Annotated in this window: 109 protein-coding genes and 1 tRNA gene (1 of these 110 running past the window's edge); 51 read left to right on the top strand and 59 right to left on the bottom strand. The window is 64.1% G+C overall.

Going from position 1 to position 110,447, the window contains the following annotated elements; genetic code table 11:
* Nucleotides 1-874, bottom strand: partial view of a GMC family oxidoreductase gene (locus tag AC1Y2B_RS12010; RefSeq protein WP_482253326.1) — the 5' portion only. Its footprint begins 725 nt before the window's first position; 874 of the gene's 1,599 nt are visible here — the first part of the coding sequence; it begins with the start codon at nucleotides 872-874; its stop codon lies beyond the left edge, outside the window.
* 152 nt (nucleotides 875-1,026) lie between these two features.
* Between AC1Y2B_RS12010 and AC1Y2B_RS12005 the strand changes: the two genes are divergently transcribed.
* Together AC1Y2B_RS12005 and AC1Y2B_RS12000 are read left to right on the top strand one after the other, a co-directional pair.
* Nucleotides 1,027-2,235: an MFS transporter gene (locus AC1Y2B_RS12005; RefSeq protein WP_482253325.1), complete on the top strand. Its 1,209-nt coding sequence runs from the start codon at nucleotides 1,027-1,029 to the stop codon at nucleotides 2,233-2,235.
* A complete protein-coding gene (locus AC1Y2B_RS12000; RefSeq protein ID WP_482253324.1) occupies nucleotides 2,236-3,450 on the top strand; it encodes an MFS transporter in 1,215 nt (404 codons plus the stop codon).
* Here the strand turns inward: AC1Y2B_RS12000 and cobS are convergent.
* Together cobS and hemF are read right to left on the bottom strand one after the other, a co-directional pair.
* Nucleotides 3,417-4,193: an adenosylcobinamide-GDP ribazoletransferase gene (gene cobS / locus AC1Y2B_RS11995; protein ID WP_482253323.1), complete on the bottom strand. Its 777-nt coding sequence runs from the start codon at nucleotides 4,191-4,193 to the stop codon at nucleotides 3,417-3,419. The genes AC1Y2B_RS12000 and cobS overlap by 34 nt on opposite strands.
* Nucleotides 4,184-5,047 (bottom strand): oxygen-dependent coproporphyrinogen oxidase, encoded by an 864-nt coding sequence (gene hemF / locus AC1Y2B_RS11990; RefSeq protein ID WP_482253322.1) that lies wholly within the window; start codon nucleotides 5,045-5,047, stop codon nucleotides 4,184-4,186. The genes cobS and hemF overlap by 10 nt, the downstream gene beginning before the upstream one ends.
* A 115-nt stretch (nucleotides 5,048-5,162) precedes the next feature.
* Here hemF and AC1Y2B_RS11985 point away from each other — a divergent pair, with 115 nt between their 5' ends.
* Nucleotides 5,163-5,555, top strand: coding sequence for a hypothetical protein (locus AC1Y2B_RS11985; protein ID WP_482253321.1), 393 nt, complete (start codon nucleotides 5,163-5,165; stop codon nucleotides 5,553-5,555).
* Here AC1Y2B_RS11985 and AC1Y2B_RS11980 read toward each other — a convergent pair whose 3' ends face one another.
* A complete protein-coding gene (locus tag AC1Y2B_RS11980) occupies nucleotides 5,556-6,536 on the bottom strand; it encodes a class I SAM-dependent methyltransferase (RefSeq protein ID WP_482253320.1) in 981 nt (326 codons plus the stop codon).
* A gap of 13 nt (nucleotides 6,537-6,549) precedes the next feature.
* Complete coding sequence (clpS, locus tag AC1Y2B_RS11975) at nucleotides 6,550-6,870, bottom strand: ATP-dependent Clp protease adapter ClpS (protein ID WP_482253331.1); 321 nt, start codon at nucleotides 6,868-6,870, stop codon at nucleotides 6,550-6,552.
* A 127-nt stretch (nucleotides 6,871-6,997) separates the two neighbouring features.
* Here clpS and AC1Y2B_RS11970 point away from each other — a divergent pair, with 127 nt between their 5' ends.
* The 3 genes from AC1Y2B_RS11970 (at nucleotide 6,998) to AC1Y2B_RS11960 (ending at nucleotide 10,052) form a co-directional block, all read left to right on the top strand.
* Complete coding sequence (locus tag AC1Y2B_RS11970) at nucleotides 6,998-7,696, top strand: HAD family hydrolase (RefSeq protein WP_482253319.1); 699 nt, start codon at nucleotides 6,998-7,000, stop codon at nucleotides 7,694-7,696.
* Nucleotides 7,697-7,884: 188 nt separating this feature from the next.
* Nucleotides 7,885-9,375, top strand: coding sequence for a D-alanyl-D-alanine carboxypeptidase family protein (locus AC1Y2B_RS11965; protein WP_482253318.1), 1,491 nt, complete (start codon nucleotides 7,885-7,887; stop codon nucleotides 9,373-9,375).
* Nucleotides 9,375-10,052, top strand: coding sequence for a fumarylacetoacetate hydrolase family protein (locus AC1Y2B_RS11960; protein ID WP_482253330.1), 678 nt, complete (start codon nucleotides 9,375-9,377; stop codon nucleotides 10,050-10,052). Before AC1Y2B_RS11965 ends, AC1Y2B_RS11960 begins: the two co-directional genes overlap by 1 nt.
* On the opposite strand, the gene ccoS is transcribed toward AC1Y2B_RS11960, so the two are convergent.
* The 8 genes from ccoS to ccoN form a co-directional block, all read right to left on the bottom strand.
* Entirely contained in the window at nucleotides 10,049-10,222 is a 174-nt protein-coding gene (gene ccoS / locus AC1Y2B_RS11955) for a cbb3-type cytochrome oxidase assembly protein CcoS (RefSeq protein ID WP_482253317.1), read from the bottom strand. The genes AC1Y2B_RS11960 and ccoS overlap by 4 nt on opposite strands.
* Nucleotides 10,222-12,414 (bottom strand): heavy metal translocating P-type ATPase, encoded by a 2,193-nt coding sequence (locus tag AC1Y2B_RS11950; RefSeq protein ID WP_482253316.1) that lies wholly within the window; start codon nucleotides 12,412-12,414, stop codon nucleotides 10,222-10,224. The genes ccoS and AC1Y2B_RS11950 overlap by 1 nt, the downstream gene beginning before the upstream one ends.
* A gap of 1 nt (nucleotide 12,415) precedes the next feature.
* Nucleotides 12,416-12,913, bottom strand: a complete 498-nt coding sequence (locus tag AC1Y2B_RS11945; protein WP_482253315.1) for a FixH family protein — start codon at nucleotides 12,911-12,913, stop codon at nucleotides 12,416-12,418.
* 1 nt (nucleotide 12,914) lies between these two features.
* Nucleotides 12,915-14,342: a cytochrome c oxidase accessory protein CcoG gene (gene ccoG, locus AC1Y2B_RS11940; protein WP_482253314.1), complete on the bottom strand. Its 1,428-nt coding sequence runs from the start codon at nucleotides 14,340-14,342 to the stop codon at nucleotides 12,915-12,917.
* Nucleotides 14,343-14,621: 279 nt separating this feature from the next.
* Nucleotides 14,622-15,560, bottom strand: a complete 939-nt coding sequence (ccoP, locus tag AC1Y2B_RS11935) for a cytochrome-c oxidase, cbb3-type subunit III (RefSeq protein ID WP_482253313.1) — start codon at nucleotides 15,558-15,560, stop codon at nucleotides 14,622-14,624.
* 3 nt (nucleotides 15,561-15,563) lie between these two features.
* Complete coding sequence (locus tag AC1Y2B_RS11930) at nucleotides 15,564-15,755, bottom strand: cbb3-type cytochrome c oxidase subunit 3 (RefSeq protein WP_482253312.1); 192 nt, start codon at nucleotides 15,753-15,755, stop codon at nucleotides 15,564-15,566.
* 9 nt (nucleotides 15,756-15,764) lie between these two features.
* Entirely contained in the window at nucleotides 15,765-16,493 is a 729-nt protein-coding gene (gene ccoO, locus AC1Y2B_RS11925) for a cytochrome-c oxidase, cbb3-type subunit II (RefSeq protein ID WP_482253311.1), read from the bottom strand.
* A gap of 12 nt (nucleotides 16,494-16,505) precedes the next feature.
* Entirely contained in the window at nucleotides 16,506-18,107 is a 1,602-nt protein-coding gene (gene ccoN, locus AC1Y2B_RS11920) for a cytochrome-c oxidase, cbb3-type subunit I (RefSeq protein ID WP_482253310.1), read from the bottom strand.
* Between the two features lie 206 nt (nucleotides 18,108-18,313).
* Here ccoN and AC1Y2B_RS11915 point away from each other — a divergent pair, with 206 nt between their 5' ends.
* A complete protein-coding gene (locus AC1Y2B_RS11915; protein ID WP_482253309.1) occupies nucleotides 18,314-19,180 on the top strand; it encodes a universal stress protein in 867 nt (288 codons plus the stop codon).
* 60 nt (nucleotides 19,181-19,240) lie between these two features.
* Here AC1Y2B_RS11915 and epmA read toward each other — a convergent pair whose 3' ends face one another.
* Nucleotides 19,241-20,290 carry an EF-P lysine aminoacylase EpmA gene (epmA, locus tag AC1Y2B_RS11910; RefSeq protein WP_482253308.1) on the bottom strand — a complete coding sequence of 350 codons (1,050 nt, stop codon included), beginning with the start codon at nucleotides 20,288-20,290 and terminating at the stop codon, nucleotides 19,241-19,243.
* 100 nt (nucleotides 20,291-20,390) lie between these two features.
* On the opposite strand from epmA, the gene efp reads away from it, so the two are divergent.
* Nucleotides 20,391-20,957 carry an elongation factor P gene (gene efp / locus AC1Y2B_RS11905; protein WP_482253307.1) on the top strand — a complete coding sequence of 189 codons (567 nt, stop codon included), beginning with the start codon at nucleotides 20,391-20,393 and terminating at the stop codon, nucleotides 20,955-20,957.
* 378 nt (nucleotides 20,958-21,335) lie between these two features.
* On the opposite strand, the gene AC1Y2B_RS11900 is transcribed toward efp, so the two are convergent.
* The 7 genes from AC1Y2B_RS11900 to AC1Y2B_RS11870 form a co-directional block, all read right to left on the bottom strand.
* Nucleotides 21,336-22,949 carry an alpha-amylase family glycosyl hydrolase gene (locus tag AC1Y2B_RS11900; RefSeq protein ID WP_482253306.1) on the bottom strand — a complete coding sequence of 538 codons (1,614 nt, stop codon included), beginning with the start codon at nucleotides 22,947-22,949 and terminating at the stop codon, nucleotides 21,336-21,338.
* Nucleotides 22,950-23,015: 66 nt separating this feature from the next.
* Nucleotides 23,016-24,077: an ABC transporter ATP-binding protein gene (locus AC1Y2B_RS11895; RefSeq protein ID WP_482253305.1), complete on the bottom strand. Its 1,062-nt coding sequence runs from the start codon at nucleotides 24,075-24,077 to the stop codon at nucleotides 23,016-23,018.
* Between the two features lie 3 nt (nucleotides 24,078-24,080).
* Nucleotides 24,081-25,076 carry a levansucrase gene (locus tag AC1Y2B_RS11890; protein WP_482253304.1) on the bottom strand — a complete coding sequence of 332 codons (996 nt, stop codon included), beginning with the start codon at nucleotides 25,074-25,076 and terminating at the stop codon, nucleotides 24,081-24,083.
* 82 nt (nucleotides 25,077-25,158) lie between these two features.
* A complete protein-coding gene (locus AC1Y2B_RS11885) occupies nucleotides 25,159-26,037 on the bottom strand; it encodes a carbohydrate ABC transporter permease (RefSeq protein ID WP_482253303.1) in 879 nt (292 codons plus the stop codon).
* Nucleotides 26,037-27,110 (bottom strand): carbohydrate ABC transporter permease, encoded by a 1,074-nt coding sequence (locus tag AC1Y2B_RS11880; protein ID WP_482253302.1) that lies wholly within the window; start codon nucleotides 27,108-27,110, stop codon nucleotides 26,037-26,039. The genes AC1Y2B_RS11885 and AC1Y2B_RS11880 overlap by 1 nt, the downstream gene beginning before the upstream one ends.
* A 109-nt stretch (nucleotides 27,111-27,219) precedes the next feature.
* Nucleotides 27,220-28,476, bottom strand: a complete 1,257-nt coding sequence (locus AC1Y2B_RS11875; protein WP_482253301.1) for a sugar ABC transporter substrate-binding protein — start codon at nucleotides 28,474-28,476, stop codon at nucleotides 27,220-27,222.
* A 3-nt stretch (nucleotides 28,477-28,479) separates the two neighbouring features.
* Complete coding sequence (locus AC1Y2B_RS11870) at nucleotides 28,480-29,562, bottom strand: LacI family DNA-binding transcriptional regulator (RefSeq protein WP_482253300.1); 1,083 nt, start codon at nucleotides 29,560-29,562, stop codon at nucleotides 28,480-28,482.
* A 256-nt stretch (nucleotides 29,563-29,818) separates the two neighbouring features.
* Between AC1Y2B_RS11870 and AC1Y2B_RS11865 the strand changes: the two genes are divergently transcribed.
* Both AC1Y2B_RS11865 and AC1Y2B_RS11860 read left to right on the top strand, forming a co-directional pair.
* A complete protein-coding gene (locus AC1Y2B_RS11865) occupies nucleotides 29,819-30,061 on the top strand; it encodes a hypothetical protein (protein ID WP_482253299.1) in 243 nt (80 codons plus the stop codon).
* A complete protein-coding gene (locus AC1Y2B_RS11860) occupies nucleotides 30,061-30,480 on the top strand; it encodes a hypothetical protein (protein WP_482253298.1) in 420 nt (139 codons plus the stop codon). The genes AC1Y2B_RS11865 and AC1Y2B_RS11860 overlap by 1 nt, the downstream gene beginning before the upstream one ends.
* 144 nt (nucleotides 30,481-30,624) lie before the next feature.
* Here AC1Y2B_RS11860 and AC1Y2B_RS11855 read toward each other — a convergent pair whose 3' ends face one another.
* From AC1Y2B_RS11855 to AC1Y2B_RS11835, 5 genes are all read right to left on the bottom strand, one after another.
* Nucleotides 30,625-33,123, bottom strand: coding sequence for a GcvT family protein (locus AC1Y2B_RS11855; protein WP_482253297.1), 2,499 nt, complete (start codon nucleotides 33,121-33,123; stop codon nucleotides 30,625-30,627).
* Nucleotides 33,124-33,243: 120 nt separating this feature from the next.
* Complete coding sequence (locus AC1Y2B_RS11850; protein ID WP_482253296.1) at nucleotides 33,244-33,573, bottom strand: L-rhamnose mutarotase; 330 nt, start codon at nucleotides 33,571-33,573, stop codon at nucleotides 33,244-33,246.
* 10 nt (nucleotides 33,574-33,583) lie between these two features.
* Nucleotides 33,584-34,375: a metal ABC transporter permease gene (locus AC1Y2B_RS11845; protein WP_482253329.1), complete on the bottom strand. Its 792-nt coding sequence runs from the start codon at nucleotides 34,373-34,375 to the stop codon at nucleotides 33,584-33,586.
* The gene (locus tag AC1Y2B_RS11840) at nucleotides 34,365-35,135 is read right to left on the bottom strand and encodes an ATP-binding cassette domain-containing protein (RefSeq protein WP_482253328.1); all 771 of its coding nucleotides are present in this window, start codon (nucleotides 35,133-35,135) and stop codon (nucleotides 34,365-34,367) included. Before AC1Y2B_RS11840 ends, AC1Y2B_RS11845 begins: the two co-directional genes overlap by 11 nt.
* A complete protein-coding gene (locus AC1Y2B_RS11835; protein ID WP_482253295.1) occupies nucleotides 35,132-35,683 on the bottom strand; it encodes a Fur family transcriptional regulator in 552 nt (183 codons plus the stop codon). Before AC1Y2B_RS11835 ends, AC1Y2B_RS11840 begins: the two co-directional genes overlap by 4 nt.
* A 68-nt stretch (nucleotides 35,684-35,751) precedes the next feature.
* Between AC1Y2B_RS11835 and AC1Y2B_RS11830 the strand changes: the two genes are divergently transcribed.
* Both AC1Y2B_RS11830 and AC1Y2B_RS11825 read left to right on the top strand, forming a co-directional pair.
* Entirely contained in the window at nucleotides 35,752-36,603 is an 852-nt protein-coding gene (locus AC1Y2B_RS11830) for a metal ABC transporter solute-binding protein, Zn/Mn family (RefSeq protein WP_482253294.1), read from the top strand.
* Between the two features lie 51 nt (nucleotides 36,604-36,654).
* The gene (locus AC1Y2B_RS11825) at nucleotides 36,655-37,638 is read left to right on the top strand and encodes an aldose epimerase family protein (protein WP_482253293.1); all 984 of its coding nucleotides are present in this window, start codon (nucleotides 36,655-36,657) and stop codon (nucleotides 37,636-37,638) included.
* Nucleotides 37,639-37,920: 282 nt separating this feature from the next.
* Here the strand turns inward: AC1Y2B_RS11825 and AC1Y2B_RS11820 are convergent, their stop codons facing one another.
* Together AC1Y2B_RS11820 and AC1Y2B_RS11815 are read right to left on the bottom strand one after the other, a co-directional pair.
* Nucleotides 37,921-38,655 carry a dienelactone hydrolase family protein gene (locus AC1Y2B_RS11820; protein ID WP_482253292.1) on the bottom strand — a complete coding sequence of 245 codons (735 nt, stop codon included), beginning with the start codon at nucleotides 38,653-38,655 and terminating at the stop codon, nucleotides 37,921-37,923.
* A gap of 57 nt (nucleotides 38,656-38,712) precedes the next feature.
* Entirely contained in the window at nucleotides 38,713-39,948 is a 1,236-nt protein-coding gene (locus tag AC1Y2B_RS11815) for a urate hydroxylase PuuD (RefSeq protein ID WP_482253291.1), read from the bottom strand.
* Nucleotides 39,949-40,073: 125 nt separating this feature from the next.
* On the opposite strand from AC1Y2B_RS11815, the gene AC1Y2B_RS11810 reads away from it, so the two are divergent.
* Together AC1Y2B_RS11810 and AC1Y2B_RS11805 are read left to right on the top strand one after the other, a co-directional pair.
* A complete protein-coding gene (locus AC1Y2B_RS11810; protein WP_482253290.1) occupies nucleotides 40,074-40,982 on the top strand; it encodes a LysR family transcriptional regulator in 909 nt (302 codons plus the stop codon).
* Nucleotides 40,983-41,075: 93 nt separating this feature from the next.
* Entirely contained in the window at nucleotides 41,076-41,432 is a 357-nt protein-coding gene (locus AC1Y2B_RS11805; protein WP_482253289.1) for a hypothetical protein, read from the top strand.
* A gap of 3 nt (nucleotides 41,433-41,435) precedes the next feature.
* Here AC1Y2B_RS11805 and uraH read toward each other — a convergent pair whose 3' ends face one another.
* Entirely contained in the window at nucleotides 41,436-41,795 is a 360-nt protein-coding gene (gene uraH / locus AC1Y2B_RS11800) for a hydroxyisourate hydrolase (RefSeq protein ID WP_482253288.1), read from the bottom strand.
* Between the two features lie 139 nt (nucleotides 41,796-41,934).
* Here uraH and puuE point away from each other — a divergent pair, with 139 nt between their 5' ends.
* The 3 genes from puuE (at nucleotide 41,935) to AC1Y2B_RS11785 (ending at nucleotide 44,811) form a co-directional block, all read left to right on the top strand.
* The gene (puuE, locus tag AC1Y2B_RS11795; protein WP_482253287.1) at nucleotides 41,935-43,350 is read left to right on the top strand and encodes an allantoinase PuuE; all 1,416 of its coding nucleotides are present in this window, start codon (nucleotides 41,935-41,937) and stop codon (nucleotides 43,348-43,350) included.
* Nucleotides 43,347-44,177 carry a bifunctional allantoicase/(S)-ureidoglycine aminohydrolase gene (locus AC1Y2B_RS11790; RefSeq protein WP_482253286.1) on the top strand — a complete coding sequence of 277 codons (831 nt, stop codon included), beginning with the start codon at nucleotides 43,347-43,349 and terminating at the stop codon, nucleotides 44,175-44,177. The genes puuE and AC1Y2B_RS11790 overlap by 4 nt, the downstream gene beginning before the upstream one ends.
* A 151-nt stretch (nucleotides 44,178-44,328) precedes the next feature.
* Nucleotides 44,329-44,811, top strand: coding sequence for an ureidoglycolate lyase (locus AC1Y2B_RS11785; RefSeq protein WP_482253285.1), 483 nt, complete (start codon nucleotides 44,329-44,331; stop codon nucleotides 44,809-44,811).
* A 40-nt stretch (nucleotides 44,812-44,851) separates the two neighbouring features.
* Here the strand turns inward: AC1Y2B_RS11785 and AC1Y2B_RS11780 are convergent, their stop codons facing one another.
* The gene (locus tag AC1Y2B_RS11780; protein WP_482253284.1) at nucleotides 44,852-45,955 is read right to left on the bottom strand and encodes an alpha/beta hydrolase family protein; all 1,104 of its coding nucleotides are present in this window, start codon (nucleotides 45,953-45,955) and stop codon (nucleotides 44,852-44,854) included.
* A gap of 135 nt (nucleotides 45,956-46,090) precedes the next feature.
* Nucleotides 46,091-46,297 (bottom strand): cold-shock protein, encoded by a 207-nt coding sequence (locus AC1Y2B_RS11775; RefSeq protein ID WP_477999107.1) that lies wholly within the window; start codon nucleotides 46,295-46,297, stop codon nucleotides 46,091-46,093.
* 258 nt (nucleotides 46,298-46,555) lie between these two features.
* Here AC1Y2B_RS11775 and AC1Y2B_RS11770 point away from each other — a divergent pair, with 258 nt between their 5' ends.
* From AC1Y2B_RS11770 to AC1Y2B_RS11760, 3 genes are read left to right on the top strand one after another with little or no spacing between them, the layout of a single operon-like run.
* A complete protein-coding gene (locus AC1Y2B_RS11770; RefSeq protein ID WP_482253283.1) occupies nucleotides 46,556-47,404 on the top strand; it encodes an endonuclease/exonuclease/phosphatase family protein in 849 nt (282 codons plus the stop codon).
* A gap of 44 nt (nucleotides 47,405-47,448) precedes the next feature.
* Complete coding sequence (locus AC1Y2B_RS11765; protein ID WP_482253282.1) at nucleotides 47,449-48,438, top strand: phosphotransferase; 990 nt, start codon at nucleotides 47,449-47,451, stop codon at nucleotides 48,436-48,438.
* A 2-nt stretch (nucleotides 48,439-48,440) separates the two neighbouring features.
* Nucleotides 48,441-49,751, top strand: coding sequence for an aspartate aminotransferase family protein (locus AC1Y2B_RS11760; protein WP_482253281.1), 1,311 nt, complete (start codon nucleotides 48,441-48,443; stop codon nucleotides 49,749-49,751).
* A gap of 32 nt (nucleotides 49,752-49,783) precedes the next feature.
* Here the strand turns inward: AC1Y2B_RS11760 and rpe are convergent, their stop codons facing one another.
* Entirely contained in the window at nucleotides 49,784-50,470 is a 687-nt protein-coding gene (gene rpe / locus AC1Y2B_RS11755) for a ribulose-phosphate 3-epimerase (protein ID WP_482253280.1), read from the bottom strand.
* A 164-nt stretch (nucleotides 50,471-50,634) separates the two neighbouring features.
* On the opposite strand from rpe, the gene AC1Y2B_RS11750 reads away from it, so the two are divergent.
* Complete coding sequence (locus AC1Y2B_RS11750) at nucleotides 50,635-51,648, top strand: type I glyceraldehyde-3-phosphate dehydrogenase (RefSeq protein WP_482253279.1); 1,014 nt, start codon at nucleotides 50,635-50,637, stop codon at nucleotides 51,646-51,648.
* A gap of 190 nt (nucleotides 51,649-51,838) precedes the next feature.
* Here the strand turns inward: AC1Y2B_RS11750 and gndA are convergent, their stop codons facing one another.
* From gndA to nhaD, 3 genes are all read right to left on the bottom strand, one after another.
* On the bottom strand, nucleotides 51,839-53,251 hold the full coding sequence (gene gndA / locus AC1Y2B_RS11745; protein ID WP_482253278.1) for an NADP-dependent phosphogluconate dehydrogenase: 1,413 nt from the start codon (nucleotides 53,249-53,251) through the stop codon (nucleotides 51,839-51,841).
* Nucleotides 53,248-54,141, bottom strand: a complete 894-nt coding sequence (locus tag AC1Y2B_RS11740) for an SMP-30/gluconolactonase/LRE family protein (RefSeq protein WP_482253277.1) — start codon at nucleotides 54,139-54,141, stop codon at nucleotides 53,248-53,250. Before AC1Y2B_RS11740 ends, gndA begins: the two co-directional genes overlap by 4 nt.
* Nucleotides 54,142-54,257: 116 nt before the next feature.
* A complete protein-coding gene (gene nhaD / locus AC1Y2B_RS11735; protein ID WP_482253276.1) occupies nucleotides 54,258-55,553 on the bottom strand; it encodes a sodium:proton antiporter NhaD in 1,296 nt (431 codons plus the stop codon).
* A 112-nt stretch (nucleotides 55,554-55,665) separates the two neighbouring features.
* Here nhaD and deoC point away from each other — a divergent pair, with 112 nt between their 5' ends.
* The 5 genes from deoC (at nucleotide 55,666) to AC1Y2B_RS11710 (ending at nucleotide 62,979) form a co-directional block, all read left to right on the top strand.
* On the top strand, nucleotides 55,666-56,676 hold the full coding sequence (gene deoC, locus AC1Y2B_RS11730) for a deoxyribose-phosphate aldolase (protein ID WP_482253275.1): 1,011 nt from the start codon (nucleotides 55,666-55,668) through the stop codon (nucleotides 56,674-56,676).
* A gap of 3 nt (nucleotides 56,677-56,679) precedes the next feature.
* Nucleotides 56,680-59,022: an aldehyde dehydrogenase family protein gene (locus AC1Y2B_RS11725; RefSeq protein ID WP_482253274.1), complete on the top strand. Its 2,343-nt coding sequence runs from the start codon at nucleotides 56,680-56,682 to the stop codon at nucleotides 59,020-59,022.
* A 199-nt stretch (nucleotides 59,023-59,221) separates the two neighbouring features.
* Nucleotides 59,222-60,727 (top strand): DUF2125 domain-containing protein, encoded by a 1,506-nt coding sequence (locus AC1Y2B_RS11720; protein WP_482253273.1) that lies wholly within the window; start codon nucleotides 59,222-59,224, stop codon nucleotides 60,725-60,727.
* 118 nt (nucleotides 60,728-60,845) lie between these two features.
* Nucleotides 60,846-62,189, top strand: coding sequence for a TldD/PmbA family protein (locus AC1Y2B_RS11715; RefSeq protein ID WP_482253272.1), 1,344 nt, complete (start codon nucleotides 60,846-60,848; stop codon nucleotides 62,187-62,189).
* Nucleotides 62,176-62,979 (top strand): 3'(2'),5'-bisphosphate nucleotidase CysQ, encoded by an 804-nt coding sequence (locus AC1Y2B_RS11710; protein ID WP_482253271.1) that lies wholly within the window; start codon nucleotides 62,176-62,178, stop codon nucleotides 62,977-62,979. Before AC1Y2B_RS11715 ends, AC1Y2B_RS11710 begins: the two co-directional genes overlap by 14 nt.
* Before the next feature lie 48 nt (nucleotides 62,980-63,027).
* On the opposite strand, the gene AC1Y2B_RS11705 is transcribed toward AC1Y2B_RS11710, so the two are convergent.
* Nucleotides 63,028-65,667: a DEAD/DEAH box helicase gene (locus AC1Y2B_RS11705; protein ID WP_482253270.1), complete on the bottom strand. Its 2,640-nt coding sequence runs from the start codon at nucleotides 65,665-65,667 to the stop codon at nucleotides 63,028-63,030.
* A 367-nt stretch (nucleotides 65,668-66,034) separates the two neighbouring features.
* On the opposite strand from AC1Y2B_RS11705, the gene AC1Y2B_RS11700 reads away from it, so the two are divergent.
* Genes AC1Y2B_RS11700 through lpxK form a run of 3 tightly spaced genes read left to right on the top strand, consistent with a single transcriptional unit; the run spans nucleotide 66,035 to nucleotide 68,528 of the window.
* A complete protein-coding gene (locus tag AC1Y2B_RS11700; protein WP_482253269.1) occupies nucleotides 66,035-66,283 on the top strand; it encodes a DUF4170 domain-containing protein in 249 nt (82 codons plus the stop codon).
* A gap of 23 nt (nucleotides 66,284-66,306) precedes the next feature.
* Nucleotides 66,307-67,509 (top strand): 3-deoxy-D-manno-octulosonic acid transferase, encoded by a 1,203-nt coding sequence (locus AC1Y2B_RS11695; protein WP_482253268.1) that lies wholly within the window; start codon nucleotides 66,307-66,309, stop codon nucleotides 67,507-67,509.
* Nucleotides 67,509-68,528 (top strand): tetraacyldisaccharide 4'-kinase, encoded by a 1,020-nt coding sequence (lpxK, locus tag AC1Y2B_RS11690; protein ID WP_482253267.1) that lies wholly within the window; start codon nucleotides 67,509-67,511, stop codon nucleotides 68,526-68,528. The genes AC1Y2B_RS11695 and lpxK overlap by 1 nt, the downstream gene beginning before the upstream one ends.
* Nucleotides 68,529-68,606: 78 nt before the next feature.
* On the opposite strand, the gene AC1Y2B_RS11685 is transcribed toward lpxK, so the two are convergent.
* A complete protein-coding gene (locus AC1Y2B_RS11685) occupies nucleotides 68,607-69,419 on the bottom strand; it encodes an LOG family protein (protein WP_482253266.1) in 813 nt (270 codons plus the stop codon).
* Nucleotides 69,420-69,541: 122 nt separating this feature from the next.
* Between AC1Y2B_RS11685 and AC1Y2B_RS11680 the strand changes: the two genes are divergently transcribed.
* The 4 genes from AC1Y2B_RS11680 (at nucleotide 69,542) to AC1Y2B_RS11665 (ending at nucleotide 72,563) form a co-directional block, all read left to right on the top strand.
* A complete protein-coding gene (locus AC1Y2B_RS11680) occupies nucleotides 69,542-70,459 on the top strand; it encodes a threonine/serine dehydratase (protein ID WP_482253265.1) in 918 nt (305 codons plus the stop codon).
* Between the two features lie 41 nt (nucleotides 70,460-70,500).
* Nucleotides 70,501-71,382 (top strand): aminoglycoside phosphotransferase family protein, encoded by an 882-nt coding sequence (locus AC1Y2B_RS11675; RefSeq protein WP_482253264.1) that lies wholly within the window; start codon nucleotides 70,501-70,503, stop codon nucleotides 71,380-71,382.
* A gap of 60 nt (nucleotides 71,383-71,442) precedes the next feature.
* Nucleotides 71,443-72,267 carry a 2,3,4,5-tetrahydropyridine-2,6-dicarboxylate N-succinyltransferase gene (dapD, locus tag AC1Y2B_RS11670; protein ID WP_482253263.1) on the top strand — a complete coding sequence of 275 codons (825 nt, stop codon included), beginning with the start codon at nucleotides 71,443-71,445 and terminating at the stop codon, nucleotides 72,265-72,267.
* A gap of 119 nt (nucleotides 72,268-72,386) precedes the next feature.
* On the top strand, nucleotides 72,387-72,563 hold the full coding sequence (locus AC1Y2B_RS11665) for a hypothetical protein (protein WP_482253262.1): 177 nt from the start codon (nucleotides 72,387-72,389) through the stop codon (nucleotides 72,561-72,563).
* A gap of 5 nt (nucleotides 72,564-72,568) precedes the next feature.
* Here AC1Y2B_RS11665 and AC1Y2B_RS11660 read toward each other — a convergent pair whose 3' ends face one another.
* Entirely contained in the window at nucleotides 72,569-74,143 is a 1,575-nt protein-coding gene (locus AC1Y2B_RS11660; RefSeq protein WP_482253261.1) for a choice-of-anchor L domain-containing protein, read from the bottom strand.
* Nucleotides 74,144-74,267: 124 nt separating this feature from the next.
* On the opposite strand from AC1Y2B_RS11660, the gene AC1Y2B_RS11655 reads away from it, so the two are divergent.
* From AC1Y2B_RS11655 to AC1Y2B_RS11645, 3 genes are all read left to right on the top strand, one after another.
* Nucleotides 74,268-74,615 carry a hypothetical protein gene (locus tag AC1Y2B_RS11655; protein WP_482253260.1) on the top strand — a complete coding sequence of 116 codons (348 nt, stop codon included), beginning with the start codon at nucleotides 74,268-74,270 and terminating at the stop codon, nucleotides 74,613-74,615.
* Nucleotides 74,616-74,690: 75 nt separating this feature from the next.
* Nucleotides 74,691-75,836, top strand: a complete 1,146-nt coding sequence (dapE, locus tag AC1Y2B_RS11650; RefSeq protein ID WP_482253259.1) for a succinyl-diaminopimelate desuccinylase — start codon at nucleotides 74,691-74,693, stop codon at nucleotides 75,834-75,836.
* Entirely contained in the window at nucleotides 75,833-76,273 is a 441-nt protein-coding gene (locus AC1Y2B_RS11645; protein ID WP_482253258.1) for a GNAT family N-acetyltransferase, read from the top strand. Before dapE ends, AC1Y2B_RS11645 begins: the two co-directional genes overlap by 4 nt.
* Before the next feature lie 111 nt (nucleotides 76,274-76,384).
* Here the strand turns inward: AC1Y2B_RS11645 and AC1Y2B_RS11640 are convergent, their stop codons facing one another.
* The 6 genes from AC1Y2B_RS11640 to AC1Y2B_RS11615 form a co-directional block, all read right to left on the bottom strand.
* Nucleotides 76,385-78,187 (bottom strand): methyl-accepting chemotaxis protein, encoded by a 1,803-nt coding sequence (locus AC1Y2B_RS11640; protein ID WP_482253257.1) that lies wholly within the window; start codon nucleotides 78,185-78,187, stop codon nucleotides 76,385-76,387.
* Between the two features lie 130 nt (nucleotides 78,188-78,317).
* Nucleotides 78,318-79,283 carry an aldo/keto reductase gene (locus AC1Y2B_RS11635; RefSeq protein ID WP_482253256.1) on the bottom strand — a complete coding sequence of 322 codons (966 nt, stop codon included), beginning with the start codon at nucleotides 79,281-79,283 and terminating at the stop codon, nucleotides 78,318-78,320.
* A 134-nt stretch (nucleotides 79,284-79,417) separates the two neighbouring features.
* Nucleotides 79,418-79,494: transfer RNA gene (locus AC1Y2B_RS11630), tRNA-Arg, on the bottom strand.
* 54 nt (nucleotides 79,495-79,548) lie between these two features.
* Entirely contained in the window at nucleotides 79,549-80,964 is a 1,416-nt protein-coding gene (locus AC1Y2B_RS11625) for a sensor histidine kinase (protein WP_482253255.1), read from the bottom strand.
* Nucleotides 80,965-80,979: 15 nt separating this feature from the next.
* Entirely contained in the window at nucleotides 80,980-82,392 is a 1,413-nt protein-coding gene (locus AC1Y2B_RS11620; RefSeq protein WP_482253254.1) for a dihydrolipoyl dehydrogenase family protein, read from the bottom strand.
* Nucleotides 82,379-83,125 (bottom strand): TVP38/TMEM64 family protein, encoded by a 747-nt coding sequence (locus tag AC1Y2B_RS11615; RefSeq protein ID WP_482253253.1) that lies wholly within the window; start codon nucleotides 83,123-83,125, stop codon nucleotides 82,379-82,381. The genes AC1Y2B_RS11620 and AC1Y2B_RS11615 overlap by 14 nt, the downstream gene beginning before the upstream one ends.
* Nucleotides 83,126-83,392: 267 nt before the next feature.
* On the opposite strand from AC1Y2B_RS11615, the gene rpmH reads away from it, so the two are divergent.
* From rpmH to yidD, 3 genes are read left to right on the top strand one after another with little or no spacing between them, the layout of a single operon-like run.
* Nucleotides 83,393-83,527, top strand: coding sequence for a 50S ribosomal protein L34 (gene rpmH / locus AC1Y2B_RS11610; protein WP_168776515.1), 135 nt, complete (start codon nucleotides 83,393-83,395; stop codon nucleotides 83,525-83,527).
* Between the two features lie 42 nt (nucleotides 83,528-83,569).
* Nucleotides 83,570-83,998, top strand: a complete 429-nt coding sequence (gene rnpA / locus AC1Y2B_RS11605) for a ribonuclease P protein component (RefSeq protein WP_482253252.1) — start codon at nucleotides 83,570-83,572, stop codon at nucleotides 83,996-83,998.
* Between the two features lie 7 nt (nucleotides 83,999-84,005).
* Complete coding sequence (gene yidD / locus AC1Y2B_RS11600; protein ID WP_482253251.1) at nucleotides 84,006-84,254, top strand: membrane protein insertion efficiency factor YidD; 249 nt, start codon at nucleotides 84,006-84,008, stop codon at nucleotides 84,252-84,254.
* Here the strand turns inward: yidD and AC1Y2B_RS11595 are convergent, their stop codons facing one another.
* Nucleotides 84,255-84,824, bottom strand: a complete 570-nt coding sequence (locus AC1Y2B_RS11595; RefSeq protein ID WP_482253250.1) for a DUF3833 family protein — start codon at nucleotides 84,822-84,824, stop codon at nucleotides 84,255-84,257. It lies immediately after the preceding gene.
* 142 nt (nucleotides 84,825-84,966) lie between these two features.
* On the opposite strand from AC1Y2B_RS11595, the gene ttcA reads away from it, so the two are divergent.
* From ttcA to yihA, 5 genes are all read left to right on the top strand, one after another.
* Nucleotides 84,967-85,869, top strand: coding sequence for a tRNA 2-thiocytidine(32) synthetase TtcA (gene ttcA / locus AC1Y2B_RS11590; RefSeq protein WP_482253249.1), 903 nt, complete (start codon nucleotides 84,967-84,969; stop codon nucleotides 85,867-85,869).
* A 73-nt stretch (nucleotides 85,870-85,942) separates the two neighbouring features.
* Nucleotides 85,943-87,502 carry a putative bifunctional diguanylate cyclase/phosphodiesterase gene (locus tag AC1Y2B_RS11585; RefSeq protein ID WP_482253248.1) on the top strand — a complete coding sequence of 520 codons (1,560 nt, stop codon included), beginning with the start codon at nucleotides 85,943-85,945 and terminating at the stop codon, nucleotides 87,500-87,502.
* A gap of 182 nt (nucleotides 87,503-87,684) precedes the next feature.
* Nucleotides 87,685-89,568, top strand: coding sequence for a membrane protein insertase YidC (yidC, locus tag AC1Y2B_RS11580; protein WP_482253247.1), 1,884 nt, complete (start codon nucleotides 87,685-87,687; stop codon nucleotides 89,566-89,568).
* Nucleotides 89,565-90,311 (top strand): MOSC domain-containing protein, encoded by a 747-nt coding sequence (locus AC1Y2B_RS11575; RefSeq protein WP_482253246.1) that lies wholly within the window; start codon nucleotides 89,565-89,567, stop codon nucleotides 90,309-90,311. The genes yidC and AC1Y2B_RS11575 overlap by 4 nt, the downstream gene beginning before the upstream one ends.
* Nucleotides 90,308-90,958: a ribosome biogenesis GTP-binding protein YihA/YsxC gene (yihA, locus tag AC1Y2B_RS11570; RefSeq protein ID WP_482253245.1), complete on the top strand. Its 651-nt coding sequence runs from the start codon at nucleotides 90,308-90,310 to the stop codon at nucleotides 90,956-90,958. The genes AC1Y2B_RS11575 and yihA overlap by 4 nt, the downstream gene beginning before the upstream one ends.
* Nucleotides 90,959-91,176: 218 nt before the next feature.
* On the opposite strand, the gene AC1Y2B_RS11565 is transcribed toward yihA, so the two are convergent.
* On the bottom strand, nucleotides 91,177-91,908 hold the full coding sequence (locus tag AC1Y2B_RS11565; protein WP_482253244.1) for an SDR family oxidoreductase: 732 nt from the start codon (nucleotides 91,906-91,908) through the stop codon (nucleotides 91,177-91,179).
* A 69-nt stretch (nucleotides 91,909-91,977) separates the two neighbouring features.
* On the opposite strand from AC1Y2B_RS11565, the gene argB reads away from it, so the two are divergent.
* From argB to AC1Y2B_RS11545, 4 genes are all read left to right on the top strand, one after another.
* On the top strand, nucleotides 91,978-92,880 hold the full coding sequence (gene argB, locus AC1Y2B_RS11560; protein ID WP_482253243.1) for an acetylglutamate kinase: 903 nt from the start codon (nucleotides 91,978-91,980) through the stop codon (nucleotides 92,878-92,880).
* On the top strand, nucleotides 92,877-93,509 hold the full coding sequence (locus AC1Y2B_RS11555; protein ID WP_482253242.1) for a ferredoxin: 633 nt from the start codon (nucleotides 92,877-92,879) through the stop codon (nucleotides 93,507-93,509). Before argB ends, AC1Y2B_RS11555 begins: the two co-directional genes overlap by 4 nt.
* Complete coding sequence (locus AC1Y2B_RS11550; RefSeq protein ID WP_482253241.1) at nucleotides 93,506-94,012, top strand: SixA phosphatase family protein; 507 nt, start codon at nucleotides 93,506-93,508, stop codon at nucleotides 94,010-94,012. The genes AC1Y2B_RS11555 and AC1Y2B_RS11550 overlap by 4 nt, the downstream gene beginning before the upstream one ends.
* Before the next feature lie 193 nt (nucleotides 94,013-94,205).
* Entirely contained in the window at nucleotides 94,206-94,922 is a 717-nt protein-coding gene (locus tag AC1Y2B_RS11545; protein ID WP_482253240.1) for a hypothetical protein, read from the top strand.
* A 49-nt stretch (nucleotides 94,923-94,971) separates the two neighbouring features.
* On the opposite strand, the gene AC1Y2B_RS11540 is transcribed toward AC1Y2B_RS11545, so the two are convergent.
* The 10 genes from AC1Y2B_RS11540 to AC1Y2B_RS11495 form a co-directional block, all read right to left on the bottom strand.
* Nucleotides 94,972-95,736, bottom strand: coding sequence for an amino acid ABC transporter ATP-binding protein (locus AC1Y2B_RS11540; RefSeq protein ID WP_482253239.1), 765 nt, complete (start codon nucleotides 95,734-95,736; stop codon nucleotides 94,972-94,974).
* A 9-nt stretch (nucleotides 95,737-95,745) separates the two neighbouring features.
* Nucleotides 95,746-97,179 (bottom strand): amino acid ABC transporter permease, encoded by a 1,434-nt coding sequence (locus AC1Y2B_RS11535; protein ID WP_482253238.1) that lies wholly within the window; start codon nucleotides 97,177-97,179, stop codon nucleotides 95,746-95,748.
* 1 nt (nucleotide 97,180) lies between these two features.
* On the bottom strand, nucleotides 97,181-98,440 hold the full coding sequence (locus AC1Y2B_RS11530; RefSeq protein ID WP_482253237.1) for an amino acid ABC transporter permease: 1,260 nt from the start codon (nucleotides 98,438-98,440) through the stop codon (nucleotides 97,181-97,183).
* 118 nt (nucleotides 98,441-98,558) lie between these two features.
* Entirely contained in the window at nucleotides 98,559-99,575 is a 1,017-nt protein-coding gene (locus AC1Y2B_RS11525) for an amino acid ABC transporter substrate-binding protein (RefSeq protein WP_482253236.1), read from the bottom strand.
* A 219-nt stretch (nucleotides 99,576-99,794) separates the two neighbouring features.
* The gene (locus AC1Y2B_RS11520) at nucleotides 99,795-100,505 is read right to left on the bottom strand and encodes an ATP12 family chaperone protein (RefSeq protein ID WP_482253235.1); all 711 of its coding nucleotides are present in this window, start codon (nucleotides 100,503-100,505) and stop codon (nucleotides 99,795-99,797) included.
* Entirely contained in the window at nucleotides 100,505-101,542 is a 1,038-nt protein-coding gene (locus tag AC1Y2B_RS11515; RefSeq protein ID WP_482253234.1) for an RluA family pseudouridine synthase, read from the bottom strand. Before AC1Y2B_RS11515 ends, AC1Y2B_RS11520 begins: the two co-directional genes overlap by 1 nt.
* Complete coding sequence (gene crcB, locus AC1Y2B_RS11510) at nucleotides 101,539-101,892, bottom strand: fluoride efflux transporter CrcB (protein ID WP_482253233.1); 354 nt, start codon at nucleotides 101,890-101,892, stop codon at nucleotides 101,539-101,541. Before crcB ends, AC1Y2B_RS11515 begins: the two co-directional genes overlap by 4 nt.
* 90 nt (nucleotides 101,893-101,982) lie before the next feature.
* The gene (locus AC1Y2B_RS11505) at nucleotides 101,983-103,290 is read right to left on the bottom strand and encodes a replication-associated recombination protein A (RefSeq protein ID WP_482253232.1); all 1,308 of its coding nucleotides are present in this window, start codon (nucleotides 103,288-103,290) and stop codon (nucleotides 101,983-101,985) included.
* 39 nt (nucleotides 103,291-103,329) lie between these two features.
* Nucleotides 103,330-104,118, bottom strand: coding sequence for an exodeoxyribonuclease III (locus AC1Y2B_RS11500; RefSeq protein WP_482253231.1), 789 nt, complete (start codon nucleotides 104,116-104,118; stop codon nucleotides 103,330-103,332).
* A 66-nt stretch (nucleotides 104,119-104,184) separates the two neighbouring features.
* Nucleotides 104,185-104,502 (bottom strand): hypothetical protein, encoded by a 318-nt coding sequence (locus tag AC1Y2B_RS11495; protein ID WP_482253230.1) that lies wholly within the window; start codon nucleotides 104,500-104,502, stop codon nucleotides 104,185-104,187.
* 157 nt (nucleotides 104,503-104,659) lie between these two features.
* On the opposite strand from AC1Y2B_RS11495, the gene AC1Y2B_RS11490 reads away from it, so the two are divergent.
* Nucleotides 104,660-105,877: an MFS transporter gene (locus AC1Y2B_RS11490; protein ID WP_482253229.1), complete on the top strand. Its 1,218-nt coding sequence runs from the start codon at nucleotides 104,660-104,662 to the stop codon at nucleotides 105,875-105,877.
* Between the two features lie 198 nt (nucleotides 105,878-106,075).
* On the opposite strand, the gene AC1Y2B_RS11485 is transcribed toward AC1Y2B_RS11490, so the two are convergent.
* Nucleotides 106,076-106,762, bottom strand: a complete 687-nt coding sequence (locus AC1Y2B_RS11485; RefSeq protein WP_482253228.1) for a response regulator transcription factor — start codon at nucleotides 106,760-106,762, stop codon at nucleotides 106,076-106,078.
* 166 nt (nucleotides 106,763-106,928) lie between these two features.
* Between AC1Y2B_RS11485 and AC1Y2B_RS11480 the strand changes: the two genes are divergently transcribed.
* Together AC1Y2B_RS11480 and AC1Y2B_RS11475 are read left to right on the top strand one after the other, a co-directional pair.
* Entirely contained in the window at nucleotides 106,929-107,432 is a 504-nt protein-coding gene (locus tag AC1Y2B_RS11480; RefSeq protein WP_482253227.1) for a L,D-transpeptidase family protein, read from the top strand.
* A gap of 61 nt (nucleotides 107,433-107,493) precedes the next feature.
* On the top strand, nucleotides 107,494-109,374 hold the full coding sequence (locus AC1Y2B_RS11475; protein WP_482253226.1) for an alpha-amylase family protein: 1,881 nt from the start codon (nucleotides 107,494-107,496) through the stop codon (nucleotides 109,372-109,374).
* A 5-nt stretch (nucleotides 109,375-109,379) separates the two neighbouring features.
* On the opposite strand, the gene AC1Y2B_RS11470 is transcribed toward AC1Y2B_RS11475, so the two are convergent.
* Nucleotides 109,380-110,033, bottom strand: a complete 654-nt coding sequence (locus AC1Y2B_RS11470) for a YggS family pyridoxal phosphate-dependent enzyme (RefSeq protein WP_482253225.1) — start codon at nucleotides 110,031-110,033, stop codon at nucleotides 109,380-109,382.
* A gap of 99 nt (nucleotides 110,034-110,132) precedes the next feature.
* Nucleotides 110,133-110,447, bottom strand: a 315-nt coding sequence (locus AC1Y2B_RS11465) for a porin (RefSeq protein ID WP_482253224.1), incomplete at its 5' end; no start/stop codon positions are given.

Genomic DNA, 110,447 nt, shown 5'->3' with positions numbered 1-110,447 from the left:
GATGGTCGTTCAGATTGGCCCCGACATGCGGGTTGTCGACCAGAACCGGCAGGCCAAGGCCCTGCAACAGCGCCCCCGGACCGATGCCCGAAAGCTGCAGAAGCTGCGGAGAGTTGATCGCCCCGCCTGACAGGATCACCTCGCGCGCCTTCAGCTGCAGCGTCTGCCCGTCGCGCCGGTATTCGACACCAACTGTCCGTTTTCCTTCAAACAAAATGCGGGTGACCTGCGCCTTGGTAATAACTTCTAAAGTCTTTCGGCGCATAGCTGGCCGCAAGAAGGCGCGCGCCGCCGAATTCCGTCGCCCGCCCTTGATCGTCATCTGATAGGTGCCAACGCCCTCCTGCTCGGCACCGTTGAAATCGCGGTTATGCGGCAAGCCCGCCTCACCGCAGGCCGCGATATAATCGTCCAACAACCAGTGCAGCCCGCGCCGGTTTTCCGAAATGAACAATGGGCCGCCCCGGCCCCGCCAAGTGTCTGATCCCGCTTCATTATCTTCCATCGCCCGGTACGCGGGCAAGACATCATCCCAACCCCAACCCGCAGCCGCGGCCCCCCATTCGTCGTAATCCGCCCGGTGCCCCCGGATATAGACCATCGCATTGATCGAGGAGGACCCCCCCAGCAGCTTGCCCCGCGGCCAATGGTCAGATTGCCCCGCCAAACCCGGATCAGGCTCGGTCCGATACATCCAGTTCACCGCTGGATCGTAGAATAATTTTCCATATCCCAAAGGCAGTTGCACATAGGGCAGCTGGTCCGTGCCCCCCGCTTCCAGCACGACAACCCGATGTTGCCCGGACGCCGTCAACCGGTTGGCCAACACGGACCCGGCCGAGCCCGCGCCTACGATGATATAGTCAAGATCCATGTCCGCCTCATGCCATTGCCGCGAAGCTAGCGGACCCATCGCGCCGGAAGTGTCAGGTTTGCGACGGCAAATGTCGCACTCAGTCTCTGGACATCGTCGGAAGGCCTCGTTAGCGATAGTACAGGCCCGCCAGCGGCCCAGGAACGCTCCAAATGACCCCGATCCGTTTCGTGCTGCGTCACCCGACGCTCCGGCTGATTGCCGTGGCCTTGTTGCTGTTGGGGGCGCACAATGCCTCGGTCTACCCCTACCAATCCCTGATCGCGATCGAGCGGATCGGGATGAGCAAACCCGCCTTTTCGCTGCTGTTGGTGATGGCGTCGCTGATAGCGGTGACCTCCTCGGTGCTGTTCGGCGTCTTGGGCGACCAGTTCGGTCACCGCCGACGGATTGCCTTGGGCACGGCGCTGTGCAGCACCCTGGGCATCGGCATGATGCTGGCGTTCCCCGGCGTTTGGGCGCTGATCCTGTGCCAAGGCGTGCTTTTGCCTTTGGCTTCAAGCATGTACGGCCAGTTGTTCGCCCTCGCACGGCTCGCCAGCGCCGACGAGGGGCGCCAGCGTGACGCCGTTCTGGGCGCGATCCGCTCGGCCATGTCCTTCTCGTTCCTTGCGATGCTGATCTTCTGGACCTTCGCCTTCGGCTTTGGCCTGTCAGAACTGGCGGTTTATGTCAGCGGCGGCGTGGCCAGCCTTGGCATGTCCCTGCTGGTCTGGTTCGGTTGGCCCAAGGATGGCCAGACGGTTTGGGCCGATCCGCGCTCTGGCATGCGGCTGCGCGATGCTTTGGCCGAGATTGCCAAGCCATACGTCGCCACCCGGGTCTGCCTGATCGGGGCGATCGCCTCAGCCGGGAACCTTTACATGGTCTTGGTTTCCTTGGTTTTTGATGCCTCTCCGATCCGGGGGCCAGCCGATGTGGCGCTGTATGTCGGCCTTGTCGCCGGGTTTGAGGTTCCTGCCATGCTGATCATGCCGCGCATCGCGCACCGGATGCGGCGCTCCACCGTCATTGCCATTGGGGCTGCGATTTACGCCTGCCACCTCTTGGCGTTGCCGCTGTTGTCGGACACGCCGTTCCTCTGGGTCATGACGGTGTTCGCGGGCTTTGGCGGCGCGGTGATCATCACGATTCCAATCCCCTATTATCAGGACCTGTTGCGCGACCGGCCGGGAACCGCCTCGGCGATGCTGGCCGTGCAAAAACTGGTGGCAGATGTGCTGACGGCAGCGGTTTTCGCCATCGGCAGCCAGTTTGGCGGGTTCGAGACCGTGGCGATCTTGGGGGCGTCCATCAGCCTGTGTGGGGCGCTTGGCCTGTACTTCGCCGACCGCCACGCCTGGTTCGCGGCGAGGGTGTAGATGGCGGCAGCCCCGTTCCGCGCCATCCTGACCGATCCGGCGCTGCGCATGGTGACAGGGCTGATGATGCTGCAAGGGGCGCTGGTCTGCTCGTTCGGGCCCTATGTCTCGGTCCTCGCAGTGCGTCGCTTTGGCTTGGGAAATCAAGGCTTTGCCACGATGATGGTGCTGTCGACGCTCGTGTCGGTGACGGCGGCCCTTTATGCGGGCATCCGGGCCGACCAGACCGCCAACCGCCGCAGCATCGCCTTGGGGGCAGCGGGACTGGTCATGGCGGGGGCGGCGGCGATGACCATCCTGCCGTCAACGCCAAGCTTCCTTCTGGCGCAGGTCTTGCTGTTTCCGGCCAACACCTTGTTCGGCCAGCTCTTTGCCCAAGCCCGTCTGGCGGCCGCCCACTATGATCCGGCGTTGCGCGATGGCATCCAGACCACGATCCGTGCGCTGTTCGCCTTGCCCTTTCTGATCGTCCTGCCGCTGTGGTCCTATGCCGTTGATCATGGCGCGCCGATCCAGACGATTTACCCGGTCGCCTTGGCCCTGGGTGTGCTGATGTTTGGCCTGATCTGGCGATTCTGGCCCAGCCGGGCAGCGATGGCGGGCCGCGATGCGCCCTCGGGCCTGACACTGCGCGCCGCCCTGGCAGAGGTTGCCGTGCCGCGTCTGGCCCTGCGCATCCTAGCGCTTGGCGCGGTTTCGGCGGGCGGCACGGTCTACTGGTCGCTGATGGGGCTGGTTCTGACACCGGCCGATGGGGTTGGTGGCGACGCAGCCCTTTACGCCGGCCTCGCCGCCGGGCTGGAGGTGCCCTTCATGCTGGCCGTGCCCCTGGTGCTGCACATTCCGCGCAACACCTTGATTTTGATCGGAACCTGCATCTACACGCTTCACCTCATCGGTCTGCCTTTGCTGGCGGGCACACCCTGGCTTTGGCTTTTGCTGATCCCGGCGGCGGCGGGGGGGGGCCTGACCCTGACCCTGCCGCTTGCCTATCTGCAAGACCAGATGAAAGCCCGCCCCGGCACCGGAGCCGCCCTGATGGCCCTGATGAAAGTCGCCGGAGACGGCACGGCCGCCTGCACCTTCGCCTTGGGCACCGCTTTGGGCGGCTATACGTTGGCCGCGATCCTGGGCGCTTCGGTCACGGTCATCGGGGCGGTGGTGCTGGTTCTGGCCGACGGTCAGGCCGTCAGCGCCACCAGCAGCCCCAGGTAAAAACCGATCTCGCTGCACTGCTGCACGGCCCCCAGACAGTCGCCGGTATAGCCCCCCAGACGCGGCTCGTACCAGCGCCGCATCGCAATGTGGCCAAGCAACAGGCCAGCCAAGCCCGTGATAACACTCGCCAAAGGCACCACGAAGGCAAGGGGCAACAGGGCGACGGCGGTCGTGATCAGGGCCACCGACACGGCATGCCGGTCAATGCCCCCCGCCACGGCACTGCCCGCACCCCTGTAGCGCACATAGTCCGAGGTTGACATCACCCACAGCATCGAGGCCCGGCTCGCCGCATGGCCCGCGATCAGCGCGAAGGCCACCGCGTCTTCGGGCAGCGCCTGCAATGCCGCGATCCGCCCCCCCACGATCAGGCCCAGCCCCAGCACGCCATAGGTGCCAATCCGGCTGTCGCGCATGATCTCCAGCACGCGCTCTTTCGGACGCACGCCGCCCAGCCCGTCACAGGCATCCGCGAAACCGTCTTCATGCAGGCCGCCGGTCACCACAATGCCCGCCGCCACCGCCAATAGTATCCCCAGCAAAGGCGACAACAACCAGCAGGCCAGCCCATAGATCGCGGCGCTGATCCCGCCAACCACAATCCCCACGCCGGGATACCAGCGTGGCGATTGCCGCATGGCCTCGGCGGAATAGGGGGCGGTGACCTTCAGTCGGGTCAGGAATTGCAGGGCCAGCAGGAAGGCGGGGATTTCGGTGTTGAAGAACCCCACTACGTCCATTTCGCCACCGGAGGCAGGCTCATCAGCACGGCATTGGCATCGTGCCCGGTCTCCAACCCGAATTTGGTACCACGGTCGTAGACAAGGTTGTATTCGGCATAAAGCCCGCGGTGGATCAACTGCGTTTCGCGATCGGCCTCGCTGAAAGCCGTGGTCATGCGCGCGCGGATCAGTGGCAGGAAGGCGGGCAGGAAGGCGCTGCCAACCGCTTGGGTGAAGGCAAAATCGGCCTCCCAGTCGCCGGTGGACAGGTCATCGTAGAAGATGCCGCCCACGCCCCGCGCCCGGCCGCGGTGCGGCACGAAGAAGTACTCATCCGCCCAAGCCTTGAACCGCCCATAGTAGGTCGCATCATGCGCGTCACAAGCCTTGCGCAGCGTATCGTGGAAATAGGCGGTGTCCCCGGCGTATTCGATGCAAGGATTCAGGTCGGTGCCACCGCCGAACCAGGCCGCTTGCGGGGTCCAGAACATCCGCGTGTTCAAATGCACCGCCGGCGCATGGGGGTTCTGCATATGGGCCACCAGACTGACACCCGAGGCCCAGAACCGCGCATCCGTGTCCATCCCCGGCACACCACGCGCAGCCATCGCCTTTTGCGCCCGTTCCCCCAGCACGCCATGCACTTCCGAGACATTGACGCCGATCTTTTCGAACACCCGGCCGCCCCGAATGACACTCATCAACCCGCCGCCGCCATCGGGGCGCGTTGTCGGCGTCACCTCGAACCGGCCCGCCGGGGCAGATCCGCCACGTTCATCTTCAATCGCTTCGAAGGCCGCAACGATATCGTCGCGGACACTGCGAAACCAAGCCGCAGCACGCGCCTTGCGGTCATCGAAAGCTTCTGTCATCGCCGTCTCCCAGACTTTTGATCATTGCTAGCAGGAAGCAAGCCCGCGCTCAACGCGGCTGCTGTTCCATATCGGGGGCAATGGGCCTATTCTTCGACGATCACAGGAGGTGACGATGAAACCCTATCTGGCCGCCCCGTTTCTGATGGCGCTGGTCGCCTGCGGCACGCCGCAGCAGCAATGCATCGGGCAGGTGTCGCACGACATGACGGTGCTGGACAGGCTGATTGCCGAAACGCAGGGCAACATCGCGCGCGGCTATGGCTATGCAACGACCGTCGTCGACATGCCGGATTTTGTGATCTGCAGCCCGGGTGGGCGCGACAAGCCGCCCACGGCCAGGCCCGAGATGTGCTTTCGCGATCAACCGACCACGGTCAGCAAACCCGTGGCGCTGGACCTGACGGCAGAGGCGGCCAAGCTGGCCTCGATGCAAAAGCGCCGGGCCGAAATGGCAAAGGCACTGGCCCCGGAAATTGCCGCCTGTCAGGCGCGCTACCCCGAGTAACTACTTGCCCCGGATCGGATAAGCCGCGCGCGACACCCGAAACGCGCCGTCCCCGCCAATCTCTTCGACCTGCCGGAACAGCGCCTTCAGCACCGGTTCATACGGCAGGTGCCGGTTGGCCACCATGTAAAGCACGCCGTCCGGCAACAGGCCTTTGTGCGCCGCCCGGATGAACGCCGCGCCAAGCGCCGGATCCGGCGCACGCGCGGTGTGGAACGGCGGGTTCATCACCACGGCATTCCACGGACGTTCGGGCCGGAAACTGGTGGCATCGGCCCAGTAAAACTCGGCTCGCGGGTTGGTGACGTTGATCCGGGCGCAATCAAGCGCGACCTTCTCGGCCTCTACCACATCCAGCCGCTTGACGCCGGGACGTTGCAGGATGGCACGCGACAGGTATCCCCAGCCCGCGCCCAGATCGGCCACCCGCGCGGGCAGATCGGCCGGCAAAGCCGCCGCCAGAAGCTGCGAGCCACGGTCAGGACCATCTGCGGAAAAAACGCCGGGGCGGGTGATGAAACCCTCCACGGGAAGATCGGCTGCAGCCCAATCCGCCGGCACTGGCGCCACCTGGAATGCCGCGAACTTGCCATGCGCCTTTGAGATCACCTCACCACAGACAAACCCCGCCGCGCGCAGATCTTTCAGGGCAGGCTCAAAGCCATCGGTCTTTTGCCCATCAATCGCAATCGTCCCCTTGGGTCCGACCAGGGCCACCGCCTCTGACACCATCACCAAAGCCTCGGCGCGCGAGCGCGGCAGACAGATCAGCGCGGCGGAAAAGGCTTTGCCTTCAACCCGGTACCCTTGTGCCAGAAAGTGGTCGTGATCCGGGCGAAAGCCGGTCAGCACCACTGTCCGCGACATCGGCAGGGCCGAAAGGTCAGCCCCAGCCCGTGGCCGCATGACCGCAATATCGCCCGCAGGCGGCAAAATCCATGCGCCGGAGTCCAGCGCCAGTTCCAGTCGAGCCGCTTCCATGATCGCCTTGCGGCTATTCCTTTTCCATCGTGCATTGCAGCGGGTGCTGATGACGGCGCGCGAAGTCCATCACCTGTGCCACCTTGGTCTCTGCCACCTCAAACGAGAAAACGCCGACGACCGCCAGCCCTTTCTTGTGCACGGTCAGCATGATTTCAAAGGCCTGCGCGTGGTTGAGGCCAAAGAACCGCTCCAGCACATGGACGACGAATTCCATCGGCGTGTAGTCGTCGTTCAAGAGCATGACTTTGTACAGCGGCGGCCGTTCGGTCTTGGTCTTGGTTTTGGTCAGAATAGACGTATCCTGACCCGGCCCTTTCGGTCCGTCAGACATCATGTCAGGAAAAGCGGTCAAGACAAAACTCCGAAACCAGAACGGGGTTCACAGCCCCTGCCAGTGCAATATAGACCTTTTTGCGGGCCATGAAAGGCCCTGACGCCACAAGGGGACCTTTGACGCGATGATCACCACGATTGGCTTCGATGCGGACGACACCCTGTGGCAGAACGAAACCTTCTTTCGCCTGACGCAGGACCGTTTTGCCGCCCTTTTGCGTGACGCCGACCCGGTGCACCTGTCTGAACGGCTGGAGGCGGCCGAGCGGCGCAACCTGGGTCACTATGGCTTCGGCATCAAGGGCTTCATGCTGTCGATGATCGAAACCGCCATCGAGGTGACCGAGGGCCGCGTTCAGGCTTCGGTCATTGCCGAGATCATGGCTGCGGGGCGCGAGATGTTGCGCCACCCCGTCGACCTTCTGCCCCACGCGCGAGAGGCCGTGACGGCCTTGGCGGCGGATCACCGCGTGGTGCTGATCACCAAGGGCGATCTTTTGGATCAAGAGCGCAAGCTGGCGCAATCGGGACTGGGCGAGTTGTTCCACGGCGTCGAAATCGTGTCGAACAAGACGCCCGAGGTCTATCGCACGGCCTTCGCCCGGCATGGCGCCGGCGCAGATCAGGCGATGATGGTCGGCAACTCGCTGAAATCGGACGTCCTGCCGGCATTGGAGGCCGGGGCTTGGGGGGTCTATGTGCCGCATGCCCTGACTTGGGCGCTGGAACATGCCGAGCCGCCGACCCAGGCCCCGCGTTATCGCAGCATCAGGGATCTGTCGGCCTTGCCGGCCTTGGTGGAACAGCTTCAGCGCCTACCATAAATTGTGTGCATCTTTGGTCACGCCCACCATATCTTCGGGCCAGACGAAAGAGACACAGTGAGGAACCTCTCTGAAACATATGGAAACAAAGGGGTTTTCCCACTTGGCCGGCCGTGTTAGTCTTTCGCCAACGATAATGGCGAAATCCCGGAGTAACCGGGATCGCGGGCAGTGACGAGGCAGACAAGGTGGTACGAGCTTTCGCGGACGGCGTCCGCAATCTCTTTTTCACGTTGGTCATTGGCCTCTTGGCCAATATCATCCTGGGCTTCCCTGCTGCGGCAGGCCCGCAGGCGCTTTACCTGATGGATGCCCGCACCGGCGAAACGCTGTACCAATCCAACGCGGATATGGAACTGCCACCGGCCTCGTTGACCAAGATGATGACACTTTACATCACCTTCCAAGAGATCGAAGCGGGCCATGTGACGCTTGACACCATGGTCACAGTGTCCAAGAACGCGGCCAATCAGGCCCCCTCGCGTTTGGGTCTGCAAGAGGGGCAGAAGATCGCGCTGCGCTATCTGATCCGGGCAGCGGCGGTGAAGTCGGCCAACGATGCTGCGGCAGCGATTGGCGATTTCTTCGCCGGATCGCCCGAGAAGTGGGGCGCCCGGATGACGGCAACGGCCCGCAAGCTGGGCATGAACCATTCGACCTTCAAGAATGCCAATGGATTGCCTGCCAAGGGGCATGTCTCGACCGCACATGACATGTCGATCCTCGGGCGGCACCTGTTCTATGATTTCCCCCAATATTACAACATCTTCTCGCGCCGCACGACGGACGCGGGCATGGCGACGGTGGCCAATACCAACCGCAAGTTCCTCGACGCTTACGACGGTGCGGATGGGATCAAGACCGGCTTCACGGGACAGGCGGGCTTCAACCTGACGGCCAGCGCCGAGCGGAACGGCGTGCGCCTGATCGGCACCATCCTGGGCGGTACATCCACCGCGATGCGCAACCAGAAGATGGCACAACTGCTCGACATGGGGTTTGCCAAGGCCAAACCCGGGGTTGCAACGGTCAAGCCGGTTCCGGCTGACCCAGAGGTCGCCCCGCCGGCAGATGCGGCCGTGATGGCCGATGCAACGGACGAGGCGCTGCCCGAAGTCGCCGATGGTTCGGCCAAGACTGTCCGGGTCAACGTGTCGATGGCAACCTCGCCCCGTCCGATGCCCCGTCCGGGGACAGACACGGGTACGGTTGCGGTGACCGGGATCGAGGATGCTGTGGCGATGGCCGCACAGCCCGACGATGCGACACAGGCCCCGGCTGTTGGGGTCACCGTCAAGGCCAGTGCGCCGGCGCAACCCCTGCAACTGGCGGCGGAAACGGCCCAACCGCCAAAGAAGAACGCGCCGATCTACACCGACCAGAACGCGAAACTCGCCTCGGTTCCGGCCAAACCGCAGGTGGTGACGCGAGTCTCCACCTCGGGCGGTGAGACCTGGGGCATCAATCTGGGTCGCTATCCCAACAGCATCGCGGCGGAAAAGGCCTTGATCCAGATCCAGCTGGCCGAAAACGCCACTTTGGGCAACGGATTGCGCAAAGTCGTTGCCCGGTCCAGCGGCTATGACGCCGTGGTGATGGGTCTTGACCGTGACACTGCCGACCTCGCCTGCCGTCGCCTGCAAGCGCGGGCGGTGCAGTGCTTCACGATCGGGCAATGATGACCTATGTCCTGCCTCCCCCCGGCCCGGTCAGCCTTCCTGTGCAGGGCAGTGCGGACCGTTTCCCGGTTCGGCGCGTCTTCTGCGTCGGTCGCAATTATGCCGACCATGGCATCGAGATGGGTGGCGATCCGGCCAAAGAGCCGCCATTCTTCTTCACCAAGCCCGCCGATGCGATTGTTGAATCCGGGTCTGCCATCCCCTACCCACCCGCGACGCGGGATTTCCACTATGAAGGCGAGCTGGTAGTGGCCTTGGGCAAGGGCGGTAGCGACATCGCCGAGGCGGATGCCCTGACGCATGTCTGGGGCTATGCCGCTGGCAATGACCTGACACGACGCGATCTGCAGGCCGACGCCAAGGCGGCGCGGCGGCCTTGGGATATGGCGAAAGGGTTTGATCTGTCAGCTGTCGTGGGGCTGATCCATCCGGGGCAAAGCCTGCCGGATGCCCGCCTGACGCTGACGGTCGATGGCGCCGTGCGGCAGGAAACCCGGCTGTCGATGATGATCTGGGACGTGCCGGGCATCATCGCCTATCTGTCACGGCTTGTCAGCCTCGCCCCCGGTGATCTGATCTTCACCGGCACCCCTGCAGGGGTTGGCGCCCTGCAGCGCGGTCAGACCTGCACCGTCAGCGTCGAGGGCCTAAGCCCGGCGACCGTCACCATTCTTTAGGCATCTGGCGCCAAGGGCGCAGGCTTGTCGTCGTAGTCCTTGGTCAGGATGCGGCTGGCATCACCCTGCGGATCCTCGAACTGCCGGGTCCGCATGGCCCAAACGAAGGCCACCAGACCGACGAAACCCAAGAACAGCGAGACGGGGATCAGGATCGCAAGGATCTGCATTATTTCAACCTCAGCGCATTCAGGGATACCGAGATTGAGGAAAGCGACATTGCAAGCGCCGCCGCAAGGGGGGTTGCGGCCCCCATCAGGGCCAGCGGCACAGCGATGACGTTATAAGCGGCGGAAATCTCGAAATTCTCCACCATCCGTTTGGTTGCCTGTCGGGACACCCGCGTGGCATCGGCAATCGCCGACAGATCGCGCCCCAGCAGAACGATGTCAGACGCGACCCGCGCCGCATCCAGCGCCTGCGCCGGCGAGATGCTGACGTGGGCTCCGGCAAGGGCGCCGGTGTCATTCAAGCCGTCCCCCACCATCAGAACCTTGTGGCCCTGATCCGCCAAGGCCCGCACCAACGCGGCCTTTTCGGCAGGCAAGGCACCGGCCACCCAGTCCGAAATGCCAACGCGGGCTGCGAAGGCAGAAACGGCCGCCGCGTTGTCACCCGACACCAGCTTGATCGCCTTGCCTTGGGCGCGCAGACCGGCAATCGCCGCCTCAGCTCCGGGACGGATCGTGTCGGTGAAGGTGAAGGCAACCGGGGCTTGACCCTCGACACCCAGATAGGTGGCGGTTTCAGGCACCGCTTCGACGCCCACCCAAGCCGCACGGCCAAGCCGCACCTTGCGGCCGTTCAACTGGCCTTCGATGCCATAGCCCGGCACCTCGCGCAGGTCGGTGACGGCGGCGGCCGGGACAGAAATGCGACCCGCCAGCGCTGCGGCCAAGGGATGCGAGGAGGCCTTGGCCAAGGCAAGCGCAACGGATTGGGCCTGCCCCGGAATGCCATCAAGGTTGGACGGATCCGGCATGCCAAGCGTCAGCGTGCCGGTCTTGTCGAAGACCACGACATCCACCTCGGCCAAACGCTCCAGCGCGGTGCCGTTCTTGATCAGAACGCCCTTGCGGAACAGCTTGCCAGACGCGGCGGTGACAACGGCGGGCACGGCCAGCCCTAGGGCGCAGGGGCAGGTGATGATCAGCACGGCGGCAGAGATGTTGATGGCAAAGCGCACATCGCCGCCGGTCTTCCACATCCAGAACCCGAAGGCGGAAAAGGACAGCAGGTGCACCATCGGCGAATAGAACCGCGCGGCGCGTTCGGCCAGCGTGGTGTATTTGTTGCGCGCACTTTCAGCCACTGCCACCAGATCCGCCATCCGGTGCAACGAGGAGTCCCGGCCCGCTGCCGTCACGCGCAGCGTCAGGGGGCCGGTCAGGTTGACCTCTCCGGCAGAGACCGCCAGGCCGGGGCCCGCAAAGACCGGCAGGCTTTCGCCCGTCAACAGACCACGATCGACTTCCGAGGATCCTTCGACCACCACGCCATCCACCGGCATCCGTCCACCCGGACGTACCAGCACCAGATCCCCCTTGGCGACCTGCGCAATGGGACGCAACGTCTCGACACCATCGTCCAGCACAACGGCGCGGGGCACTTCCAACGCAGCCAGTTCTTCGGCAGCAGAACGCGCCAAGGCACGGCTGCGGTGATCAAGGTAGCGACCCAAGAGCAGGAAGAACGACAGCATCACGGCGGCGTCGAAATAGGCCTTCTCGCCCGAGTGCATGGTTTCATAAAGCGAAATTGATGAGGCGAGGATCAGCGCCAGCGAGATCGGCACGTCCATCCCCAGTCGCCCGACCCGCAACGAGGCCCAGGCAGATTTGAAGAAGGGCTGGCCGCAGAAGATCACAGTCGGAATGGCGATGGTGGCGGATATCCAATGGAACATGTCGCGCGTCGCGGCCTCGGCCCCTGACCAGACGGCGACCGACAGCAGCATGATGTTCATCATCGAAAAGAAAGCCACCCCCAGCCGCATCAAAAGCTCGCGCCCTTGGCGGTCGGTTTCGGTCATCGACAGCATGCCGGGGTCAAGTTCATGCGCCTCGTAGCCCACGCCCTCCAGCACATGCGCCAAATCGGCGGCGGTGATCTCGGGCTCGGCCTCAACCGAGACGCGCTTGAGGGTAAGGTTCACCCGGGCGGAATGCACGCCGGGATAGGTGCGCAAGGCCCCCTCCACGGTCGAGATGCAGGCGGCGCAATGGGCGGACGGCAACGACAGCATCAGGCGCGCAGGTTCCGCGTGGCGCAACTCGGCCAGCCGTTCGGCCGCGGGGACGGCCACGCAGGCGGGGCAGGCAGCCAGTCCGCCATGACCTTCGTCTGATGCTTCGTAGGTCATGTCAGCTTCTCACGTAGAAGAACGTCCGGGCCTGGTACAAGGTGCCGTTCTGCGCATGGGCCACGATTTGCAGCATCCACTTGCCCACCGGCAGGCTGTTGGCCGAGACATAGGCGCCGTCGGCCCCTTGTGTCATCACAGGGTGCTGGTCATCCGCGGCTTCAGTCGGGCGGCCGACCAGCACGTCGATGTCTTTCAGGGTCACCGGCTTGCCATCGGCATCGCTGAACTCCAGCCGCAACTGGTCCTTGGCATGATCGTAGCCCTGTTTCAGATGCCAGTGCAGCGCCTCTTGCGCGGATTTCTCCTGATCGAAGGTCTGCGAAGCGACATAGCTGTCATCCACCTCAAGCCCCGGAAAGGTCGAGACGGCCTGATACGCCAGCCCGATGTTGACTGCGATGATCACGCCAAAGAAGCTGCAGGTCAAAGCCAGCATGTGCCAGCCGGTGAACGGGCGGACGGGTTTTTCTTCCAGGGTCTTGGTTGCGCTGGTCATCTCAATCATCCTTGCCATTGAAGACAGTGTCTTTGTAGACGCGTTCGGCTTTCGGGGTTTCGGGGCCTTGGGCGTCACTGATCCACAGGCGCAGCGGCATGTGGTGGGCGGTTGCGGCAATGGTATCTGCCTTGGCCGTCACGAACAGCTTCTGTTCCAGCGTCTCGTTGGCCTTGACCAGCACGCGCAGGTCCTCGGTGCCTTCCAGTGCCAGCGTGACATCGCCGCCGGCCGTGGCCGAGAAGGTGAACCAGCGGTCCTCGCCATGCTTGTTGCGCAGGCGCATGTCGAAGGTGTTGCGGATCGAGCCATCAGCCAGAATGACGAAAGGCGGATTGCGGACGGGCGAGATCGACACATCCAAATTGGCGCGCAGGAACAGGGCGACCGTCAGGCCAACGCCGATCCCGGCCCACAGAACGGTGTACAGGATCGTGCGCGGGCGGAAGATGTGGCGCCAGATCGAGATGTCTTGCTTGCCCGCCTTTTCGAGTGGCTCGTCGGTCAGCGCCAGGTAGCCGATCAGTCCGCGCGGCTTGCCGATCTTGTCCATCATGCTGTCACAGGCGTCGATGCACAGGCCGCAGGTGATGCAGGCCAGCTGCTGGCCGTTGCGGATGTCGATGCCCATCGGGCAGACGTTCACACAGGCCATGCAGTCGATGCAATCGCCGTTGCCGGCCACGGTCTGCTTGCCACGCGGCTCGCCGCGCCAGCTGCGATAGCCGATGGTGATGGTGTCTTCATCCATCATCGCGGCCTGAATACGCGGCCACGGGCAGGCATAGATGCAGATCTGTTCGCGGGCGAAGCCACCGAAGAAGAAGGTGGTGAAGGTCAGCACCGCCATGGTGATATAAGCCACCGGGCTTGCCGTGCCGTGGAGCAGGTTCTGCGCCAGGGTCGGCGCGTCGGTGAAATAGAAGACCCAGGCGCCGCCCGTGGCCAGACCGATCAGAAGCCAGATGGTCCATTTGACGGTGCGCTTCCAGATCTTCTCCAGATTGACCGACTGACGATGCAAACGGATGCGGGCGTTGCGGTCGCCTTCAACCCACCGCTCGACCAGAATGTACAGATCCGTCCAGACGGTTTGCGGACAAGCATAGCCACACCAGACCCGCCCCGCGGCCGAGGTGAACAGAAACAGCCCAAGCCCGGCCATGATCAACAGGCCCGCGACGAAGTAGAATTCGTTCGGCCATATTTCGATGACGAAGAAGAAGAAGCGGCGGTTGGCCAGATCCAGCAGCACCGCCTGATCAGGCATCTGCGGACCCCGGTCCCAGCGAATCAACGGGGTAAGATAATAGACACCCAGCATGACGGCCATCAGCCACCATTTGAGCGTGCGGAACGTGCCCTTCACCCGACGGGGGAATATGGGTTCGCGGGCCGCATAAAGTTTCGGTTCTTCAGTCGTGGACATTGATTCATTCCTGTTCGCCCTTCTGCTTCTGCACTGCAGCAAGCCGGGGCGCCTTGACTTAGGTCAAGCCTAGCATGGATTGGTCATTTGCCAGAAAAAACGGGGCGTGGCACATGGCCAGCCCCGTAAAGGTCAGGTCGGGAAAGAAGCAACCCGTCGCGCAGGGTTGGGAAGAAAAGAAGCACCGGCACCCCAGGAACCGCGCGAACAGGAGGGTGCCGGTGCCCATGACGCCCGAGGCTGTCGCAAGGACAGTGGCCCGGACGCCATAGCTCGGTGTTACTCGCCACCGCCGAGGCTGTGCACATAGACAGCCACGGCGCGGATTTGGTCTTCGCTCAGGCGCGGCTTGCTGCCGGCGGGGGCGAAGCCCCAGCTGGGCATGACACCCCCGCGACCATGCAGGACGGTTTGGGTCAGCGTGGCCTCGTCGCCGCCGTACAGCCAAATGGCGTCCGTCAGGTTCGGAGCCCCCATGTCACGGTTGCCCTTGCCGTCGGGATTATGGCAGGCCGCGCAGTTGTCGGTGAATATTTGCGCACCGGCGGTGGCCTTGGCGTCATCTGCCTTCTGGCCCGAAAGCTTCAGGACATAGTTGACAACCTGACCAACTTGCTCGTCCGTCAGCTTGGCGGTGGCAACGTCAGCCAAGGCGCCCGTGGCCTTGTCCGACCAGGCCGGCATGTAGATGCCCACGTTGCGCGCATCGGGGTCAACCGTGTTGCGGACACCATGCGTGATCGTGGCGTGAATCGCGTCAATCGTCCCACCATAGAGCCAGTCGTTGTCCAGCAGGTTCGGATAGCCCTTGCCCTGCACACCCGCAGCCCCTGCCCCGTGGCACGGCGCGCAGTTGTTGGCGAAGATCGACTTGCCGGCCTCCATCGCATAGGCCTTGAGGTTTGCATCACCTTCGATGGCGGTCAGGTCGGCGGCCACCAGCTTGGCTTTGATCGGCGCGTTCAGATCGTCAAACGCCTTGATGTCTTTCTCGACATCGGCCCGGGTCGACCAGCCCAGGACACCGGGTGTGGCGCCATGGATCATCGGCCAAGCCGGATACAGAACGGTGTATCCGATGGCGAAGACGATCGTGAGGTAGAAGATCCAGACCCACCACCGCGGCAGCGGGTTGTTCAGCTCTTCAATTCCATCCCAGGAGTGGCCGGTGGTGCCGACTTTGTCCTTGGGGTCTTCCTTGATTGGCTTGGCACACATCGCTCAGGCCTCCTTCGAAGGTCCGGGCACGGGCCCGGGTTTTTTGTCATTCTGGAAGATCAGGTTGGCCGCATCCTGATGGATCAGCTTGCTGCCGGGCCGGAAGGCCCAGGCGGCTGCGCCCACGAAGAACACGGTCAATGCCAGAAGCGCCCAACTGTCGGCCATCTGACGCAGGAATGTGTAAAGTTCCATGTTCCCCCCTTACCGCGACGCATCGGGCGTGAAGGTCGAGAAGTCGACCAGCGTGCCCAACATTTGCAGATAGGCCACCAGAGCATCCATCTCGGTCAGGCCGGATTGGCCGTCGAAGTTGGCGACGGTCACCTTGTTGCCATAGCGCTTGATCAGGCCGCTGCTGTCGCCATCCGGATTGGCTTGCGCCGCGAAGTCCGCCTTGGCGTTGGTGATGTCGTCATCCGTGTAGGGCACGCCGACCATGCGATGGGTCTTCATTTCGTCCGCGATATATTGCGGATCAATCGGCGTGGTGGCCAGGAAGGCGTATTTCGGCATCACGGATTCCGGCACGATCGCTTCGGGGTTCGACAGGTGGTCAACTTGCCACGAGTTCGAGTACTTGCCGCCGACGCGCGCCAGATCCGGCCCGGTCCGCTTGGATCCCCACTGGAACGGGTGGTCGTATTCCGACTCCGCCGCCAGCGAGTAGTGGCCATAGCGTTCAACCTCGTCCCGCATGGGGCGGATCATCTGGCTGTGACAGACATAGCACCCTTCACGGATGTAGATGTCACGCCCAGCCAGTTCCAGGGGTGTATAGGGCCGCATGCCCTGCACGTTCTCGATGGTGTTTTGCAGGTAGAACAGCGGTACGATCTGCACCAGACCGCCAATCGTCACGACCAGGAAGGACAGCACCAGAAGCAGGGTGGCGTTCTTTTCGATGATCTTGTGTTTGTCGAGAAAAGCCATGTTCCCAGCTCCTTATTCAGCCGGGACGCCGGCGTAGGCAGCGGCCCTTTGGGGCTGTGCACGCACCGTCATCCAGAGATTGTAGACCATGATCAGCGCGCCGGTCAGGTACATCGCCCCACCCAGTCCGCGAACCACATTCATCGGGAACTTGGCAGCCACCGTGTCGGCGAAGGCGTTCACCAGGAACCCGTTCGCATCCACTTCGCGCCACATCAGGCCTTCCATGATGCCCGATACCCACATCGAGGCCGCGTAAAGCACGATCCCGATCGTCGCCAGCCAGAAGTGCCAGCTGACCAGCTTGAGGCTGTACAACGTCTCGCGGTTCCACAGGCGGGGCGTCAGGAAGTAAAGCACCGAGAAGGTGATCATCCCGTTCCAGCCCAAGGCGCCCGAGTGCACGTGGCCGATGGTCCAGTCCGTATAGTGGCTCAGCGAGTTGACTTCCTTGATCGACATGACCGGACCTTCAAAGGTCGACATGCCGTAGAAGCCGATGGCAATCACCATCATCCGCACGACCGGATCCGTGCGCAGCTTGTCCCAGGCGCCCGACAGGGTCATCAGGCCGTTGATCATGCCACCCCACGACGGCATCCACAGCATGACAGAGAAGACCATGCCCAGCGTCGAAGCCCAATCTGGAAGCGCGGTGTAGTGCAGGTGGTGCGGACCAGCCCAGATATACAGGAAGATCAGCGCCCAGAAGTGGATGATCGACAGCTTGTAGCTGTAGACCGGACGTTCGACCTGCTTGGGCACGAAGTAGTACATCATGCCCAGGAAGCCTGCCGTCAGGAAGAAGCCCACGGCATTGTGGCCATACCACCACTGCACCATGGCGTCCTGCACGCCCGAGTAGACCGGCACCGACAAAGAGCCCAGGATCGAAACCGGGATGGCTGCGTTGTTCACAAGGTGCAGCATGGCCACCGTCACGATCATCGACAGGTAGAACCAGTTGGCCACGTAGATGTGCGGTTCACGACGCTTGACCAGCGTCCCGATGAAGACCAGCAGGAAGGCAACCCAGACCACGGTGATCCACAAGTCGATGTACCAGACGGTCTCGGCATATTCCTTGCCCTCGGTGCCGCCCAGAACGTAGGAAGACGCCGCCAGCACGATCATCAGCTGCCAGCCCCAGAACACGAACCAGCCCAGATTGCCGCCCCACAGCCGCGCGGCGCTGGTGCGCTGCACGACATAGAACGCGCTCATGATCAACGCGTTGCCCCCGAAGGCGAAGATCACCGCCGAGGTGTGCAAGGGCCGCAACCGGCCGAAGTTCAGGATGCCATCGGTGTAGTTGCCCAGGTCGAGCGACGGAAATGCCAGTTGGGAGGCGATGACGACCCCCACCAGAAAGCCCACAACACCCCAGAACGAAGTCGCAATGACCCCGGCCCGGATCACCCCGTCCTGATATTCGTTGGGGTTGGTCGTCTTGTCTTCGCCGACATGGCGCAACACATAGATGAAGGTGATCGTCGCAGCGATCGCCACTTCTATGGCGTTGACCATATAGGGAAGATCATGCGCATAATTGGCGGCGATGGCGGCAAGAAGCCCCACTGCCGCCAGCACGATCAATTTGGCGTAGTCCCACATTTTTCTTGTCCCTTCGTCCCTTGACCTCAATCGTTGTGCGACTCGACGCACCCCGAACAAGGTTTCTGACGGGTCTGGTTTTGCAGGTGCAGCGAGCCGACGCCTTGATCCATATCAACAGCACGTGATGAGCCGGATGATCCGGATCAATGCGCCACAGGGTGTGGACTGACATGGTAAGACATTCCCGAACTTCGGAGGCGAAGATGAGCTACAAATCCATACTGACCATCGTGACGAACCCCGCCACGGCCGAGGCCTCGATCCTCGCGGCGGCGCAATTGGCGATGGGCTTTGATGCGCATCTGGATGTGCTGGCCCTTGGGGTGGATCAGACGCAGGTGGGCTATTCCTACATTGGTGCTGGCGCAGTCCTGACCGAATTCTCGCTGGAACGCGCCGAGGCGGACGCCCGCGCAGCGGCCGATGCGGCAACCAAGGCCCTGTCAGAGGTGGATCCGGGCCTGCGCTTCAGCGTTGAAACCGTGGTGGCCGAAATGGGCAGCCTGACAGCGGTCGTGGGCAACGCGGCCAGCTTTGTCGATCTGGTGGTGCAGAACCGCCCCTACAGCGGCGGCCAGGGCTATCAGTCCGAGGCCGTGATCGAGGCCGCGCTGTTCGAAGGTCGCGCCCCGGTGCTGATCATCCCCGAAACGCTTCTGGGCAAGACTGACAAGTTGAAAAGCCTGCCAAATCCGCGCCGCATCCTGTTGGCATGGAACCAAAGCACCGAGGCGCTGGCCGCCGTCAAGCGCGCCTTGCCGTTGCTGAAACGCGCCGATCTGGTCGATGTGACCGTGGTTGATCCGCCGGCCCGCGGACCGGAACGGTCCGATCCGGGTGGACTTTTGTGCCAATACCTCGTCCGGCATGGCGTCAAGGCGCAGGTCTCGGTTCTGGCCAAGACCATGCCGAAGATTTCCGAGGTGCTGGCCCGGCATGCCCTGGAAGAGGGCTGCGATCTGATGGTCATGGGTGCCTATGGCCACTCGCGCCTGCGCGAAGCGGTTCTGGGAGGGGCGACGCGGGCCGCGCTGGAGAACGCGGTCATCCCGGTGCTGATGGCCCATTGACCTCAGGCCATTGTCGACTGAATGGCGCGGACCGCAAGGTTCGCGCCCTTTGCGTTGCGTTCAGGCCACCGGCGTCCAGATCACATCGTCGATCCGGGGCGCATGGGTGGCCAGCATGACAAGGCGGTCAAATCCCAAGGCAATCCCAGACGCTGCAGGCATATGGGCCAGCGCAGCAAGGAAATCCTCGTCCAAGGGATAGCGCTCGCCATAGACGCGCTCCTTTTCGTCCATCTCGGCCTGAAACCTCAGGCGTTGCTCCTCCGGGTTGGTCAGTTCGCCAAAACCGTTCGCCAGTTCAACGCCGCAGGCATAAAGCTCGAACCGCTCTGCCAGGCGCGCGTCATCCGGGGCCCGCCGCGCCAGGGCTGCTTCGGCGGCAGGGTAGCGGTCCAGGATCGTCGGACGTCCCAGCCCCAGGTGCGGCTCCACCTGCGCCACCAGCACGCGGGACAGAAGATCGGACCAGGTATCATCTTCCGCCACCCTCAAGCCGAGGGCCGGAAGCTGGGCGGCCAGTGCTGACCGATCCGTCGCACCATCGGGATGGAGCGTGGCAAGAAGATCGACCCCGGCATAGCGGGCCAAGGCCTCTACCAGGCCCAAGCGCTCTGGTTCGGCAAAAGGGTCGCAGATCAGATCACGGTGTCGCAGGTCCGTGGTCCCGGCGGCTTGGCAGGCCATTTGCATCAGATCCACGGCATCCTGCATCAACTGCGTGTAGTCCTCGCCCACGCGGTACCATTCCAGCATAGTGAACTCGGGCGAGTGGCGGACCCCGCGTTCGCGGTTGCGCCAGACATGCGTCAAGGCAAAGATTCGCGGCTCACCAGCCGCCAACAATTTCTTCATGGCGAATTCAGGTGAGGTGTGCAGATACATCGTGCGCGGTTCCCCATCGTTGCCGATGGCTTGGGTGACAAAGCCGTGCAGATGCGCCTCGTTGCCAGGGCTGATCTGCAGGGCGGCGGGGTCGATTTCCAGAAACTCCCGCGCGGCAAACCATTGGCGCAGACCGGATTGAATCCGGTTGCGGGCCAGAAGGGCGGGCCTGCGGTCGGTGTGACGGTCCCGCGCCCACCACGGCGCCCGATGCTGCGATTGGTTCATGCTGCTTCTCTCTGGCGATTTGCGGAAAATAGGGGTAAAGGCTGCGCCGATACGGCCTCTCCTTAGCGACCGGGGCCCAGGGAAACAAGGAATCCGTCACGTGAAGGTCATCGCATCCTCGCTCCGCAAGGGCAACATCGTCGAGTTGGACAACAAGCTTTATGTCGTCCTGAAGGCCGAAAGCTACCACCCCGGCAAAGGCACGCCGACGACTTCAGTCGACATGCGCCGCATTTCCGACGGTGTGAAGGTGGCCGAACGCTGGCGCACGACCGAGATGGTCGAGAAGGCCACTGTGGATGAGCGGGAATACGACTTCCTTTATGAAGACTCGGAAGGCTTCCACTTCATGGAACCGCTGAGCTACGATCAGATCACCGTGTCCGAAGAGGTCGTGGGCGAAGGCAAGGTTTTCCTGGGTGAGGGCGTGAAAGCCTACGTCCAGACCTTCGACGGTGTCGCCATCGCGATCACCCTGCCGCAAAAGGCCGTGGTGGAAATTGCCGAAACTGAACCGGTGACCAAGGGCCAGACCGCCTCCTCGTCCTACAAGCCCGCGATCTGCACGAACGGCCTTCGCGTGCTGGTGCCGCCGCATATTGGCGCCGGCACCAAGATCATCATCAACACCGAAGATTTCACCTATCAGGAACGCGCCAAGGACTGATACTTCTGTTCCGGATGAACAAAAGCCGGGGGCATCGAGCCCCCGGCTTTTGTGTTTTCACGGACGGCCGTGAAACGATTGCCTGCTGCAACGCTCCCGGGGCCAGCCCCGGACCCTGGAGTATTTCGCAAGGAGCAAATGCAAGAGATGCGCCCCGATCGGCGGCGGCACAGCTATTTTCTGCACGGCCCACCAATCGGCGCGACTTGCTCCTTGCCGCCATCGGGACTCCTCCCTGTACGGCACAAGCCAAGCTATAGATGCTAGGTTAAGAACTCGTTACCCGGCCCCATTTGCTCCTTTGAAAATACTCTCGGGGGGCGCGGGGGGCAGACGGCCCCCCGCCGTGGGACGGGAGACCGGGTAGGTGGAGGGGTGTCAGGCGGTTAGTTTCACTTCGCCCGTCACCGGCAGGAAGGCCGCGGCATTCGGGGCGAGGATCAGGCTGTTGCCCTTCAGCGCAGCGCCCAGCGACACGGCCGCGGGGGCCCCGACGCCTTCGGCGGTGAGGGTTTGGGGAGCTGGCGACAGGTTGAAGACGCAAAGTACCGCGTCGCCGTCAGCTTCGCGGGTGAAGGCGAGCAGGGGTTCGGGCAGGTCGTGGAAGACGGTCTTGCCTTCAAGCAGGGCATTGGAGGCTTTGCGGAAGGCCAACAACCCACGGTACGTCTCCAGCACGGAGCCGGCCACGCCCTTTTGGCTGGCCACATTGCGCGCCAGTTGCGGGGCTTTGACCGGCAGCCAGGGCTTACCGGTGCTGAAGCCGCCATTGGGCGAGGCATCCCAGACCATCGGCGTGCGGGTGTTGTCGCGGCCGATGGGTTCAGGCCAGAAGTTGATGCCTTGCGGATCGGTCAGTTCCTCAAGATCAAGCTGGGTGTCGGTCTGGCCGATTTCCTCGCCCTCCCAGAGGCAGATCGAGCCCTGGAAGCTCAGCAACAGGGCGCCGGCCTGCTTGGCCAAGGCGTCTTGGCTCACCCCATGTTTCGCCCAACGGGTGGCGTGGCGCACCACATCGTGGTTGGAAAACGCCCACATCGGCCAGCCGTTCGGAGCGCCGGTGAAGAAATCGGATATCCGGCTGCGGAAGAAGGCGGCGGAATAGTCGTAGCCCATCATCTCGAAGGAATAGCACTGGTGCAGGCGACCCGGCGCCGTGTATTGGCCCATCATGGCGATGGCGTGGTGCGCCTCGCCCATTTCGCCCACGGTGGAGGTGCCGGGGTAGTCGTCCATCACGCGGCGGATGCGCTCCATCCAGCCAAGGTTCTCGGGCTGGTTCTTGGAGAAGATGTGGTACTGCATGCCATAGGGGTTGCCCTCGGGCTCGGCCTTCACCCGGTAGTCGGCGGGGTCGTTGCGCAGCAGGGCGTCCTTGTAGAAGTAGTTCACCGTGTCGAAGCGGAAGCCATCGACACCGCGGTCCAGCCAGAAGCGCAGGACGCCTTCCATGTACTCGACCACGTCAGGATTGCGGAAATTCAGTTCTGGCTGTTCCACCAGGAACGAGTGCATGTAGTATTGCTTGCGCCGCGCATCCCATTGCCACGCCGGGCCACCGAAGACGGAGAGCCAATTGTTCGGCGGGGTGCCGTCGTGGTTGGGGTCTTCCCAGATGAACCAGTCGGCCTTCGGGTTGGTGCGGTCCTTGCGGCTTTCGGCAAAGAAGGGGTGCTTGTCCGAGCAGTGGTTCAGCACCTGGTCGATGATGACCTTCAGGCCCAAATCATGCGCCCGCGCCACGAGGGCGTCGAAATCCGCCAGCGTGCCGAAGACCGGGTCGACGTTCTTGTAGTCGGACACATCATAGCCCATGTCCTTCATCGGCGAGGTGAAGATGGGCGAAAGCCAGACCGCGTCGCAGCCCAGATCGGCGATATGGTCCAGCCGCCGGGTGATGCCCGGCAGGTCACCCACGCCGTCGCCGTTGTCGTCCTGAAACGACCGGGGATAGACCTGATAGGTCACCGAGCCGCGCCACCATTCCGCCATGTCCATCTCCCCTAATCCGGATTCGGACATAGCATAAGGCGGCGCGTCGGGTGATTCAAACCGCTTTCAGACCGGGAAAATATGCGTCTGCGCCGGATCGAAAGTCAGCCCCAACTCCGCGCCGATCGGGAAGACGGCATCGCGCGCCAGCGCGGCGATCAGTCGGTTGCCATCGCCCATGGTCAGCTCCACCACCGTCTCGGCACCCAGCCGCTCCGTCAGGGCGACACGGCCATGGAGCATGCCGCCCGCCTCGACCGGGGTCAGGTATTGCGGTCGTATGCCCAGCTTGGCCTTGCCGCCGACCGTGTAGCCCGGGGTCTTTGCGGCGATTTCCACCGGGTCGAGGGCGGCGTTGGAAACGAGGATCCTGTTGCCGCTGACGCCCTTCACGTCGACATCGAGGAAGTTCATCGAGGGCGAGCCGAGGAAGCCCGCCACGAACAGGTTGGCCGGGCTGTGGTACAGTTCCATGGGCGAACCGATCTGCTGCACAAGGCCGTCCTTCAGGACGACGATCTTGTCGGCCAGGGTCATCGCCTCGACCTGATCGTGGGTCACGTAGATCATCGTCGCGCCAAGCTGTTGGTGCAGCTTTCCAATCTCCAGTCGCATGTCCATGCGCAGCGCGGCGTCGAGGTTCGAGAGCGGTTCGTCGAACAGGAAAACCTGCGGTTTCCTGACAATCGCCCGACCGATCGCGACGCGCTGACGCTGACCGCCGGACAGCTGGCTGGGGCGGCGCTCCAGCAGATGTTCCATCTGCAGGATGCGGGCGGCCTCGGCGACCTTTTCGTCTTTCTCGGTCTTGGAGGCGCCGGCGATGGTCAGGCCAAAGGCCACGTTCTCGCGCACGGTCATGTGCGGGAAGATGGCGTAGCTTTGGAAGACCATGGCAACGCCGCGATCCTTGGGCGGCAACTCATTCACCCGTTTGCCGCCAATGGTCAGATCGCCCGAGGTGATATCCTCCAGCCCGGCAATCATCCGCAGCAGGGTGGATTTGCCGCAGCCCGAGGGGCCGACGAAGACGACAAACTCGCCGTCGTCGATGTCGATATCCACGCCCTTGATGACATGGGCGGTGCCGTAGCTTTTCTTGAGGCCCTTCAGGGTGATGGCGGCCATTTTCTACTCCGCGGCTTTGGCTAGGGGTTGAACGTGCAGTAGGCCATCGGGGCCGATGACGACGGGTTCGGGATCCATGACATAGCCGCCGAACTTGTCCTTGCCACCGTCGGCGAAACCAAGGATCACCAGACCCTCGGGCGTTTCGACGATGCGGGCGGCGTAGCGCTGGCAGGGCTCGGCGCCGTCAAAGAACGGGCCGGGGGCGAGCCGCCAAGGGCCGCGCGGATGGTCGGCGATGAGGTAGTGGTTGCCGGTGACCGGGCTTTCGGGGTTGGTGCGGCGATATTGTTCCGACCACTGGTGGCCAGAGGTGCAGAAGAGACAGTACCAGTTGTCGCCCCGCTTGAAGACCTGCGGCACCTCAAGTTGGCCCATGCCGCCGGTGAAGACGGGCGGACGCAGGGTCCAGGTGTAAAGGTCGGGCGAGGTGGCAAAGCCGATGGCGCCGCCGGCGTTGGGTTCCGGGATGCCGGGGGCCCGGGCGGTGAAGTACATCAACCAGCCGTCCGAGTCCGGGTCCTTCATCACCCAAGGGTCGCGCATGGCGCGGTCGTGCCAATGGCCGACCATGTGGTCTTTCTCGTAAGTGTCGGCATTGGGGCCAGTGATGTCGAGAGCAAGCCCATCACCCACACGCTGCCACGAATGCAGGTCGGTGGAGGTGGCGTGGCCGATGCGCTGATACAGCGATTTCTCGGCCAAGGTCGTGCCCGTGTAGAACAGGTGCCAATGGCCCTTGCCATCCTGCACCACCGAGCCGGTCCAGGTCGTGCTGTCATCCCAGGCCGGACCGTTCTTTTGCGGCGCGAACATGGTGCCCAGATGCGTCCAGTTCACCAGATCTTTCGAGGTCGCGTGGCCTTGGGTCACGTTCAGGTGGCGCAAATCAGGGTCGATCAGGCTGGTGGAGGCTTGCAGGAAGAAGCCGTGGTAGGTGTCGCCCTCTTTGGCGTACCAGCTGTCCCAGATCCATTTTCCGTCGATTGCGATGACCATGTGCGGGTTCCTTCTCCGACGGCCGGGGGCGCTGCCCCCGGACCCCCGGGATATTTGTGAACAGATGAATTGGGGGAAGGGGTCAGCCCTTCACGCCCGTTGATGCGATGGAGGCGATGAAGGCCTTTTGCAGGTAGAGGTAGAAGGCCAGAACCGGCAGGGTGATCATGCTGAGGTAGGCCATGACTTCACCCCAGACGACGTTGAGCTGGAAGAAGTATTGCAGGCCGACCATGACTGGGCGGTAGCCTTCCTCTTGCACGACCATCAGGGGCCAGAGGTACTGGTTGTACATGGCGAGGAACTTCAGGATCGCCGCCGTGGCCAAAACCGGGCCGGCCAGCGGCATCACGATGCGGCGGTAGATGGCGAACCAGCTGGCACCTTCGACGCGGGCGGCCTCGATCAGCTCTCCGGGCAGGTCTTTGAAGTATTGCACGAAAAGGTAGATCGTCAGGCCGTCGGCGATGAAGGGGATGATCTGGACATGATAGCTGTTCAGCCAGCCCCAGGTCAGCCCATCCATCCCGATCCACGGCAGCTTGGAGGCGATCAGCAGCAGTGGAATCGCGATGGTCTCGAACGGGACGATCAGGGTGGCGAGGATGATCGACAGGACCAGGTCACGGCCCTTCCAGTTCACGAAGACGAAGACGAAGGCGGCGGAGGAGCAGACCAACAGCGACAGCACCACCGTCACCCCGGTCACGATCACCGAATTCAGGATGAACAAACCAACCGGCGCCCGTTTGAAGGCGGCGGAGTAGTTGTTGAAGGAAATATCCCCCACCGGCAGGAAGGCCTTCAGGCTGGAGGTGTCCGCCAGCAGTTGCGCATCCGGCTTCAGCGAGGAGATCAGCATGAAGACCAGGGGGAAGATGAAGATGATGGCGATCAGGGTAAGAACCGCATAGCGCACCACCAGCCGCAGCCCGTGATTGTCAGAGGTTATCGTTGCCATCACACCTTCTCCCGCGTGAGCCAGCGTTGGATGAGCGATACCGACAGGACGATCACGAACAGGATGACCGAGATGGCGGAACCGCCCGAGATGTCCTGCTTGCCATAGCCGCGCTGGATGGCCTGGAAGACGATGGTCTGCGTGCTGTCCAAAGGTCCGCCCTTGGTCATCACGTCAATCTGCGCGAACAACCCGAAAGCTTGCATGGTGATCACCACCAGCACCAGAACGGCTGTGTTCCTGAGGCCCGGCCAGGTGATGTAGCGGAAGGTCTGCCACTTCGACGACCCCTCGATCGCCGCCGCCTCATAAAGCGTGGGCGAGATGGTTTGCAGGCCGGACAGCCAGATCACCATATGAAAACCCACCGCCTGCCAGACCGACATCGCAATGATGGCACCCAGCGAGGTTGAAGCGTTGCCCAGCCAGTCGATATGCGGAATCGCGCCGAAGCTGATCGCACTCAGCATGTTGTTCAACAGGCCCGATTGCCCGTCATAGATGAACCGCCACAAGAGCGAGACCACGACGATGGAAACCACGACCGGCATGAAATAGATCGTGCGGAACACATTGATGCCCCGCAGCCTTTGGTTGATCAGCAGCGCCAGACCAAGGGCCAGACCGCCCTGCACCGGGGCCACGACGATCACGAAGATGAAGGTGTTGATGATGGCCTTGATGAAGACCACATCGCGGGCCAGCACAAATGTCCGCCCCTCCCCCGAGGCGAAGGAGAACAGCTCTCGCATGCCATCCAGCTGCGGATAATCCTTGTTGTGGCGGGTATAGCTGCGCAATTCGGGCAGCTTGGGCTGGCCAGCGTCATCCAGCGTCACTTGACCGGCGTCATCCTTGACCGGGTCAAGATGCAGAACGCCCATGCCCAGAAGCTGGCTGTAATTGTCCAGCCCGGTGAATTCGGTCGGGTTGGGGGAGACAAGGCGCTGGTTGGTGAAGGACAGCGCAATTGCCGAGACGAAGGGCAGGATCACGAAGCAGAAGATCAGGAAGGCGGCAGGTCCTGCCATCAGCCATCCGGTTCCGTTCGATCTGGTGAATTTCGATGCCATCGCGGCCTCACTTTGGAAGCTGGAGGAGGGGGAAGCGGGTGGGGTTGGGGGCGGCGCGAACCGCCCCCGAAAGGTCACCCGAGGGGGGAGCAGCCCCCGGGTACCGTCGTTAGTGGGCGGCGTAGCCCTTGTTCTTGGCGATGTCAGCGTTGATTTCGTCGACAGCGGCGTCCAACGTGGCAGCCACGTCGGCACCGGCGGCGATATCGGTCGCGGCCTTCTCGAACACTTTGGATTCAACGACATAGCCCGGGGTGACCGGACGGACGAGGCCTTCCTTGTTCGAATAGTCGAAGAACACGGCCATCGGGCCGCCCGCTTTATAGTTGTCGACATTGGCGGCGGCAGTGGTCGTCGCCGGGATCAGGCCGATGCCGTTGGAGAAGTCAGCCAGATACTTGTCCTGCAGCGCAAACTCGATGAACTTGGACGCGCCATCGGGGTGGGCCGACTTGGCCGACACGCCGAACTGCCAGGACGCCGCACCAATCTTCGGGCCCTTGCCGAAGTCCGGCGCCGGCAGGAATACGGTGTCGGAATAGGCCTTCAGGGTGCCCAAAGCCGCCCAGTTGCCGTTCCACGAGAAGGCATACTCGCCCGTGTTGAACCCATTGTCGCGGTCAGCCGGATCTTGGGTGGCTTGCGCATAGCCGTCCTTGAACAGGTGCTGCCACCACTTGCCCCAAGCCTGTGCCGCGTCGCCGTTCAAAGCGCCCTCGGCCGTAGAATAGGAGGAACGGTCGATGATGTCGCCGCCGAACGATTGCAGGAAGGGCGAGAAGGCGTAGGGATACCATTCGCCTTTCCACGCCGTCCCAAGGTCAAGCGCGAACTTGAACTTGCCCGAATCCTTGGCTGCCTTCAGCGCGGCTTCGAACTCGTCACCGGTCCACGGCTTGTCCAGCGTGGGCGTACGCAGCTTCAGTTCGTCCAGGATCGACTTGCGCGACACCAGCGAGATGGCAGCGTCCCACAGGCCGATGGAATAGAGCTTGCCATTGTAGACGCCCTTGGTGCCGGGCAGGAAGTTGGCGATCTTGCTTTCGTCGATCTGCAGGGGCTGCATGAAGCCCGACCAGGCCCAGTTCGGCATGTTCGGCCCGTCGACGTCCAGAATGTCGGGCAGGTTGCCGGCCAGCGCACCCGCAGTGACGCTGTCATTGTAGGCGGCTTGCGGGAAGGATTGCAGCTCGACCTTCCAGTCGGTCTGGCTGGCATTGAAGTCGGTGATGATCTGGTTGATGATCTTGCTTTCGACCTCGTTGCCCGCGCCATGGTACCACATGGTCAGGGTTTCGGTGGCCGAGGCGATGCCGCCCCAGCCGATCAGTGCGATGGTCGCGACGGACCACTTGAGATGTTTCATGGGTCACTCCTCCTTGACGGATTTCAGTTGAGATACGTTTGCGGGCCGCAGTTCTGTGACTGAATCCCGCCAGTAGACCGGCCCCGCAACCAGCGTGGGGCCTTTGTCTTCCCGGGTTTCCCCGGAAATCAGCGCCATCAGACGCTGCGCTGCGCGCACGCCCATGGCGGTATAGGGAAGGTCCACCGTGGTGAGCGGCGGATACAGCGTCTCGGCGATGACACGGTAATTGTCGTATCCAGCGACCGAAACCTCGGTCGGCACCTTGCGACCCATCGAGCGCAGGATGCCATAGACGCGCAATGCCATCTTGTCGTTGCCACAGCAAAAGACGGTCGGCGGGTGGGCCATGCGCAGCATGCGGTCGATCGCCTCCCACAGCAATTGGGTTTCCCCCTCGCGCCCCTCAAGATCGCAATTCTCGACCAGCGCCGCATCATAGGCGATGCCAGCCTCGGTGAGCGCGGACCGATAGCCGTCACGGCGCAGCGGTCCGGCGGCGATTTCGGGCCGCAGGGTCAGATAGCCGATCCGGCGATGGCCCGCCGCGATCAGTCTGGCCACCAGATCATGCTGGCCGCGCCGGTCATCGGGCAGAATGGCGGGCGTGCCGCGATCATCAAAGCAATTGGCCAGCACCATCGGCGTCCCATCGGAAATCACGGGAAGCGAAACCTTCTGGTGATACTCGGCCACGCAGATCAGCCCCTCCACCCGATGCCGCAGGAAGGTGTCGATCAGCGGCGCGGCCTTCTCCACCACGCCGCCGGTATCGGCGATCATCAGCGTCATGCCGGAATTGGCGAGGGATTTCTGGATGCCCTGCACGATGAATAGTTCCGGCAGGCCCGCCGGCTGGTTCGGCTCTGGTGACATCGAGATGGCGCCGGTGATCAGCCCGATCAGCCCCGACCTTTGGCTGCGCATCATCCTTGCGGCGTTGGACGGCACATAATCCAGTTGCGCCATCGCCGACTCAACCGCCTCGCGCGTGGCTTTTCCCACCGGGGCGTCGCCGTTCAGCACACGGCTGACCGTTTTGGCCGAGACGCCCGCAATGCGAGCGACATCGTAAATCGTAGCCATCTCCCCCCCTCGGCGCCATGGCGCCCGACATGTTCGGTTATGACACCGGTGTCATGTCATCGGTGTCATAGAGGAATCCGCGGCGATTCGTCAACAGTTTCGTGAATGGTAGAGGTCAGGGCGAAACCGGGTTTACCCCGCCTCCTGGCTTTTGACGCCCCTTAACACCTCTTTCATTCGTGTTTAACGCCGGTCCCTCCTAGCCTGAACCGGCGCAACCGAAGGACTGCGCTGCATTTTTGAAATGGAGACTGTCATGACTCGTTTCGTCGTCGATCTGGGCGATGTTGCCCTGTCCAAGGAAGCTCAGGCGGCGCTCAACGCCGATATCCAGAAGGTCGCTCTGAGCCACATCGCCAACCTGCACACCGAAAAGCCCTATGTCCTGCGCTTCCCGCGCGACTGGTGGGGCTTCATCCTGCGGCAGGATTTCGAGGCGCTGCTGGAGGGCGAAAAAGCGCTCGGCCGTGGCCTGCTGCAAACCGCAGGTCGCATGTGATGGGATCGGGCGGCACACCCCCCGCCGCCCGGTCTGACCAATACGCCTGCCCGTCGGCCCCCGCAGAACCGGGCGCCGGACTGCTGGGTGTGCTGGGGCCGGACGGACGCATCGCCAACCTGCGGCTTCTGATGCAGGTCGACGCAGAATTTCTTCAGGCCGCAAGGGCCAAAGGCGCACCCGAGGCACGGATGCGCTTCACCAGCCCTTGTCAAACCAAAGGCTGCAGCCAGTGGACAGGCCACAGCTGCGGCGTGATCGAACGCGTGATGAGTTCCATGGCAGAACAGGGCATTGCTCCCCAACAGGCCCTGCAACCCTGCCCCATCCGCGCCACCTGCCGCTGGTACGACCAAGCCGGTCCCGAGGCTTGCATCGCCTGCGCGCTGGTGATCACCGATACGCGCGAGGCCGCCTGAAGAAACGGGGCGGCCGTCATCCCCCGGCCGCCCCAACCTTTATTCAATGCAAATGGGGTGCAGGTCCCGCCGCCCCCATTTGCTCCTTTGGAAATACTCCACGGGGGTCCGGGGGTGTGAAACCCCCGGACGCCAGCCAAGATTTCAGCCGTCGATCCGGATGCGCGCGTTGGAAGGATCGAACGGACTGTCCTCCACCACCACCGCATCCCAAAGCTCGCGGTTGATCCGCACCTTCAGCCTGGTTCCCACGTCCGCCAGATCCGGCCGCACATAGCCCATGCCGATCTGTTTGCCGAAGGCCACCGAATAGCCACCCGAGGTCAGACGGCCAATCTTCTCGCCATTCAGCAGCAGCGCTTCCTTGCCCCAAGGATCGGTGTCCGAAGGCCCGTCGATCAGAAGGGTGCAGCACTTGGACCGCACCCCGATGGCCAACATGGCCTCCTTGCCCTGGAAGTCCTTCTTCAGGTCCACAAACCGGTCCAAAGCTGCCTCCAAAGGCGATGCATCACGTCCCAGCTCGTTGCCAAACGCCCGGTAGGATTTCTCCTGCCGCAGCCAGTTCTGCGCCCGTGCGCCGACCAGCTTCATCCCATGCTTCTCACCGGCCTTCAGCAGTTGCTCCCAAAGGTAGCGTTGCATCTCGATCGGGTGATGCAGTTCCCAGCCGAGTTCGCCGGTGTAAGCCACGCGGATCGCATTAACCGGGCACATCCCCAACTCGATCTTGCGGGCCGATAGCCAGGGGAAGCGCTTGTTTGACAAGGCGGTTTCCGGCTCGGCATCCTTGATCAGTTCCGCCAGGATCTTGCGCGAATTCGGTCCGGCCAGCGCAAAGACCCCCCACTGTGTCGTCACGTCATGGATGTCGATATAGCCGCCACCCTTGCCCATGAAGTCCTCGGCGCACTTCTTCAGGTAATCGGCGTCGTAGGCCGTCCAGGCCCCGGCGCTGACCAGATAGTAGTCATTCTCGCCATTGCGAACGATCGTATATTCCGTCCGCGTCGTCCCTTGCGGCGTCAGCGCATAGGTCAGGTTGATGCGGCCAACCTTCGGCAGCGTGTTGCAGGTGAACCAATCGAGGAACGCCGTCGCCCCCGGTCCGCGCACGATGTGCTTGGTGAAGGCGGTGGCATCGATCAACCCGGCCGTCTCGCGGATCGCCTTGGCCTCGTCCACCGCATACTGCCACCAGGCCCCGCGTCGGAAGCTGCGCGCGTTGTGGTCGAAATCTGCCGGCGCATCCTTCGGCCCGTAATAAATCGGCCGCTCCCAGCCATTCACCTGACCGAACTGCGCCCCCAAAGCCTTCTGACGGTCATAGACCGGCGCGGTGCGCAGCGGGCGGCAAGCTTCACGCTCTTCATCGGGGTGGTGCAGGATGAAGACGTGGTTGTAGCACTCCTCATTCTTGCGCGCCGCGTATTCGGTGGTCATCCAAGACCCGTAACGCTTGGGGTCCAAGGAAGCCATGTCGATCTCGGCCTCCCCATTGACCATCATTTGCGCAAGGTAATAACCGGTGCCGCCCGCCGCCGTGATGCCGAACGAGAAGCCCTCCGCCAGCCACATGTTGCGCAAACCCGGAGCAGGCCCGACCAGCGGGTTGCCATCCGGCGTGTAGCAGATCGGGCCGTTGTAATCGTCCTTCAGCCCCACGGTTTCCGACGACGGCAACCGGTGGATCATCGACATGTATTCCGCTTCGATCCGCTCCAGATCCAAGGGGAACAGGTCAGCCCGGAAGGCCTCCGGCACATCATACAGGAACCGCGCCGGGGCGTTCATCTCATAGGGCCCCAGAATCCAGCCGCCACGCTCCTCGCGGACATACCACTTGGCATCCGCATCGCGCAGGACCGGGTGCTGCGGATGGGTCTTGCGATATTCCACCAGCATCGGGTCCGGTTCGGTCACGATATACTGGTGTTCCACCGGGATTGCCGGGATCTTGATGCCCAGAAGTTTCGCCGTGCGCTGCGCATGGTTGCCCGTCGCGGTGACGACATGTTCTGCGTGAATCTCGAACTTCTCGTCCGAGGGCACCAGCCGCCCGCCCACTTCATGCATCCGCGTGGCCGAGACGATCCACTCAGACCCGGTCCAGCGATAGCCATCGACCTGAATCTTCCGCTCGATCGTGGCACCCAACTGCCGCGCGCCTTTGGCCATGGCCTGCGTCACGTCAGCCGGGTTGATGTAGCCATCCTGCGGGTGGTAAAGGGCACCGATCAGATCATCGGTCCGCACCAGCGGCCAGCGGTCCTTGATCTCTTTCGGGCTGAGGAATTCGTGGTACACGCCCGCGGTTTCAGCCACCGACGAATACAGCATGTATTCGTCCATCCGCTCTTGGCGCTGCGCCATCCGCAGGTTTCCGACGACATAGAAGCCCGGATTCAAGCCCGTCTCAGCCTCCAGCCCCTTGTAGAAATCGACCGAGTATTTGTGGATATGGGTGGTGGCGTAGCCCATGTTGAACAAGGGCAGCAGCCCCGCCGCATGCCAGGTCGAACCCGAGGTCAGCTCGTCCCGCTCCACCAGCATGGTATCCCAGCCGGCTTTGGCAAGGTGATAGGCAATGCCGTTGCCTACGGCGCCGCCGCCGACGACCAGCGCTTTGACGTGAGTTTTCATGGGGACCGACTCCGCAAATAGGTTTGGCCCCTTATGTGCCGCATCCGGCCCCAAACGGGCAATACGCCCCGACACTTGTTGGCCGAAAACGACATGATGCGCGAAATGCGGCAGAGCGGGTCAGTCGAGGTGGAAAATCTCCGGCATTTCCGCCCACCATTCGCCGGGTTTGCGCGTCTCCAATGGCGCCTGACAGGGCATGCAGACCGCCCACCACTTCTGTGTGGTCGGGTCCGCCGCCATCTTCGCCATGTCGGCGGCATAGTTCGTGCCATGGTATTCGTAATAAGAGAACATCAGATTCTCTGGCTCTTTCAGATAGATCGAGTAGTTGCAGATGTTGCATTCCGTGATCATCCGCAGCACATCCGGCCAGACGGCCGCATGCAACCGGATATACTCCGCCTTCTTCTCGGGGTTGACCCCGACCACCATGCCGTAGCGCTGCATCCCGCTCTCCCTAATGCCGCCGCACCTTGCCAAACACGGCCGCGAGGGCAAACAAACCCGCCGCCGCCGTCACGATCGAAGGCCCTGCGGGGGTGTCCTGCCACAAGGACAGCGCCAGCCCGGCACAGCACGCCAACGCCCCGATGCCAGAGGCCAAGGCCGCCATCTGCTCGGGCCCCCGCGACAAGGCCCGCGCGGCCGCCGCCGGAATAACCAGCATGGCGGCAATCAGCAGGGCCCCCACCACCTTCAAGGCAACCGCCACCACCACGGCCAAGGCCAGCGTCAGGATCAGACGCTCGCGGTCGGGATTGATGCCGTCGGCCTGCGCCAGATCGGCATTCACCGTCGCAGTCAAAAGCCGATCCCACCGCCAGAACACCAGCCCCAGCACCGCCACCGCCCCGCCCCAGATATAGGCCAGATCGCCCGTGGTCACCGCCAGGATGTCCCCGAACAGATAGGCCTCCAGACTGGTGTGCACACCATGCACAAAGCTGATCGCGACCAACCCCAAAGCCAGTGCGCCATGCGACAGAACCCCCAGCGTGGTATCCACGGCCCAGCCCCTCGCGGCCAAAGTCGCCACGGTCACCGCCATCACAACCGCCACGGCCAAGGTTCCCAAGGGCACCGGCAGATCGGTCGCCAAAGCCAAGGCCACCCCAAGGATTGCGGCATGCGCCGTCGCATCCCCAAAATAGGCCATCCTGCGCCACAGAACAAAAGAGCCCAGCGGCCCCGTCGCAAGCGACACGCCAAACCCGGCCAGCCCGGCCCGGACCAGAAAATCATCCAGCATGGTTGTGGCCCTTGTGGTCAACATGGTGGTCATGATGATGGTCATGCACCGCATCATGGCTGTGGTCATGCCGATGCTGGTACAGCGCCAGCGCCCCTTGCGTGCCCAGACCGAACAGCGCCCGGTACTCCGGCGCCGCCGACACCACGCGAGGTGTGCCCTGACAGCAGATGTGGTGGTTGAGGCAGATCACCCGGTCACTGGCCGCCATGACCACATGCAGGTCATGGCTGACCATCAGCACCGCCGCGCCCGTGTCCTGCCGAACCTCCTCGATCAGCCGATAAAACGCCGCCTCGCCGGGTTGATCCAGGCCCTGCGTCGGCTCGTCCAGCACCAGCAGACCCGGTTGGCCCAACAGCGCCCGCGCCAGCATCACCCGCTGCAACTGCCCGCCCGACAGGCCGGACACCGGCTTCAGGCCGCTGGCCTCCATCCCCACGCGGTAGAGGGCCGCTTCCGCTTCGGCATTGCCAACCCTATGGGGCAGCGACAGAAACCGGCGCACCGACAAGGGCAGGCTCGGATCAATCGACAGCTTCTGCGGCACATAGCCAATCTTCAGGCCCGGCGCCCGCGTCACCCGGCCCGCATCCGGCGCCACCATCCCCAGCAAGGCCCGCAACAGGGTGCTTTTGCCAGACCCGTTCGGCCCCAGAATGGTGACGATCTCGCCAGGCTCTATCGCCATCGAGACGCCGCTCAGCACCTCGGCACCGCCCAGACGGACGGTCAAATCCTTGGCCGCAAGCAGCATCAGGCCACCCCCCGCACCGGCGCGACCCTGTCACCATCCGCCTCAGGCGCGGCCAGCGCGCAGCCCGGACAGAGCCCCATCGCCTCCACCGTCGCCCGCTCCACCGTGAAGCCCACGGCGGTTGCAGCCTCCGCCAAGGCGGCCCCCACGGCCCGCCCCGGCGCTTCGGCCACCGCATGACAGGCGCGGCAGATCAGGAAGACCGGGGCATGGACCTCGCCGGGATGCATGCAGGCGGTGAAGGCGTTCAGGCGGCGGATGCGATGTGCAAGCCCTTGTTCCTCAAGGAACTCCAGCGCGCGATAGGCGACAGGGGGTTGGTTGCCATAGCCCTCGGCCGCCAGCCGTTCCAAGACGTCATAGGCACCCAAGGCCCGATGGGCCTCCAGCAAGATCTGCAGCGTCCGCCGCCGGACGGGCGTCATTCGCCCGCCCCCTTCCGCCATCCGCGCCTCGGCCAGGGCCATCACGTCACCCGCGCAGCGCGTGTGGTCGTGCGGGGCGAAGGCAAGATCGGGCTGCGTACAGCCGGGGCAATCATGGGTCTGCATCGGGCACCCGCTTGACATGTTATGATATAACATCCTACAGAAGCCCCCGCCGCCGCGAAAGGTGCAAAATGCGTCTTCTCCTCGCCTTCCTGCTTCTGACCACCCCGGCCCTTGCCGAGGCTCCCAAGGTTGAAACCGACATCCCCCCGGTGGCGGCCCTTGTGGCACAGGTGATGGGCCCGCTGGGCAGCCCCGGCATGCTGCTGGACAAGGGCGGTGACGAGCATGACCTGCAACTGCGCCCCAGTCAGATGCGCGATCTGACCGCCGCGCAGCTGCTGATCTGGGTTGGCCCCGAACTGACCCCCGGTCTGGACGAAGCGCGCGCCTCGGTCGCCGGTCTGCAAAGTCTGGCACTGCTGGACGATGCGGCCACCCATCGGTTGGACTATGCAGACGGCGGCGTGAACCCGCATGCCTGGCTGGACCCGGCCAATGCCAGCGTCTGGCTGAGCCTGATTGCCGACCGTCTGGCCACGCTGGACCCGGCCGATGCTGCCGTCTACCGGGCCAATGCTGCGGCGGCGCAGGCGCAGATTGCCATGCTGCAGGCAAGTCTGTCCGTCAAACTCGCGCCGCTTCAGAAACCCTTCGTCACCCATCACGACGCCTACAGCTATTTCGCGGAAAGCTTCCACCTACCTTATCTGGGGGGGCTGGCCGCTGGCGATGCGGCGCCCCCCGGCGCGGCCCGCCTGTCCGAACTGCGTGCGAAGGTGGCCAGCGGCGCCATTGCCTGCGCCTTTCCCGAGGCGCAGCATGACCCCGCGCTGATCACCAACCTCGCCCAGGGTACGAACCTGTTCATCGGGCCGGCGCTGGATCCGGTGGGGTCGACGCTTGGCGCGGGCCCCGGGGCCTATGCCGCTTTGATGACAGACCTGACCGATGCGCTCTTGACCTGCGCCAATAGCCCTTGACCATGGGGGCGTCCTCGGCCACCAATTTTGGCGCAGGTCAGGGAGACGAAAATGCCAGATGCCACCATCACCACCTTCGGCACCACCGCGTCGGGGGTTGAGGTCAAGCGCATCACCCTGACCAGCGGCGATCTGTCGGCCTCGGTCATCACCAAGGGCGCCACGCTGCAATCGGTGCGGCTGAACGGGGTAAGTCACGACCTGACCCTGGGGTCTGACCTTCTGGCGGATTACGAGGGTAAGATGCGCCACCACGGCTCCCTCGTGGCGCCGGTGGTCAACCGTTTCACCGATGGCCGGGCGGTGATCGGCGGCAAGGCCTTTGCGTTTGAGAAAAATCAGGGTGGCATCCATACCCTGCATTGCGGTGCAGCGGGAACGCAGCACAAGATCTGGAATGTGGTCGAGGCGGATGCCAACAGCGTCACCTTGGCGCTGGACCTGCCCGATGGCGAGGGCAACTTTCCCGGCAGCCGTCCGGTGCAGGCCCGCTTTTCCGTCCATCCGGGCCATGTGCTGCGGCTGGAGGTGACGGCGACGACCGATGCGCTGACGCTGTTCAACGCCGCAAACCACAGCTACTGGAACATGGACGGCTCGGAAAACTGGGCGGGGCACAGCCTGCAGGTGGCGGCGGCAAGTTATCTGCCCACCACGGAAACCTTTGCGCCGACTGGAGAAATTGCCGATGTGACCGGCACCCAGATGGACTTCCGCCGGGGCCGCAAGATCACCCAGGCCGACACCGCGCTGGACCACAACTTCTGCCTGTCGGGGGGGCGGCAGGCGCTGCGGGATGTGTTGTGGCTGACCGGGGAAAAGGGGCTGACGATGACCATCGCCACGACCGAGCCCGGCATCCAGATCTATGACGGCCGCGCCGCAATACGCCCGGGCCGTGGCCCCTACGAGGGTCTGGCGATCGAGGCGCAGAACTGGCCGGACGCGCCGAACCATCCCGGCTTTCCGTCCATCGAACTGAAGCCGGGGGAGACGTACCGGCAGGTGACCGAATGGCGCTTCACAAAGTCCTGACGGTTTCGGCCAAGGGCTTGCGGGCGCTGGATTAATCGGCGGAGTTCGGGGCAAGGTCACGGTCGTGCCGGCGTCGTTTTTCCGTCATTTTTGCGTAACTACACGCGGCGCTACAGGACTTCGTTAACCTTGACGGGCCGAATCACCGGGCGGTTTTCACGCCACAGTGCAGGCCCAAAGGCGCATGGCGTGAAGAGCGCCGAACAGCGGTCTGTCAGGCCCGGACACCCCGCCGGAGCGTCGGGGCGCTGCGATGGGACGGCGCAGCGCCCGGTCTTTGGCTTAGGCGCCGAGGGTTTCGGCAAACAGCTCTTCCAGCCGGCGCCAATGCCGTTCAGCCCCGGTGGCGTCATAGACCGCGTGGTCGGGGACGCACCAGCCGTGCTGGCAGCCGACGAAATTCTCGATCATGTGGTTCAGTTCCGCTTCGCGCAGGGACTGGGCCAGTTTGGCAGATTGCTCAGGTGGGAAGCTGCGGTCGACCCCGGCCACGCCGACATAGACCCGGGCCTTGATCGATGCGGCACGGCTGTGCGGGCTGTCGGGCGCATCGGTGGCAAGGTTGCCGCCGTGCAGGCTGGCCACCGCCTTGATGCGGTCAGGATAAGCCGCCGCCGCGTTCAGCGCCCGGCCGCCGCCCATGCAATAGCCCACGGTGGCCACGGCGCCGGTGGCGCCCTCGGCCGCCAGCAGGTCAAGGAAAGACGCGGTGTCGCGCACCGTCATGTCCTGCGGCGTTGCCCCCATCAGGCCCATCAACTGGCCCCGGGTCACCTCATTGCCAAAGGCGGTCAGAGGGTCGAACGGCCCATAAGCCCCGGCGCGGTAGAACAAATCGGGCAAGACCACCACATGACCCAGCGCCGCCATCCGCGCCGCCATGCCCTGCATCGCCGGCCGTGGCCCGAAGGCGTCCATGTAAAGAATGACGCCCGTGGTCGAGGGCTTGTCGGGGTGAAACACCCAGACCGGGGCCGTCCCATCCGCCGTCACAACCTGCTTGATCTGCCCGCTCATGGTATCCTCCGCTGAAGCTGCCGGGTAGGTAGCCTGTCTGGCGGCACAATCAAAGGCTCAGCCGTCGAGGCCCGCGACACCTGCGCCGCGAAACCACTTCACAATCGCGTCACGCTCGGCCGGTTCGATGCCCGACAGGTTCGCGGGCGGCATGGCGTGGGTCAGGCCCGCCTGTTCGTAGATCCGCCGCGCCTCACGCGCGATGTCGGCGGGGGTTTCCAGAACGACACCCTTGGGGGCGTAGTTGATCCCGTCATAGGCCGGTTCACGGGCGTGGCACATCGAACAGCGGCCCTGGATGATGGTCACCACAGTGTCAAAACCGGTGGAGGAGGCATAGATCAGCGCGGGGCCTTGCAGCTTGGCATCCTCGGCCGGGTGAGACATCGTGGCGGTGGAGAGCCAGGCGATGATCAGGAACAAGACGCCGGTCACCGCCCATGTCCAGTGCGGGCTGCCCTTCTTGGCGTGGCGGGTGTTGAACCAGTGGCGGATGGTGACGCCCATCAGGAAGACCAGAGACGCGATGATCCAGTTGTATGGGGTCGCGAAGATCAGCGGGTAGTGGTTGGACAGCATCAGGAAGATGACCGGCAGCGTCAGGTAGTTGTTGTGGGTGGAGCGCTGCTTGGCGATCTTGCCGTATTTGGCATCCGGCGTGCGACCGGCCTTGAGATCCGCCACCACGATCCGCTGGTTAGGCATGATCACGAAAAACACGTTGCCCGACATGATTGAGGCGGTGAAGGCCCCCAGATGCAGCAGGGCGGCGCGGCCGCTGAAGACATGGACGTAGAAGTAGCTCATCGCCACCAGCACAAGGAACAGGGCCACCATCACCGCCGTCTGGTTGGCGTTGACGAAGACCTTGCAGATGGTGGTGTAGGCGACCCAGCCGAAGGCCAGCGAGGCGAGGGAGATGGCCACCGCCTGCCAGACCGTCAGGTCCATCACGGCAGGGTCGATCAGGAAGAACTGCGCGCCCATGTAGTAGACCAGCACCAGCATGGCAAAGCCCGACAGCCAGGTGGTGTAGCTTTCCCATTTGAACCAGATCAGATGGTCCGGCAGGGCTGCGGGGGCGACCAGATACTTCTGGATGTGATAAAAGCCGCCGCCATGGACCTGCCACTCTTCGCCATTGGCCCCCGGCGGCAGGGGCACATCGCGGCGCAGGCCAAGGTCAAGGGCGATGAAATAGAAGCTGGAGCCGATCCAGGCCATCGCCGTGATGACATGCAGCCAGCGCACGGCAATCATCACCCAATCCCACAGCACTACCCAGTCATACATCGCGGTTCCCTCGTGTTTTCAAGAACCTATACCGGGGCGCACTCTTCTGTTAATCCGTCAAATGCCGGATCACTTTCAACTTTGGCAAAAGAACCGGCGAAACCGCCCGAAGGACCGCCTGCCCCATGTCCTATGTCAACAATTTACGCATGTTCGTCAGGGTCTATGAACTGTCGTCAATGTCGGCGGCGGCGCGGGATCAGCGGACCTCGCCTGCCGTGGCCTCGGCGCGAATCTCGGAGCTGGAGAAGCATCTGGGGGTGCGGCTGTTCAACCGCACGACCCGCAGCCTGCAGCCGACGGAAAATGGCCGGATCTTCTTTGACGGCGCCAAGAAGGTGCTGGAGGCGATTGACGAGGCCGAGGCCTCGGTGATGGAAACCGCGCAGAACCCGCGGGGGGTGGTGTTCGTGGCGGCGCCTTTGGGCATCGGGCGGCGGTTCATCGCGCCGCATGTGCCGGCCTTCAAGGACCAGTACCCGGCGATTGACGTGCGCCTGCGCCTGTCGGACCGGGTGATCGACCTGACGGCCGAGGGGCTGGATGTGGCGTTTCATCTGGGCATTCTTGAGGATTCCACCCTCAAGGTGCGTCTGATCGCCGATTGCCCGCGGCTTTTGTGCGCGGCACCGGACTATATCGCCCGCCGGGGCATGCCCACCGACGGTGAGGCGCTGCTGCGCGACCGGCATGATTGCCTGAACCTGCGCTTTCCCGGGGCCAAGGAGTTCCAGTGGACCCTGCAAACCGCCGAGGGCCCGCGCCGCTATGAAATCACCGGGCCTTTCGAGTCCGATGATGGCGATGTGCTGACCGGCTGGGCGCTGGACGGGCGCGGCATCGTTCTGAAACCGGCTTTCGAGATTGCCGATCACCTGCGCAGCGGGCGGTTGGTTCCGGTCGCCACCGCCACCCCGCCGCTGCCAACGCAGCTGTCGCTGCTGAGCCAGCAGCGCAGCGCCAAGGACAGCAAGGTGCGCCTGTTCACCGATTTCATGGTGGCCCGGATCAAAGAGGCGATCAAACGCGCCTGAACGCCGCAGGGCATCGGGACAAAGCATTTCTTGCCAGACTCGGCCCCGCGGCCCTAGACTTGGGCATTGTTTCCGTATTTGCGCAGGTCCGCCATGTCGCGCCTTGTCCTTGCCGTTCTTGCCGTTCTGCTTGGGTCTTGCGGTGCCGCCCTGGCCAATTGCAACCCGCCGCCGCCCGGCATGTCCTTTGACCAGTGGAGCTATGTCTGCTCCAACGAGATCGACAATGCCTACCAGATCTATGGCGGTGGCATGGATTACGACTACTTTGTCGAAAGCCTGTACGGGCTTTACGTCAACCCGCCGCAGCAGGGTGGCTATTACAACGGCGGCGTCACACCGATGGCGGCCTGTTCCCCTGACGGGGCGACGCAGTGCAACTCGTCGGGCTGGCTTTACACCTGCACCAACGGCCAATGGCTGACCGGTTCGGTCAAGTGCGGCGGTTAGGGGTCAGCTGCCGCGATAGGTGGAATAGCCGAAGGCCGACAGCAGCAGCGGCACGTGGTAATGCGCGCCCTCGTCGCTGATGCCGAAGCGGATCGGCACCTGATCCAGAAACAGCGTCTCGCCCGCGACCTGCCCGGTGGCGCGCAGATAGTCGCCGGCACAGAACACCAGTTCATACCCGCCGGCGCGGTAGTCCTTGCCCTTGAGCAGCGGCGCATCGCTGCGGCCATCGGCATTGGTCACGGTTTGCGCGATCAGCGTGTGGCTGTTGCCCGTCACCCGGTACAGCATGATCTTCACCCCCGCCGCAGGCACGCCGCGCGCAGTATCCAGAACATGTGTGGTCAGCCAGCCATCCGCCATCATCGCCTCCATTTTCCGCAGCTTGCCGCAATCGGCGGACCGCCGCACCCCCATGCCGGGGCAAATCACTTTCCGGCTTTATTTGATACCGGACCCTGTCTATCCCGCATAGTCTGAGCCTGTCAGCCCAAGGTGTTCCATGCAACGTTACCCCCGAGATTTCCGTGGCCACGGCCAAACCCCGCCCGATGCCGCCTGGCCGGGTGGCGCGAAAGTCGCCATTTCGTTGGTCCTGAACTACGAAGAGGGCGGCGAGAACAACATCCTGCACGGCGATGGCCAGTCCGAGGCGTTCCTGTCCGACATCGCCGGGGCGGCCCCGTGGCCCGGTCAGCGCCATTGGAACATGGAATCAATCTATGATTACGGCGCCCGCGCCGGGTTCTGGCGGTTGCACCGGCTGTTTACCGGCATGGAGATTCCGGTGACGATCTATGGCGTCTCGACCGCCTTGGCGCGCAACCCCGAGCAGGTGGCGGCGATGAAGGCGGCGGGCTGGGAGATTGCCAGCCACGGGCTGAAATGGGTCGATCACCGCGACATGGCCCCGGAGGAGGAGCGTCGCCAGATCGCGGAATCGATCCGCCTGCATACCGAAGTGGTGGGGGAGCCGCCGCGCGGCTGGTACACCGGGCGCTGCTCGGTCAACACGGTGGATTTGACGGCAGAGACCGGGCAGTTCGACTGGATTTCCGACACCTATGACGACGATCTGCCCTATTGGCGCGAGGTGGGCGCGCGGGACCAACTGATCCTGCCCTACACGCTTGAAGCCAACGACATGCGCTTTGCCACCGCCCCGGGCTATATCGAGGGGGAGCAGTTCTTCACCTATCTGCGCGACACCTTCGACACGCTTTATGCCGAGGGCGAGGCGGGAAGCCCGAAGATGTTCTCGGTCGGCCTGCACTGCCGGCTGATCGGGCGGCCGGGCAAGATCGCGGGGCTGAAGCGCTTTCTGGATTATGCGCGCATGCACAAGGACGTCTGGTTCGCCCGCCGGATCGAGATTGCGCAGCATTGGGCCGCCCACCACCCGCACCAACGCATCGAACGCCCCAGCCAGATGAGCCGCGCGCGGTTCACAGCCCGGTTCGGCGGCATCTTCGAACACTCCCCCTGGATCGCCGAGCGCGCCTTTGATCTGGAGCTGGGGCCGGCCCATGACAGTGCGGCGGGTCTGCACAATGCGCTGGCGCGGATGTTCCGTTCGGCCAGCCCCGAGGCGCGGTTGGGCGTGTTGCAAGCCCACCCCGACCTTGCCGGCAAACTGGCAGCGGCGCGGCGCCTGACGCCGGAAAGCACGGCGGAACAGGCCAGTGCGGCGCTGGATGCCCTGACGGATGACGCGCGCGCCACCTTCCAGCGGCTGAACGCCGACTATGTCGCCAAACACGGCTTCCCCTTCATCATCGCGGTGCGCGACAACACCAAGGCCTCGATCCTCGCGGCATTCCAGACGCGCCTCGCCAACGACACCGCCACCGAATTCGCCACCGCCTGCGCCCAGGTGGAACGTATCGCCGCCCTCCGCTTGAAAGACATTTTGCCATGACCGGATATTTCGCCCCGACCGGCGGTCTGCCGCCGCAAACCGCGCTGATGACCCAGCGGGCCGTCTTCACCGACGCCTATGCCTTCATTCCCAAGGGCTGTTTTTCCGACATCGTGGTCAGCTATCTGCCCGGCTGGACCGGCACGCGGATGTGGCTGATCGCAAGGCCGCTGTCGGGCTTTGCCGAAACCTTCAGCCAATATGTGATGGAGGTGCAGCCCGGCCACGGCTCTGACGCGCCCGATGCCGAGGCGGGCGCGGAACACTGGCTGTTCGTCACGCATGGCGAGGCGACGATCACCATCAACGGTCAGGGCCACGATCTGTCCCCCGGCGGCTATGCCTTCCTGCCGGCGGGCGCCCGCTGGACCTTGCTGGCCGAGGGTGCCAGCCCGGCCCGCTTCCACTGGCTGCGCAAGCTGTACGAACCCGCCCCGGGCGTGGCCGCCCCCGAGGCTTTCGTGACCAACGAGCAGGACACGCCCATCCGCTGGATGCCCGACACGGGCGAGCGCTGGGGCACCACCCGTTTCGTTGACCCGACCGATCTGCGCCATGACGCCCATGTCAACATCGTGACCTTCCAGCCCGGCGGCGTGATCCCGTTCGAAGAAACCCATGTGATGGAACACGGGCTTTATGTCCTTGAAGGCAAGGCGGTCTACAAGCTGAACAAGGATTGGGTCGAGGTCGAGGCGGGCGACTTCATGTGGCTGCGCGCCTATTGCCCGCAGGCCTGCTATGCGGCCGGACCGGGGCCGTTCCGCTACCTGCTGTACAAGGACGTCAACCGCCATGCCAAATTGCGCGGCGTTCTGGGCCGGTAACTGGGGCCGCCACCATGGCCTTTGGCCTCTCCTGCCCCGCTGCAAGGTCGCGGCCGGATCACCCCGGCCGCCGCCCCCTTTCATACTTGTCCAAATATCCCACGGGGGTCCGGGGGTGTGAAACCCCCGGCGCCTGCCCAGAAAGACCCGCATGATCCTCCAGACCGAACCCCTCACTGCCGCGGCCTTCGCCCCGTTCGGCGACGTCCTTGACGCGACCGGCGACTTTCGCCTGATCAACGCCGGCCTTTGCCAACGTCACCACGACCGCGCCCGGATTGATACCGCGCCCGAGGTCAGCGCTGCGAACCGGCCCGGCATCTCGATCTTCAAGGCGGTGCCGCGCGCCCTGCCCTACAGCTTCGACCTGATCGAGCGTCACCCGGAGGGCAGCCAGGCCTTTATCCCGATGTCCGAGCATCCGTTCCTCGTCATCGTTTCGCAGGGGCCGCAGGCCACACCGCGCGCCTTCCTGACCAACGGGGCGCAGGGCATCAACCTGCATCGCGGCACCTGGCACGGCGTGCTGACCCCGCTGCAGGGCCCCGGCCTGTTCGCCGTGGTCGACCGCATCGGCCCCAGTGCCAATCTGGAGGAATACCGCTACCCGTCTGCCTTTACCGTCGCGGGGTAATGGCAGGCGGGGCCCAAGGCAGGCGTGCAATGCGTCCCTGTCACGGCAAGGTCTCCCACCGCAGGCCGCGCGCGGTGCCCTCGGCAAAGCCTGCGAAGTCTGCCGACAGATAGCGCCCCTGCGCCCCTTGCCCTTTCAGATGCACATCCAGAAAGGCCGTGATGGCATGTGCCGCGATGTTGTTCATCCGCACCGTATCCCAGACCTTGTCGGCATAATGCTCAAACGGCACGAAGGGCAGCCAATCGACCGCCGCCCAGCTTTCCTGCGGTGCCGGATAGGGCGCCGCCGCATTGTGGCCCGCCCCGTCGAAGGTCAAGAGATGACGGGTCACCCCGACCGCCTCGTCGAATATCTTCCGCATCCCCGTCGCATAGCCTGACACCTCGTCCAGGCTGCCCGCCAGAAGCAGCATCGGCACCGACAGGCCTGCCATCCCGGCGGCGTCCCAGACCCCATACTGCCGCCCCCAGGGCCCGATCGGCACGATTGCCTTCAGCCTGGGGTCCGCCTGTGCGGCCCGGTGCCGCGCCATCCAGGGCCCGCCGCCGCGCGGCATTGTCAGGGTCGCTTCGGCCACCGAGGCGCCTGCGGCCACCAATGCCCCATAGCCGCCCATCGAATAGCCGATGATCGCGTAAGCCTTGGCCGCCAGCGCCCCCGCCACGAAAGCCGTGTCCAAGGGCCGGTTCACCAGGGTCGAGGCGAAAGCTTGCCCGCCCAGAAAGGCCGGATCGCCATAGGTGCTTTCGGGATGATCAAGGCTGGCCACCAGATAGCCCTTGGAGGCAAGGGCCTCGCCCAGATGGCTCATCAGCATCCGGTTGCCGGGGTAACCGTGCGACAGGATCACCAGCGGGAAATCCCCGGACGCCTGCACTGCGTCCCGCGCGGCGCGGCCGTGCAGGGTGACCGGAGTCCGGCCATCGCGGCACAGCGTGCGATAGGTGCCACCGGGAACCGTATGCTCCACCGCCGGATACCACAGTTCCACCACCAGATGCCGGTCCGTGACGCCCTGCGACAGCACATCGGCCTGGTCCGGATTGACCAGCTTCAGCGTCTTGACGCCCACCGGATGCGGCCCGGGCCAGGCAAGCTCGGGCGCGTCGGGGCGGATCAGGTCGATGCGGTTATCATGCATGGTCAGGCTCTCCGGGGGTGGCAGAACCTTAGGCCACGCCGCGCCAAGATCCAGCCCGCACACGAAAAAGGGGTGGCCTTTCGGCCACCCCTTTCCAAAACCCTTTGCCGCTGGCCGAAGCCCGCAGCGAAAAGCTTATGCCAGCGCCAGATTGATCGCCGACTCGCGGCCATCACGGCCAGCTTCGATGTCGAAGGTCACGGCTTGGCCGTCAGCCAGTTGGCGGATGCCAGCGCGTTCCATGGCGGTAATGTGGACGAACACGTCCTTCTTGCCGCCTTCCGGAGCGATAAAGCCGAAACCTTTAGTTGCGTTGAACCATTTCACGGTGCCCTTGGCCATCGTGTGTACTCCTGTTTGTCTGCCATCCGCAGGAATGCGATGGCCCGGCGCAGTCACATCAAGATCGAAAGCTGCAGCCGTAGCCAGACAGGGTCGATAATTAGCGGTTCGCCTGATCCACATGCGCCTATTCCCCTTCAAAAGCAACCCCTGAGGGAAAAGAAAGCCCGGTCATCGCGGGCGCGCGGCCTTGACAGAGCCTACAAAACGCCGCCCCCATTGCGTCCAGCGCCCCCCACCCCTAGAGGCCAAGCCGCCATGCGACTGCTTTCCTACAACATCCAGTACGGTTCTGGCCGCGATGACCGCCATGATCTTTCGCGCGCCGCAGGTGTGGTGAAATCCGCCGATATCGCCGCCTTGCAAGAGGTGGACCGCCATTGGTCGCGCAGCGGCTTTCAGGATCAGCCCGCGCTTCTGGCCAAAATGCTGCCGGACCACCATATGGTCTTCGGTGCAGGCTTCGACATGGACGCCGCCACCCCCACCGACCGCAACCGCCGCCGCCAGTTCGGCCCGATGATTCTCTCGCGCTGGCCGATTGTCTGGAGCCGCACCCACCTGCTGCCGCTGCGCCGCATGCTGGACCCGATCAACACCCAGACCTGCGCGCTGGAGGCGGTGGTCGCCGCGCCCTGCGGCCCGTTGCGGGTGTTTTCCCTGCACCTTGCCCATGTCGGCGTCGAAGAGCGTCTGGCCCAGATCGACGTTCTGCGCACACTTCCCTACCAGTCCGGCCCGTGGAGCGGCACCGATGACGAGCCGTCCCGCAACTGGACCGAAAGCCAGCCCGAGCCGCCCTTTCCCACATCCACCATCTGGCTGGGCGATTTCAACATGGAGCCGGGCAGCGCGGAATATCTGCGCCTGACCGGTCAGGCGCCCTATCACCCCGGTGCCCGCTATGCCGACAGTCTGGTCGATGCCGTGGCCTTGACCGGCACCCGCCTGCACACGCATGAAAAGATCATCGCCGGGGAACGCCGCCTGCGCCAGCTGGACCACGCCTTTGTCAGCGCCGACCTTGCGCCCCGCGTCCAGCGCGCCTGGGCCGACACCGACGAAATCGCCTCTGACCATGTCCCGCTGTGGATCGAGCTTGGTTGACACTTGCGCCCCGCTTCGCCTTGATGGCGGCAAAAAGGGATCCCATGTCCACCACACTTGGCGCCAATCTGACCACCCCGCCGCCCGTGCTGGCGGCAGATGAGGCTTTGGCGCTGGTGATCCGGCATTGGGGTCTGACCGGCACGCTGTCGCCGCTGACCTCGGAGCGCGATCTGAACTTCCGGCTGAGCAGCGATCGGGGCCGGTATGTCGTGAAACTCGCCAACCCGGCAGAGCCTGCTGCGGTGACCCATTTCCAGACCCGGGCCCTGCGGCATCTGGAAGCTACGGCCCTGCCGGTGCCCCGCGTCGTCCGCACGGTGTCCGGCGCGACCGAGGTGCCGACGGACCATGGCCTTCTGCGCGTCTTGACCTATCTGGAGGGTCACCCCCTTCACCTTGCGCCGAAATCCCACGCCCAGCGCGCGGCCATCGGGCGCATGGCGGCGCGACTGTCGCTTGGCCTGCAAGGCTTCCACGACCCCGCCGGTGGCCAGGACCTGCAATGGGACATCCGCCACGCCGCCCGCCTGCGCCCCTTGCTGCCGCATGTGGCGGAAGACCTGCGGCCGCTGTGCGAGGCGACCCTGGATCAGTTCGAGACCAAGGTCCTGCCGCATCTGCCGGACTGCCGCTGGCAAGTCGTGCACAACGACCTCAACCCGCACAACCTGCTGACCGAGCCGGACAATCCTGATGCCATCGCCGGGGTGCTGGATTTCGGGGACATGGTGGAAACGCCGCTGGTCTGTGACATGGCGGTGGCCGCCAGCTATCAGGTCGACCCCGCCGCCCCCTTGGCAAGTCTGCAAGCCTTCGCGCAGGCCTATCACGCCACCCTGCCGCTGACCGCGCTGGAGCAGCGCCTGTTCCCGATGCTGACCGCGACGCGGATGCTGACCACCCTTGCCATCGCCTCGGCCCGCGCCGCCCGCTATCCTGACAACGCGCCCTATATCCTGCGCAATGTCCCCTCTGCGTCTGCCGGCCTGCGCGCCTTGCAGGGCGCCGACCTTTCCAACCTGTGGACCTGATGATGAAACGCGACGAGACGATGGTGAACGCCTATGTCCCCGGTCAGGGCAACTTGCCGCCCGAGGATCAGGCCCTGATCGCCCGCCGCCAGCGCCTGCTGGGGCCCGCGTACCGGCTGTTTTACGAAACCCCGGTGCATCTGGTCCGCGGCGAGGGCGTCTGGCTGTACGATGCCCAAGGCAAGGCCTATCTTGATTGCTACAACAACGTGGCGTCGTTGGGGCACTGCCACCCCCACGTCACCGCCGCCACCGCACGTCAGGCCACCACCTATGCCAGCCACACCCGGTATCTGAACGAGGTCGTGCTGGACTGCGCCGAGAAACTGCTGGGGCACTTTCCCCCCGAACTCTCTCAGGTCATGTTCACCTGCACCGGGTCCGAGGCGAACGACCTTGCCCTGCGCATCGCCTTCGCCCAGACCGGAGGCACCGGGGTGATCGTCACGCAGAACGCCTATCATGGCGTCACCCATGCGGTGGCGGGTTTCTCCCCTTCGCTTGGGACGGGAGTCAGCCTTGGCCAACATGTCCGCACCATCCCCGCCCCTGACCCCAGCAACCTGACCGGCGATCTGGGCCAAGCTTTCGCCGCCGAGGTGCAGAAGGCGATCGACGACCTCAAACGCCACGGCATCAAACCCGCCGTCCTGATTGTCGACACGGTCTTCTCCTCCGACGGCGTCTTCGCCGACCCGGCAGGCTTCCTCAAACCCGCCGTCGAAGCGATCCGCCAAGCCGGAGGCCTTTTCATCGCCGACGAGGTGCAGCCCGGCTTTGGCCGCACCGGCTCCCACTGGTGGGGGTTCCAGCGCCACGGCCTGATCCCCGACATGGTCTCCTTGGGCAAACCGATGGGCAACGGCTATCCGGTCGCAGCCTTGGTGCTGCGCCCCGAAGTGCTGGCCGAGTTCGGCGCGAAAGGCCGCTATTTCAACACCTTCGGCGGCAACGCCGTGGCCGCCGCCACCGCCATCGCGGTGATGGAGGTGATCGAGCGTGAAAACCTTCTGCACAACGCCACCAGGGTCGGCACCCACATGGCCGAAGGCCTGCGCGCCTTGGGCAAGCGCCATGAAACCCTGGGCCCTCTGCGCGCCACCGGCCTGTTCCTTGGTCAGGACATCCTTGAAAACGGCCAACCCTCCGCCAAAGAAGCCGCCCGCATCGTCAATGCCCTGCGCGACGCCGGGGTCCTGATCTCTGCCACCGGCCCCAAAGGCCATGTCCTGAAAATCCGCCCGCCGCTGGTGCTGAAGACGTCAGAGGCCGACATCTTCCTCAACAAGCTGGATCACGCGCTGACCCTCTGACCCCCTTCATTCAGGCGCAAATATCCCGGGGGTCAGGGGGCTGGCCCCCTGCCCTCCGCCGCCGCCCGCAAGGCCGCAATGTTGGCGCGATACTCCGCCGCCCCCCCACGGAACAGCGATGCCCCGGCCACCAGCACATCCGCCCCCGCCTCGACCAGACTGCGGGCATTCTCCAACGCCACCCCGCCGTCGATCTCAATATGGATGGGCCGCGCCCCCAGCATCGCCCGCAGCGCCCTGACCTTCGCAATCTGCCCCGGGATCAGCTTCTGCCCGCCGAACCCCGGGCTGACCGTCATCACCACGATCATGTCCACCGCATCCAGCAGTCCTGGCACCGGCTCGATCCCGGTCCCCGGATTGATCGCCAGCCCGGCCTTGCAGCCCAAGTCCCGCACCCGCTGCAAGGTCCGCAATATATGCGGCCCGCTTTCCAGATGCACCGTCATCCGGTCCACCCCGGCCTTGGCAAACCCCTCCAGAAAGCCATCGACCGGAGAGATCATCAGATGCACATCCATCACCCCCCGGATATGCGGCCGCAACGCCGCGCACATCCCCGGCCCGAAGGTCAGGTTCGGCACGAAATGCCCGTCCATCACATCCACATGCAGCCAATCGGCCCCCGCATCCTCCATTGCCCGACACTCCGCCCCCAGATCGGCAAAGTCGGCGGCGAGGATGGACGGTGCGATCTTGACCTGACGTGAAAAGCGCATGGCGTCCTCCGCTGACCCGACCGATGTGCCGGACCGGGGCCCGTCGGTCAATGCCCCGCCGCCCACGGCCACAGGCCCCCAGGTGGCAAATGTACCCCGACAAGGCTGATATTGCAGCGCCCTTCGCAATATGATCAAATTCCGGCAAAACCGGAGGGGAACCCATGCGCATCTTCATCAACGGCTTTGGCCGCATCGGTCGCTCGGTCCTGCGGGCCTGGGCGCAGACCCCCGCAGGGTGGCCGGGGCTGGACATCGCCGGCATCAACGACATCGCCGCCGCCGAGATGTGCGCCTACCTCTTCCAATATGACTCCGTCTTCGGCCCGTGGCGCGGCACGGTCTCCTTGGCCGAAGGCGCGCTGGTGGTCGATGGCCGCGCCATCCCCCTGCACCGCACGCCGGACATTTCGGCGCTGGACCTGTCAGGCGTCGATGTGGTGCTGGAATGCACTGGCCGCGCCGATGCGCTGGAGGTGGCCCAGCGCGGTCTGACCGCCGGGGCCCGGCGCATCCTCGTCTCCGGCCCCTCCAAGGCCGCCGACCTGACCGTGGTGCTTGGTGCGAACGAGGCCGCCCTTGGCGCGCAGCGCATCGTTTCGAACGCCAGTTGCACGACCAACGCGCTGGCCCCCTTGGTCCGGTTGCTGCATCAGAACTGGGGCGTGGTGACGGGAAGCATGACCACGATCCACTGCTACACCGGCAGCCAACCCACGACCGACGCCCCGGCGGCGGACTATGCCCGCAGCCGCGCCGCTGCCCTGTCGATGGTACCCACCACCACCTCGGCCCAGCGCCTGCTGGACACGGTCCTGCCCGAGATCGCTGGCCGCATCGAAGCCTCCGCCGTCCGCGTGCCGACAGCATCGGTGTCAGCGGTCGATCTGGCCGTGATGCTGGCCAATACCCCCACCGCAGCGCAAGTCAACGCCGCCCTCACCGCCGCAGGCGGCGTTATCGGCACCACCACCGCCCCCCTCGTCTCCTCTGACCTCCGTGCCCGCCCTGAAAGCGTCATCATGGCCCTGCCCGAAACCCGGGTGACCAAGGGCGGGATGCTGCGCGTCTTCGGCTGGTACGACAACGAATGGGGCTTTTCCAACCGCATGCTCGACGTCGCCTTCCGCATGGAGGGTGGGGTTCTCCCCTGCGCCCCGGTCGCGAACAAGCCGTAACCTCCCTTTCGTTTGCCGCGCCTCGCGACAGAAGGCACACGGGTAAGACGTCCGTCCTTTCCCGCCCCAGTCCCCGAATGACCCCAGCGCCCGCTCACCCCTTACGCAAAAGGGGCGCAGGTTTCCCCGCGCCCCCTTTCATTTGTTCATAAATATCCCGGGGGTGCGGGGGCTGGCCCCCGCTCCGCCCTCAGACCATATGCGCGCCCCAGGGCCCATGCAGCCCGGTCCCCGGCTGATCCAGCCGCTCAAATCCATGCGCCCCGAAGAAATCGCGCTGCGCCTGGATCATGTTGGCCGTGCTGCGCCCGGTGCGCATCATGTCAAACCACGCCAGCCCCGCCGACAGCGCCGGCAGGGGCAAACCATGTGCCGCGCCGACAGACACCGCCTGCCGCAGACCGGGGGAGGACGCCTTCAGGTGGTCGGCGAAGAACGGCGCCAGCATCAGGCCACGGGTCGGGTCTTGCTCCAGCGCCGTCGCCATGTCGTTCAGCATGGAGGAGCGGATGATGCAGCCCTCGCGCCAAACCCTTGCAATTGCGGGCAAAGGCAGGTCCCAGCCGAATTCCTTGCCCGCCGAGACGATCAGCGTGAAGCCTTGGGCATAGCACAGGATCTTGCCCGCGATCATCGCCTGTTCCAGCGCCTCGACCGTCAGCGCGCCCTTGGGCAAGGCCACCGGGGCGGCACCAAACACCGCCTCGCCCTTGCGCCGTTCGTCCAGCCGGGCCGAGACGTTGCGCGCCATCACCGCCGCTTCGATCACCGGGATCGGTGCTGCCAGATTCTGCGCCTCGATCACCGTCCAGCGGCCGGTGCCCTTTTGGCCTGCCTTGTCGAGGATCACATCCAGCATCGGATGCGCGCCATCGGTGGCCTTGGACACAGCGGCAGAGATTTCAATCAGATAGCTTTGCAGCGGCCCTTCGTTCCAGCGGTCAAACACCCCGCCGATCTCGGCGGCGGACATGCCCAGACCATCGCGCATCACGCCGTAAATCTCGGCGATCATCTGCATGTCGGCATATTCGATGCCGTTGTGGACGGCTTTCACGAAATGACCAGCGCCGCCCTGCCCCATCCAGGTCGCGCAGGCAATCCCTTGATATTTCGCGGAAATCGCTTCCAGAACCGGGGCCACGCGGTCCCAGTCTTCCTTCTCGCCCCCGCCCATGATCGAGGGGCCGTGCCGTGCGCCCTCTTCGCCGCCCGACACGCCCATGCCCAGGAACCGCGGCCCCTTGACCTTGGCTTCTTCGGCGCGGCGGTTGGTGTCGTGGAAATTGGCGTTGCCCGCGTCGATGATCAGGTCATCGGCGTCCAACAAGGGCCGCAGCGCCTCGATCTGCTGATCCACCGCGGGGCCGGCCGGCACCATCAGGATGATCGAGCGCGGTTTTTCAATCGCCGCCACCAGATCGGCCAGCGTCTCGGTCGGGATGATCCGGTCGGCCAGATCGCCGGCCTCCGCCTTGAAGGCATGCGTTACCGAGGTCGTGCGGTTCCACACCGCGATGGGAAAGCCCTTCTCGGCGATGTTCAGGGCCAGCATTGCCCCCATGGTTCCAAGGCCGATAAGCCCGATGTGAGCCTTGCTCATGGTTGCTGCACTCCTTTGCGGTTGAGCGCGACCATGTAGAGGCTGGTCGTCGCCGTGATATAAAGATGATGCTTGGCGCGCCCGCCAAAGCAGACGTTCGAGACGATTTCCGGCACCAGGATTTTCCCCAGCAGCGTACCATCCGGCGCGATGCAATGCACCCCGTCGCGGGCGGAAGACCAGATGTTGCCGTCGCTGTCGGCCCGGAAGCCGTCGGCCACGCCGGGGGTGATGGAATGGAACACACGCCCCCCCTTTGGCCGGCCCGAAGCCATGTCGAAAACCCGGATATGCGTCGGGTCGGCATGGCCCATCCGTCCGGTGTCGGCCACGTAAAGCAGGCTTTCATCGGGGCTGAAGCACAGGCCGTTCGGTCCGTTGAAATCGGTCAGAACCGCCTCGATCGTGCCATCCGGGTCGACGCGGTAGACGTTGCAGGGCAGTTCCTGTTCGGATTTGTAGCCCTCGTAATCGGTGCCGATGCCATAGTGCGGATCGCTGAACCAGATCGAACCGTCCGATTTCACGATCACATCATTGGGCGAATTCAGGCGCTTGCCCTGAAAGCCATCGGCAATGACGGTGATCGACCCATCCCATTCGGTCCGCGTGACGCGCCGTGTGCCATGCTCGCAGGACAAGAGCCGACCGACCCGGTCCCGCGTGTGGCCGTTGGAATAGCTCGACGGCGCCCGATAGGTCGTGATCCCGGTGTCGGGCGTCCAGCGCAGGATCTTGTTGTTCGGGATGTCGCTGAACAAGAGGCAGCCGGCGTCGCCCATCCAGACCGGCCCCTCGACCCAGTCAAAGCCGGTGGCCAGTTTCTTCAGCGGCGCATTGAACATCACATAGGTGCCAAAACGCGGATCGTAGCTTTCGTAAAAGGACATGCCGACTCCCCCAAGTTTGCGCTAACCTAACCGCGCCCCACCGGATGGGCAATCTGCGCCAAGCCTTGGCGTCGGTTGGGCAATCTGTCCATGGCCCGCGCCGGATCGGACCCCGATCAGAACAGCGCCGCATTCCACCACAGATGCACGAGGATCGAGGCCGCGTAGCCCAGGCCCACCGCCCAACTCCACCGCAGATGCGCGAGGAACGTATAGGTCCCCTTCGCCTGCCCCATCAGCGCCACCCCCGCGGCTGACCCGATCGACAGGATCGACCCGCCGACGCCACAGGTCAGCGTGATCAGCAGCCAATGGCCCTGGCTCATCGCCGGATCCATCGTCAGCACGGCAAACATCAAGGGAATATTGTCCACCACCGCCGACAACAGCCCCACAAGGGCATTGGCCGGCAAGGGCCCCAGCCCGGCGTACAAGACCTTGGAGGCCAGTGCCAGATAGCCCAGCACCCCCAGCCCCCCCACCGCAAAGATGATGCCGAAGAAGAACAGCAGCGTGTCCCACTCCACCCGCTGCACTTGCGCAAAGCTGTCAAGCACCATGTCCTCGTCGCCCCGCCGGCCGCCGGTGACGCTCAGCCCGAAGGCCAGCATCTGCAGATAGCCGAGGCCCAGCATCATCCCCATAGCGGGCGGCAGGTTCAGATAGTTCTTGAACCCCACCGCCGTGGCAATCGTTGCCGCAAACAGCACGACCACCAACCACATCCCCGGCTTTCCCTGCACACGCCCCGGCAAGGCCGCGGGTCGGCTGGCCGGTACGGCAAAGAACATGATCGCCGCCGGAACCAGCCAATTCACCGCCGAGGGCAGGAACAGGTCAAAGAACGCGGCAAATTCCAGCTTGCCCTTCTGCCAGACCATCAGCGTTGTGATATCGCCAAACGGGCAAAACGCCCCCCCGGCGTTCGAGGCCACCACGACCGAGATACAGGCCAGCACGGCAAACCGGCGGTTGTCGCGCCCCAAGGACAACACCACCGCCCCCATCACCAGGGCCGTGGTCATGTTGTCCAAGACGCTGGACAGAAAGAACGACAGCACCCCGGTCAGCACGAACAGCTGGCGGTAACTCAGCCCCCGCCGCACCAAGGCCCCGCGCAGCACCTCAAACGCCCGCCGCTCCTCCAAGGTGTTCACGTAGGTGATCGCCACGATCAGGAACAGGAACAACTCGCCATAGTCCTCGATCACCGCCAGCGCCGCCGCGTGCGCCGCCTCGCCCTGACCCGAGGCGGTGAAAGCCAGCCCGATCAGCCCCCAGATCAACCCCGCCGCCATCAGGACGGGCTTGGATTTCGCCATCCCCGTCACTTCTTCCAGAATGACCAGCCCGTAAGCCGCCACAAAGATCGCCAGCGAGGCCAGCCCCGCCCAATGCAATGTCAGGTCCACCCTGGCCTCCCGTTCTTGACCCGTTGGTAAAATTTGACGGCAGGGTCCGAAACCGCACCTTGCCAGCATGCCGCCTGCCATGCAAACCTCACACGATCCTGCGGAGGCCATGATGCAGACCCTCACCCCCGAAGCGACGCTGAATGCCCAGACGACTGGGCACCAACTCCCCCAACTGTCGCATGCCCGCAATCCCGGCATGGCGCTGGATCTGGATTGGGTTGCCAGTGTACAAGCCAACACCTCGGCCATCGAGCGGCGCTGTGCCACCCTCGGCGGTCGCCGCAGCGTGAAGAAAGACTATCAGGCGGCGTGGCTTTTGAAGGCTATCTCGGTCATCGACCTGACCACCCTGTCGGGTGACGACACCCCCGGCCGGGTCGAACGCCTTTGTGCCAAAGCCCGCCAACCCGTCCGCGCCGAACTGCTGGACGCCTTGGGCATGCCCGACCTGAAAGTTGGTGCCGTCTGCGTATATCACGACATGGTCGAAACCGCCGTCAATGCCCTTGAGGGCTCGGGCATCCCCGTCGCTGCCGTCTCCACCGGCTTTCCCGCCGGCCTGTCGCCCTATCCCCTGCGCATCGCCGAGATCGGCGAGTCGGTCAAAGCCGGCGCGAAAGAGATCGACATCGTCATCTCCCGCCGCCACGTCCTGACGCAAAACTGGCAGGCGCTTTACGACGAAACCCGCGAGATGCGCGCCGCCTGTGGCGAGGCCCACATGAAGACCATCCTCGCCACCGGCGAACTTGGCACCCTGCGCAACGTCGCCCGCGCCAGCCTTGTGTGCATGATGGGTGGGGCCGATTTCATCAAGACCTCCACCGGCAAAGAGACGGTCAACGCGACCCTGCCCGTCACCCTGACCATGCTGCGTTGCATCCGCGAGTACGAGGAACGCACGGGTTTCAAGGTCGGCTACAAGCCCGCCGGCGGCATCTCGAAGGCCAAAGACGCGCTCGTCTACCTCTCGCTCCTCAAAGACGAACTCGGCCTGCCCTGGCTGCAACCCGACCTCTTCCGCTTCGGCGCCTCCTCTCTCCTCGGCGACATTGAACGCCAGCTGGAACACCACCTCACCGGCCGCTATTCCGCCGCCAACCGCCATGCGATGGGATAATCCATGACCGTCCGCGATATCTTCGACTCCATGTCCTACGGCCCCGCCCCGGAATCCAATGCCGAGGTGCTGGCCTGGCTTGCCAAGCACAAGGGGCAGTTCGGCCACTGGATCGACGGTGCTTTCACCGCCCCCGGCCAGACCTTCGCCACCCGCAACCCTGCGACCACCGACATCCTGGCCGAGGTCACCCAAGGCAGCGCCACCGACCTTGACGCCGCCATTTCAGCCGCCCGCCGCGCCCAGCCGAAATGGGCCAAGCTCTCGGGCCATCAACGCGCGAAATATCTCTACGCCCTCGCCCGTCTCGTGCAGAAGCATTCCCGTCTGCTGGCCGTGCTGGAGACGATGGACAACGGCAAACCGATCCGCGAGAGCCGTGACATCGACATTCCGCTGGTGGCCCGCCACTTCTACTACCACGCCGGCCTCGCCCAGCTTCTGCCCTCAGAACAGCCCGGCCTTGAACCGCTCGGCGTCTGCGGCGCCGTCATCCCGTGGAACTTCCCTCTCTTGATGCTGGCCTGGAAAGTCGCACCGGCCCTGGCCGCCGGCAACACCATCGTCCTCAAGCCCGCCGAATACACGCCCCTCACGGCCCTGCTCTTCGCTGAAATCTCCCGCGAGGCTGGCCTGCCCAAAGGCGTCCTGAACATCGTCACCGGAGACGGCGACACCGGCGCAGCCCTCGTGGCCCATCCCGGCCTCGACAAGATCGCCTTCACCGGCTCCACCTCGGTCGGCCGCAAAATCCGTGAGGCTACAGCGGGCACCGGCAAGGCCCTCACCCTCGAACTCGGCGGCAAGTCCCCCTACATCGTCTTCGACGACGCCGATCTGGACTCGGCGGTCGAAGGCCTCGTCGATGCCATATGGTTCAATCAGGGCCAAGTCTGCTGCGCCGGCTCGCGCCTTCTGGTGCAGGAAGGCGTCGCCGACCGCTTCCATGCCAAGCTGAAACGCCGGATGGACGGCCTCCGCCTTGGCGACCCCCTGGACAAATGCATCGACGTCGGCGCCATCGTCGACCCCGTGCAGCTTGAGACGATCACCAAGCTGGTCAACGCCTGCAAGGACGGCGAGATCTACCGCGCCGCCACCCCGGTTCCGGTCGGCTGCTACTACCCGCCGACCCTGATCACCGGCCTCTCCGCCGCCTCGCCCCTGATGCAAGAGGAAATCTTCGGCCCGGTCCTCGTCTCGATGACCTTCCGCACGCCCTCCGAAGCGGTCGACCTCGCCAACAACACCCGCTACGGCCTCGCCGCCTCGATCTGGACCGAGAACATCAACCTCGCCCTCGACATGGCGCCCAAGGTCAAGGCCGGCGTCGTCTGGGTCAACGCCACCAACCTGTTCGACGCCGCCGCAGGCTTCGGCGGCGTCCGCGAAAGCGGCTTCGGCCGTGAAGGCGGCTGGGAGGGCCTGCTGTCCTACCTCAAACCCGCCGGCAAAACCAAGCCCCTTGCCCAGATCAAGCCGCTCCTCGAACCCGATGACCTTCAGGTCGAGGGCCTGGACCGCACCGCCAAACTTTTCATCGGCGGCAAGCAGGCCCGCCCTGACGGCGGCTACTCGCGCGCCATAGTCTCCCCCAAGGGCAAACTCCTCGGCCAGATCGGCCTCGGCAACCGCAAGGACATCCGCAACGCGGTCGAGGCCGCCCACGCCGCCAAAGGATGGGGCAAAGCCACCGGCCACAACCGCGCGCAGATCCTGTTCTACATCGCGGAAAACCTCTCGGCCCGCGCTGCGGAATTTGCCCAACGCCTGAAAGACCTCACCGGCAAACCCGGCGACGCCGAAGTTGAAGCCGCCATCCAGCGCCTCTTCACCTACGCCGCCTGGGCCGACAAATACGACGGCGCCGCCAAATCCGTCCCGATGCGCGGCATCGCGCTGGCCATGAACGAACCCACCGGCGTCATCGGCATCCTTTGCCCGGATGAGGCCCCGCTCCTCGGCCTGATCTCCACCATGGCCCCGGCCATCGCCATGGGCAACACCACCATCCTGATCCCCTCCGAGGCCGCCCCCCTGTCCGCCACCGACTTCTACCAGATCCTCGAAACCTCCGACCTGCCCGCAGGTGTCGTCAACATCGTCACCGGCAGCCATCAGGAGCTCGCCAAGCCGCTTGCCGGCCACATGGATGTCGACGCCGTCTGGTCCTTCTCCTCCACCCCGCTTTCGACCCTGATCGAGAAGGACTCCTCAGCCAACCTCAAGCGCACCTGGGTCAACCACGCCCGCGCCCGCGATTGGTACGGCGCTGAAGCCGAAGGCCGCGCGTTCCTGCGCCACGCCACCGCCGTCAAGACCGTCTGGGTGCCCTACGGCGAGTAGCGCCCCCCTTCATTCAGGCACAAATATCCCACGGGAGGGTCTGGGAGGGTGTGAAACCCTCCCAGCCGTCTGCCAAAAGCACTCCGGCGGCAATCAGCCCCCCGCGCGGCAGCCAGCAGATCCGCTCCGTCAAATCCCTTGACCCAAGGACTGCGTCGTCCGATGCTGCGCCATCTCATTTCCTCAAGGACAGTTTGACATGGAAATCCGCACACTGGCCGGAACCTCGGCCCTCGTTCTGTTGATGAGTTCCACGGCCCTTCTGGCCGACGTGACACCCGAACAAGTCTGGCAAGCCTGGCAGGATGCCGTCACCAGCACCGGCACCAAGGTTACCGCGGAAAGTGCCAAGCGCAACGGCGATGTGCTGGAAGTGATCAACATCACCCTGGGCGATGACAGCAAGGGCAGCGTGACGCTCGACAGGCTCGACTTTCAGGATCTGGGTGACGGCACGGTTGGTGTCCTGTTGAACGATTCCTTCCCTGTTACCATTCACAAACCCGCCGATTCCGCCAAGCCCGGCGATATTGTCTTCACCGTCGCCGCCCCCAAGGCCGAGATTACCGCCTCGGGCGCGCCCGGTGCGATCAGCTACAAGACCGATGCCCCCACGCTCAAAGTGACGCTCGACACGGTGGACGGGGCCCCCGCCGCCGACAAGAACGCGGCCTTCGAGGTCGATGCCGAGGGGATTTCCAGCACCTATGCGATCACCTCCGGCGATGCGGCGGCGGTGTCGAACGATTTGAAAGCCAAGTCGATTTCGTTGACCGCCAAGGGCAAAAGCGATACCGACAGTTCGTCGGGTGACGTCAAGGCCAGCCTCGCTGACCTGACCAGCAGCTTCAACGTCAAGACGCCGAAAGACTTCCAGAAGGGCGATCTGCAGGCCGCCTTGGCCTTGGGCTTTGCGGTCACCGGCTCTTTCGGCTTCGGGACCACCAGCTTTGACGTCAACAGCACGGACGCGTCCGGCAAACCCACCCAAGTCACCGGCGGCATGGCCAGCGGCGCGCTGGCCCTGACGATGGACGCCGGCAAATTCGACTATTCGACCGACAGCAAGGGCGCCGCCTTCAAGGTCGTGTCGCCCGACGTGCCTTTGGCCGATGCCTCCTTCACCTATGGCGAAGCCGGGCTGCATCTGGTGATGCCTGTGGCCAAATCCGACACGCCGGCTGACTTCTCGTTCCTGGTGAACCTTGTGGACCTTGCCCCGTCCGAGGCGATCTGGGCGATGGCTGACCCGACCAATGGTCTCAAGCATGACCCGGCCACCCTGATCATCGACACCAAGGGCAAGGCCACCATGAGCAAGGACATCATGGCCGATGCCAGCGCAATTCAGGGCGGCGACAAGTCCGCGCCCGGCCTTCTGAACGCGCTCGACATCACCAACATCGACCTCAAGGCTCTGGGGGCCGAAGTCAGCGCCTTGGGCAGCTTCACCTTCGACAACACCGACACCACAACCTTCTCAGGCGTGCCCGCCCCCACCGGCAAGATCGACATCAAGGCCACCGGCGTCAACGGGGTGATCGACACGCTGGTCAAGCTGGGCCTGTTGCCGCAGGATCAGGCGACGCAGGGCCGGATGGTGCTGGCCATGTTCGCCAACACCTCTGCCACGTCCGATGAGATGACCTCGACGCTGGAGTTCAAGGACAAGCACTTCCTCGCCAATGGTCAGCAGTTGCAATAAGCCAGCCCAGCCCGGGGGCCGCGCCGCTTTGCCGCCCCCGGACTTCACGGACAGGTGCCTGTCCTGACCTTGTCTGCGGCCGCCCTTTCCCCCATATCTGCTGCAAAGGGGACCCTGAATGCCGCATGACCTGAACCACCTGACCCAAGCCCTGCTGTCTGCCGCCCGTGCCGCCGGGGCTGACAGCGCCGATGCCCTTGCCGTGGCGGGCCAGTCCCTGTCCATCGACATCCGCCAAGGCAAGCTGGAGCAGGCCGAACGCGCCGAGGGGGTCGAAGTTGGCCTGCGGGTGATGATCGGCCACCGTCAGGCCTGCGTATCGGCCTCAGACATCTCGCCCGCGACCTTCACCCGTCTGGCCGAACGTGCGGTGGCCATGGCCCAGGAAGCGCCCGAAGATGACACGGTCGGACTTGCCAGCCCTGACCAGCTTGCCACCCATTGGAATGTCGAAGCGCTGGAAATGTGCGATCCCGGCGCCGAACCCTCCGCCAAGGCGCTGGAAGAGGCCGCCCGCCGCGCCGAAGCTGCGGCATTGACCGCTGGCGCGATCACCCAGGTCGAAGCGTCTTCGGCCTACTCCAGCCGGGCCATGCATCTTGGCACCTCCAACGGGTTTTCCGGTGGCTATGGCCGCACCTCGCATTCGGTTTCGGCCGTTGCCTTCACCGGATCGGGCACCGGGATGGAACGCGATTGGGCGGCCGAGGGCCGGATCTTCGCCGCCGACATGCCAGACCCTGAAGGCATCGGCCAACTGGCCGCCGAAAGGGCGTTGCAACGGGCGGGCTCCACCAAGCCACCGACGGGCGCCTATCCGGTGCTGTTTGATGAACGGATCGCCTCCTCGATCGTCGGGCACGTGCTGATGGCGGTCAATGGCGCCTCGATCGTGCGCGGCACCTCGTGGGCCCGCGACAAGCTGGGCCAGCAGATCCTGCCCAAGGGTCTGTCGATCATCGAAGACCCGCACCGCGCCCGCATCTCGGGCTCGCGCCCCTTTGACGGCGAAGGCCTGCCAACCCGGCGCCGGGCCTTGGTGGAAGATGGCGTGCTGATGGGCTGGACGCTGGACCTTGGCAACGCCCGCAAACTGGGCCTGCAATCGACCGGCAACGCCGCGCGCGGTACCTCGGCCCCGCCCTCGCCCGCCACCACCAACATCGACCTGACCCCGGGCAGCGTCAGCCGCGAGGACCTTTTGCAGGCGATGGGGACCGGCCTTCTGGTCACCTCGCTGATCGGCTCCACCATCAATCCCACCACGGGCGACTATTCCCGCGGGGCTTCGGGGTTCTGGGTGGAAAATGGCGAGATCAAATACCCGGTCAATGAATGCACCATCGCGGGCAACCTGCTGGAGATGCTGCTGCGCCTGACGCCCGCCAACGACGCCAAGGCCCACCACTCCACCCGCGTGCCCAGCCTGCTGATCGAAGGGTTGATGCTTGCCGGAGCGTGATGACCTTGACCTGCTGATTGAAGCCGCGAAGCTGGCGGGGGCGATTGCCCTGCGCCACTGGCGCCAATCGCCGCAGGTCTGGGAAAAGCCCGAAGGGCAGGGTCCGGTCTCGGCCGCCGATCTTGAAGTCAACGAAATGCTGGCCACCTATCTGCGCAGCGTCCGCCCCAGCTACGGCTGGCTGTCCGAAGAATCCGAGGATTCCCCAGCCCGTCTGGCCACCGAACGTCAGTTCATTCTGGACCCGATTGATGGGACGCGCACCTTCCTGCAAGGCGACAGCGCCTTTTCCCATGCGCTGGCCGTGGTCCGCGCCGGGCAGGTCACGGCGGGCGTCGTCTATCTGCCGGCGCAGGACAAGCTTTACGCCGCCACCGCCAATGGGCCGGCCACCCTGAACGGGGTCGAAATCCGGACCAGCGCCCGCCTGACCTCGCTGGACGCGCGCGTCCTGACCGGCAAGGCCACCCTCGCGCCGGAGCATTGGCCCGGCCCCGGTGGCGTGCCCGCCGTCACCCGCCATTTCCGCGCCTCGATGGCGTGGCGGCTGTGTCTGGTGGCAGAGGGTGCCTTTGACGCCATGCTGACCCTGCGCCCGGCGTGGGAGTGGGACATTGCCGCGGGGGCGCTGATCGCCGCTCGCGCCGGGGCCCGGGTCACCGACCGCAAGGGCGCCCCGCTGCGCTTCAACGCGCCGGACCCGCGCAGCCCGGGGGTCATCGTGGCCCCACCCGGCCTGCACACCGAACTGATCGCCCGCCTGACCCCGGCAGAGCTGATCCCGCAATGAAAAAGGGCGCGGAGTGATCCGCGCCCTTTTTCATTCTATCTCAGACCCTTACATCTTCGGCTTGCGCGGCGGCACGAAGCGCTTGGACGTGTCGCCCGCATCGCGTGCCGCTGCCGGCTTGGCATAGGACTTGGGCGCATCGCCGGCACTGTGCGACTTGAAGCCACCCGAGCGGGCGGGCTTGTCACCGAACGACTTCGCCGCATAGGGCTTGGCGCCGAACGACTTGGACGGAGCACCTTCCGAACGCGGCTCATAGCGCGGCTTGTCGCCGGCATAGGGCGCGCGGGCCGGTTTGGCGGCATCGCCAGCCGCGTGGCTCTTGTAGCCCGAGGCGCGTGCCGGACCGCCTTCGGCCCCGCCTTGCGACTTGTAACCCGCCGAACGCGGCTTGAAGCCTTCCTTGTCGCCATAGGGCTTGCGCTCATACGGCTTGGCATCGCCCTCGCGCTTCACGAAAGGCTTGCGCGCGCCATCCGCCGACTTGCCCATATAGGGCGAGCGGGCTTCGCGCGGCGCGCCGTCGGTCGGCAGCGGGGTCCAGGTCTTGCGCTCGCCATCGCCCGACCGTTCGGTCTTGGCATAGGCGGGCTTGGCGTAAGCAGGCTTGGCACCGTAAGCCGGACGATCCGACGCGGGCTTGGAATAGGCGGGCTTTTCATAAGCCGGACGATCCGAGGCATGGCGGTCATAGGCCGGCTTTTCATAGGCCGGACGCTCGCCCGCAGGCTTGTCATAGGTCTTGCGCGGCGCCTTGTCGTAGGACTTGGCGCCTTCGGTCTTCGGATAGCCGGTCTTGGCCGGACGATCCTCGGTGCGCTTGGACTTTTCCTCGGCACTCCACCGCGGCTTGGCCTCGGTCAGATCCGCCACCGGAGCCTCGGCTGCGCCGTCTTCCACGACACGCGCGGGCTTGGCGGAAACATAGGCCGGCTTCTCGGCATAGGCCGGCTTCTCGGCATAGCTGGGCTTTTCGGCATAGGCGGGCTTTTCGTAAGCGGGCTTCTCGCGGGCCACACGCGGCGCGCGGGTTGCGTATTCGCTTTCCGGCTTGGCCGCACGCACCGGACGCGCGGTCGAGGTGGTGCGCGGCTTGTCCAGATCGACGGGCGCCACGGCCAGCTTGGTCATCGACAGGTTGGTGTCGATCTCGGTCACGTCATTGAACCGACCGGCGAGGGTGGACAGGATCTGCACATAGGTGCGTTCGGTCTGCACACGGATGGCACCGATGCCGTCCTTGGTGATGCCAGCGGCGTCACAGATCTTGGGCAGCAGCCAGCGCGCCTCGGCGCGATCTTGATGGCCAACCGGCAGTTCGAACCAGACCGAAGGCCCGAATTCGGCACGATCGCGCGGCGCATAGGGTGCGGGCGGCGGCAGGTCGGCCGACAGCACTTCGGGCGCAGACCGCCCTTCGCGCCACAGGCGGATGAAGGCTGCGGCGACGTTGACGGCGCCATGGGTCTCGATCAGGCCTTGCGCCAGTTCGGCCTCTTCGCCCGGTGCCTGGTTCAGCGCCGGATGGTCCAGCAGACGCTGGTCGTCACGGCCCTGCACGTCATCCGCCGACGGCGGCTTGATCCATTCGGCCACAACCTTGGCGCCTTGCAGCAACCGCTGGGCCTTCTTGAACTCGGCCGGGGCCACGATCAGCGCCGAAATGCCCTTCTTGCCCGCGCGGCCAGTCCGGCCCGAACGGTGCAGCAGCGTTTCGGACGAACCCGGCAGATCGGCATGGATCACCAGCTCCAGACCCGGCAAGTCGATGCCACGGGCTGCCACGTCGGTCGCCACGCACACCCGGGCTCGGCCATCGCGCAAGGCTTGCAGCGCATGGGTCCGCTCGGTCTGCGAGAGTTCACCCGACAGCGCCACGGCCTGCAGGCCCCGGTCAATCAGACGGGCGAACAGGTGGTTCACGTTGGCGCGGGTCTTGCAGAAGATGATCGAGGCGCGGGCTTCGTGGAAGCGCAGCAGGTTGAAGATCGCGTGCTCGCGGTCCCGCACGGCGACCGAGATGCCTTGATATTCGATATCGGCGTGTTGCGCCTTGTCGGACTTCACTTCGATGCGCAGCGCGTTTTGCTGATAGGTCCGCGCCAGCGCTTCAATCTCTTTCGGCACGGTGGCCGAGAACATCAGCGTGCGGCGTTCGGTCGGGCAGGCGCCCAAGATGAAGGCGAGGTCTTCTTCAAAGCCCAGATCCAGCATCTCGTCCGCTTCGTCCAGAACGACGGCGCTGATCTGCTCCAGCTTCAGGCTGCCGCGCTCGATATGATCGCGCAGACGACCCGGCGTGCCGACAACCACATGCACGCCACGGTCCAGCGCCCTCTTTTCGGTGCGGTAATCCATGCCACCGACGCAGGTCGCCACCTTGGCATTGGCGTTTTCATAAAGCCAATCAAACTCACGCGCCACTTGCAGGGCCAGTTCGCGGGTGGGCGCAATGATCAGGGCCGAGGGGACGTCGGCGTACAGCAGCTGGTCCGAACCGGCCAGCAGTTCGGGCGCAATCGCCAGACCGAAGGCCACGGTCTTGCCGGACCCGGTTTGAGCCGAAACCAGCAGGTCGCGACCCACCACGTTTTCGGTCAGCATAGCGTCTTGAACCGGCGTCAAGGCTTCATAGCCTTTCGACGCCAAAGCCAGCGCCAGGGGCGCCGCAATGGAGATATTGGTCATGTCTGTTCCCATAGGGGGGGCTTATAGCCCGTGAAGTACCTGTACCGGCACCTCTATTCCCTATAATGCGCTGGCCTCCCCGCCATTGCGCACCCTGGAACCCTTGGGCCGACCGGCAGGCCATACAGAGAAAGACGCGATCTGTACAGCCTGATTCTGGCCCCGCGGCAGAATGGATCGGCACCGCTGCAAAAGGAGACCAACGCGGTGCCGAACCAACCGCCGCCCGCCGGCCCGCGTGCCTGGGCCGGATCTGCGCGCCATGGCCTGCCCGGCCCGGCCAAGAAAATCCCCGCCATGCTGCACTGCAGCTTGACCCTGCGGCGCAAGCGATTACCCTGCGACCAGCAACCACCAAGAGGCCCCCATGGCACAACGCCTTCACCTCGTTTTCGGCGGCGAACTCGTTTCGCCCGAAAAGAACGTGTTCAAAGATGTCTCGGCCATCCACATGGTCGGCATCTTCCCCGACTACGAGACCGCCTACCTTGCCTGGAAGGCCGAGGCGCAGCGCACCGTGGACAACGCCCACATGCGTTATTTCATCGCCAATCTGCACCGTTTGCGGCAAGAAACCAACAAGGGCTCCGAAGACAGCGAACCAATGGGGGCCTGACCCGCACAAGGCAGCCCCGGCCCATGGCCTATTCCATCGGACTGACCCTCTACAACCTCTCCGCCCGCCCGGTGGCCGAGCCGCAAAGCCCGCGTCCGGCGCGGCCAAGGGGCAGTCTTGTCTGGATCCAGTGTCCCGAAGGCGAAAGCCTTGGCACCATGCTGGAGCTGGCGCGCCGCCTGATCGAGGATGATGGGGTCAGCGTCCTTCTGACCCTGCCCGGCGACGCCACCGCGCCGCCGCTGACCGAGGCGATCGTCCAACCCGCGCCTCTCGACTTTCCGCGCTCGGTGCAAGACTTCCTCGACCACTGGAAACCCGATGTGGCGATCTTTGCCACGGCAGAACTGCGTCCGGCCCTGATCCATGAGGCCACCCTGCGGAAATTGCCGTTGCTGATGGTGGAAGCCCGAGTGCCGCACCTGATGCCCGGGCGCGAGGGGTGGTTTCCCGGCCTGATCAAGGCTGCATTGGCCGCGTTCCGCGCCATCCTTTGCGTCGATGACAGCGCCGCCCGTGCCCTGCGCAAGGCAGGCGCCGATGCCGAACACCTGCTGATCACTGGCCGGATGGAGGAGGGCAGCGCCGCCCTGCCCTATATCGAATCCGACCGTGCCGCCTTGGCGCGGCTTCTGGCCACCCGCCCGGTCTGGCTGGCCGCCGATGTGGCCGAGGCCGAAGAGCCTGCCATCATCGCCGCCCACCGCGAGGTGCTGAAACTCGCCCACCGCCTGCTTTTGATCCTTGTGCCACAAGACCCGGCCCGCGCCATCGCCCTGTCGCAGAAGATCGAGGCCGAAGAGGGCTGGCGCGTCGCCTGCCGCCGGTCCGATCAGGAACCGGATACGGAAACCGAGGTCTATGTGGTGGAAGGCGGGGTCGAATATGGCCTGTGGTACCGCCTGGCCCCGGTGACGTTTCTGGGCGGCAGTCTGGACGGCACCGGCTGTGTGCGCAACCCGATGGAGGCGGCCGCGATGGGTTCTGCCATCCTGTATGGTCCGCATTCGGGCGGTTACGGGGCGGCCTACGGGCGGCTTGGCGCCGCGCGTGCCGCCCGCATGGTGGGCTCGGGCGCCGATCTGGCGCTGGCCTTGGGGGATCTTCTGGCACCGGATCGGGCGGCCCGGCAGGCGCAATCGGCCTGGACCATCTCGTCCGACGGGGCCGAGGTGACCGCCCGGGTGATGGAGATGATCCGCGCTATTCTGGATGGGCGAGGCTGATGCGCGCGCCCGGCTTCTGGATGAATGCGCCCGAAAGCCCCGGTCTTGCCGCACGGCTCTTGACGCCGCTCGGCTGGGCCTATGGCGCGGCGACGGCCCGGCGCGTGGCGCGGCCGCCGCTTTATCGTGCCCCGGTGCCGGTGATCTGCATCGGCAACCTCAACGCCGGCGGCACCGGCAAGACCCCCACCGCCATCGCCCTGATCGAGCGGCTGACCGCGCAGGGCCGCAAGGTGGCTGTGGTCAGCCGCGGCTATGGCGGCAGCCTGCAAGGACCCCTGCAAGTCATCGAAGCGCGCCACACCGCCGATCAGGTCGGCGACGAACCGCTGCTGTTGTCGGCCTTCGCCCCGGTGTTTGTCGGGCGTGACCGCGCCGCCGCCGCCCGTCTGGCGGTGGAGTCCGGCGCGCAGATCCTGCTGATGGACGATGGCTTCCAAAACCCGGACCTTGCCAAGGACCTGTCCATTGTCGTCGTCGATGCGGCGCAGGGCTTCGGCAATGGCCTGTGCCTGCCCGCCGGCCCCCTGCGTGAACCGGTCAGCACCGGGCTGAAACGCGCCGATTTCGTGCTGTCGCTGGGGGATGCCGCGGCGCAGGCCGGGTTTGCAACCCGATGGCCCGCCCTGCCCGTGCCGCACCTGACCGGCAAGGTCGAACCGCTCGCCATGGGCATGCACTGGCAGGGCGCGCGCGTCATCGCCTTTGCCGGCATCGGCAACCCCGCCAAGTTCTTCGCCACCCTGCGCGGGGAAGGTGCCGAGGTGATCCGCGAAGTGGCGCTGCAGGATCACCAACCCCTGTCCGAGGCGCTGATCAAGCGGCTGGAACTGGAAGCCCTCGCCCGCGGCGCCCAGCTGGTGACAACCGAGAAAGACGCCGTCCGTATGCCGCGGCATTTCCGCGCTCAGGTTCTGTCGCTGGTGGTCCGCCTGCGCATCGCGGACTGGACTGCGCTGGATGCCAGCCTGTCAGGCCTGCTTGGCCAAGCTGGGCAAGTTGCGGGTGTTCCGGATTAAGAAAAGATGAACAAAAATTCGAAAATCATTACATTTCAGATAGATAACATCGATTGCACGCGTGCAATCGCTTGAAATTCACCCAATCTCGCCCATCACAGCCAGCGCCTCTTCGGCGGTCTCGACGATCGTGAACAGATCCAGATCCTCAGGATTGATCGTGCCCGCCTCTGCCAAAGCCTGCCAGTTGATGACCTTCTCCCAGAACGCCCGCCCGAACAGGATGAAGGGCACCGGTTTCATGCGCTTGGTCTGAATAAGGGTCAGCGCCTCGAACATCTCATCCAGCGTGCCGAACCCGCCCGGAAACACGACGATCGCCGCCGCCCGCATCAGGAAATGCATCTTCCGGATCGCAAAGTAATGGAAGTTGAACGACAGATCCGGCGTCACGTAAGGATTGGGCGCCTGTTCGTGCGGCAGCACGATGTTCAGCCCGATCGACTGCCCGCCCGCCTCCTCGGCCCCGCGATTGCCCGCCTCCATCACGCCGGGCCCGCCGCCAGTGCAGATCACCCACTCATGGCCATAGGCCTGCAGGCTGCGTTCCGTCACCGCATGGGCGAACTTGCGCGCCTCGTCATAATAGGGCGCCAAAGCCGCAAGGCCCGGGGTCTTGGCACCGGACGCCCGCTCGGGTGCAGGGATCCGCGCACCGCCGAACAGAACCACGGTCGACCGTATCCCCCGTTCATCCAGCACCAGCTGCGGCTTCAACAGTTCCAGCTGCAACCGCACCGGGCGCAATTCCTCGCGGGTCAGGAAATCGGTGTCGGCAAAGGCCAGCCGATACGAGGGCGACCGCGTCTGCGGCGTGTCGGGCAACCGATGGGCCGTCTGCACATCCTGAACAGAATCGCGAAACGGATGCGGGCGGTTGTCAGAGGTCATCGGGCTTTCCTTGCAACGGATTCCTCTACCTAGCCTGCGCCGGGCAGGTGCGAAAGACCCCCACGCGCCTTGCCGGCCCGCCCCTTTCCCTCATACTGTGCTTCAAGATGAGGAGAGCGCGGATGGACTGGCAGGCGGAAATCACCAAGGCAGCGGCACGCATTGCGCCCTTTGTGCGGATCACCCCGGTGATGCAGGCGGCCCTGCCCGGTGCCGGGACCATCGCCCTGAAGCTGGAGAACACCCAGCACACCGGCAGCTTCAAGGCGCGGGGGGCCTTCAACACGCTGATTGCCGGGCCGGTGCCTGCGGCTGGGGTGGTCGCGGCGTCGGGCGGGAACCATGGTGCGGCGGTGGCCTATGCGGCGCGGACGCTGGGCCATCCGGCGAAGATTTTCGTGCCCGAATACGCTGGCCCGGCCAAGATTGCCCTGATCCGCGCACAGGGCGCAGACTTGCAGGTCGTGCCCGGCGTTTATGCCGACGCAGCGGCGCTGGCCACGGCCTATGCGCAAGACACCGGCGCCATGCAGATCCACCCCTATGACGCTGTGCCGACCCTGTGCGGCCAAGGCACCCTGCTGAGAGAATGGGAGGCGCAGGGGTTGGACGCCGATACGGTGCTGATCGCCGTCGGCGGCGGCGGGCTGATTGGCGGCGCTTTGGCCTGGTTGGCCGGACGCCGCAAGGTGGTGGCGGTGGAGCCGGTTCTGGCCCCGACCCTTCACCGCGCTTTGGCAGAGGGTCCGGACAGCGTCGTGCAGGTTTCGGGCGTGGCAGCCAATGCCTTGGGGGCCAGCAAGATCGGGCGGATGTGCCATGACCTGGCCAAGGCGCAGGGCGTGACCTCGGTTCTGGTCACTGACGAAGCGATCACGGCGGCGCAAGCGCTGCTGTGGCGCAGCCTGCGACAGCTGGTGGAACCAGCGGGCGCGACGGCGTTGGCCGCCCTGACCTCGGGCGCCTATGTGCCGGAACCGGGGGAACGGGTGGCGGTGCTGATCTGTGGCGCCAATCCGGCGCCCGATCCGCTGGGGTAACGGGCGCCCCCCCGGGGGGAGTATTTGGCAAGGAGCAATTGGTGCACAGTGGCCAGTCTGAGGTAACCGCCGCGCAGGTGCGCGCCCTTCTGGCCGAACAGATGCCGGATCTGGCGGAGTTGCCCCTGAAGCGCGTGGGGCTGACCGGGACCGACAACGTGCTGTACCGCATTGGTCAGGGTCTGGTCGGGCGCTTTCCGCGCCTGCCGCGGGCCGAGGCGCAGATTTCCACCCAGGCGCAATGGTTGCCGCGGCTCGCCACCGCCCTGCCGCTTGCCGTTCCGCTGACCCAGCGCCTTGGCCTGCCCGCAGAGCGCTATCCCTTCCGCTGGACTGTGCTGCCTTGGCTGCCGGGCCATGCCGCCTTTGCCGGGCCGCTGGATCAGACTGAAGCTGCGCTGACGCTTGCCGGGTTTTTGCGGGTGCTGCAGGCTCAGCCGGAACCGGCAGGCGCGCCCCTGCGCGGCGCGGCGGATCGGCTGGAAACGCGATTTGCCAGTCTAGGCCAATACATCGGCCAGTTTCAGGGCGAGGCCGACCCGTTGCATCTGGCCAAGGTTGCGGGTGCGATGCGCAAGGTGCCGCCGCATGATGGCCCGCCTGTCTGGGTGCACGGTGACCTGCACCCGCTTAATCTGCTGGCCTCGCGGCGCCGCCTGACCGGGGTGATCGACTGGGGCGGGCTTGGTCTGGGCGACCCGGCGACTGACCTGATGATCGGCTGGACGCTGTTCGACACCCCGGCGCGGCAGGTGTTTCACGACGCGCTGCGGCCCTCACCCGAGGCTTGGGCGCGCGGCCGGGCGCTGGCCTTTGCCAAGGCGGTGGCCGCGATCCCCTACTATCGCCGGTCGAATCCCGGCTTTCGCGATGTCATGCTGCGCACTTTGGACCGGGTGCTGGACGATGTCGCTGCGCGATGATTGCAAGGCAGGCCCCATCCGTTTATAGCCGCCCAAACCCTTCAGCCGCAGGAGACCCCCATGTCCTACGCCGCCCTTGAGACCGCCATCGAAGCCGCCTGGGAGGGCCGTGACGGCATCAGCCCGGCCACCAAGGGCGAGACGCGTGACGCCATCGAGGCCACGCTGGAGGCGCTGGACAAGGGCAAGCTGCGCGTGGCCGAAAAGCGCGGGGGCGACTGGCATGTCAACCAATGGGCCAAGAAGGCCGTGCTTCTGTCCTTCCGCCTGACGGACATGTACGAGATTGCGGGCTCCAACGGCGGGTCGAACTGGTGGGACAAGGTGCCCTCCAAATGGCAGGGCTGGACGCCGGCAGATTGGAAGGCGGCGGGGTTCCGCGCGGTTCCGGGCTCCATCGTGCGCCGCTCGGCCTATATCGCCAAGGGGGTCGTGCTGATGCCATCCTTCGTCAATATTGGGGCCTTTGTCGATGAAGGGACCATGGTCGATGGCTGGGCCACGGTCGGGTCCTGCGCGCAGATCGGCAAGAACGTCCACCTGTCGGGCGGCGTCGGCATCGGTGGCGTGCTGGAACCGATGCAGGCCGGCCCCACGATCATCGAGGACGATTGCTTCATCGGGGCGCGGTCGGAAGTGGTCGAGGGCTGCATCATCCGCGAAGGCTCGGTCCTTGGGATGGGAGTCTTCATCGGCAAGTCCACCAAGATCGTCGACCGCGAGACCGGTGCCGTGATGTATGGCGAGGTCCCGGCCGGGTCGGTCGTGGTGGCAGGCTCGATGCCGTCGAAGGGCGGGATCAACCTGTATTGCGCGGTGATCGTCAAGAAGGTCGACGCGCAGACCCGCTCCAAGACCTCGATCAACGAGCTTCTGCGCGACTGATCCTCGGACGTTGGTCTGAGGGAATGCCATAAGATCAGGGACATGGGTCCGTATCAGGCCGGCTGCGCGCGTCTTAGGATGATGCGCAGACCCAACCAGCTTTGAATCGAGACCCAGCCATGAAGATCGTCCTTGCGGCCCTGACCCTGCTGTCACTGCCCCTCGTCGCCCTTGCATTGGCCGCGCAAGCCGCGACACTGCACCTGCAGGCCGACAAAGGCAGCGCGATTGAGCGCCGCGCCCATCATTGCAACACAGCTGCGCAGGGCCCGACACCCCGTTGCAGCGGTGTGTAAACCTGTCAGCGCGGCGCGGCGGCCAACAGTTGCGCCACCCTCGCATCAACCTCGGGCCGGGCGGGCAGGCCATAGGCGTCCGGACACACCTCAAGTTCGGGGAAAAGCTGGTACAACTCGGCCTGCGTCTCTTCGTCATGAGAGGCGAGTGTCTGCGGGCCGGGGTAATAGCTTTCGCTCCACAACCCTTCGGCATTGATGATCTCGTGCTGGTCAAATAGCAGGTGATAGTAGGTGACCGGGCAGCCCGAATGATCTTGCCGCAGCAAGCCGGCGCGCACCAGATGACCGGCCTTGACCAGAACCTCGCCCTCGCCGCAGTAGAGTTCGGCCTGCCAACCCGACATCAGCAGCCGATGCTGCGGCGACACCCGCAGCGCGCCATGGTCGCCAAAGGTCCCTGCCGGGATCGAGACCGCGGCATGCGCCCCTTGCGAGGCAATGGAACGGCTGCCCACCCAACGCAACGGCTGGCTGCCATGATCCAGCGTCAGGACATGATCGCCCACACGCAAAGCCTCAACCGCGATCTGTCCCTGGGCGGTGGCGATGCGGGCCCCAGCCACAAAACACGCGACATGGCCATGGACAAAGCCCACATCGGTCACGCCATGACCATTCTCCACCTCATAGGAAAAGGTCTGATCACCCGCATGTTCATGGCCATCGGTGACCAGCGTGATGGTGCCATCACCGTTGACGACCACCTCCGTCCCGTCCTGCAGCGTGACATGCGAGCCCTCGTGCACCGACACGCCATTGATCTTGGTGATGAACAGCCCGGTTTTTGAAGCGTCGGTGTCATTCTCGGTCAGGTTGATCGTGGTCTTGTCGTGATGGCCCAGGTCATATTTGTCATCGGCCGCCACGACTTCGGTCTGGACCGAATGCCCGGCGATCATCAGGTTGCTGTCATAGACCGCGTCACTGCCATCCGCGATGCCGATGCGGATGTCATTGACGGCGCCCGGTTTGACAGCAGCCTTGAGCGTGAGGGTGACCGTGAAGCCGTCCATTTCGGTGTTGTGGGCGCCATCGGCATTGTCGACGTAAAGCGGGCTGTTCGACCAGGCGTTGATGTTATTGATCGAAATGTCGCCGTCGCCGACCGTCAGATGGGCCTTTTCGCCATTCACCCAGACCCCGACGGCATCGTTGAAACCCGACCCGGCGTACTCCATGTATTCCTCGGACGAGAAGCTGACCTGCATGGTCAGCGTCTCGCCCATGGGCACAAACTTGGCCTCGAAGATCGCGCCGTCAAAGGTCTTGGTGCCCGCGATTTGGTTGAGCTGGGGGTCGCCGTCGACACCGTGCGTGTCGCTGGAGGTGCCGTCGAAATGATTGGCGTTGCCCTTGTCATTGGTGAAGTCGGCGGCGTGACCGGTCGAAAGAATGACGCCTTGGTCCGAGGGCGCGACCCCGGGCGCAATCTTGTCCGCCCCCGAATAGATGCCCGCCGACAGCGGATCGCCCTGATAGGAGGCGCCAAGGATCTTGATGCCGGAGCCGAAGATCTGCTCGGCCATCTTCATCGGATCAACGCCCGTTTCGACCGGAAGTTTGGCCGCCTCTACCATCGTCGCCCCCCACACGTTTGACCCCGACAAACTTTGCCCGGCAAAAGCTGAGATCGGGTTAAAGCGGCCGGGTTGACATTCCGCCCCTCAGGCTGTCCCTTCGCGGCCAAAGCAGGAGGCCTTGATGGACGACACCGAAGACACCGGCCCCGGCAAGGCCAAACGCCCGCAGCAGGTCTTTACCCTTCTGGTCGAAGTCGGCCGCAAGACTGGCGACGGTCTGCCCGACAGGGCCACTGGCGCCGGTCTGGTCATCTACGCCAGCGGCGTGGACGAGGCCGAGGCGGTGCGCGAAACGGTCGCGATCCTGAAGCAGGCCGATCTGGCCCCGCTTGACGTGTCGGGATACGGCACGCTGGACGAGCGCAGGGCCTCGGGCGACGAGATTGATCCGTCCGAACTGGAGCTGATGGAGCGCGCCTTGAAAGAGAACTCTGTCATCGTGGCGCAGATGACGCCCTTCTTTGACTGACCGCCGCCCGGCCGGCGCGGTTGCAACAAGCCGCGCTGCCCCGGAGGTCTGGACCCCGTGCCCAAGGAGCCCAAGATGCCGCAGGTAGACCCCGTCGCACTGACCGCCGCACTGATCCGTTGCCCTTCCGTCACGCCCGAGGAGGGCGGCACCATGGCCGTGCTGGAGGCTGTGCTGGGTGGTGCCGGGTTCGAGTGTCACCGGGTCGACCGCGGCGGAGTGGCCAACCTGTTCGCGCGCTGGGGTCGCAAGGGCGCCAACCGCAGCTTTGGCTTCAACGGCCATGTCGACGTGGTGCCGGTCGGCGACCTGTCGGCCTGGACGCAGGACCCGTTCGGCGCTGCGGTGGTGGACGGCTGGATGTATGGGCGCGGTGCCACGGACATGAAATCGGGTGTCGCGGCCTTTGCAGCGGCGGCAGTGGATTTCGTGCGGCAGGCCCCACCGGATGGCGCGGTGATCCTGACGATCACGGGCGACGAAGAGGGCCCCTCGGTCGATGGCACGGACGCTTTGCTGGACTGGATGGCAGCACGGGGTGAGAAGATGACCCATTGCCTGGTCGGAGAGCCAACCTGCCCCAATACCTTGGGCGATATGATGAAAATCGGGCGACGTGGTTCTTTGACGGCCTGGTTCACCGCGCAGGGCGTGCAGGGCCACTCGGCCTATCCGCACCGCGCCAAGAACCCGATAACCGCCCTTGTCAGGCTGATGACCCGGTTGGAGGCCGCGCCGCTGGACCATGGCACTGCGCATTTCGACGCCTCGACCCTTGCCATCACCACGATCGACTGCGGCAACCCAGCGACCAATGTGATCCCGGCCAAGGGCAATGCGACGGTCAACATTCGTTTCAACGATGCGCACTCGGGGCAAAGCGTCACCGATTGGCTCTCGGCCCATGCCCGCGCCGTGGAAGAGGAGACCGGGGTGAAGATTGGCCTGCGTGTCTCGATTTCGGGCGAAAGTTTTCTGACGGCACCGGGGCCTTTCACCGCACTGGTGGCAGGGGCCGTGACGGCCGAAACCGGGGTTGTGCCGGAACCCTCGACCTCGGGCGGAACCTCGGATGCGCGGTTTGTCAAGAACCATTGCCCGGTGGTCGAGTTTGGTCTGGTCGGCAAGACGATGCACCAGGTCGATGAACGGGTCGAAGTGGATCAGATCGTCAAGCTGAAGGCGATCTATTCCCGCATTCTGCGGGACTATTTCGCATGACGTTCGTGATCGGACAAACCCGCGACATCGGCCTGTGCCGTATGTTGCGCCGCGTGGTCTTCATGGAAGAACAGGGCGTCAGCGAGGCGGATGAACTGGATGACAAGGACGACGAAGCCGTTCATCTGCTCGCGTGGCAGGGCGATCTTGCCGTGGGGACCGCCCGTTTGCTGGTCGATGGCGAGATGGGCAAGATCGGCCGGGTCTGTGTTCTGCCGCAGGCCCGTGGTCTGGGCATTGGTGCCGGCCTGATCCGGGCGAGTGTCGCGCATTTTCGCCAGCGGGGTGACCTTGCCAAGGTCAAGCTGGGCGCCCAAACCCATGCGCTTGGCTTTTATGCGGCGCTTGGGTTTCATCCGGTGGGCGACGTCTACGATGACGCAGGCATCGCGCATCGCGACATGGTCCTGAGAATCGCAGCCGGGACCGAAGACTGACAGTCTGGTGGCTGTTCTGCTCGTTTGCCAGACGCCGTCGCAGTGTGGCCTGCCACCCGCAAGACCGGTTCCGGCGCCTGCTGGTTGCGCCGGGGCCAATGCCAAGTTGCGTTATGCAGACCGTGCGAAGGGTTCCCCAAAGCTCTCGATCGCCGCCCTGCGCATGGGCTGCGCACCCCCACGCGCCCGTTCCTTTCGCAGGGTGAATTGGCCGACAAGGGTATTCATCCCAACGGCTTCCTGATTCAGCGCCTGGGTGGCGGCCCCCGACTCCTCGACCATGGCGGCGTTGTGCTGGGTCACTTGATCCAGTTGCGCCACACCGATGTTGATTTCGTTCAGACCCTGCGCCTGTTCATAAGAGCCCGTCGCCATATTGGACACCAGCCGTGAGATTTGCGCGACCTGGGTCACCACATCCGACAGAGCCTTGCCCGCGCCATCGACCTGCTGCACGCCGCTGTGCACGTGTTGCGAACTAGCGCTGATCAACACTTTGATCTCTTTGGCCGCAAGCGAGGACCGCTGCGCCAGCGCCCGCACTTCCGAGGCGACGACGGCAAAACCTCGACCGGCATCCCCGGCCCGCGCCGCCTCGACACCGGCATTCAGGGCCAGAAGGTTGGTCTGGAAGGCGATGTCGTCAATCACCCCGATGATTTGCGAGATTTGGCTGGACGAGGATTCAATCTCGTTCATCGCCTTCACGGCGCCCTGCACAACCTTGCCACTCGCCTCGACATCATTGCGGGCGCGCATCACCACGGCTTCCACCTCTTTGGCATTTCCGGCGGCCGTGTTGACGCTGGCGGTCATTTCTTCCAGCGCGGCCGCCGTTTCCTCCAAGGTGGCGGCCTGCGTTTCTGTCCGTGCCGCGAGATCCTCGGAGGCCCGGCTGATTTCAGAGGAGCGCGCCCGGATGCTTTCGCTGGCCTCCACAAGCTGCAAGATCATCTGGCTCAGCTTTTCGACAGTTCCGTTGAAATCATGCCGCAAGGGTTCGTAGGCCTCGGCAAAGGTGTCCTCGATCGCTTCGGACAAATTGCCATCGGCAAGGTGGCGCAGCCCCTGGCCAAGCCGTTCGATCACATATTCGCCTTCCCGGCCCCGGGCCGTCTGTTCATCCATTGCTATCTTGACGCGCTCGGACACGCGATCGATATCGCGGGCGATCGCCCCGATGTCGTCGTCCCGGGTGATCGTTCCAATCCGGATGCCGAAATCGCCTTCGGCAACGTCGCGCAGGGCACTGCGCAACCGCTCAATCGGCTTGGAAATGCTGCGCGTGACGCTCCACGCACTGTAAAGCATCGCCGCCGTCGTGGCGAGCGACACGCCGATCAAGACCAGATCAAGGATCTTGTTCAGCCCGACGCCCGTAGCCGAGGTTGATTCGCCCAAAGTCTGGATCAGGTCCCCCAGCCGCCCCATCTGGCTTTCCAGCGCGTTGAATTTGGCCATGAAATCCGGCAGCGCCGCACGGCCAGCCGTCTCATCCGAAAAGGCCACCTGCGCCGTCTTGTCCCCTGTTGTCAGATAATCTTCCACCAGCGGGGTCATGGCCTTCAACTGGCCGCTCACCTCCATCGGCAGGTCCAATGCGCTCAACTTGCCGATTGAATCGCGAAAGACGCCGATGTCGTCCTGCAGTTTGGATTTGAGGGTGTCGCGATCCTCCGGCAGGCCATTCGGGCCGATCAGGATGGCGTGGATGACGTCGGCTTCGACACCTTCGTGCATCATGTCAGCCATCATCTCGTGGTGGATGGCGGCGGTGGCGATGATCTGACTTTCCAGACCGCCATCACTTTCCCAAAGGCCAAACAGCCCGACACCGGCTGTGATGACAACGGCGAGGATGGAAATCAGGCCAGTGGAGATAAGACGAACCTTGATCGGTAGCGTTCGGAACATGGCGGACCCTGATATTTTGAAGCCCCCGCAGGATCGGCCGCAATTCTTTAACAACCGGCAAAGCCGGATCGAAGAAGTCATTCGAATTTGGCCTATTCCGCGTTCGGGTCGGTCCTGAGCTTGGTTTCCCTCAGACCGATGCTGCGGCCAGATCGCGCAAGTCCTGATCGGACAGATCAAGGCTTGCCGCAGCCACAAGGTCGGAAACCTGCGCCACGCTGGTCGCAGAGGCGATCGGCCCGGTCAGCCCGGGCTGTGCCGCCACCCAAGCCAGCGCAACCTGTGCCGGCCGGACGCCGTGGCGTGCGGCCACCGCATCCAGCGCATCCAGGATGCGAAAGCCCCGCGGGGTCATGTAGCTGTCGAGACGCCCCTTGCGGGTCTTGGCTTGCGTGGCAGCGGGGCTGCGGTACAGGCCGGAAAGAAAGCCCGATGCCAGGCCGTAGTAGGGGATCACGCCCAGCCCCTCGGACCGGCACAGGTCCAGCATCGGGCCTTCCAGCGCCTTGCGGTCATACAGGTTGTATTCCGGCTGGATCGAGGAGTAACGCGGCAGACCTTCGCGATCCGCCGTCGCCAGTGCAGACTTCAGTTGCGCCACCGAGAAATTCGATGCCCCGATAGAACGAATCTTGCCCGCCTTGATCAGCCGGTCATACGCCGACAGCGTGTCTTCGTTCGGGGTCGAATCATCCGGGCGATGAGAGAAATAGTGGTCAATCGTCTCGACCCCAAGGCGTTTCAGACTGGCCTCGACGGCTTGCTGGATCCAGCGCGATGACAGGCCGATGGCGGGCAGGCCCGCGGCGTCCAACCCCATGTCGGAGCCGACCTTGGTGATCAGCACCACACTGTCCCGCTTGCCGGGACGGGCCTTCAGCCAGCGCCCGATGATGGTCTCGCTTTCGCCGCCCTGATGACCGGGCGCCCACCGCGAATAGACATCTGCGGTGTCGATGGCATTCAGTCCGGCATCGGTGGCGGCATCCAGCACGGCAAAGCTTGCCGCCTCATCCGCCGACCAGCCAAAGACGTTGCCGCCCAGAATAACAGGGGCGACGGAAAGCCCGGAGGGGCCAAGGGGACGGTGCTGCATCGGGGCTCCTGACACGATTCGGGCGTTAGCCGTCACCTTAAGCCAAAAAGCGCGCCGTGACAGAGGCCGCGCCATTTCCAAGGAGCAAGAAAGCAAAAGGGCTTGAGCAGTTATGCTCAAGCCCTTGAAACTTATGGTGCGCTCGGAGCGATTCGAACGCCCGACCCTTAGATTCGTAGTCTAATGCTCTATCCAGCTGAGCTACGAGCGCACTGTGAGCGGGGATTTAGACGCAGCGTTCGGGCTTTGCAAGGGCGAAAGCGAATTAACTTGTCTGATCGCCCGGACCAATTGCCTTGGGAAGGCGGATGACGAATTCCGTCCCTTCGGCATCGCTGCGTGTCAGCTCCAATCGTCCACCATGTCCGCGCACCAATTCGGCTGCGATGGCCAGGCCCAGACCCGTGCCACCGGCACGAGCGCCGCCCTGAAAGGCTGCAAATAGATGCTCGCGGGCTTTGGGTGGCAGGCCGGGGCCGGAATCGCCGACGTGGATCCACCATTCCGCATCAGTTTCCCCGCCCGAGATTTCGATCGTGCCGTCGCGTCCGGTGGCTTCGATCGCCTGCCGGGCGTTTCGGACAAGGTTCGACAGGACGCGGTGCAACTGCTCCTCGTCGGCCCGAATTGTCAGGCTGGGGGCCACGTCGAGGACGCAGGTGACCGGACCCTGTCCGGCCAACCCCTCGCCGTCCACCAGATCCTCGACCCAGGGGCGCAGCGGGAACCGCGTCAGCCGGGGAGGCGCTTCCTCGGCCTTGCCGAAGGCGAGGGTTGATTCGCACAGGTTCACGGCCCGGCTGATCGAGTTGACCAGCTTGGGCGCAGCACGGGCGACGGCAGGGTCAGCGCTGCCTTCGATCCGGTCGGCGAAAAGCTGGGCAGTCGTCAGGATGTTGCGCAGGTCGTGGGCAATCTTGGCCACGGCGCTGCCCAGTTGGGCCAGACGTTCCTTCTGGCGCAGCGCGCTGGTCAGCTGGGTCTGCATGCTTTGCAGCGCCTCTTCGGCCACGCGAAGTTCAACCACCCCGGCCGTGGGTTCAATGACGCGCCGCGCGTCCTCGGGCGCCTCGGCATAAGCCTGCATGTGGCGCACCACGCGGCGGATCGGCAGCACCATCAGCTGGCGCACCGCGCCGAACAACAAGACCGCAGTCACTGCGGAAATCAGCGCCGACAGGCCAAGGATGCGCAAGCCATAGTCCACCATCGCCATGCGCAGCGGGCCGGACTGCAGCGTAATCTCGATCAGGATACCGCCGTCCTGCACGGGATAGCCGATCACCCGGATCACGGCACTTTGCGTCTGGAACAGCGCGGCGGTGGCATCGCGAATCAACTCCCACGGGCCGGCCTCGCGCAGGTCATAGGTGGCCACGATCGGGGAGGGAATCGGCGAGGACAGCACAAGTTGACGCACCTGATCGCGACGCAGGACGATGTTGTACGCCTCGGCATTCTTCAGCAGCTCTGCCTCAAGCTGGGGCGAAACCGCATCGGGCGAGGCCAATTGGGCCAGTGAAGCGATCTGCGCCTCTTTCAGCCGGGTCAGCAGGAAATCGGCCCGGAACCGCGCGATGGAGGGGACGAAAATCATCACCTCGGCCAAGAGGACAAAGGCCACGGTCAGAAGCAGAAACCGCCCCGACAGCGTGTTGAAAAATCCGCCCCTGTCGCGCACCAGACCCAAACCCCTTTACGGCAGGATCCGTTGAACGACCCTGACAACCCACTTTATGACAGGGCTATCAAAGAGGCGCGGGGAAAAATAGGCTCCTGCAGCTCGTTTGGAGATTTCACCCAAGGTTGGATAGGGGGCAACCATGCCCGCGACGGCGGAGAGCTTGACGCCGGCCGACAAGACCAGGGACCACAGGCCGATCTGCTCGCCGGCGTGGGCGCCGACCAGCGTGACGCCGACCGGCCTGCCCTTGACGATCATCAGCTTGAGAAAGCCTTCCGGGGTCTCATCCGTGACCGCCCGGTCCATATCGGCGACGTCCACACGCTGCACGGTCAGCGCCGCGCCGTGGGTCTTGCGCGCCTCGGTCTCGGTCGGGCCGATCTGGGCGAGTTCGGGTTCGCAGTAGGTCACCCGGGGTATTGGCGCGCTGGCCTTGGCCGGCAGGCCCAGAACCGCCTGCCGCAGGACGATTCCGGCATGATACCCCGCCAGATGGGTAAACTGACCCAACCCCGCTGCATCGCCGATCGCATAGACCCTGCGGTTGGAGGTGCGCAGGCTGGCATTCACCACAACCCCGGCGTCATTCACGCGCACGCCAGCTGCCTTGGGGTGCAGTTGATCCAGCGCGGGACGGCGGCCCAAGGCCAGCAACAGATGGCTGCCCGCGATGACCGCGCCATCTGACAGGGTCAGGTCAAAGCCGTTCGCGGCAGGTGCCACGGAACTTGCCCTTCGCCCCTCAAGGATGACCACGCCCTCCGCCGACAAGCGGGCTTGCACGACGGCGACGGCCGCGGCATCATCTTGGCCCATGATCCGGCTGCGGGCGATGACGGTGACCATCGATCCCAGCCGCCGAAATGCCTGAGCCATCTCGACAGCCACCGGACCGCCGCCAAGGATGACAAGGTGGCGGGGGCGTTCGGTCAGGGAGAAGAGGGTTTCGTTGGTGTGATAGGGCACAAGGTCCAGTCCCGGCAAATCCGGCACGACGGGATGTGCACCCGTGGCAATGACAAAGCGCCGGGCGGTGATGATCTGGCCCGCCACGGTGACGTGGCCGGGGCCGGTGAACCGGGCCCAACCGCGAATCACGCGGACCCCCAGCCCTTCAAAGCGCTCCTGACTGTCATGTGGGGCGATGGTTGCGATCGCCCTGCGCACATGGGCCATGACAGCTGCGAAATCCACCGCAGGCTCTGCCCCGGCCACGCCCATCCCGCCCTGCCGTGCCATCTGCGCCAATTTGGCCGCTGCCAGCAGCGCCTTGGACGGCACGCATCCGTAATTGAGGCAATCGCCCCCCATCGCGCCGCCTTCGATCAGCGTCACGCGTGCGCCCAACTGTACTGCCCCGGACGCGATGACCAATCCGCCGGAGCCCGCGCCGATCACGCAAAGGTCCGTGTCAAACTGCGCCATCTTTGCCCTTGCGACGGTTGAGCAGCTTGATCACCAGCGGGGCTGCCGACAGCAAGGCCAAGCCCGTCAATGGCAAAGCAAAGGCCGGGGTGAACAGGATTTGCAGGTTAGGATGCTCTCCGCGCGCAAAGACATCGCCCAGACCCGCGCCCAACTGGGTGTAGACAAGGTCAGCCGGAATGATTCCGAAGAAGGTCGTTATGGCGAAGGTCCAGAACCGGACCCCCACAAGCGCAGGCACCAGATTGGCGACAAAGAACGGCATCACCGGGATCAGCCGCATGGTCAAAAGCACCGTGACCTGATGTTCTTTCAAAGCTGCCTGCAACCGGGCCACGGCGCCGCCGCGTGCTTCGATCCGTGCGGCGATGTCGTGGCCAAAGCCGGTCCGCGCCGCCGAGAAGACAATCAAGGCGCCCGTGGTTGCCGAGATCACGTTGTAGATGACGCCGGGAAACAGCCCGAACAGGAAGCCCCCCGCCAGCGTCAGGACGATCGCGCCGGGCACCGAGATGATGACGACCAGCGTGTACAGAAGGATAAATCCAAGGCTGGTCGCCAGATAATGGGCATCGCGCAGCGCGATCAGGCTTTGCCGGTTTTGCTCCAGGCGGTCAAAGCTCAGCCAATGCCGGAAAAACACCAGCGCCACGACGGCCGCCAGCGCAATCAGCAGGATGGGCGCCCTGCGCAGCACACGGGAGGCAAAGCTGTCAATCGGTGTCATGGTCATCGTCATTCCTTGGCCTGTCTTACATGGGTCTAACAGAGTGCCTTTGCCAGACCCAGCACGGGCACATGAAACCAAGATGGCAAGGGATCGGCAAAAAGGTGACGGCGGCGGGTTTCTGACAGGCTGACAGGGCTGCGTGACAGAAATGTTGCACCGATCCGCCGGGCGTCGTTGACTTGGGCCTGAACCCTGCTTAAAGGACGGGCCTCAAAGTGAAGTGCCTTCCGAATCCATCCGGGTTTGGGGCGAAGTCTGATGGAGATCGCGATGAAGCGTACGTTCCAACCGTCGAACCTGGTTCGCGCCCGCCGCCACGGCTTCCGCGCCCGTATGGCTACCAAAGGTGGTCGTCTTGTGCTGAATGCCCGCCGCGCACGTGGCCGCAAGAAGCTGTCGGCCTAAGATCTGCCCGGCCCTTTCGCGGGCTGGCTGATGGAGGCGCGAATGACACCGCCGAGGCCCTCGGACCACCGGGATGAAACGCCCGTGACCGAGCCGCCTGCGGCGGTTTTGTCATGGTCGCTTCCCGTGATCCAGCACCGTGCCGACTTCCTGCGCGCCGCTCAGGGCCGAAAGGCCGGGACCGGAGGGTTTCTGCTGCAGGCCCGCGCCCGCGAGGATGGATCGGATGTCACCCGCGTCGGCTTCACCGCCTCCAAGAAGATCGGCAACGCCGTCTTCCGCAATCGCGCCAAGCGCAGGATGCGGGCGCTCGCACGCGAGGTTCTGGCTGCAGCCGCGCGCCCCGGCTGGGATTACGTGCTGGTGGCCAAACCCAATGCGACGGTCAGCCGCGACTATGCCCTCTTGCAGGATGACCTGCGCAGCGCCATTTCCATGGTCCATCGCGAGAAATCTGCGGACCGTAAATGACCACGCCATGACCCCGGCCGCCTATATCCTGTCCCTTCCCGTCCGCGCCTATCGTTTGGTGCTGAGCCCATATGTCGGCCACGGCTGCCGCTACCAGCCGACCTGCTCGGTCTATGCGCTGGACGCGCTGGAGCGGCACGGGGCGATCAGAGGTGGCTGGCTGGCCCTGCGCAGGATAGGCCGCTGTCACCCTTGGGGCGGCACGGGATATGATCCTGTGCCGGGGGCAGACCCCCGGCACGATCACCGGCCCTGATTACTGCTTTTCAAAACTGATGCTGACGTCGCCCAAAGTGACGCCGTATTTCATCATGTAGGCCCGGTTGAAGGCCCGGTTGTCCGACAACAACCAGATCCAGTCGTCAAAGCTGACCCGCGTCGTCGTTGTGGGTTCGCCAGCCTTGGTCACCGGAAGATCGATCGTGTATTTCCAGTTGAAGCGGTCACCCTTGACCTCTCCCTTGGCCACGCCGATCACGCCGGGCGCCGTTCCCTCCCAGGTCGTCTCGCCGGTCTTGTGCAGGGTCCAGACACGTTGCTCGGTTGATCCGTCCTCGTAGACGAAATCCTCGACCAGCTTCAGGTTCGTGCCATCCCAATGGCCATTGATCTTGACCTCGAACTGACGGCGCACGGTGCCAAGGATGTCCTGGAACTGGCCGTGCGCGACAAACTGGCCGTCAAAGAACTTCTCCAGCTCGAACTTGCGGTTCGACAGGCTTGGGTCGTTGAAGGATGGGTGACCCGTGCAAGACGCCAGCAGAGCAAAGCTCAGCGACAGCACCGTCGCCAGCCCAAGACCAATGTTCAGTTTAGAGGGTCGCATGATGTTCTCCGGGGGTTTTGAATTGATACGGGGCAAGGCGTCTACTGGATGCGTTTTCCTTCTAAAGCAAACATCGGTTCGATGGGCTGACCCTAGGCAATGCACGCACATTCTGGCATAGGCTGCCGCAAAGAGGTGCCCCATGCTCGACAATGAAACCGATCTGGACGACGCCAAAGACCCTGATGGCTCAGAGATCCATCCCCTGTTCCACGGCGCCCCGCAGACACACGAATTCCGCAAGCTGCGCCAGCGTCTTGTGCGCGAGGTGCGGGCCGCCATCGACACCTATGGCATGATCGAACGTGGGGCCCGCTGGCTGGTGTGTCTGTCTGGCGGCAAGGACAGCTATACGCTTCTGGCCATTCTGACCGAGTTGAAATGGCGTGGCCTTCTGCCCGTGGATCTGCTGGCCTGCAATCTGGATCAGGGCCAGCCGGGCTTTCCGTCAACGGTTCTGCCGGAATTTCTTGCGCGCATGGGCGTGCCCCACCGTATCGAGTATCGGGACACCTATTCGGTCGTGACCTCGAAGATCAAACCGGGTGGCACCATGTGCAGCCTTTGCTCGCGTCTGCGGCGCGGCAACCTGTACCGGGTGGCGCGCGAAGAGGGGTGCTCGGCGGTGATCCTTGGCCATCACCGCGATGATATCCTTGAGACATTCTTCATGAACCTGTTCCACGGCGGCCGTCTGGCCTCGATGCCGCCGAAGCTGGTGAACGAAGATGGCGACCTGTTCGTCTACCGCCCGCTGGCGTTCGTCGCCGAAGCCGACTGCGACCAATTCGCCCGGGCCATGAATTATCCGATCATACCATGTGACCTGTGCGGGTCACAGGAAGGGCTGCAGCGGGCGCAGGTCAAGAAGCTCCTGGACGAGTGGGAGGCCCGCAGTCCAGGTCGCCGGCAGGTGATGTTCCGCTCTTTGACCAACGTGCGCCCGTCGCATCTGGCCGATCCGAACCTGTTCGATTTTGCCGGGCTGATCCGCAATCCGGTCGAAATTGCCGATAATCCTCCACAACTTCGGGATGAGGATTAACGATCAGTTTGCAATCGGGCCCTAGGTTTCCCCTGACGCGGACGGCCCTCCGCGCCAGACAGGGAGCCAGCCTATGACCTTTCGTCCGCGCAGCCACGCCATCTCGCAAGGTCTTGCCGCATTGCGCTGGCTGGGTGGGCAGTTCCGCCGACCCGAATTGATGGTCTTCGTGCCCGCCCTGACGCTTGCCGCCTTCTGGCTGGGCGGAGAGCGGACCCTGATCGTCACGGCCCTTGGCGCGCCGCTGATTTTCGTGATTGCCGGGGCCTTCCGGACGACGACCGGTTCGCAGATGCTGCTGCCCGACGCGTTGAACGGATTGGCCCTGCGCCCGCAAATCATCGGCATGATGGACAAGATCCTGCGGGATGCCATGGTCACCGGCACCACCACGGCCTGTGCGGTGGTCCAGTTCGATGATATGGATGATTTGATCGATCGTCACGGCCGTGCGGCCCAGACCGAAATCTTGACACGTTGCGCGGAACGGATGTGCGCGGCCCTGCGCACCGGCGACATCGTGGCACGGCTGGAAGGCGGCGGATTTGCGGTGGCCTTGGGTCCGGTGCGCCGGCTTGATCTGGAAATCGCCGTTCAGCTGTGCGCCCGCCTTCAGTCCGCCCTGACCGCGCCCATCAGCCTGAACGGCGCGCGCGTTTACCTCACGGCCTCGGTCGGCTTCTGCCTTGGAGAACGGTCTCCGCAGCCCAACGGCAGCGCCCTGCTGGACGCCGCCCAGGTCGCAGCAGACGAAGCCTTGCGCAACGGTCCCGGCGCCATCCGCGCCTATGCCCCTGACATGACCAGAACCCGCGCCGACCGCGATGCCTTGCGCGAAGATCTGGAAACCGCCCTGGACGAGGGGCAAATTCGGGCGCATTTCCAGCCGCAGATCTCAACCGACACCGGGGCGATTTCCGGGTTCGAGGCCTTGGCCCGCTGGCACCACCCAAGCCGCGGTCTGATCGCCCCCGCCGATTTTCTGCCCGCCATCGAAGATTGCGGCCTGTCTTCTCGCCTGGGCGAGGTGATGGTTTACAACGCGCTGATGGCCGTCAGCCGCTGGGACAAGGCCGGCTTCAAGGTGCCGACGGTGGCGGTCAACTTCTCAAAGTCGGAACTGCGCAGCCCTGGCCTTGCCAGCAAGCTGAAATGGGAACTGGACCGCTTCAGCTTGCCCCCGGACCGCCTGACGGTTGAGATACTGGAAACCGTGGTGGCAGAGACCGACAACGACGTCGTCGTGTCCAACATTGCCGCGATTGCCCAGATGGGTTGCGGCGTTGATCTGGACGATTTCGGGACCGGTCACGCCTCGATCACCTCGATCCGTCGGTTTCAGGTGCGCCGCATCAAGATCGACCGCAGCTTCGTGACCCGCGTCGATGAGGATCGCGAACAACAGAAGATCGTCTCGGCTGTCCTGTCCATGGCGGAACGTCTGGGAATGGAGACGCTCGCCGAAGGCGTGGAAACCCCGGGCGAGCATGCGATGCTGGCGCAACTGGGCTGCGGCCATGTGCAGGGCTTCGGCATCGCCCGCCCCATGCCTGTGGAGGAGACGATGGACTGGATAAGCCGTCATCTTGCACGTCAAACGAGCACACCGCGCATTGGCAACCGCGCCCGGTGACAGGTGCCGCCTGTCCAGACACAGGGCCTCTGGGTGGGCAAACTTGGCAAAAGGCCGTATTCTGGCCCTTCTTGAAAGGGAGTCCTGCCTGCCTCACCGGGTTTGAGGCGAAAGCGCTTGACCTTTCACCCCCCCTGTCGTTGAAGGTCGCCTGATTCAGCTTAGAAACGGCGGCAGTCCCAATGGACGATCAGAACAAGAACCTCATCCTCGCAACTGTGCTATCAGCGCTGGTCATCGTGATCTGGTTTGTCGCCGGACCGATGCTTTTTCCCACGTGGTTCCCCGCTGACACGCCACCGAACCTGAACGCGCTTCCGGCGGAAACCGCAGCGGCCCCCGCGACAACCGCGCCGGCAACCGCGGGCACGGCGAGTGCGCCGGCTACGTTGGCCGCCACGGCGACTCCCGAAGCGCCGCGCGTCACCATCGACACGCCGAAACTCTCGGGGTCGATCTCGATGCTTGGCGGGCGGATTGATGATCTGTCGCTCAAGACATACCACATGACGGTGGACCCCAAGTCCGATACCGTTCGTCTCCTGTCGCCCGAAGGCAAGGACAAGCCCTACTACGCTGTCTTCGGCTTCCGCGCCGGCGATGGTCTGGACCCCAAGGATGTTCCCGGATTTGACACCCAGTGGACCCCGCTGGGCGGAACGCTTGACCCCGATCATCCGATCAAACTGACCTGGTCCAACACCAAGGGCCTGGTGTTTGTGCGCACCATCGCCGTCGACACCAATTTCATGTTCACAGTGACCGACGAGGTCCAGAACAACGGGACTGCCGCCGCCAAACTGGCTCCGATCGGCGTGATTGCCCGCCGCGGTCTGCCCAAACTGGAAGGCGTCTACGTCGTGCATGAAGGCCCGGTCCGCCGCATCGACGGCGATCTGGAGGAATCGAAGTATTCTGCTGTGCCAAGCCTGCCCGATTTTGAAGGCGCCAAAGGGCAATCCATCGTGTCCAAAGGCGATGGCTGGACCGGCTTCACCGATCACTACTGGATGACCACGCTGATCCCCGACCAGGGCAAGCCCTTCACGGCCGTGACAAAATACACGCCTGACGCCGACATCTATCAGGCCGAAGTGCGCGAGCCGCTGATGACGGTTGCACCTGGCGCCTCGGCGACGTCCTCGATCCGCTTCTTCGCCGGTGCCAAGGAATGGGAAACGATCTCGGCCTATGAAAACAACCCCGGCTGGTTGTCGCGTCTGTTCGGGGCCAAGATCGACCCGAGCAAGGCGCCGATCCCCGGCTTCATCGACTCGATCGATTGGGGCTGGTTCTTCTTCCTGACCAAGCCGATCTTCTTCGTGCTGCATGCCATGCACGGTTTCCTGGGCAACATGGGCCTGGCGATCATCGGCCTGACCTTCATCCTGAAGCTGCTGGTGCTGCCCCTGGCCTACAAGAGCTATGTCTCGATGGCCCGCATGAAGGAACTGCAGCCCGAGATGGAGGCCTTGAAGGCAAAAGCGGGGGAAGACAAGGCCAAGCTGCAGCGCGACATGATGGCGCTTTATAAGGAGAAGAAGGTGAACCCGGCGGCGGGCTGCTTGCCGATCTTCTTCCAGATCCCGATTTTCTTCAGCCTTTACAAGGTGATCTACAACACCATCGAACTGCGCCAGTCTTCGTTCGTGGGCTGGATCACCGACCTGTCGCAGCCCGACACCTCGACCCTGTTCAACTTCTTCGGCTTGCTGCCCTGGGGCGCGCCGGATGCGACCAGCATCCTGCACACCGTCTTCATCGGGCTGTTGCCGATCCTGTTGGGCATCTCGATGTGGCTGCAGCAAAAGCTGAACCCGGCCCCTGCCGATCAGGCGCAGGCCCAGATCATGGCGTGGATGCCGTGGATCTTCATGTTCATGCTGGGACGGTTTGCGAGCGGTCTTGTGCTGTACTGGATCACAAACAACACGATTACCTTTACGCAACAGTACCTTATCATGTGGAGCCACGGTCGGCGGCCTGACATCTTTGGCAACATCCGGGCGGCGCGAAAGGCTGTTCCGGTGGCGGCGAACAGCGCGAAGGCCCCGAAGAAAAAATGACCGGTCGTCTGGCCCATATCTACCGCCACCCGATCAAGGCACACGGACGCGAGGCTCTCGCGTCCGTTGTGCTTTCGGCGGGCGCCTGCCTGCCGTGGGATCGTCGCTGGGCGGTGGCCCATGAAGCGGCGCAGATCAACCCCGGATGGAACGCGTGCAACAGCTTCCTGCGCGGGGTGAAATCGCCACAACTGATGGCGATGGAAGCGCAGTTTGATGAGGAAAATCAAACCGTTCATCTGTCTCATCCGCGGATCGGCGCACTTGCGATCAATCCGGATCTGGACGCGGATGCTGCCCGGTTGATCGATTGGGTGCGCCCGCTGATCCCGGAAGGCCGGGCGCAGGCGGTCAAGGTCGTGCGGTTTGATGGCGGTATGACCGACAACCCGGTTCCGACGGTGTCGATCCTGAATTTGGCCTCGCTGGCGGACCTGTCGGCGCGGATGGGGATGGACCTGTCGATCCACCGTTTCCGGGCGAATTTCTGGATTGATGGCGCAGCAGCCTGGCAGGAATTTGACTGGATTGGCAAACGCTTCGCCATAGGCGGCGCGGTTCTGGAAGTGTGTGAACGCATTGGCCGCTGCCGTGCGACCTGCGTCAACCCGGCCTCGGGTGAGGTGGAGGGCGAGACTTTGGCTGCCCTGACCGCCGCCTTCGGCCATACGGATTTCGGCATTTTTGCCAAGGTTATTCAAGGTGGTAGCGTAGCCTTGGGTGACGAATGGAGCGTGACATGAGCCTGACTTTCCCCTTGGCCGAAGAGCCTGAGTTTGACGCCAAGGAAAAGGGCCGCCTGCTGTTTGCCGGGCCGGTCGATTTCCTCAAGGGCGTCGTGGCCATGCAGCACATGCCGCCGGCCGATCGGCTGGAGGTTTGTTTTGCAGGCCGGTCGAACGTCGGGAAATCCAGTTTGATCAATGCCTTGACCGGGCGGAAGAACCTTGCGCGGGCCTCCAACACGCCGGGGCGGACGCAAGAGATCAACTTCTTCACCTTGGGCGAGGAACGCTATCTGGTCGACTTGCCCGGCTATGGCTATGCCGAGGCGCCGGTGGCCGTGGTTGCCAAGTGGCAAGCCCTTTTGAAACAATACCTTGCGGGCCGGCAGACCCTGCGCCGGGCCTTTGTGTTGATCGACACGCGGCATGGGGTCAAGGACGTGGACGAAGAGATTCTGACGCTTCTGGACCGCTCTGCCGTGACGTTTCAGGTGGTGATGACCAAGGCCGACAAGGTGAACGCCGCCACGCGCGAGGCCAATATCGCCCAAGTGCAGGGGGCGCTGAAGAAGCACCCGGCGGCCTTCAACGAGATCATCGTGACCTCGTCCGAAAAGGGCGAAGGGATCGAGACGTTGCGGGCGATCATCGCAACACTGGAATAACCGGCGAACGACGGTTTAACCGGCAGGAATCACTGGAAAATCGCAGTCATGACCGCGTAGGTCATGCGTCATGTATGCGTCGTTTTTCCGTAGTTACGCCCGCCGGCCTCGGCAGGCGTTAACGATGTGCGTGGCTCAGCCGATTTTTCTGCGAAAAATCGAGACTGCGAATTTTCGACGAAAATTCGGGTGCGGATTTTTCGTAGAAAAATCGTGGGTCAGACGTGCTGGGCGCCATTGACCTGAAGTTCGGCGCCGGAAATGTAGCTGGACTGGTCTGAACACAGGAACCAGATGGCGTCGGCCACTTCGCGGGGTTGGCCGAGGCGGTTCATCGGCAGCTTTTCCACGATCTTGTCGGTGCCCGGCGAAAGGATGGCGGTTTCGATCTCGCCGGGGGCGATGGCATTGACGCGGACACCAAGCGGGCCGAAGTCATGCGCCATTTCGCGGGTCAGGGCGGCGAGGGCGGCCTTTGACGTGGCATAGGCGGCCCCGGCAAACGGATGGACGCGGCTTCCGGCAATCGAGGTGACGTTGACGACCGAGCCTTTGGCGGCCGAGAGTTCGTCCTTCAAGCCGCGCGCCAGAACGATGGAGGCGAAGAAGTTGACGTGAAAGACCTGGCCCCAGGTGCGCAGGTCCGTCGTCAGGGTCGACAGACGCGCGCCGCCCGGCCCCTTGGGGCTGATGCCGGCGTTGTTGACCAAGGCATCCAGGCGGCCGTTGATCTTGGACTTGATCACCTCCAGCCCGGCGATGGTCTTGTCGGGGCTGGCGAGGTCGATCTGGATGTGATTCTCCTCGCCGCCCGGCCAGGGGCAGCGCGCATCGAAGGGTTGGCGCGAACAGGTCAGAACACGCCAGCCTTCGGAGGAAAAGCGCTTGACGGTGGCATGGCCGATGCCACGCGACGCTCCGGTCAGGACGAGGGTTTTTTGATATGTCATGCAATCAGTCTAGACGGCTTGGCAGGGGGGCGCAAAGGCCTTAATTGAAGCCAAACCGTGGAGTTTCCAATGAAAGCCCAGACCGTGAGCCGCGTAGACGCCTTGACCACCGCCAAGATGCTGTCCGAGACCCTGCCCCATCTTCTGCGCTTCTCTGGCGCGGTGGTGGTGGTGAAGTTCGGCGGCAATGCGATGGGCGACGATGCCGCGATGGCAGAGTTTGCCCGCGACATCGTGCTGATGAAACAGGTCGGGGTGAACCCGGTGGTCGTGCACGGCGGCGGTCCGATGATCAACGACATGTTGAACAAGCTGGGGATCAAGAGCGAGTTTGTGCGCGGCAAGCGGGTGACGGACAAGGCGACGGTGCAAGTGGTCGAGATGATTCTGTCCGGTCTGGTCAACAAGCGGATCGTGCAGGCGATCATGGATGCGGGCGGGCGGGCTGTCGGGATTTCGGGCAAGGATGATGACCTGATGGTCTGCGTCGCGGATGACCCGGAGCTTGGCTATGTCGGACGGCCGGTGGAGATGAATGTGCAGGTGCTGCGTGATCTGTACACTGCCGGGATCATTCCGGTGGTGGCGCCGGTCGCGACGGGGATGGCGGACAACGAGACATTCAACGTGAACGGCGATACGGCGGCCGGGGCGATTGCGGGGGCCTTGAAGGCGGACCGTTTGCTGCTGCTGACCGATGTGCCGGGGGTCAAGAATGCTGCGGGCGAGGTGATGACCAACATCAGCCCGGATGAGATCCGCGCGATGATCGCCGATGGCACGATTGCCGGCGGGATGATCCCCAAGACCGAAACCGCGCTGCTGGCACTGGAGCAAGGCGTGCGGGCCGTGACGATTCTGGACGGACGGTTGCCCAATGCCTCGATCGTGGAGTTGTTCACGGATCATGGTGCGGGCAGCCAGATCCGCTCGACCCCGCCACGGGTCAAGCCGCATGTGAAGCGGGGATGATAGAGGCGCTGCTGGAGCCGCATTGGCTGGAAATTCTGGGCGGGTTTGCGGTGGCGGAGGGGGAGGAAGGCTTCCCCAAGGGCACGCGGACCTTGCTGCTTTTGGGCCCGAAGGAGCCGGGGTTCTGGGCGCATCTGCAGGCGCAGCCGGAGTGGGGCGGGCCGGACCCGGTGGACCGCTGGTCGCGGCGGGTGATCGGCACGGTGGCCTGTGATCTGGGGGCCAAGGCGCTGTTTCCCTTCGGTGGGCCGCCTTACCAGCCGTTTTATACCTGGGCTTTGCGAACGGGCCGGGTCTGGGACAGCCCGGTCAAGCTGTTGGTCCATGCATCACAAGGGCTGATGGTCAGCTTTCGCGGGGCTTTGGCGTTGAAAGAGGTGGTCGAGGTGCCCGAGCCGCTGCCGCAGCCCTGTGCGGCCTGCGCCAAGCCTTGTTTGAGCGCCTGCCCCGTGGGCGCCCTGAGCGGGGCGGGCTATGACGTGCCGGCCTGTCATCGCCATCTGGATGCGCCCGAGGGGGCGGAGTGCCTGAATGGCGGCTGTCTGGTGCGGCGCTCTTGCCCCGCAGGGGCGGGCTATGCAAGGATGGCCGAACAATCAGCCTATCATATGAGGCAGTTCCACCGATGAAGCGCTTGATCCTGACCCGCCATGCGAAGTCCAGCTGGGACGATCCCGCAACGCCAGACCACGACCGCCCGCTGAATGAGCGCGGCAAGGCGGCTGCGGCTGAACTGGGGGTCTGGTTGGCCTCTCGCGGCGATGTGCCGGGCGAGGTCCTGTGTTCGGACGCGCTGCGCACCCGCAAGACCTGGTCCGGCGTGGCCCCTGCCCTGCCGGGCACGCCGATCCTGAACCTGAAGCCGGCTTTGTACCATGCCGGGCCGGACGTGATGCTGGCGGTCTTGCGCCATGCGACGGCGGATTGCGTGATGATGATCGGGCATAACCCGGGCATCGCTGAATTTGCCGCCCGTCTGGTGGCGCGCGCGCCGCTGCATGACGAGTTCGGCCGCTATCCCACCGGTGCGACCCTGGTGGTGGATTTCAACGCGGAGTCCTGGGCCGATGTCGGCTTTGGCCAGGGTGCCGTGGTGGATTTCGTGGTGCCGAAGGAAGTGGTCACCGGCTGACGCGATCGGGGGCGGCGGCCATCTTTTGGCCGGCGCCCTGATCGACAGCAGCGCTAAAGTGCGGAAGCGCAATTCTTCACTTTGCTGAAGAAAATCTGTCACATGAGAGGGTTAGGCAGCGTTTACTTGATCTTTGCCCGATGGACCTCGCATCAAGCGAGCCTTGCAAAGGTCGTCATGAACGGAGCTTCACGTGACCCTTAAACATGCTTTCGGCGCGTCTGTCGTCGCCGCCCTTCTTCTGTCTGCCGCCATGGCGCATGCAGGTGGCCCTGCGGCCGTGGCCATCGCCCCGAGCCCGGCCGTGGCCCCCGCGCCCGCCGCAAAGCCCACGATGACCTTCGCCTTCGAGATCACCCCGGAATTCTATGCCTCTACCAAGGGCGGCAGCTATTCCACCGGCGATCTGGCCGACACCGTGGCCAAGCTGAGCCTGTCGAAAGCGCTGCCGAATGGGTTCAACCTGTCCGGCGCGCTGTCGATGGTGGCCCGCGAGCCTGACACCGCAGGCTCTGCCACGACCTATGACAGCGTGGAACTGAGCACCTCGTACAAGTTCAAGCTGGGCAGCGCCTGGTCGGTGACGCCGTCTGCGACGCTGGGCTATGCCTTTGGCGAACTGCCGAAGGTCAACCCGGCCAATGCCGCGGCCGCCGAGGCCTATTATGCGGTGGCTGTGGCTGCGGACTACAAGCTTGCACCGGGCCTGACCTGGAACGTGGTGAACGTGCGCTATCGCGACTCGTTCATCGGCAACTGGGCCACGCCGAAAATCTCGACCGGCGTGACCTTCGGGCTGGATGACACCAACTCGATCTATGCCAACATTGGCAAAAGCTGGAAGGATTCCGGCGCGGGCTACAAGAACGACAAGTTCGCGATCGCGTTCGGGCTGAAGCACGCGTTCTGATTCTGGCTTTGCGAAAAGACGCTGGGTGCGCCGCGCGCGCACCCAGCGTTCAATGACCGAGGATCTGGCTGAGGAACAGCTTGGTGCGGTCCGACTTCGGGTTGTTGAAGAACTCTCGCGGTTCGTTTTGTTCGACGATCTGGCCCTGATCCATGAAGATCACGCGGTTGGCCACGGCTTGGGCAAAGCCCATTTCGTGGGTGACGCAGAGCATGGTCATGCCCTCTTTGGCGAGGTCGATCATGGTGTCGAGCACCTCTTTGATCATCTCGGGGTCAAGGGCGGAGGTCGGTTCATCAAACAGCATGATGCGGGGGCGCATGCAAAGACTGCGGGCGATGGCGACGCGCTGCTGCTGGCCGCCCGACAGCTGGCCGGGGTATTTGTGGGCCTGCTCGGGGATTTTCACCTTGCCAAGGAAGTACATCGCGGTTTCCTCGGCCTCTTTTTTCGGGATCTTGCGGACCCAGATCGGCGCGAGTGTCAGGTTTTCCAGGATCGTCAGGTGCGGGAACAGGTTGAAGTGCTGGAACACCATGCCAACTTCGGAGCGGACCTTGTCGATGTTCTTCAGGTCATTGGTCAGTTCGGTGCCGTCGACGATGATCTGGCCCTGCTGATGTTCTTCCAGCCGGTTGATGCAGCGGATCAGGGTCGACTTGCCGGAGCCTGAGGGACCGCAGATCACGATCCGCTCGCCGCGTTGCACGGTCATGTTGATGTCGCGCAGCACGTGGAAGGTGCCGTACCACTTGTTCATGCCCGTGATCTGCACGGCCACTTCATCGGAGATTTTCAGCGCGGTTTCAGCCATTTGCGGCTCCTATCGGTGGTCGGTCCGGAGCTTGCGCTCCAAATACAGGGAATAGCGGGACATGCCGTAGCAGGCGACAAAGAAGATGGCGCCGACGAAAAGGTAGGGCTCCCAGTAGATGCCCTTCCAGGCGATGTCGGCGCGCACGATGGTGGTGACGCCGCGCAGCGGATCCATCAGGCCGACGAAAGAGACCAGCGTGGTGTCCTTGAACAGGCCGATGAAGGTGGAGACGATGCCGGGGATCGAGACCTTGAGCGCCTGTGGCATGATGATCAGCCGCTGCGCCTGCCAGTAATCAAGGCCGAGGGCGTCGGCGGCTTCGTATTGACCTTTGGCAAGGGCGGCTAGGCCACCCCGGATCACCTCGGCGTTGTAGGCGGCCGAGAACAGGGTGACGAGGATCACCACGCGCAGGATCAGGTCGAACTGCACCTGCGGCGGCAGGAAGTATTGCAACAAGAGGCTGGCGGTGAAGAGCATGGTGATCAGCGGAACGCCGCGGACGAATTCAATGAAGCCGACCGACAGCGCCTTGATCAGGAACATGTTGGATTGGCGGCCAAGTGCCAGCAGGATGCCGATGGGCAGCGAGATGGAGATCGAGGAGACGCCGATCAGGAAGGCCAGAAGGAAGCCGCCGAACTTGTCGGACTCGACAGGTTGGATCGCCAGCGGCAGGACGGATTGCACGGCGCCGGACACGTAGCCCTGCAGCGCCAGCCACCAGATGCAGGCGGCGACAAAGCCGAGGGCGGTTGCCATCACAACGCCGATGCGGGGGCTGAGGAGACGATAGACCACCGCCAGGATGACGAAGCCCAGCATCGACATCAGCGGCCCCCAGACCGAACCGCCCCAGAGCAGGAAGACGGTGGCAAAGGGATAGATCGCAGTCACCGGCAGCAGGCGCGAGGGGGCCAGGGTCGCCAGCACGAAACAACCGGCCATCCCGGCGGCACAGAGCACAAACAGCCAGATCGGGCCTTGGGCCAGCGCCAGCCCGATGATGGTCAGCAGGGCCACGCTGCCCACCAGTTTTGTGGCGCTGCGCGGGCTGTCAGAGTAGAGGACCGGGGTCATGGCCACAAACAGCAGGCCGAAGTTCAGGATCGGACGCCAGTAGATCTCGGGCGGGTAGAAGCCGTAGATCCATTGGTACCAGCGGTCGCGGATCATCGCCCAGCAGGCGCCGGTGGCATCGGGGCCGAAGTTGGCGGCAATGGAGGCGCGGCATTCGGTCAGGGAGTCCGCAAACCAGACGCCATGCAAGAGCCAGGGCGCCGAGATGACCCCGAGGTAATAGACCACCACGATCGACAGCAGGGTCAGGATCGCGTTCAGCCAACTGGAAAACAGGTTCTGGCGCAGCCATCTGACCGCGCCGCGTTCGGTGACGGGCGGGGCCAGCGGGGGCAGCATTTCGGTGCGGTTGAACTGCATCTTACCGCTCCTTCAGCTTGATCGAGCTGTTGTAGACGTTGGCCAGCGACGAGATGATCAGGCTGATGATCAGGTAGATCAGCATCATCAAGAGCATGCACTCCAGCTCTCGTCCGGTCTGGTTCAGGGTGATGCCGCCCAGCGTGCCGCGCAGGTCAAGGTAGCTGACGGCGATGCCCAGCGAGGTGTCCTTGGTCAGCGACACCCATTGCGAAATCATCGGCGGGATGATGACGCGCAGGGCTTGCGGCAGGATGACAAGGTTCATCGTGCGGCCCGGGCGCAGGCCAAGGGCGTAAGCCGCCTCACTTTGGCCCCGTGAAATCGCCTGAATGCCGGAGCGGACGATCTCGGCCGTGACAGAGGCGTAGTAGAGGGTCAGTGCGAGGGTCAGCGCGGTGAAGGCATGGTCGAAGCTGAGGCCGCCGGCGAAGTTGAAGCCCTTGTAGACCGGGTATTCAAGGTGAAAGCCCATGGCGAACAGGGCGACGAGGGTTGGCAGGATCAGGATCGCGAGGCTTTGCCACCATGTGACCGGGCGGACACCGGTGGCCTCTTGCACCGTTTTGGCGCGGCGCAGGAGCCAGCGGTTGGCCCAGACCGACAGGCCGATCAGCAGGAGAACGAAGATGGCCGAGGTGTTGATCGTCAGCCAGGCCGTCTCGATGGCGGGCAGCGGGCGGTCCAGCAGCGGCATGGGCACGTTGGTGGAGCGGTTGGTGATGGCGACCGAGTCCCACAGGCTCATGCTCGCCTTGGCTATCCCGTTGATCGGCTTGAAATCCTTGGGCTGCGGCATCGTCTCGGAGAAGATCGCGCTGACCAGGATGATCCACAACAGCAGGGGAACGTTGCGGAACATCTCGATGTAGAAACCGACAAGGCGCGAGATGATCCAGTTCTTCGACAGGCGCAGCACGCCCAGAAAGATGCCGAGCAGGGTGGACAGAACACCGGCCAGCACGGCCACGACCATGGTGTTGATCAGGCCGACGAAAGCAGCGCGGATGTGGAAACTGTCGTTGGTGTAGGGGATCAGATGCTGACCGATATCATATCCGGCACGGCGCCACAGGAAGCTGAAGTCGATGTCCTTGCCCTTGAGGGCAAGATTGGAGCGGACATTCTCGGCCAGCCAGGCCACGCAGAGCAGCGCGAGGATCAGGACGATCACCTGAATGGTGACGGTCCGGTAGCGCGTATCATATACCAGCATTCCCAGCCGAAACCCGGGTTTCGGCATTTCATTGGCCAAAGCCATATAGTTCCCCCTGAGCGCCGTTGGTCCGGTTTTCCGGTTATGCGCCCTGCGCCGGCAGGGTCGCTACGGGCATTATGTCGAAAAAGGGCGCGACCCGAAGGTCGCGCCCCGGATCTGCCTACCGGAACGGCGGGGCGTATTGCAGGCCGCCCTGCGTCCACAGCGCATTCAGGCCACGGGCCAGCTTGATCGGGGTCGAAGCGCCGATGTTGGCTTCGAAGATTTCGCCATAGTTGCCGTTGGCGGCGATGGCGCGCTTGGCCCAGTCGTTGTCGAGGCCGAGCATCTTGCCCTCGTCGCCTTCAAGGCCCAGCAGGCGGCGCACTTCGGGATCTTGGGTCGAAGAGGCCACTTCGTCGATGTTCGCCTTGGTGATGCCCTTCTCTTCGGCTTCGACCAGCGCGTAGTAGGTCCAGCGGACGATATCGCCCCACTGGTTGTCGCCATGACGGACGACCGGGCCCAACGGCTCTTTCGAGATGATTTCCGGCAGGATCACATAGTCATCCGGCTTGGGCAGGGTTGCGCGCGAGGCAGCCAGACCCGAAGCGTCGGTGGTGAAGGCGTCGCAGGCGCCGGCCAGGAACTGGCGCTGTGCGTCCGCATCGTCGGCCACGGTGACGGGGGTGTACTTGATGTTGTTCGACTTGAAGTAGTCGGCCAGGTTCAACTCGGTCGTGGTGCCGGTCTGGATGCAGATCGTGGCGCCATCAAGTTCCTTGGCCGAAGACACGCCGAGGTCTTTCTTCACCATGAAGCCCTGACCGTCGTAGTAGTTCACGGCCACGAAATCGAACTTGAGGTCGGTGTCGCGCGAGAAGGTCCAGGTCGAGTTGCGGACCAGAAGGTCCACTTCGCCGGACGCGAGCGCGGTGAAGCGGGTTTCGCCGGTGGTGGGGACGTATTTCACCTTGGACTGGTCGCCCAGCACGGCAGCCGCAACGGCCTTGCAGAGGTCAACGTCAAAGCCTTGATAGTTGCCGTTGGCATCGGGGGCACCGAACCCGGTCAGCCCGGTGTTGGCGCCGCAGTTCAGCACGCCGCGTGCTTTCACGTCGTCCAGCGTGGTTGCAAAGGCAGAACCTGCCAGCAACGCACCTGCGGCGAGGGTGCCGAAGAATACGGTCTTCTTCATATAGCGTCTCCCTGAAGTCCCCGTTTCGGGGGGTTGATTATGCTTTCCTGCCGGTTACGGCAGAGACGGGCCGCTTCCACGGCCTGTGGGACCATCATCTGTCACGCAGATTTGAAAGGTCAAGCATTTCCCGTATAGGCGATTAAACCCGTCATGTTTTTGTGTATTTCAGCTTTAAGCGGGCATGATCCGAACCTTAGGCGGGTTCCGCAGGCTGGTTTATGGCTGGCAGAGCGCAAAGAATCCTGCGGCCTGGTGAAAAGATTGCCGCTTGAGGGCGACAATCTGCGCCGCGTCCTCGTCTTCACCCCATTGCTCGATCTGCCAGACCTCGTCGATTCGCGAGATGTCCCAGGCTTCGTCTGCGGTCAGTCGGCCCCGGGCAACGGCGAAGGCGAGGATCAGGGAGCCGGACAAGGCAACAAGATCATGCAGCGCGGCCAGTCGGAAATGGCCAAGGTCAAGGACGTGCTGGTGCAGGGTTTGCAGCGACTGTGCCGGCTGGTCGATATGGATGACGCCAAGGGTGGCATTCAGCGGCGCCTGCAGCACTTGCGCCGACCAGTCGAGCAGGGGGTCCCAGGCGGCCAGCTGGCGGTCGATCAAGGCTTGCGGTTTGACGGCGCGGTAACACAGGTGATCGGTGGCGCCATAGGCGGCGATCAGGCCCGCGACCTCGTCATACTGCGGGATGACCTTGTCGATGGCCGAATTGGCCATGCGGGTGGCGGGCATGGATTCGGGGTTCACAAGGCCCGTCTGCGCGTCCCATTCCGCGGCGATCAGCGCGGCCAGCGTCTGGGTCGGCAGGATCAGGCTGGCTTTGGCGGGGGTTTTGACCCGGCGACCATCCAGATGCACGGCAAAACCGCCGTCCTCGGGGACGACGGTGGCGGCTTTCCAGAAGCGTTTGGGCTTCCAGTTCGACATCAGCGGTCCCCGAACGGGTCGGCGGGAACGTCCTTTTCGTTCCAGTCGAGCATTTTCCAGGTTTTCGCCATGTGGTCGGGCAAGGGGGCGGTGAAGGTCATGATCTCACCCGTCACAGGGTGTTCGACCGTCAGTTGGCGGGCGTGCAGATGCAGCTTGCGGCTGACATCGCCGCCGATCGAAGCGCCCCAGCCGTCGCCCATGTTGTCGGCCGTGTTGCCACCGTATTTGCCATCGCCGGCAATGGGATGGCCCATTTCCGCCATGTGGGCGCGCAACTGGTGGGTGCGGCCTGTCACAGGCTCCAGCGCCATCCAGGACATGCGGGTGCCGAGGAACCAAAGCGTGAAGAAGTCGGTCTGCGCGCGCTTGGCATCGGGGAAGTCGGCCATCTTGGCGGGGTGGATGCAGAGCATCTTTTCGCCCTCGCCGCGCCCGCCGGGGGCTTTCATCAGGCCGTATTTGATGGAGCCTTGTTTCGGGTTAGGCACACCGGCGACCAGCGCCCAATAGATCTTGCGGGTGTTCCTATGGCGCAAAGCCTCTGACAGGCGGCGGGCGACCCGGTCGGTACGGGCCAGCATGAGAAGGCCCGAGGTGTCCTTGTCCAAGCGGTGCACCAGCTTGGGCTTGTCCTTGTAGCCGAACTTCAGCGCCTCGGCCAAGCCATCGACATGGCGTTCGCCCATGCCGGAGCCACCTTGCGAGGCAAGACCGGCGGGCTTGTTGAGGATGATCATGTGGTCATCCTTCCACAGGACGGCGTTCTGGATCATCTTGGTGTCGGCGGCGCTGATCTTGCCATCGGGGGCGTATTCCGGGGCCGCCGCATCTGGCAAGGGCGGGATGCGGACGGTCTGGCCGGGCAGGACGTGGTCGGAGGCTTTCACCCGGCCGGAATCGACCCGGACCTGACCCGTGCGGCACATCTTTTCGATGGCGCCTTGGGTGATCTGGGGAAACATGCGCTTGATCCAGCGGTCGAGGCGCTGTTCGCCCTCGTCCTCGGTGACGGTGATCAGTTGAACGGCGCTCATGCGAGGACCCTTTCGGTGAGGGCCGCGCCAAGGGCTACGGCAAGAAGGGAGAGGACGACGGACCCTGCGACATAAGCCAGGGCGGTGCCGGGCTGGCCGGATTGGTAGAGTTTCAGCGTGTCCAGCGAGAAGGCGGAAAACGTGGTGAAGCCGCCAAGGACCCCGGTCATCAGCAGGGGGGACAGATGGGCGCGTTGGAAGAGCACGACGTAGAGAACGCCCATCGCAAAGCTGCCCAGAATGTTGACCAGCATGGTGGCCAAGGGCGCGCCCACCGCGAATACGGTGAGATAGCGCAGCACAGAGCCGAGCGCGCCGCCAAGGGCGACTTGAGTCAGGATCCAGATCATCAGAGTTCCTTGGGTGCTGCGCAGGGAATTGTCAATGTCAGAGCGGGGCTCTGCCCCGCACCCCGGGATATTTGTGAACAAATGAAGGGGTCAGGGGTCGTTGCGTTTGGCGCGCAGCTTGGCGAAATACTCGATGCGCTTGTTGAGTTCGCGTTCAAAGCCGCGTTCGGGCGGGGCGTAGTAGACCGGGCGCTTCATGTCGTCGGGGAAGTAGTTCTGGCCGGAAAAGCCGTCTTCCTGATCGTGGTCATAGGCATAGGTGGCGCCGTAGCCCAAGGATTTCATCAGCTTGGTGGGGGCGTTGCGGATGTGGAGTGGCGGGGGGAGGGAGCCGGTCTGGCGGGCAGCCTCGCGCGCTGCATTGTAGGCCTTGTAGACGCCGTTCGATTTGGGGGCCAGCGCAAGGTAGACCAGCGCCTCGGCCAGCGCCAGTTCGCCTTCCGGGCTTCCGAGGCGTTCATAGGTCTGCCAGCTGGCGAGGCAGATTTCCTGCGCCTGCGGGTCAGCGAGGCCGATGTCTTCGACGGCCATACGGGTGATGCGGCGGGCGAGGAAACGCGGGTCCTCGCCGCCTTCCAGCATGCGAGCGAACCAGTAGAGGGCGGCGTCAGGGTCGGAACCGCGGACGGATTTGTGCAGGGCGGAGATGAGGTTGTAATGCTCCTCTCCGCTCTTGTCGTATTTCGAGGCGCGGCGCATCAGGCGGGTGGACAGCTGGTCGGTGGTCAGGGTTTTGGTGACCGTCCAGGCCATGATCTGCTCGATCAGGTTCAGGAGGGTGCGGCCGTCGCCGTCGGCCATGTCCACCAGCGTCTCGCGGGCCGGGCCGTCGAGCGGCAAGGCGCGATTGACGTCCTTCTCCGCCCGCTGGACGAGGCGTTCGAGGTCGGTGGGGGTCAGGCGTTCCAGGACGATGACTTGGGCGCGGCTGAGAACGGCGGCGTTGAGTTCGAAGCTGGGGTTTTCGGTGGTCGCCCCGACGAGGAGGATGGTGCCGTCCTCCATATAGGGCAGGAAGCCGTCTTGCTGCGCCTTGTTGAAGCGGTGGATTTCGTCGACGAACAGCAAGGTGCCTTGGCCGTTCTGGCGGCGGATCTTGGCGGTCTCGAACACTTTGCGCAGGTCGGGGACGCCGGTGAAGATGGCGCTGATCTGCACGAAATGCAGATCGGTTTCCTGTGCCAAAAGGCGGGCGATGGTGGTCTTGCCGACGCCGGGCGGTCCCCACAGGATCAAGGACGACAGGCTGTGCGCGGCCAGCATCGAGCCCAACGGGCCTTCGGGTGACAGGACATGGCCTTGGCCGATCACCTCGGCCAGCGTGCGGGGGCGCAGGCGATCGGCCAAGGGGCGCGGCGCGTCAGGGGCAGTGGAGGGGGAGTCGAAGAGGTCAGCCATGAGCAGAGGTTACCCTTGGCCGACCGCAAGGGCCAGAGGTCAGAGGTCGAAGGTGGCAAAGACCGGGACGTGGTCGCTGCCCTTCTCCCAGCCGCGCACCGGGCGCAGGATGCGGCTGCCATGGGCGGCGCTGGCAATGTCTTTCGTGGCCCAGATGTGGTCAAGGCGGCGGCCCTTGTCACCGGCATCCCAATCGGGGCTGCGATAGGACCACCAGCTGTAAAGGTTGCCCTCGGGGATGTCTTGCCGGGTCACGTCCACCCAGGCACCCGCGTCCATCACGTCATGCAGGTGGGCAACCTCGATCGGCGTGTGCGAGACGATCTTCAGCAGTTGCTTGTGGTTCCAGACGTCATCCTCACGCGGGGCGATGTTGAGGTCGCCGACAAGGATGGCGCGGTCGGGGTGGCCCCAGCGGAAATGGTCACGCATCTCGGTCAGAAAATCGAGCTTCTGGCCGAATTTCTCGTTCTCGGCGCGGTCAGGAATGTCACCGCCAGCGGGCACATAGCAGTTGTGGATGGTGACGCCGTTTTCCAGCTGCGCCGCGACATGGCGGGCATGGCCCAGGGCGGCAAAATCCTTGTCGCCGGCATCGACGATTGGCAGTTTGGACAGGATCGCCACGCCGTTGTAGCCCTTTTGACCGCGCGCCACCATGTAGCGGTAGCCAAGCGCACGGAACTGATCCAGCGGGATCAGCTCGACCGGGCTTTTGCATTCCTGCAGGCACAGGATGTCGGGCTGTTCTTCCTGCATCAGGCGCGCCACCAGCCCCTCGCGCAGACGGACAGAGTTGATGTTCCAGGTGGCGAGGGTGAAGGACATGGGCGCGCTCCAAATGCAGACGGCAGAGCCTAGGCTCTGCCGCCGCCAGCCTCAAGCCCGCAAACTTCAGTCGTGCAGGGTATAGCTGCCCAACTTGCACACGTCCTGCGTGTCATCGACGGTCACGCCATCGGCGGTGACAAAGCGGATGTCATAGTCGCACACGGTTTCGCCGTCGGTGATGCCGATGGTGCCCTGAGTGCCGGCGGCAACCTTGTCCACCGTCAGGATGTTCGGACCCCAGGTGTCCTTGTCATGCGGCGTCAGATACATCTCGGTCACGTCATGCGACGAGTTGTTGATGAGGGTGAATTGCAGGTCCTCGGCGAAGGCCGGTGCGGCAAAGGACGCGGCAAGGACGGCGGCGATGGTCAGAAGGCGCATGATGCTCTCCAAGCTGTGATTCAACGTAAGTTCAGGATATATCCCTATTCGCGTAGCGTTCTGGCACACTTATCGCTTTTGGCAAACTCAAAAGCGCAGCCATCTTGATCTAAGTCGTTGCCTTGACTTGTTTGGGGCCGCCCCGCAGTCTGCGCCCATGTCGCATGAACCTCTTTGGCGGAACCCAAGTTTCCGCTTTGTCTTTGGGGCTTCGCTGTTCAGCCATCTGGGCACCGGAGTCTATGGCGTTGCATTTCCATGGTTTGCCACCCTGCTGACGCGCAACCCCTTGCTGATTGGGCTGGTGGCCATGGCACCGCAGCTGCCGTGGGTGGTCTTCGCCCTGCCGGTCGGGGTCTGGACGGACCGGCTGGACCACCGCGCCACGCTTGTGCGGGCCAATCTGGTTCTTGCGGTGATGACGCTGGCCGTGGTTGGACTGGCGCTTTGGGCAACGCCGGGGCTGGCGGCGGTTCTGGCGCTGGCGGCGATTGCCTTCCTCATCGGCTCGGTCGAGGTTTTGCGGGACAATACCGCCCAGACCATCCTGCCCGATGTGGTGGAGGCTGACGCCCTGGAGGCCGCCAATGCAGCGCTGCAAAGCAGCGAGAATTTGGCAGGGCAATTCATCGGCCCGCCGATGGCGGGGGCGATGATCGCAAGTTCGATCGCCCTGCCCTTCGGATTTCAGGCGGCAATGCTGGCCCTGTCAGCCGGTTTGATGGCGCTGCCGGTCGTGCGGCATCGGGCACGGGCCCCGCAGCAAGATTTCTGGCCGGCGCTGCGCGAGGGACTGCGGTGGCTGTGGCGCAATCTGGCGCTGCGGCGGCTGGGGATCGTGCTGGGGGCCTACAACTTCCTGTACCAGATGATCTGGGCGGTCATGGTGCTTTATGCGCAAGACAGCCTGCATCTGACCGCCGTCCAGTACGGCGCGCTGTTGTCGGCTCTGGCGGTCGGCGGCTTGGCGGGGGGATTGGTCGCACCGGCCCTGCTGCGCCGGATCGGCGCGCGGCGCGGATTGCTGCTGTCGGTTCTGGGATTCTGTCTGTCAACGGCCGTACTGATCTTCACGGAAAATGCATGGCTTGCCGGGGCGGCCCTGTTCGGTGACGCCTTCACCAGCATGACGTGGAACGTGGCCACCGTCAGCTATCGCCAGCGCCACATCCCGGCGCCTGTTCTGGGCCGGGTCAACGCGATCTACCGGTTTCTCGGCTCGGGACCGCGACCGTTCGGGTCACTGCTGGGCGGGGCGCTGGTGGCCGTGGGGGCCCCGCTGGGATCGTTCGCCCTGCATCTGCCCTTTGCGGCCGCAACCCTGGGTGGCATTGCGATGCTGGCCTACTGTGCCCGCAACCTGCATCTGGACTGAAAAAAGAGGCCGGGCACGAGGCCCGGCCAGGTCCAACAGGGAGGAGTCGTGCCATAACCCCGACACGACAAGGGGAACCGTTCGCAACAATCGCTGCATGCACTCAAGATAGGGTGGGAATCTGGCAATAATAAGCCCAAAACCCAAATTTCTTATCCTTCGTGCAGAATTGTTGCATTTTCGCGATCAATGGCAGGATCAGGCCACCAGCTTGTAGCCGCCATTTTCAGTGACCAGCAGCCGGGCATTCGCCGGATCAGTCTCGATCTTCTGGCGCAGGCGGTAGATGTGGGTCTCCAGCGTGTGGGTGGTCACCCCGGCATTGTAGCCCCAAACCTCGTGCAGCAGCACGTCGCGCGCCACAACCCCAGATTGCGCCCGATAGAGGAATTTGAGGATATTGGTCTCTTTCTCGGTCAGGCGGATCTTCTTTTCCTTGGGGTCCAGCAACAGCTTTTGCGCGGGCTTGAAGGTATAGGGACCCATCTGGAACACGGCGTCTTCCGACTGTTCGTGCTGGCGCAGCTGGGCGCGGATGCGGGCCAGAAGCACGGGGAATTTGAAGGGCTTGGTGACATAGTCATTCGCGCCGGCATCGAGGCCAAGGATGGTGTCGGCGTCCGAATCGTGACCCGTCAGCATCAGGACCGGGCACTTGACCCCCGCCTTGCGCATCCGCTTGCACAGCTCGCGCCCATCGGTGTCGGGCAGGCCGACGTCAAGAATGACAAGATCATAGGCCGCGGCCTTGGCCTTCTCCATCCCCTCCGCCCCGGTGCGGGCTTCAAAGACGTCGAAGTCTTCGGTCATCACCAACTGTTCCGACAGGGCCTCGCGCAGGTCGTCGTCGTCATCAACCAGAAGAATTTTGCGCAGGGTGGACATGGGAACCTCCATCGGTTTCGGCGTTGGTGTGAAAATGCGCCCACAGGGTGCAAGCTTCAAGATTTGCAACAGGCGAGTCACGCGGTCGTGTCGGGGCACGGGCGAATGTTTCAAAATCGGTGGCGGACGGCTATGGAGTGTTACACCCCGCGAACCGGAGAAGCCTATGAAACCGCTGGATATGGTCGTCACCCGCACGGGCCTGCGCTTTATGGGGCGCAAGCTGCCGTGCACGGTCGGGCGTGGCGGGATTGTCGCGGCGGAGGCCAAGCGCGAGGGCGACGGCGGCACGCCGGTCGGGGTACACCGCATCGTCGGCATGCTGTACCGGCCGGACCGCATGGCGCGCCCGACCGATTGGGCGCTGCCGATCGGGCCCTTGGACCTGTGGTCGGATGATGTGAAGGATGCGGATTACAACCTGATGGTCCGCGCCCCGCACCCCTTCAGCCATGAGGCGCTGCGGCGGGCTGACCCGATGTATGATCTGATCCTGATCACCGACTGGAACTGGCCCTCTTCGGTCCCGGGGCGCGGCTCGGCCATCTTCATGCACCGGTGGCGCAGACCGGGGGCGCCGACGGCGGGCTGCGTGGCCTTGGCACCGCAAGACCTGCTGTGGGTCGCCCAACGCCTGCGCCCGCAAAGCCGCTTGATCGTGCCCGGCTGACAGGCCTTTCCAAAACGCTTTGGAGGCCGTAAAGTTGGCCCGAGTCGCGGGAGGATTCAGCATGGCCAAATCGGTAACCGTCGCGGAAGACGAGATTTTCGCGTTGCGTCTGGCGCGCAGTGCCCCAGACCTGTGGCCGATGCTGGAGGCGATCTATGGTCGCCACGCTGACTATGACAGCTTCAGGGAACGCCTGCTGGCCGCCCTGCGCAAAGGTTGGCGAGACCGGCCCAAGGACCTCAAGCGGCTTGACCTGCAGCGCGATCTGGAGCCGGACTGGTTCCAGCGCCCCAATATGGCGGGCTATGTCTTCTACATCGACCGCTTTGCCGGCAATCTGAAGGATGTGTTGGGGAAACTCGATTACCTTGAGGACCTTGGCATCACCTATGTGCATTTCATGCCCTGCCTGAAGCCGCGTCCCGGTGACAGCGACGGCGGCTATTCGGTGATGGACTACCGCGAGATCAATCCGGCCTATGGCACGATGGAGGATTTCGAAGAGGTGTCGGCGGCGCTGCGGGCGCGGGGGATTTCGGTCTGCGTCGATCTGGTCTTGAACCACACCGCCAAGGAGCATGCCTGGGCGCAGGCGGCCGCCAAGGGGAATGCGAAATATCAGGACTATTACCTGATGTACGATGACCCCTCGATGCCGCGCGAGTTCGAAAAGACGCTGGTGGAGATCTTTCCGGACACGGCACCGGGTTCCTTCACCGAATATCCGCATTTTGGCAAATGGGTCTGGACCACGTTCAACGAACACCAGTGGGACCTGAACTGGGCGAACCCGGACGTGTTCCTGGAAATCACCGAGATCATGCTGTTCCTGGCCAACAAGGGCGTCGAGGTGCTGCGGCTGGATGCGGTGGCCTTCATGTGGAAACGGCTTGGCACCCGCTGCCAGTCCGAGCCTGAGGTTCACATGCTGTTGCAGGCCCTGCGCGCCTGCTGCCGGATCGCCTGCCCTGCCGTGCTGCATCTGGAGGAGGCGATTGTCGCCCCGGCCGAGATGCTGCCCTACCTTGGTCGCGGCAAGCACGACGGGAAGGAAGGCAACCTCGCCTACCACAACAGCCTGATGGTGCAGTACTGGAGTGCCATTGCCACCCGTGACGCCCGCCTGATGCGGCATGTTCTGGGCACCCACTTCCCCGAACGGCTGACCAATGCGACCTATGCCACCTATATCCGCTGCCATGACGACATCGGCTGGGCGGTGACGGATGAGGATGCCGGCGCCTTGCACATGTCAGGCGGCGCGCATCGGAACTTCCTGTCGAACTTCTATGAAGGCTCGTTCCCCGGCAGCTTCGCCAAGGGCGCGCTGTTTCAGGTGAACGAGGAAACCGGCGACAAGCGAATCTCTGGCAGCTTCGCCTCATTGGCGGGGCTGGAGCGGGCCGAGGGCGACACCGGGGCGACCGCGCTGGCGGTGCAGCGCATCCTGCTGGGCCATGCGCTGATCGCGGCGTTTGGCGGGATTCCGTTGATCTATATGGGTGACGAACTCGCCATGCTGAACGACTATGGTTATCTGGACGTGCCGGAACATGCCCATGACAGCCGCTGGATTCACCGGCCCAAGATGGATTGGCACCTGGCGCACTTCCGGCATTCCGATGACAGTGCCGCAGGGCAGGTGTTCCGGGGCACCAAGCATATCCTGGCCCGCCGCAAGGTCACGCTGGCCATTCACGCCGCCCATCCGGTGAAGATCATCGACCCCGGCCTGAACGGCGTCTTCGCCTTTGTCCGCAAGGCACCGACCGGCGTGTTGCTGGGGCTGTTCAACATGACGGAACACTGGCTGCATCTGCCCGAAAGCCTGGCGCGCGGCCATGGCGTGACGCTGATGCACGACGCCCTGTCGGACCATGCCGTGACCTCGCATCATGGCATGATCGCCTTGCCGCCCTACGCGCGGGTCTGGCTGACCTGACCGGATCAGCCGTAGTGTCTGGCGCCGAAGATCGCCGAGCCGACGCGGACATGGGTTGCCCCCAGCGCCACGGCGGATTCGAAATCGCCGCTCATCCCCATCGACAGACCTGACAGGCCGTTGCGGGCGGCCATCTCGGCCAGGTGGCGGAAGTGGGGGGCGGAGTCTTCACCCTCGGGCGGGATGCACATCAGGCCGAGGGGGTTCAGGTCCATCGCCCGGCAGTCTTTCAGGAAAGAGTCCAAGGCTTCGGGCAGGATGCCAGCCTTCTGCGGTTCGGCCCCGGTGTTGACCTGAACGAACAGGTCCGGGCAGGTCCCCCGCGCCTGCGCCAGCTTGGCCAGCTTGTCGGCCAGCGACGGACGGTCCAGCGTGTGGATGGCGTCAAACAGCTCCACCGCTTGCTTGGCCTTGTTGGTCTGCAGGGGGCCGATCATGTGGACCTTGGCATCGGGGAACTCGGCACGGAAGCCGGGCCACTTGCCCGCCGTCTCTTGCACATAATTCTCGCCAAAGACGCGGTGCCCGGCGCGCAGCACCGCCAGCACCTTTTCGTCGGGCTGCACCTTGGACACGGCCAGCAGGGTCACCGACCCCGGCGCGCGGCCAGTGGCGGCGATGGCGGCATCAAGACGGGTGCGAATTTCGGTCAGCGACATCATCAGGCTCCAGCATCTTGGCGGCGACAGGAGCACGGGATGTGCCAAAAGAAAAGAGCGGGCACAAGGCCCGCTCTTTCCCATTCAGATCCGGTTGGATCAGAACGACAGGGACACGCCAACGTCTGCGACGGTGGTGCCTTGTGCGGAGCCGACACCGGCTTTGACGGAAGCGCCGCCGCCGAGGTTGTAGGCAACGCCCAGACCATAGTTGGCCTTCGCGTGGTCACGAGTCTTGGCATAAGCGCCGGTCACGGTCAGAGCCGGATCGACAGCGTAGTCAACCGAGATCGCTTCGCCGTTGTCGTTGTAGCGGCTGTCTTGGGTCAGCTTGACCTTGACAGTTGCTGCGCCGAAGGTCGCGGTGCCCTTGACGGACAGAACGTGGTCGGTGTCGTCAGCTTCGTAGCCGAC

The sequence above is a fragment of the Stagnihabitans sp. genome (genome assembly GCF_964946895.1).
This window is presented reverse-complemented; position numbering and strand designations above follow the sequence as displayed.

Coding starts and splice junctions, on each gene's coding strand:
- AC1Y2B_RS12005 (WP_482253325.1), top strand. CDS start 1,027: ATGACCCCGATCCGTTTCGTGCTGCGTCACCCGACGCTCCGGCTGATT.
- AC1Y2B_RS12000 (WP_482253324.1), top strand. CDS start 2,236: ATGGCGGCAGCCCCGTTCCGCGCCATCCTGACCGATCCGGCGCTGCGC.
- cobS (WP_482253323.1), bottom strand. CDS start 4,193: ATGGACGTAGTGGGGTTCTTCAACACCGAAATCCCCGCCTTCCTGCTG.
- hemF (WP_482253322.1), bottom strand. CDS start 5,047: ATGACAGAAGCTTTCGATGACCGCAAGGCGCGTGCTGCGGCTTGGTTT.
- AC1Y2B_RS11985 (WP_482253321.1), top strand. CDS start 5,163: ATGAAACCCTATCTGGCCGCCCCGTTTCTGATGGCGCTGGTCGCCTGC.
- AC1Y2B_RS11980 (WP_482253320.1), bottom strand. CDS start 6,536: ATGGAAGCGGCTCGACTGGAACTGGCGCTGGACTCCGGCGCATGGATT.
- clpS (WP_482253331.1), bottom strand. CDS start 6,870: ATGTCTGACGGACCGAAAGGGCCGGGTCAGGATACGTCTATTCTGACC.
- AC1Y2B_RS11970 (WP_482253319.1), top strand. CDS start 6,998: ATGATCACCACGATTGGCTTCGATGCGGACGACACCCTGTGGCAGAAC.
- AC1Y2B_RS11960 (WP_482253330.1), top strand. CDS start 9,375: ATGACCTATGTCCTGCCTCCCCCCGGCCCGGTCAGCCTTCCTGTGCAG.
- ccoS (WP_482253317.1), bottom strand. CDS start 10,222: ATGCAGATCCTTGCGATCCTGATCCCCGTCTCGCTGTTCTTGGGTTTC.
- AC1Y2B_RS11950 (WP_482253316.1), bottom strand. CDS start 12,414: ATGACCTACGAAGCATCAGACGAAGGTCATGGCGGACTGGCTGCCTGC.
- AC1Y2B_RS11945 (WP_482253315.1), bottom strand. CDS start 12,913: ATGACCAGCGCAACCAAGACCCTGGAAGAAAAACCCGTCCGCCCGTTC.
- ccoG (WP_482253314.1), bottom strand. CDS start 14,342: ATGTCCACGACTGAAGAACCGAAACTTTATGCGGCCCGCGAACCCATA.
- ccoP (WP_482253313.1), bottom strand. CDS start 15,560: ATGTGTGCCAAGCCAATCAAGGAAGACCCCAAGGACAAAGTCGGCACC.
- AC1Y2B_RS11930 (WP_482253312.1), bottom strand. CDS start 15,755: ATGGAACTTTACACATTCCTGCGTCAGATGGCCGACAGTTGGGCGCTT.
- ccoO (WP_482253311.1), bottom strand. CDS start 16,493: ATGGCTTTTCTCGACAAACACAAGATCATCGAAAAGAACGCCACCCTG.
- ccoN (WP_482253310.1), bottom strand. CDS start 18,107: ATGTGGGACTACGCCAAATTGATCGTGCTGGCGGCAGTGGGGCTTCTT.
- AC1Y2B_RS11915 (WP_482253309.1), top strand. CDS start 18,314: ATGAGCTACAAATCCATACTGACCATCGTGACGAACCCCGCCACGGCC.
- epmA (WP_482253308.1), bottom strand. CDS start 20,290: ATGAACCAATCGCAGCATCGGGCGCCGTGGTGGGCGCGGGACCGTCAC.
- AC1Y2B_RS11900 (WP_482253306.1), bottom strand. CDS start 22,949: ATGGCGGAATGGTGGCGCGGCTCGGTGACCTATCAGGTCTATCCCCGG.
- AC1Y2B_RS11895 (WP_482253305.1), bottom strand. CDS start 24,077: ATGGCCGCCATCACCCTGAAGGGCCTCAAGAAAAGCTACGGCACCGCC.
- AC1Y2B_RS11890 (WP_482253304.1), bottom strand. CDS start 25,076: ATGGTCATCGCAATCGACGGAAAATGGATCTGGGACAGCTGGTACGCC.
- AC1Y2B_RS11885 (WP_482253303.1), bottom strand. CDS start 26,037: ATGGCAACGATAACCTCTGACAATCACGGGCTGCGGCTGGTGGTGCGC.
- AC1Y2B_RS11880 (WP_482253302.1), bottom strand. CDS start 27,110: ATGGCATCGAAATTCACCAGATCGAACGGAACCGGATGGCTGATGGCA.
- AC1Y2B_RS11875 (WP_482253301.1), bottom strand. CDS start 28,476: ATGAAACATCTCAAGTGGTCCGTCGCGACCATCGCACTGATCGGCTGG.
- AC1Y2B_RS11870 (WP_482253300.1), bottom strand. CDS start 29,562: ATGGCTACGATTTACGATGTCGCTCGCATTGCGGGCGTCTCGGCCAAA.
- AC1Y2B_RS11865 (WP_482253299.1), top strand. CDS start 29,819: ATGACTCGTTTCGTCGTCGATCTGGGCGATGTTGCCCTGTCCAAGGAA.
- AC1Y2B_RS11860 (WP_482253298.1), top strand. CDS start 30,061: ATGGGATCGGGCGGCACACCCCCCGCCGCCCGGTCTGACCAATACGCC.
- AC1Y2B_RS11855 (WP_482253297.1), bottom strand. CDS start 33,123: ATGAAAACTCACGTCAAAGCGCTGGTCGTCGGCGGCGGCGCCGTAGGC.
- AC1Y2B_RS11850 (WP_482253296.1), bottom strand. CDS start 33,573: ATGCAGCGCTACGGCATGGTGGTCGGGGTCAACCCCGAGAAGAAGGCG.
- AC1Y2B_RS11845 (WP_482253329.1), bottom strand. CDS start 34,375: ATGCTGGATGATTTTCTGGTCCGGGCCGGGCTGGCCGGGTTTGGCGTG.
- AC1Y2B_RS11835 (WP_482253295.1), bottom strand. CDS start 35,683: ATGCAGACCCATGATTGCCCCGGCTGTACGCAGCCCGATCTTGCCTTC.
- AC1Y2B_RS11830 (WP_482253294.1), top strand. CDS start 35,752: ATGCGTCTTCTCCTCGCCTTCCTGCTTCTGACCACCCCGGCCCTTGCC.
- AC1Y2B_RS11825 (WP_482253293.1), top strand. CDS start 36,655: ATGCCAGATGCCACCATCACCACCTTCGGCACCACCGCGTCGGGGGTT.
- AC1Y2B_RS11820 (WP_482253292.1), bottom strand. CDS start 38,655: ATGAGCGGGCAGATCAAGCAGGTTGTGACGGCGGATGGGACGGCCCCG.
- AC1Y2B_RS11815 (WP_482253291.1), bottom strand. CDS start 39,948: ATGTATGACTGGGTAGTGCTGTGGGATTGGGTGATGATTGCCGTGCGC.
- AC1Y2B_RS11810 (WP_482253290.1), top strand. CDS start 40,074: ATGTCCTATGTCAACAATTTACGCATGTTCGTCAGGGTCTATGAACTG.
- AC1Y2B_RS11805 (WP_482253289.1), top strand. CDS start 41,076: ATGTCGCGCCTTGTCCTTGCCGTTCTTGCCGTTCTGCTTGGGTCTTGC.
- uraH (WP_482253288.1), bottom strand. CDS start 41,795: ATGGCGGATGGCTGGCTGACCACACATGTTCTGGATACTGCGCGCGGC.
- puuE (WP_482253287.1), top strand. CDS start 41,935: ATGCAACGTTACCCCCGAGATTTCCGTGGCCACGGCCAAACCCCGCCC.
- AC1Y2B_RS11790 (WP_482253286.1), top strand. CDS start 43,347: ATGACCGGATATTTCGCCCCGACCGGCGGTCTGCCGCCGCAAACCGCG.
- AC1Y2B_RS11785 (WP_482253285.1), top strand. CDS start 44,329: ATGATCCTCCAGACCGAACCCCTCACTGCCGCGGCCTTCGCCCCGTTC.
- AC1Y2B_RS11780 (WP_482253284.1), bottom strand. CDS start 45,955: ATGCATGATAACCGCATCGACCTGATCCGCCCCGACGCGCCCGAGCTT.
- AC1Y2B_RS11775 (WP_477999107.1), bottom strand. CDS start 46,297: ATGGCCAAGGGCACCGTGAAATGGTTCAACGCAACTAAAGGTTTCGGC.
- AC1Y2B_RS11770 (WP_482253283.1), top strand. CDS start 46,556: ATGCGACTGCTTTCCTACAACATCCAGTACGGTTCTGGCCGCGATGAC.
- AC1Y2B_RS11765 (WP_482253282.1), top strand. CDS start 47,449: ATGTCCACCACACTTGGCGCCAATCTGACCACCCCGCCGCCCGTGCTG.
- AC1Y2B_RS11760 (WP_482253281.1), top strand. CDS start 48,441: ATGAAACGCGACGAGACGATGGTGAACGCCTATGTCCCCGGTCAGGGC.
- rpe (WP_482253280.1), bottom strand. CDS start 50,470: ATGCGCTTTTCACGTCAGGTCAAGATCGCACCGTCCATCCTCGCCGCC.
- AC1Y2B_RS11750 (WP_482253279.1), top strand. CDS start 50,635: ATGCGCATCTTCATCAACGGCTTTGGCCGCATCGGTCGCTCGGTCCTG.
- gndA (WP_482253278.1), bottom strand. CDS start 53,251: ATGAGCAAGGCTCACATCGGGCTTATCGGCCTTGGAACCATGGGGGCA.
- AC1Y2B_RS11740 (WP_482253277.1), bottom strand. CDS start 54,141: ATGTCCTTTTACGAAAGCTACGATCCGCGTTTTGGCACCTATGTGATG.
- deoC (WP_482253275.1), top strand. CDS start 55,666: ATGCAGACCCTCACCCCCGAAGCGACGCTGAATGCCCAGACGACTGGG.
- AC1Y2B_RS11725 (WP_482253274.1), top strand. CDS start 56,680: ATGACCGTCCGCGATATCTTCGACTCCATGTCCTACGGCCCCGCCCCG.
- AC1Y2B_RS11720 (WP_482253273.1), top strand. CDS start 59,222: ATGGAAATCCGCACACTGGCCGGAACCTCGGCCCTCGTTCTGTTGATG.
- AC1Y2B_RS11715 (WP_482253272.1), top strand. CDS start 60,846: ATGCCGCATGACCTGAACCACCTGACCCAAGCCCTGCTGTCTGCCGCC.
- AC1Y2B_RS11705 (WP_482253270.1), bottom strand. CDS start 65,667: ATGACCAATATCTCCATTGCGGCGCCCCTGGCGCTGGCTTTGGCGTCG.
- AC1Y2B_RS11700 (WP_482253269.1), top strand. CDS start 66,035: ATGGCACAACGCCTTCACCTCGTTTTCGGCGGCGAACTCGTTTCGCCC.
- AC1Y2B_RS11695 (WP_482253268.1), top strand. CDS start 66,307: ATGGCCTATTCCATCGGACTGACCCTCTACAACCTCTCCGCCCGCCCG.
- lpxK (WP_482253267.1), top strand. CDS start 67,509: ATGCGCGCGCCCGGCTTCTGGATGAATGCGCCCGAAAGCCCCGGTCTT.
- AC1Y2B_RS11685 (WP_482253266.1), bottom strand. CDS start 69,419: ATGACCTCTGACAACCGCCCGCATCCGTTTCGCGATTCTGTTCAGGAT.
- AC1Y2B_RS11680 (WP_482253265.1), top strand. CDS start 69,542: ATGGACTGGCAGGCGGAAATCACCAAGGCAGCGGCACGCATTGCGCCC.
- dapD (WP_482253263.1), top strand. CDS start 71,443: ATGTCCTACGCCGCCCTTGAGACCGCCATCGAAGCCGCCTGGGAGGGC.
- AC1Y2B_RS11665 (WP_482253262.1), top strand. CDS start 72,387: ATGAAGATCGTCCTTGCGGCCCTGACCCTGCTGTCACTGCCCCTCGTC.
- AC1Y2B_RS11660 (WP_482253261.1), bottom strand. CDS start 74,143: ATGGTAGAGGCGGCCAAACTTCCGGTCGAAACGGGCGTTGATCCGATG.
- AC1Y2B_RS11655 (WP_482253260.1), top strand. CDS start 74,268: ATGGACGACACCGAAGACACCGGCCCCGGCAAGGCCAAACGCCCGCAG.
- dapE (WP_482253259.1), top strand. CDS start 74,691: ATGCCGCAGGTAGACCCCGTCGCACTGACCGCCGCACTGATCCGTTGC.
- AC1Y2B_RS11645 (WP_482253258.1), top strand. CDS start 75,833: ATGACGTTCGTGATCGGACAAACCCGCGACATCGGCCTGTGCCGTATG.
- AC1Y2B_RS11640 (WP_482253257.1), bottom strand. CDS start 78,187: ATGTTCCGAACGCTACCGATCAAGGTTCGTCTTATCTCCACTGGCCTG.
- AC1Y2B_RS11635 (WP_482253256.1), bottom strand. CDS start 79,283: ATGCAGCACCGTCCCCTTGGCCCCTCCGGGCTTTCCGTCGCCCCTGTT.
- AC1Y2B_RS11620 (WP_482253254.1), bottom strand. CDS start 82,392: ATGGCGCAGTTTGACACGGACCTTTGCGTGATCGGCGCGGGCTCCGGC.
- AC1Y2B_RS11615 (WP_482253253.1), bottom strand. CDS start 83,125: ATGACCATGACACCGATTGACAGCTTTGCCTCCCGTGTGCTGCGCAGG.
- rpmH (WP_168776515.1), top strand. CDS start 83,393: ATGAAGCGTACGTTCCAACCGTCGAACCTGGTTCGCGCCCGCCGCCAC.
- rnpA (WP_482253252.1), top strand. CDS start 83,570: ATGACACCGCCGAGGCCCTCGGACCACCGGGATGAAACGCCCGTGACC.
- yidD (WP_482253251.1), top strand. CDS start 84,006: ATGACCCCGGCCGCCTATATCCTGTCCCTTCCCGTCCGCGCCTATCGT.
- AC1Y2B_RS11595 (WP_482253250.1), bottom strand. CDS start 84,824: ATGCGACCCTCTAAACTGAACATTGGTCTTGGGCTGGCGACGGTGCTG.
- ttcA (WP_482253249.1), top strand. CDS start 84,967: ATGCTCGACAATGAAACCGATCTGGACGACGCCAAAGACCCTGATGGC.
- AC1Y2B_RS11585 (WP_482253248.1), top strand. CDS start 85,943: ATGACCTTTCGTCCGCGCAGCCACGCCATCTCGCAAGGTCTTGCCGCA.
- yidC (WP_482253247.1), top strand. CDS start 87,685: ATGGACGATCAGAACAAGAACCTCATCCTCGCAACTGTGCTATCAGCG.
- AC1Y2B_RS11575 (WP_482253246.1), top strand. CDS start 89,565: ATGACCGGTCGTCTGGCCCATATCTACCGCCACCCGATCAAGGCACAC.
- yihA (WP_482253245.1), top strand. CDS start 90,308: ATGAGCCTGACTTTCCCCTTGGCCGAAGAGCCTGAGTTTGACGCCAAG.
- AC1Y2B_RS11565 (WP_482253244.1), bottom strand. CDS start 91,908: ATGACATATCAAAAAACCCTCGTCCTGACCGGAGCGTCGCGTGGCATC.
- argB (WP_482253243.1), top strand. CDS start 91,978: ATGAAAGCCCAGACCGTGAGCCGCGTAGACGCCTTGACCACCGCCAAG.
- AC1Y2B_RS11555 (WP_482253242.1), top strand. CDS start 92,877: ATGATAGAGGCGCTGCTGGAGCCGCATTGGCTGGAAATTCTGGGCGGG.
- AC1Y2B_RS11550 (WP_482253241.1), top strand. CDS start 93,506: ATGAAGCGCTTGATCCTGACCCGCCATGCGAAGTCCAGCTGGGACGAT.
- AC1Y2B_RS11540 (WP_482253239.1), bottom strand. CDS start 95,736: ATGGCTGAAACCGCGCTGAAAATCTCCGATGAAGTGGCCGTGCAGATC.
- AC1Y2B_RS11535 (WP_482253238.1), bottom strand. CDS start 97,179: ATGCAGTTCAACCGCACCGAAATGCTGCCCCCGCTGGCCCCGCCCGTC.
- AC1Y2B_RS11530 (WP_482253237.1), bottom strand. CDS start 98,440: ATGGCTTTGGCCAATGAAATGCCGAAACCCGGGTTTCGGCTGGGAATG.
- AC1Y2B_RS11525 (WP_482253236.1), bottom strand. CDS start 99,575: ATGAAGAAGACCGTATTCTTCGGCACCCTCGCCGCAGGTGCGTTGCTG.
- AC1Y2B_RS11520 (WP_482253235.1), bottom strand. CDS start 100,505: ATGTCGAACTGGAAGCCCAAACGCTTCTGGAAAGCCGCCACCGTCGTC.
- AC1Y2B_RS11515 (WP_482253234.1), bottom strand. CDS start 101,542: ATGAGCGCCGTTCAACTGATCACCGTCACCGAGGACGAGGGCGAACAG.
- crcB (WP_482253233.1), bottom strand. CDS start 101,892: ATGATCTGGATCCTGACTCAAGTCGCCCTTGGCGGCGCGCTCGGCTCT.
- AC1Y2B_RS11505 (WP_482253232.1), bottom strand. CDS start 103,290: ATGGCTGACCTCTTCGACTCCCCCTCCACTGCCCCTGACGCGCCGCGC.
- AC1Y2B_RS11500 (WP_482253231.1), bottom strand. CDS start 104,118: ATGTCCTTCACCCTCGCCACCTGGAACATCAACTCTGTCCGTCTGCGC.
- AC1Y2B_RS11495 (WP_482253230.1), bottom strand. CDS start 104,502: ATGCGCCTTCTGACCATCGCCGCCGTCCTTGCCGCGTCCTTTGCCGCA.
- AC1Y2B_RS11490 (WP_482253229.1), top strand. CDS start 104,660: ATGTCGCATGAACCTCTTTGGCGGAACCCAAGTTTCCGCTTTGTCTTT.
- AC1Y2B_RS11485 (WP_482253228.1), bottom strand. CDS start 106,762: ATGTCCACCCTGCGCAAAATTCTTCTGGTTGATGACGACGACGACCTG.
- AC1Y2B_RS11480 (WP_482253227.1), top strand. CDS start 106,929: ATGAAACCGCTGGATATGGTCGTCACCCGCACGGGCCTGCGCTTTATG.
- AC1Y2B_RS11475 (WP_482253226.1), top strand. CDS start 107,494: ATGGCCAAATCGGTAACCGTCGCGGAAGACGAGATTTTCGCGTTGCGT.
- AC1Y2B_RS11470 (WP_482253225.1), bottom strand. CDS start 110,033: ATGTCGCTGACCGAAATTCGCACCCGTCTTGATGCCGCCATCGCCGCC.